At 53.5% G+C, this 115,343-nt stretch carries 104 protein-coding genes and 1 riboswitch (1 of these 105 running past the window's edge); of the genes, 54 read left to right on the forward strand and 50 right to left on the reverse strand.

Annotation, left to right across the window (positions count from 1 at the left end):
• From BLP79_RS15200 to BLP79_RS15225, 6 genes are all read right to left on the reverse strand, one after another.
• On the reverse strand, positions 1-421 hold a 421-nt coding region (locus BLP79_RS15200; protein ID WP_280138451.1), incomplete at its 3' end, for a glyceraldehyde 3-phosphate dehydrogenase NAD-binding domain-containing protein.
• Between the two features lie 18 nt (positions 422-439).
• Entirely contained in the window at positions 440-1,246 is an 807-nt protein-coding gene (locus tag BLP79_RS15205) for a metalloregulator ArsR/SmtB family transcription factor (protein ID WP_090220411.1), read from the reverse strand.
• 75 nt (positions 1,247-1,321) lie between these two features.
• Positions 1,322-2,203 carry an MBL fold metallo-hydrolase gene (locus BLP79_RS15210; protein WP_090220413.1) on the reverse strand — a complete coding sequence of 294 codons (882 nt, stop codon included), beginning with the start codon at positions 2,201-2,203 and terminating at the stop codon, positions 1,322-1,324.
• Between the two features lie 217 nt (positions 2,204-2,420).
• Entirely contained in the window at positions 2,421-2,909 is a 489-nt protein-coding gene (bfr, locus tag BLP79_RS15215; RefSeq protein ID WP_090220414.1) for a bacterioferritin, read from the reverse strand.
• Positions 2,857-3,144: a (2Fe-2S)-binding protein gene (locus BLP79_RS15220; protein ID WP_090220416.1), complete on the reverse strand. Its 288-nt coding sequence runs from the start codon at positions 3,142-3,144 to the stop codon at positions 2,857-2,859. Before BLP79_RS15220 ends, bfr begins: the two co-directional genes overlap by 53 nt.
• A gap of 67 nt (positions 3,145-3,211) precedes the next feature.
• Positions 3,212-4,117, reverse strand: coding sequence for a LysR family transcriptional regulator (locus BLP79_RS15225; protein ID WP_090220417.1), 906 nt, complete (start codon positions 4,115-4,117; stop codon positions 3,212-3,214).
• Between the two features lie 137 nt (positions 4,118-4,254).
• Between BLP79_RS15225 and BLP79_RS15230 the strand changes: the two genes are divergently transcribed.
• On the forward strand, positions 4,255-4,842 hold the full coding sequence (locus BLP79_RS15230; protein ID WP_090220418.1) for an NAD(P)H-dependent oxidoreductase: 588 nt from the start codon (positions 4,255-4,257) through the stop codon (positions 4,840-4,842).
• Between the two features lie 57 nt (positions 4,843-4,899).
• Here BLP79_RS15230 and BLP79_RS15235 read toward each other — a convergent pair whose 3' ends face one another.
• Both BLP79_RS15235 and BLP79_RS15240 read right to left on the reverse strand, forming a co-directional pair.
• Positions 4,900-5,736, reverse strand: coding sequence for a CE1 family esterase (locus BLP79_RS15235; RefSeq protein ID WP_090220419.1), 837 nt, complete (start codon positions 5,734-5,736; stop codon positions 4,900-4,902).
• A 3-nt stretch (positions 5,737-5,739) separates the two neighbouring features.
• Positions 5,740-6,633: a LysR family transcriptional regulator gene (locus BLP79_RS15240; RefSeq protein WP_090220420.1), complete on the reverse strand. Its 894-nt coding sequence runs from the start codon at positions 6,631-6,633 to the stop codon at positions 5,740-5,742.
• A 183-nt stretch (positions 6,634-6,816) separates the two neighbouring features.
• On the opposite strand from BLP79_RS15240, the gene BLP79_RS15245 reads away from it, so the two are divergent.
• The 3 genes from BLP79_RS15245 to BLP79_RS15255 all read left to right on the forward strand — a co-directional run bounded on the left by BLP79_RS15245 (position 6,817) and on the right by BLP79_RS15255 (position 9,083).
• A complete protein-coding gene (locus BLP79_RS15245) occupies positions 6,817-7,212 on the forward strand; it encodes an MAPEG family protein (RefSeq protein WP_090220421.1) in 396 nt (131 codons plus the stop codon).
• Between the two features lie 145 nt (positions 7,213-7,357).
• On the forward strand, positions 7,358-8,038 hold the full coding sequence (locus tag BLP79_RS15250) for an SDR family NAD(P)-dependent oxidoreductase (RefSeq protein WP_090220422.1): 681 nt from the start codon (positions 7,358-7,360) through the stop codon (positions 8,036-8,038).
• Position 8,039: 1 nt separating this feature from the next.
• On the forward strand, positions 8,040-9,083 hold the full coding sequence (locus tag BLP79_RS15255) for a flavin monoamine oxidase family protein (RefSeq protein WP_090220423.1): 1,044 nt from the start codon (positions 8,040-8,042) through the stop codon (positions 9,081-9,083).
• A gap of 15 nt (positions 9,084-9,098) precedes the next feature.
• Here the strand turns inward: BLP79_RS15255 and BLP79_RS15260 are convergent, their stop codons facing one another.
• Positions 9,099-10,082 (reverse strand): LysR family transcriptional regulator, encoded by a 984-nt coding sequence (locus tag BLP79_RS15260; RefSeq protein WP_090220424.1) that lies wholly within the window; start codon positions 10,080-10,082, stop codon positions 9,099-9,101.
• A 210-nt stretch (positions 10,083-10,292) separates the two neighbouring features.
• On the opposite strand from BLP79_RS15260, the gene BLP79_RS15265 reads away from it, so the two are divergent.
• The 3 genes from BLP79_RS15265 (at position 10,293) to BLP79_RS15275 (ending at position 13,455) form a co-directional block, all read left to right on the forward strand.
• Positions 10,293-11,294: a taurine ABC transporter substrate-binding protein gene (locus tag BLP79_RS15265; protein ID WP_090220425.1), complete on the forward strand. Its 1,002-nt coding sequence runs from the start codon at positions 10,293-10,295 to the stop codon at positions 11,292-11,294.
• 89 nt (positions 11,295-11,383) lie between these two features.
• Complete coding sequence (locus BLP79_RS15270) at positions 11,384-12,193, forward strand: taurine ABC transporter ATP-binding protein (protein ID WP_090220426.1); 810 nt, start codon at positions 11,384-11,386, stop codon at positions 12,191-12,193.
• Entirely contained in the window at positions 12,190-13,455 is a 1,266-nt protein-coding gene (locus BLP79_RS15275) for an ABC transporter permease (protein ID WP_090220427.1), read from the forward strand. Before BLP79_RS15270 ends, BLP79_RS15275 begins: the two co-directional genes overlap by 4 nt.
• 141 nt (positions 13,456-13,596) lie before the next feature.
• Here BLP79_RS15275 and BLP79_RS15280 read toward each other — a convergent pair whose 3' ends face one another.
• The 3 genes from BLP79_RS15280 to BLP79_RS15290 form a co-directional block, all read right to left on the reverse strand.
• Positions 13,597-13,977 carry a hypothetical protein gene (locus BLP79_RS15280; protein ID WP_090220428.1) on the reverse strand — a complete coding sequence of 127 codons (381 nt, stop codon included), beginning with the start codon at positions 13,975-13,977 and terminating at the stop codon, positions 13,597-13,599.
• Positions 13,965-14,285 (reverse strand): hypothetical protein, encoded by a 321-nt coding sequence (locus tag BLP79_RS15285; RefSeq protein ID WP_090220429.1) that lies wholly within the window; start codon positions 14,283-14,285, stop codon positions 13,965-13,967. The genes BLP79_RS15280 and BLP79_RS15285 overlap by 13 nt, the downstream gene beginning before the upstream one ends.
• Before the next feature lie 117 nt (positions 14,286-14,402).
• Positions 14,403-16,064: a tetratricopeptide repeat protein gene (locus tag BLP79_RS15290; protein ID WP_090220430.1), complete on the reverse strand. Its 1,662-nt coding sequence runs from the start codon at positions 16,062-16,064 to the stop codon at positions 14,403-14,405.
• A gap of 437 nt (positions 16,065-16,501) precedes the next feature.
• Here BLP79_RS15290 and BLP79_RS15295 point away from each other — a divergent pair, with 437 nt between their 5' ends.
• The 15 genes from BLP79_RS15295 (at position 16,502) to BLP79_RS15365 (ending at position 29,503) form a co-directional block, all read left to right on the forward strand.
• A complete protein-coding gene (locus BLP79_RS15295) occupies positions 16,502-17,230 on the forward strand; it encodes a CDP-alcohol phosphatidyltransferase family protein (RefSeq protein WP_090220431.1) in 729 nt (242 codons plus the stop codon).
• Complete coding sequence (locus BLP79_RS15300; protein ID WP_090220432.1) at positions 17,227-18,867, forward strand: sulfatase-like hydrolase/transferase; 1,641 nt, start codon at positions 17,227-17,229, stop codon at positions 18,865-18,867. Before BLP79_RS15295 ends, BLP79_RS15300 begins: the two co-directional genes overlap by 4 nt.
• Before the next feature lie 5 nt (positions 18,868-18,872).
• Complete coding sequence (locus tag BLP79_RS15305; protein ID WP_157844004.1) at positions 18,873-19,790, forward strand: lysylphosphatidylglycerol synthase transmembrane domain-containing protein; 918 nt, start codon at positions 18,873-18,875, stop codon at positions 19,788-19,790.
• Positions 19,787-20,866 (forward strand): glycosyltransferase family 4 protein, encoded by a 1,080-nt coding sequence (locus BLP79_RS15310; protein ID WP_090220434.1) that lies wholly within the window; start codon positions 19,787-19,789, stop codon positions 20,864-20,866. Before BLP79_RS15305 ends, BLP79_RS15310 begins: the two co-directional genes overlap by 4 nt.
• Positions 20,863-21,627, forward strand: coding sequence for an FkbM family methyltransferase (locus tag BLP79_RS15315; RefSeq protein WP_090220435.1), 765 nt, complete (start codon positions 20,863-20,865; stop codon positions 21,625-21,627). The genes BLP79_RS15310 and BLP79_RS15315 overlap by 4 nt, the downstream gene beginning before the upstream one ends.
• Before the next feature lie 58 nt (positions 21,628-21,685).
• On the forward strand, positions 21,686-22,231 hold the full coding sequence (locus tag BLP79_RS15320) for a cytochrome b (protein ID WP_090220436.1): 546 nt from the start codon (positions 21,686-21,688) through the stop codon (positions 22,229-22,231).
• Between the two features lie 52 nt (positions 22,232-22,283).
• On the forward strand, positions 22,284-22,679 hold the full coding sequence (locus tag BLP79_RS15325) for a 6-pyruvoyl trahydropterin synthase family protein (protein ID WP_090220437.1): 396 nt from the start codon (positions 22,284-22,286) through the stop codon (positions 22,677-22,679).
• Complete coding sequence (locus tag BLP79_RS15330) at positions 22,679-23,455, forward strand: class I SAM-dependent methyltransferase (protein WP_090220438.1); 777 nt, start codon at positions 22,679-22,681, stop codon at positions 23,453-23,455. Before BLP79_RS15325 ends, BLP79_RS15330 begins: the two co-directional genes overlap by 1 nt.
• A gap of 51 nt (positions 23,456-23,506) precedes the next feature.
• On the forward strand, positions 23,507-24,307 hold the full coding sequence (locus BLP79_RS15335; RefSeq protein WP_090220439.1) for a RibD family protein: 801 nt from the start codon (positions 23,507-23,509) through the stop codon (positions 24,305-24,307).
• Positions 24,300-25,421 carry a GTP cyclohydrolase II gene (ribA, locus tag BLP79_RS15340; RefSeq protein WP_090220440.1) on the forward strand — a complete coding sequence of 374 codons (1,122 nt, stop codon included), beginning with the start codon at positions 24,300-24,302 and terminating at the stop codon, positions 25,419-25,421. The genes BLP79_RS15335 and ribA overlap by 8 nt, the downstream gene beginning before the upstream one ends.
• Positions 25,418-26,386, forward strand: a complete 969-nt coding sequence (locus BLP79_RS15345; protein ID WP_090220441.1) for a zinc-dependent alcohol dehydrogenase — start codon at positions 25,418-25,420, stop codon at positions 26,384-26,386. Before ribA ends, BLP79_RS15345 begins: the two co-directional genes overlap by 4 nt.
• Positions 26,379-27,212 (forward strand): inositol monophosphatase family protein, encoded by an 834-nt coding sequence (locus BLP79_RS15350; RefSeq protein WP_090220442.1) that lies wholly within the window; start codon positions 26,379-26,381, stop codon positions 27,210-27,212. Before BLP79_RS15345 ends, BLP79_RS15350 begins: the two co-directional genes overlap by 8 nt.
• Positions 27,213-27,276: 64 nt before the next feature.
• Entirely contained in the window at positions 27,277-27,846 is a 570-nt protein-coding gene (locus BLP79_RS15355) for an RNA polymerase sigma factor (protein ID WP_232716594.1), read from the forward strand.
• Positions 27,843-28,631: an anti-sigma factor family protein gene (locus tag BLP79_RS15360; protein WP_090220443.1), complete on the forward strand. Its 789-nt coding sequence runs from the start codon at positions 27,843-27,845 to the stop codon at positions 28,629-28,631. The genes BLP79_RS15355 and BLP79_RS15360 overlap by 4 nt, the downstream gene beginning before the upstream one ends.
• A gap of 155 nt (positions 28,632-28,786) precedes the next feature.
• Entirely contained in the window at positions 28,787-29,503 is a 717-nt protein-coding gene (locus BLP79_RS15365) for a hypothetical protein (RefSeq protein WP_090220444.1), read from the forward strand.
• A 225-nt stretch (positions 29,504-29,728) separates the two neighbouring features.
• Here the strand turns inward: BLP79_RS15365 and hisD are convergent, their stop codons facing one another.
• The 6 genes from hisD to BLP79_RS15395 all read right to left on the reverse strand — a co-directional run bounded on the left by hisD (position 29,729) and on the right by BLP79_RS15395 (position 37,017).
• Positions 29,729-31,036, reverse strand: coding sequence for a histidinol dehydrogenase (hisD, locus tag BLP79_RS15370; protein WP_090220445.1), 1,308 nt, complete (start codon positions 31,034-31,036; stop codon positions 29,729-29,731).
• Between the two features lie 113 nt (positions 31,037-31,149).
• On the reverse strand, positions 31,150-31,977 hold the full coding sequence (locus BLP79_RS15375; RefSeq protein ID WP_211477631.1) for an ABC transporter permease: 828 nt from the start codon (positions 31,975-31,977) through the stop codon (positions 31,150-31,152).
• Positions 31,977-32,855 carry an ABC transporter permease gene (locus BLP79_RS15380; RefSeq protein ID WP_090220446.1) on the reverse strand — a complete coding sequence of 293 codons (879 nt, stop codon included), beginning with the start codon at positions 32,853-32,855 and terminating at the stop codon, positions 31,977-31,979. The genes BLP79_RS15375 and BLP79_RS15380 overlap by 1 nt, the downstream gene beginning before the upstream one ends.
• Before the next feature lie 11 nt (positions 32,856-32,866).
• A complete protein-coding gene (locus BLP79_RS15385; RefSeq protein ID WP_090220448.1) occupies positions 32,867-34,210 on the reverse strand; it encodes an ABC transporter substrate-binding protein in 1,344 nt (447 codons plus the stop codon).
• A 34-nt stretch (positions 34,211-34,244) separates the two neighbouring features.
• Entirely contained in the window at positions 34,245-35,294 is a 1,050-nt protein-coding gene (locus tag BLP79_RS15390; protein ID WP_090220450.1) for an ABC transporter ATP-binding protein, read from the reverse strand.
• Positions 35,295-35,490: 196 nt separating this feature from the next.
• On the reverse strand, positions 35,491-37,017 hold the full coding sequence (locus tag BLP79_RS15395) for a sulfatase family protein (RefSeq protein ID WP_090220452.1): 1,527 nt from the start codon (positions 37,015-37,017) through the stop codon (positions 35,491-35,493).
• A 127-nt stretch (positions 37,018-37,144) separates the two neighbouring features.
• Between BLP79_RS15395 and BLP79_RS15400 the strand changes: the two genes are divergently transcribed.
• Genes BLP79_RS15400 through BLP79_RS15420 form a run of 5 tightly spaced genes read left to right on the forward strand, consistent with a single transcriptional unit; the run spans position 37,145 to position 42,011 of the window.
• Complete coding sequence (locus BLP79_RS15400) at positions 37,145-38,368, forward strand: ABC transporter substrate-binding protein (RefSeq protein WP_090220453.1); 1,224 nt, start codon at positions 37,145-37,147, stop codon at positions 38,366-38,368.
• Positions 38,369-38,425: 57 nt separating this feature from the next.
• Positions 38,426-39,295, forward strand: coding sequence for a carbohydrate ABC transporter permease (locus tag BLP79_RS15405; protein ID WP_090220455.1), 870 nt, complete (start codon positions 38,426-38,428; stop codon positions 39,293-39,295).
• Positions 39,292-40,170 (forward strand): carbohydrate ABC transporter permease, encoded by an 879-nt coding sequence (locus BLP79_RS15410; RefSeq protein WP_090220457.1) that lies wholly within the window; start codon positions 39,292-39,294, stop codon positions 40,168-40,170. Before BLP79_RS15405 ends, BLP79_RS15410 begins: the two co-directional genes overlap by 4 nt.
• Complete coding sequence (locus BLP79_RS15415) at positions 40,167-40,922, forward strand: SDR family NAD(P)-dependent oxidoreductase (RefSeq protein ID WP_090220458.1); 756 nt, start codon at positions 40,167-40,169, stop codon at positions 40,920-40,922. The genes BLP79_RS15410 and BLP79_RS15415 overlap by 4 nt, the downstream gene beginning before the upstream one ends.
• Before the next feature lie 6 nt (positions 40,923-40,928).
• Positions 40,929-42,011, forward strand: a complete 1,083-nt coding sequence (locus BLP79_RS15420) for an ABC transporter ATP-binding protein (protein WP_090220460.1) — start codon at positions 40,929-40,931, stop codon at positions 42,009-42,011.
• A 98-nt stretch (positions 42,012-42,109) separates the two neighbouring features.
• Here the strand turns inward: BLP79_RS15420 and BLP79_RS15425 are convergent, their stop codons facing one another.
• Entirely contained in the window at positions 42,110-42,970 is an 861-nt protein-coding gene (locus tag BLP79_RS15425) for an SMP-30/gluconolactonase/LRE family protein (RefSeq protein ID WP_157844005.1), read from the reverse strand.
• Positions 42,971-43,064: 94 nt separating this feature from the next.
• Here BLP79_RS15425 and BLP79_RS15430 point away from each other — a divergent pair, with 94 nt between their 5' ends.
• Positions 43,065-43,769, forward strand: a complete 705-nt coding sequence (locus BLP79_RS15430; RefSeq protein WP_090220464.1) for a GntR family transcriptional regulator — start codon at positions 43,065-43,067, stop codon at positions 43,767-43,769.
• A gap of 20 nt (positions 43,770-43,789) precedes the next feature.
• Here BLP79_RS15430 and BLP79_RS15435 read toward each other — a convergent pair whose 3' ends face one another.
• The 4 genes from BLP79_RS15435 to BLP79_RS15450 are packed head-to-tail and all read right to left on the reverse strand — an operon-like array spanning position 43,790 to position 48,563.
• Positions 43,790-44,695 (reverse strand): 2-dehydro-3-deoxygalactonokinase, encoded by a 906-nt coding sequence (locus tag BLP79_RS15435; RefSeq protein ID WP_090220466.1) that lies wholly within the window; start codon positions 44,693-44,695, stop codon positions 43,790-43,792.
• A gap of 15 nt (positions 44,696-44,710) precedes the next feature.
• Positions 44,711-45,874 carry a mandelate racemase/muconate lactonizing enzyme family protein gene (locus tag BLP79_RS15440; protein WP_090220468.1) on the reverse strand — a complete coding sequence of 388 codons (1,164 nt, stop codon included), beginning with the start codon at positions 45,872-45,874 and terminating at the stop codon, positions 44,711-44,713.
• Positions 45,871-47,328, reverse strand: coding sequence for an aldehyde dehydrogenase family protein (locus BLP79_RS15445; RefSeq protein ID WP_198512016.1), 1,458 nt, complete (start codon positions 47,326-47,328; stop codon positions 45,871-45,873). The genes BLP79_RS15440 and BLP79_RS15445 overlap by 4 nt, the downstream gene beginning before the upstream one ends.
• Positions 47,329-47,354: 26 nt before the next feature.
• On the reverse strand, positions 47,355-48,563 hold the full coding sequence (locus BLP79_RS15450; protein ID WP_090220469.1) for a mandelate racemase/muconate lactonizing enzyme family protein: 1,209 nt from the start codon (positions 48,561-48,563) through the stop codon (positions 47,355-47,357).
• 156 nt (positions 48,564-48,719) lie between these two features.
• Between BLP79_RS15450 and BLP79_RS15455 the strand changes: the two genes are divergently transcribed.
• The 3 genes from BLP79_RS15455 (at position 48,720) to BLP79_RS15465 (ending at position 53,629) form a co-directional block, all read left to right on the forward strand.
• Complete coding sequence (locus tag BLP79_RS15455; protein WP_090220470.1) at positions 48,720-50,132, forward strand: sulfatase-like hydrolase/transferase; 1,413 nt, start codon at positions 48,720-48,722, stop codon at positions 50,130-50,132.
• 200 nt (positions 50,133-50,332) lie between these two features.
• Positions 50,333-52,204, forward strand: coding sequence for a methyl-accepting chemotaxis protein (locus BLP79_RS15460; protein WP_090220472.1), 1,872 nt, complete (start codon positions 50,333-50,335; stop codon positions 52,202-52,204).
• Between the two features lie 366 nt (positions 52,205-52,570).
• Positions 52,571-53,629 (forward strand): flavin monoamine oxidase family protein, encoded by a 1,059-nt coding sequence (locus BLP79_RS15465; RefSeq protein WP_090220473.1) that lies wholly within the window; start codon positions 52,571-52,573, stop codon positions 53,627-53,629.
• A gap of 35 nt (positions 53,630-53,664) precedes the next feature.
• Here BLP79_RS15465 and thiC read toward each other — a convergent pair whose 3' ends face one another.
• Both thiC and BLP79_RS15475 read right to left on the reverse strand, forming a co-directional pair.
• Entirely contained in the window at positions 53,665-55,482 is a 1,818-nt protein-coding gene (thiC, locus tag BLP79_RS15470) for a phosphomethylpyrimidine synthase ThiC (RefSeq protein WP_090220475.1), read from the reverse strand.
• A 119-nt stretch (positions 55,483-55,601) separates the two neighbouring features.
• Positions 55,602-55,722, reverse strand: a riboswitch (TPP riboswitch).
• Between the two features lie 128 nt (positions 55,723-55,850).
• Positions 55,851-57,446 carry a GMC family oxidoreductase gene (locus tag BLP79_RS15475; RefSeq protein ID WP_090220477.1) on the reverse strand — a complete coding sequence of 532 codons (1,596 nt, stop codon included), beginning with the start codon at positions 57,444-57,446 and terminating at the stop codon, positions 55,851-55,853.
• A 109-nt stretch (positions 57,447-57,555) separates the two neighbouring features.
• Here BLP79_RS15475 and BLP79_RS15480 point away from each other — a divergent pair, with 109 nt between their 5' ends.
• The 4 genes from BLP79_RS15480 to BLP79_RS15495 all read left to right on the forward strand — a co-directional run bounded on the left by BLP79_RS15480 (position 57,556) and on the right by BLP79_RS15495 (position 61,695).
• On the forward strand, positions 57,556-58,788 hold the full coding sequence (locus BLP79_RS15480) for a TRAP transporter substrate-binding protein (protein WP_090220481.1): 1,233 nt from the start codon (positions 57,556-57,558) through the stop codon (positions 58,786-58,788).
• 94 nt (positions 58,789-58,882) lie between these two features.
• Positions 58,883-59,551, forward strand: a complete 669-nt coding sequence (locus tag BLP79_RS15485) for a TRAP transporter small permease (RefSeq protein ID WP_090220482.1) — start codon at positions 58,883-58,885, stop codon at positions 59,549-59,551.
• Positions 59,552-60,913, forward strand: a complete 1,362-nt coding sequence (locus BLP79_RS15490) for a TRAP transporter large permease (protein WP_090220484.1) — start codon at positions 59,552-59,554, stop codon at positions 60,911-60,913. It abuts the gene before it with no gap.
• 8 nt (positions 60,914-60,921) lie between these two features.
• Positions 60,922-61,695 (forward strand): IclR family transcriptional regulator, encoded by a 774-nt coding sequence (locus BLP79_RS15495; RefSeq protein ID WP_090220486.1) that lies wholly within the window; start codon positions 60,922-60,924, stop codon positions 61,693-61,695.
• Between the two features lie 12 nt (positions 61,696-61,707).
• Here BLP79_RS15495 and otnC read toward each other — a convergent pair whose 3' ends face one another.
• The 7 genes from otnC to BLP79_RS15530 all read right to left on the reverse strand — a co-directional run bounded on the left by otnC (position 61,708) and on the right by BLP79_RS15530 (position 68,033).
• On the reverse strand, positions 61,708-62,346 hold the full coding sequence (gene otnC / locus BLP79_RS15500; RefSeq protein ID WP_090220488.1) for a 3-oxo-tetronate 4-phosphate decarboxylase: 639 nt from the start codon (positions 62,344-62,346) through the stop codon (positions 61,708-61,710).
• Positions 62,343-63,572 (reverse strand): 3-oxo-tetronate kinase, encoded by a 1,230-nt coding sequence (otnK, locus tag BLP79_RS15505; protein ID WP_090220491.1) that lies wholly within the window; start codon positions 63,570-63,572, stop codon positions 62,343-62,345. The genes otnC and otnK overlap by 4 nt, the downstream gene beginning before the upstream one ends.
• Positions 63,569-64,381, reverse strand: a complete 813-nt coding sequence (locus BLP79_RS15510) for an N-acyl homoserine lactonase family protein (RefSeq protein WP_090220493.1) — start codon at positions 64,379-64,381, stop codon at positions 63,569-63,571. Before BLP79_RS15510 ends, otnK begins: the two co-directional genes overlap by 4 nt.
• Positions 64,378-64,665, reverse strand: a complete 288-nt coding sequence (locus tag BLP79_RS15515) for a putative quinol monooxygenase (protein WP_090220495.1) — start codon at positions 64,663-64,665, stop codon at positions 64,378-64,380. The genes BLP79_RS15510 and BLP79_RS15515 overlap by 4 nt, the downstream gene beginning before the upstream one ends.
• Entirely contained in the window at positions 64,665-66,176 is a 1,512-nt protein-coding gene (locus tag BLP79_RS15520; protein WP_090220497.1) for a tripartite tricarboxylate transporter permease, read from the reverse strand. Before BLP79_RS15520 ends, BLP79_RS15515 begins: the two co-directional genes overlap by 1 nt.
• 4 nt (positions 66,177-66,180) lie before the next feature.
• Positions 66,181-66,945: a hypothetical protein gene (locus BLP79_RS15525; protein WP_211477632.1), complete on the reverse strand. Its 765-nt coding sequence runs from the start codon at positions 66,943-66,945 to the stop codon at positions 66,181-66,183.
• A 65-nt stretch (positions 66,946-67,010) separates the two neighbouring features.
• The gene (locus tag BLP79_RS15530; protein WP_090220498.1) at positions 67,011-68,033 is read right to left on the reverse strand and encodes a Bug family tripartite tricarboxylate transporter substrate binding protein; all 1,023 of its coding nucleotides are present in this window, start codon (positions 68,031-68,033) and stop codon (positions 67,011-67,013) included.
• A gap of 135 nt (positions 68,034-68,168) precedes the next feature.
• On the opposite strand from BLP79_RS15530, the gene BLP79_RS15535 reads away from it, so the two are divergent.
• From BLP79_RS15535 to BLP79_RS15545, 3 genes are read left to right on the forward strand one after another with little or no spacing between them, the layout of a single operon-like run.
• Positions 68,169-69,257: an isocitrate/isopropylmalate dehydrogenase family protein gene (locus tag BLP79_RS15535; RefSeq protein WP_090220500.1), complete on the forward strand. Its 1,089-nt coding sequence runs from the start codon at positions 68,169-68,171 to the stop codon at positions 69,255-69,257.
• On the forward strand, positions 69,257-70,288 hold the full coding sequence (locus BLP79_RS15540) for a Gfo/Idh/MocA family protein (RefSeq protein WP_090220501.1): 1,032 nt from the start codon (positions 69,257-69,259) through the stop codon (positions 70,286-70,288). Before BLP79_RS15535 ends, BLP79_RS15540 begins: the two co-directional genes overlap by 1 nt.
• Entirely contained in the window at positions 70,285-70,962 is a 678-nt protein-coding gene (locus BLP79_RS15545) for a GntR family transcriptional regulator (protein ID WP_090220503.1), read from the forward strand. Before BLP79_RS15540 ends, BLP79_RS15545 begins: the two co-directional genes overlap by 4 nt.
• Here the strand turns inward: BLP79_RS15545 and BLP79_RS15550 are convergent.
• The 3 genes from BLP79_RS15550 to BLP79_RS15560 form a co-directional block, all read right to left on the reverse strand.
• Positions 70,959-72,140, reverse strand: a complete 1,182-nt coding sequence (locus tag BLP79_RS15550) for a pyridoxal phosphate-dependent aminotransferase (RefSeq protein WP_090220504.1) — start codon at positions 72,138-72,140, stop codon at positions 70,959-70,961. The genes BLP79_RS15545 and BLP79_RS15550 overlap by 4 nt on opposite strands.
• An 11-nt stretch (positions 72,141-72,151) precedes the next feature.
• A complete protein-coding gene (locus tag BLP79_RS15555) occupies positions 72,152-72,793 on the reverse strand; it encodes a TetR/AcrR family transcriptional regulator (protein WP_090220506.1) in 642 nt (213 codons plus the stop codon).
• A gap of 132 nt (positions 72,794-72,925) precedes the next feature.
• Entirely contained in the window at positions 72,926-73,642 is a 717-nt protein-coding gene (locus BLP79_RS15560; RefSeq protein WP_090220600.1) for a GntR family transcriptional regulator, read from the reverse strand.
• 330 nt (positions 73,643-73,972) lie between these two features.
• On the opposite strand from BLP79_RS15560, the gene BLP79_RS15570 reads away from it, so the two are divergent.
• The 6 genes from BLP79_RS15570 to BLP79_RS15595 all read left to right on the forward strand — a co-directional run bounded on the left by BLP79_RS15570 (position 73,973) and on the right by BLP79_RS15595 (position 81,009).
• On the forward strand, positions 73,973-75,247 hold the full coding sequence (locus BLP79_RS15570; RefSeq protein ID WP_090220509.1) for an ABC transporter substrate-binding protein: 1,275 nt from the start codon (positions 73,973-73,975) through the stop codon (positions 75,245-75,247).
• Between the two features lie 70 nt (positions 75,248-75,317).
• Positions 75,318-76,286, forward strand: coding sequence for a carbohydrate ABC transporter permease (locus BLP79_RS15575; protein WP_090220511.1), 969 nt, complete (start codon positions 75,318-75,320; stop codon positions 76,284-76,286).
• Positions 76,279-77,331 carry a carbohydrate ABC transporter permease gene (locus BLP79_RS15580; protein WP_090220512.1) on the forward strand — a complete coding sequence of 351 codons (1,053 nt, stop codon included), beginning with the start codon at positions 76,279-76,281 and terminating at the stop codon, positions 77,329-77,331. Before BLP79_RS15575 ends, BLP79_RS15580 begins: the two co-directional genes overlap by 8 nt.
• Positions 77,332-77,361: 30 nt before the next feature.
• The gene (locus BLP79_RS15585) at positions 77,362-78,444 is read left to right on the forward strand and encodes an ABC transporter ATP-binding protein (protein ID WP_090220514.1); all 1,083 of its coding nucleotides are present in this window, start codon (positions 77,362-77,364) and stop codon (positions 78,442-78,444) included.
• Positions 78,445-78,456: 12 nt separating this feature from the next.
• The gene (uxuA, locus tag BLP79_RS15590) at positions 78,457-79,665 is read left to right on the forward strand and encodes a mannonate dehydratase (RefSeq protein ID WP_090220516.1); all 1,209 of its coding nucleotides are present in this window, start codon (positions 78,457-78,459) and stop codon (positions 79,663-79,665) included.
• 276 nt (positions 79,666-79,941) lie between these two features.
• Entirely contained in the window at positions 79,942-81,009 is a 1,068-nt protein-coding gene (locus BLP79_RS15595) for a tetratricopeptide repeat protein (protein WP_090220517.1), read from the forward strand.
• Positions 81,010-81,212: 203 nt separating this feature from the next.
• On the opposite strand, the gene BLP79_RS15600 is transcribed toward BLP79_RS15595, so the two are convergent.
• Positions 81,213-81,638 (reverse strand): GlcG/HbpS family heme-binding protein, encoded by a 426-nt coding sequence (locus BLP79_RS15600; protein WP_090220519.1) that lies wholly within the window; start codon positions 81,636-81,638, stop codon positions 81,213-81,215.
• Between the two features lie 3 nt (positions 81,639-81,641).
• Complete coding sequence (locus BLP79_RS15605; RefSeq protein ID WP_090220520.1) at positions 81,642-83,795, reverse strand: malate synthase G; 2,154 nt, start codon at positions 83,793-83,795, stop codon at positions 81,642-81,644.
• 90 nt (positions 83,796-83,885) lie between these two features.
• On the opposite strand from BLP79_RS15605, the gene BLP79_RS15610 reads away from it, so the two are divergent.
• On the forward strand, positions 83,886-84,665 hold the full coding sequence (locus BLP79_RS15610; protein ID WP_232716596.1) for an IclR family transcriptional regulator: 780 nt from the start codon (positions 83,886-83,888) through the stop codon (positions 84,663-84,665).
• An 11-nt stretch (positions 84,666-84,676) separates the two neighbouring features.
• Here the strand turns inward: BLP79_RS15610 and BLP79_RS15615 are convergent, their stop codons facing one another.
• Together BLP79_RS15615 and BLP79_RS15620 are read right to left on the reverse strand one after the other, a co-directional pair.
• Complete coding sequence (locus BLP79_RS15615) at positions 84,677-86,110, reverse strand: sensor histidine kinase (protein WP_232716598.1); 1,434 nt, start codon at positions 86,108-86,110, stop codon at positions 84,677-84,679.
• 2 nt (positions 86,111-86,112) lie between these two features.
• Positions 86,113-86,847, reverse strand: coding sequence for a response regulator transcription factor (locus tag BLP79_RS15620; protein ID WP_090220525.1), 735 nt, complete (start codon positions 86,845-86,847; stop codon positions 86,113-86,115).
• A gap of 232 nt (positions 86,848-87,079) precedes the next feature.
• Between BLP79_RS15620 and BLP79_RS15625 the strand changes: the two genes are divergently transcribed.
• The 4 genes from BLP79_RS15625 to BLP79_RS15640 are packed head-to-tail and all read left to right on the forward strand — an operon-like array spanning position 87,080 to position 91,257.
• Positions 87,080-88,324, forward strand: coding sequence for an ABC transporter substrate-binding protein (locus BLP79_RS15625; RefSeq protein ID WP_090220527.1), 1,245 nt, complete (start codon positions 87,080-87,082; stop codon positions 88,322-88,324).
• Between the two features lie 60 nt (positions 88,325-88,384).
• Positions 88,385-89,257 (forward strand): carbohydrate ABC transporter permease, encoded by an 873-nt coding sequence (locus BLP79_RS15630; protein ID WP_090220601.1) that lies wholly within the window; start codon positions 88,385-88,387, stop codon positions 89,255-89,257.
• Positions 89,250-90,155 (forward strand): carbohydrate ABC transporter permease, encoded by a 906-nt coding sequence (locus BLP79_RS15635; RefSeq protein WP_090220529.1) that lies wholly within the window; start codon positions 89,250-89,252, stop codon positions 90,153-90,155. The genes BLP79_RS15630 and BLP79_RS15635 overlap by 8 nt, the downstream gene beginning before the upstream one ends.
• Before the next feature lie 4 nt (positions 90,156-90,159).
• Complete coding sequence (locus BLP79_RS15640) at positions 90,160-91,257, forward strand: ABC transporter ATP-binding protein (RefSeq protein WP_090220531.1); 1,098 nt, start codon at positions 90,160-90,162, stop codon at positions 91,255-91,257.
• Positions 91,258-91,428: 171 nt separating this feature from the next.
• Here BLP79_RS15640 and BLP79_RS15645 read toward each other — a convergent pair whose 3' ends face one another.
• Positions 91,429-92,310: a GNAT family protein gene (locus BLP79_RS15645; RefSeq protein WP_090220532.1), complete on the reverse strand. Its 882-nt coding sequence runs from the start codon at positions 92,308-92,310 to the stop codon at positions 91,429-91,431.
• A 204-nt stretch (positions 92,311-92,514) separates the two neighbouring features.
• Positions 92,515-96,108 (reverse strand): hydantoinase B/oxoprolinase family protein, encoded by a 3,594-nt coding sequence (locus BLP79_RS15650; protein WP_090220533.1) that lies wholly within the window; start codon positions 96,106-96,108, stop codon positions 92,515-92,517.
• Positions 96,109-96,218: 110 nt separating this feature from the next.
• Between BLP79_RS15650 and BLP79_RS15655 the strand changes: the two genes are divergently transcribed.
• The 3 genes from BLP79_RS15655 (at position 96,219) to BLP79_RS15665 (ending at position 99,085) form a co-directional block, all read left to right on the forward strand.
• Positions 96,219-97,178, forward strand: a complete 960-nt coding sequence (locus BLP79_RS15655; protein ID WP_090220534.1) for a TRAP transporter substrate-binding protein — start codon at positions 96,219-96,221, stop codon at positions 97,176-97,178.
• A gap of 77 nt (positions 97,179-97,255) precedes the next feature.
• The gene (locus BLP79_RS15660; RefSeq protein ID WP_090220536.1) at positions 97,256-97,780 is read left to right on the forward strand and encodes a TRAP transporter small permease; all 525 of its coding nucleotides are present in this window, start codon (positions 97,256-97,258) and stop codon (positions 97,778-97,780) included.
• A 3-nt stretch (positions 97,781-97,783) separates the two neighbouring features.
• Complete coding sequence (locus tag BLP79_RS15665) at positions 97,784-99,085, forward strand: TRAP transporter large permease (protein WP_090220538.1); 1,302 nt, start codon at positions 97,784-97,786, stop codon at positions 99,083-99,085.
• A 60-nt stretch (positions 99,086-99,145) separates the two neighbouring features.
• Here the strand turns inward: BLP79_RS15665 and cobA are convergent, their stop codons facing one another.
• From cobA to BLP79_RS15700, 7 genes are all read right to left on the reverse strand, one after another.
• The gene (cobA, locus tag BLP79_RS15670) at positions 99,146-99,967 is read right to left on the reverse strand and encodes a uroporphyrinogen-III C-methyltransferase (protein ID WP_090220540.1); all 822 of its coding nucleotides are present in this window, start codon (positions 99,965-99,967) and stop codon (positions 99,146-99,148) included.
• On the reverse strand, positions 99,964-102,582 hold the full coding sequence (locus tag BLP79_RS15675) for a nitrate reductase (RefSeq protein WP_090220542.1): 2,619 nt from the start codon (positions 102,580-102,582) through the stop codon (positions 99,964-99,966). The genes cobA and BLP79_RS15675 overlap by 4 nt, the downstream gene beginning before the upstream one ends.
• Entirely contained in the window at positions 102,579-102,917 is a 339-nt protein-coding gene (nirD, locus tag BLP79_RS15680) for a nitrite reductase small subunit NirD (protein WP_090220544.1), read from the reverse strand. The genes BLP79_RS15675 and nirD overlap by 4 nt, the downstream gene beginning before the upstream one ends.
• Complete coding sequence (gene nirB, locus BLP79_RS15685; protein ID WP_090220546.1) at positions 102,914-105,346, reverse strand: nitrite reductase large subunit NirB; 2,433 nt, start codon at positions 105,344-105,346, stop codon at positions 102,914-102,916. The genes nirD and nirB overlap by 4 nt, the downstream gene beginning before the upstream one ends.
• A gap of 4 nt (positions 105,347-105,350) precedes the next feature.
• On the reverse strand, positions 105,351-107,021 hold the full coding sequence (locus tag BLP79_RS15690; RefSeq protein ID WP_170830509.1) for an ABC transporter ATP-binding protein: 1,671 nt from the start codon (positions 107,019-107,021) through the stop codon (positions 105,351-105,353).
• A gap of 5 nt (positions 107,022-107,026) precedes the next feature.
• Positions 107,027-108,100, reverse strand: a complete 1,074-nt coding sequence (locus tag BLP79_RS15695) for an ABC transporter permease (protein WP_090220549.1) — start codon at positions 108,098-108,100, stop codon at positions 107,027-107,029.
• A 113-nt stretch (positions 108,101-108,213) separates the two neighbouring features.
• Positions 108,214-109,581: a CmpA/NrtA family ABC transporter substrate-binding protein gene (locus BLP79_RS15700; protein ID WP_090220551.1), complete on the reverse strand. Its 1,368-nt coding sequence runs from the start codon at positions 109,579-109,581 to the stop codon at positions 108,214-108,216.
• Between the two features lie 414 nt (positions 109,582-109,995).
• Between BLP79_RS15700 and BLP79_RS15710 the strand changes: the two genes are divergently transcribed.
• Positions 109,996-110,691 (forward strand): fumarylacetoacetate hydrolase family protein, encoded by a 696-nt coding sequence (locus BLP79_RS15710; protein ID WP_090220554.1) that lies wholly within the window; start codon positions 109,996-109,998, stop codon positions 110,689-110,691.
• Here the strand turns inward: BLP79_RS15710 and BLP79_RS15715 are convergent.
• The gene (locus BLP79_RS15715; RefSeq protein ID WP_090220556.1) at positions 110,688-111,794 is read right to left on the reverse strand and encodes a CmpA/NrtA family ABC transporter substrate-binding protein; all 1,107 of its coding nucleotides are present in this window, start codon (positions 111,792-111,794) and stop codon (positions 110,688-110,690) included. The genes BLP79_RS15710 and BLP79_RS15715 overlap by 4 nt on opposite strands.
• A complete protein-coding gene (locus tag BLP79_RS15720; protein ID WP_090220558.1) occupies positions 111,791-112,375 on the reverse strand; it encodes an ANTAR domain-containing response regulator in 585 nt (194 codons plus the stop codon). Before BLP79_RS15720 ends, BLP79_RS15715 begins: the two co-directional genes overlap by 4 nt.
• A 610-nt stretch (positions 112,376-112,985) precedes the next feature.
• On the opposite strand from BLP79_RS15720, the gene BLP79_RS15725 reads away from it, so the two are divergent.
• A protein-coding gene (locus BLP79_RS15725) for a response regulator (protein ID WP_090220560.1) crosses the window boundary here: on the forward strand, positions 112,986-115,343 show its 5' portion. The gene runs 33 nt beyond the window's last position; only the first 2,358 of its 2,391 coding nucleotides appear in the window; the start codon lies at positions 112,986-112,988; the stop codon falls past the right edge of the window.

Consider the following 115,343-nt stretch of genomic DNA (forward strand, 5'->3'; position numbering starts at 1 on the left):
GGTTGGCATCATAGATATCGTGGTTCACACCGTAAACGATGTTGGCAGCTTCGTCTTCTTTGACAGGCGCAGAGACGACAACCTTTTTGACGCCAGCGTCAAAGTAAGGTTGCAGTTTTTCTGCGGTTTTAAAGACGCCGGTGCAGTCGATGATCACATCAATACCATCAAGCGGCAGCCCGTCGATGGTGGAGGATTGATGTACGGGCAGGCGATTGCCATCGATGGTGATGCTGTCGGCGTCATGGGAAAATTCCGCGTCCCAACGTCCGTGCACGGTGTCAAATTGCAGCAGATGCGCGTGCATTTCAGGATCACCCACAGCGTCGTTGATCCAAGCGATTTTTGCGCCTTTTTCCAACAGGGGTTTCAGCGCCAGTTTGCCCATACGGCCCAGGCCGTTTAATGCGTAAGTTGTCATAAGAGATCCTTTTGCGGGTCAGTGTGCCAGTTCATCGACGGCTTTTTGAAGAGAGATACGATCCAGTTCACCTAAAGGGAGCGCGGCGAAGGCGTGAATGCGGGTGCGCAGGGTGTCATAGGCCGTTTGAAACGCTTTTGAGATCGCTGCGTCGCTGCCTGTGGTTGCGACGGGATCCTCTATACCCCAATGGGCGCTGATCGGTTGGCCAGTCCAAGGGGGGCTGTCTTGGTTGGCGGCGTTGTCACAAACGGTAAAGACAAAATCCATCACCGGCGCCTGTGTGCCGCGAAAATCATCAATGTGCTGAGATTTCAGCGTGCTGACGTCGTGGCCTTTGGCTTGCAGCTGCGCAAGCGCATGGGGGTTGAGCGTAGAAAACGGTTTGGTGCCGGCGGAATAGACATGGAAGTGATCGCCGCCTGCATCGCGTAGCAGGGTTTCGGCAAAGATTGAGCGCGCAGAATTACCAGTGCACACAAAGAGCACGTTCAATTTTTCAGATGTCTTTGCAAGGGCTTGATCGGGTGTGCACAGTTCGGGGCGACCGCGGCAGCAATCAAACAACAGCACATCAAAGGTGCCGCGCACGGCTGCAAGGTCGATTGTGTAGCGCACCGACGTGCCTTCGCGCGATTGCAGGATCAATCCAGCTTGTACCAGCGTCGATAGATGGGATGACAAAGTGCTGGGGCGCAGATTGAGCGCCGCGCTGATGTCACCGGCTGGCACGCAATCGGGATAGCGCCGCATCAGCAGGCGAAAGACCGCAAGGCGTGTTGTGTGTCCAAGGGCGCTGAGGCGCTGGGGGATTAATTCTTCCATATTTCGGGAATTATCGAAATATGGTGAGTCGATCAAGGGAAATGTCCCCTTGGGGGCTCCAAGGGGTGTGTGGCGTTAGAGTTTGTTGACCGGCGTTTTCAACATCATGTTGCCGTCTTTGTCGGCGGGTACTTCTCCGCCGCGCATATTGACCTGCAGGGAAGGCAGGATCAGTTTGGGCACGGCCAGCTGTGCGTCCCGTTCGGTGCGAAATTTGATGAAATCTTCGCGGGTTTTGCCACCGCCGACATGGATATTGTTTTCTTTTTGCTCGGCAACGGTGGTTTCCCAGGCAATTGCCCGCCCGCCGGGGCCATAGTCATGGCACATGAACAGACGCAGATCGTCAGGCAGCGAGAGTACGCGCTGAATAGAATCGTAAAGCTGGCCGGCATCGCCGCCGGGAAAATCAGCCCGCGCAGAGCCGCCATCCGGCATAAAGAGCGTGTCCCCTGCAAAACCCGCATTGCCCATGACATGGACCATACAGGCCGGGGTATGGCCGGGCGTGTGCAGGGCGAAACAGGACATTGCGCCCACCTGATAGGTGTCGCCATCTTCAAACAATGCATCAAATTGCGAACCATCGCGCTGGAATTCAGTGCCTTCGTTAAAGATTTTCCCAAAGGTGTCCTGGACGGTCTGCACATGTTTGCCGATGCCGATTTTGCCGCCTAAATGTTCCTGTATATAAGGTGCGCCCGAAAGGTGATCGGCGTGCACATGGGTTTCAATAACCCATTCAAGTTGCAGGTTCTTTTCTTGAATGAAGGCGATCATCTGATCTGCGCTATCATGGGTGAGACGTCCGGACGCCTGATCAAATTCCATCACCGGGTCTATGATGGCACAGGCTGCGCTGTCGGGGTCCTGAACGATATAGCTGATGGTGTTTGAGCTTTCGTCAAAGAACCCGGTGACTGTGGGAATGGTGCTAAGATCAACGGTTGCGGGCATTCTCACCTCCTGTGTGGCCTGTCTTTTATCTGGGGATCCGTGGCGCGGTTTCCAAATCAAATCGACGTGGGGGACGATTGTCACTGTGGTTGTGCCTGTTGCGCGCCGTCTATTGGGGCCGCGGCTTGTGGTTGCGACCCAGAAATTACCCCCTATCGCGGAGCGCGGGCAAAAGGCAGGGCGGTCTTCGCGCCGTTTTGGGCGAAGACCGGGGTGATCAGTCGTCTGCCTGATCTGCAGAGTCTGCATTCAGCGCGCCGTAATTTGCAGCGCCGATTTCATCAAAGAGACCGATCTGTGTTTCAAGGAAGTCGATATGGCCCTGCTCATCCAGAATGAGCTCTTCGAACAGTTTCATAGATGCGTAATCACCCGCATCGTTGCAGTATTTGCGGGCTTCATTGTAAAGCGCAACTGCTTCCATTTCGGCGTCCAGATCACATGTTAGAGTTTCGCGGACGTTTTCGCCGATGCGCAGTGGATCCAGTGTTTGCAGGTTGGGGTGGCCTTCGAGGAAGATGATGCGGTCAATCAGCTTGTCCGCGTGCTCCATCTCTTCGATGCTTTCCTCGCGCATCTTTTTCGCGAGCTTGCCGTAACCCCAGTCTTTTTGCAGGCGGTAATGCAGCCAGAATTGGCTGACGGCGGTCAGTTCAACCCGCAGCGCCTTGTTTAGATATTCGATGACCTTTTTGTCGCCCTTCATGGGGTAGTCTCCTTTGTGAGCGTAATCCACGTAATTCCATGGGTACTTCTAAATTAGGATTTGCCCGCATAGATGCAACAAAGAGTTTCATACATCCCCCGCAATCCGGGGTTTTACCCAAGGCGCGGTAGATCTTGCCGGGGGTGATGATTGTGCGCTGATCTGCGGCGCGTATCCAATCAATCGCCGCGTGGATATCTTTGTCGCTGATGGCGTTGCAGCTGCAGATAATCATGATCACCTCGTCTTGTTGTGAGGTATATACGAGTGAAAAAGTCAGAAATCAATGTCCGATTGTTTTACTAAGATAAAGTCGGATCTGTATTGAATGTGCGTTTGTAATAATCGCGCATCGTGTCCACAAAGCAGACAGATTTTGCGACACGATATTTTGACGGTGGATACTGGGCGTAGATCCCTGAATTTGCTAAGGACCAATCAGGCAGAAGGCGCTGTAAACGCCCGGCTTTCAGATCATCGGCCACCTGAAAATCTGACATGATCGCGACCCCAATCCCGTTCAGGACGGCGGCTTGCATGGCCTCGGTGGTATCCGTGCGTAACACGGGGGTGAGCGCAACTGTTGCGGTTTCATCAGCGCGTGAGAATGTATGTTCTACCCGTTTTTCTGAGAGTGCAAAGGATATGGCGGGTAGTTTTGTAAGCGCGCGCGGATGATCAAGCGGTTGTGAAAGCGCAGGCGTTGCGACAGGAAAGCGCCGGACATCAGCGATTTTACGCATGATATTGCTGGAGTCTTTGGGCCATCCGACCCTGATTGAAAGGTCGAAATTGTCGGTGATCAGATCGCTGATGTGATCCGCCAATGACAGGTCTACTTTCATATGCGGGTAGCGTTGCAGGTAATCTTTGATCGAAGGCACGACGACCCTTGTGCCAAAGTGAACAGGGGCGGTGATCCGCAGAACGCCGGTCGGGGCCTGATAATTCTGGTTTAGATCGGCTGCGGCCTGTGCTGCTTCGCGCAAGAGGTCTGAGATTTTTTGATAGAACTGTGCCCCTTCTTTGGTTGGCGTGACATTGCGGGTGGTGCGTAGCAGAAGCGTGGCAGAGAGCTCTTTTTCAAGGGCTGCGACCTGATGGCTGACAACATTCTTGGCCACGCCGAGGCTTTGGGCGGCTTCGGTGAAAGATCCGCATTCGACAACGGAGGCAAAATACTGCAGGCGATCTAGTGAAAACGACATATCTTCAAATTGTCCGATTTAATCAGACAGATCAATTGATCTGTGGTCTCTAATTTACACAATCGCTCTGAGCTAACTCTGACGCATAGATTTATCGCAAAGCCGTTGGGACGACGGTCACAAGAGGAGTTCGTGCTGTGAGCAATGTTTTTATCCTAAATGGGCATCAGCCTTCTGATTTCACCAAGGGTGAATTAAACAAATCACTGGTGGAACGTGCAGAGCGGCTGCTGAGCGCAGAGGGTCATCAGGTGCGCCACACGGCTATCGCCTCGGGCTATGATGTGAATGCTGAGGCGGATAATTATGTTTGGGCAGATGTGGTAGTGCTGCAGTTCCCGGTGAATTGGATGGGGGTGCCTTGGTCTTTTAAAAAGTACATGGATGAAGTGTACACGGTTGGCGGATATGATGGCCGGTTGAGCAATGGTGATGGGCGCACAGCTGAAAAGCCTAAGGAAAATTATGGTCTTGGTGGAACGCGTGCGGATACGAAATACATGCTGTCCGCCACGTTGAATGCACCGCGAGACGCCTTTGACAATCCACAGGACGGCTTTTTCAAAGGGCTGTCGCTGGATGAATTGCTGGCTCCGGTTCATTATACTATGAAGTTTTTTGGCATGACGGCTTTGCCGACGTTCGCTGCGCATGATGTGGCGAAAAATCCAGAGGTGGAGTCTGATTTCGCGCGGTTTGATGCCCATCTGAAGGCGCATTTCTAAGAGGCATTGCCAAGAAAGCCTTCCCCGGTTTGGGATGCATCGTGGAAGGCTTTTGGTTTATCCGGTCGCCAGGCGGGCTTCGAACCAATCTAATACGCGCGGTGCCCAATCTGCGGGAGAGCCATGACCACCGGGATGTAGCATGAGATCAATGCGCCCGGCGGCGCAGTCTTCCCAATGGCGGAACCAGCGGTCGTCTTCCAGTGTGGAGCGGGTGGGCTGGCGTGCTGTGCAGCCATTGGCGCGGCGCAGAATTTGCAAGCTTTCCCAGACATCGCCTTGTGCGATTGCTCCGTCCCATAAGGGGCGCCCTTCCAGTGGGACGGTGCGATCATTCCAGCCGTGTGTGTGAAACAGATCAACAGGACCTATGCAGGCTTCGGGTAGGGTGTCCCAAAAAGCCCCGGCCGAAGGGGCATAGGCGCGGGCGAGATCTGGATTGAAACAAGCCACATCCCAGACCATTGAGCCGCCCCGTGAAAATCCGGCCAGCAGCATGTTTTCGCGGGCGACATCGTAAGTGTCAGCGACATGATCCATGACGTCGCCGAGAAAGGCGATATCGTCTTTTTCATGGCCGAAATTGTCTGCACGCACAGCCCAATTATTAGGAAAGCGTGCCGCGGGGTGTTCGCCATTTGGAGCGACAAATACAAAGCCACGTTCCAGTGACAGCCGGGCGATGTTGGAATTCAACAGGCTGCGCCCTTTGCCGCCGCCACCATGGAGCATGAGGACCGCGCCTTTTGCCGGGCTTTCAGGATGCAGGATATGGTAGGTGCCGCTGTCGATTGTGCAGGGAGTTTCAGCATCCCCGCAGGTTTGAGCCTGAGCGGCCGTGCTTGTGAAAAGCGCGCATATGCCAAGGGCAATTGCTTTGACAAAAGGGGGCATGGGTTAAAGCTCCGTTGCTGTTTGCACTGGTTGCAGTCCGGCGAAAATAGAAGGGAAACTGCTGCGCTCTTGCTGTGTTGGTTTCCACACGGCGTGAAAATCGAGAGAGACCACCTGACCACTGCGATTGCTAAGATGGCGCGCGTAATCCAGATTTTGGACTTTTGAAGCCGGGAGAAGGGTTGAGCCGATGCCAAGCTGTGTCCATTTTTCGAGAACATGGTAGCTGAGCGCGCGCCCCTCGTATTCTTTGAGAGAAATCTGATGTTCGATAAACAGTTTGCGGACCGCATTTGCCAGACCGCAGGCATCATCCACCATGAGCATCATCTGGCCCTCAAGCGCATCAAGGGTGATCGGGCTTGAGGGGGCTGTTTGCATATTGCCGGACAAAAAGAGAAGCGGTTCGGAATAGATCTGATGGGAAATCATGTCATCGCTGTGGGGCGGTGGAGATGGGACAAGACCAAAATCAATCAATCCGGCCTCAAGGCCTGGCCCGATGTCGCCTTTGTTCATCTCGCTGAGCACAAGTGTCAGCTGGTTGTCGGACCTGCGCACGCGAGACATCAGATTGCTGACGAATTCATCGCTGACCAGTGGTGACATGCCGATGCGCACGGATTGTGTGTCTTGTTCTAATAGGTCTGAGGCCTGCCGGTACAGCCTGTCGCGGGCTTTGCCGATGTCACGCATTTCCTCCATCAGCTTCTGACCAAATGTGGTCAGTGTGACAGAGCGTGTTGTGCGTTTGAACAACTGTGCGCCTAGTTCGTCCTCAAGCTGGGCCACCGCATTCGAAAGCGCAGGTTGGGTGACACAACACAGATCCGCGGCTTTTGTAAAAGATCCGGTGTCTGCCACCGCAACTGCAAATTTGAGCTGTTGAAAATTCATGAACGAAGCCTCGGACCACTTGCGCTTTGACTGTGTAGCAGGATGGGTATCAAAGTATTAGTTTCTTTCACGAATAGAGCCATTCACAGAAAGAATTTCAGTTCACAGATTGCTTTTCGCACTTTGGTTTTCAAGAGCTGCCACACAAGAGGGTGGCGCTTATCTTGCATAAGAGGAAAGACGATGTCTGAAATTCATTGGATGGCTGCAACTGGTCTGATGACCGCGCTGTTTTGGTTGGTCTATGTGTTAAATCGGTTTGCTGTGGTTGGAATCCCGGCGACGCTTGGCAATCCGAGCGCTGATGCTCCGCCCTTGTCGGATTGGGCCCAACGCGCAGTCGCTGCGCACAACAATGCGATCGAGAATTTCGTGATTTTTGCGGCGCTGGCCTTGGGTGTTGTTGCTTTGGAATTGTCCTCTGCGCTCACGGTGAGCATGGCCATGCTCTACTTCTTTGCACGTTTGGCGCATTTTGTCGTTTATGTGATGGGCATTCCTGTGGCGCGTACATTGGCGTTTGCGGCGGGTTGGGCGGCACAGATTGTGCTGGCGCTTGTTATTTTGGGTGTGTTGTAAGCCGTTTAGTGACGCTTATTTTTGACCACCTTGCCATAAAGGGATGGCAGGTGGTCGTTGCTATTGATACTTAAGAGAGACGTAAAAGAGTGCCGTATTTAAGCCATGGCATCTTTTATGGTTCAACAATCCCAGAGGTGAAAATATGACAGATCAATCTCTTGCATTGGTTGCTGGCGCAGGAACTGGCCTTGGTCAGGCTTTGGTGCAGAAATTCCAAGATAAGGGGATGAAGGCGGTTGGTTTGAGCCGGTCCCCGTCTGAGGCGGAAGGGTTGGATATCCGTACCTGTGATCTGACAGATCGGGATGCGGTGAATGCAACTGTTGCACCGCTGATCACCGAATTTGGTGCGCCGAAAATTGTTGTGCACAATCCTGCGCATCTGGTGATTGCGGGTTTTCTGGATACATCATTAGAAGATATCGAAGCGTGCTGGCGCAATATGGTGCTGAGCTGTGCCACACTGGCGCAATGTACACTGCAACCAATGGTGCGTGCTGGTGGCGGCACCTTTATTGTGTCTGGTGCAACGGCCAGCCTGCGTGGTGGGGGTAAGTTTTCCGCCTTTGCCTCGGCCAAATTTGCCCTACGGGGGATGACGCAATCATTGGCGCGTGAATTCCAGCCGAGCGGCGTTCATGTCGTGCATACGATTTTGGACGGGATCATTGATACGCCGCGCAGTCGGGAGCTACACAGTCTGGACCCTTCTAAAATGATGAAAGTTGATGATTTGGCAGAGGCCTACTGGCAGGTTTCGCAACAGCCTAAATCCGTGTGGACCCATGAATTGGATCTGCGTCCGCAGTCTGAAGGGTTTTAAAATGCAGTGCGATATTGCCATTGTTGGGGGCGGCCTTGCGGGGTTGGCCCTTGCGGATCATCTGGCACGAGCGGGCGCGGATTTTCAGGTGTTTGAAGCACGTAACCATCTTGGCGGGCGTGTTGTGTCACATCATGTGGAAGATTTTGCTTTTGATCTTGGCCCGTCATGGTTTTGGCCGGGACAGCACCGAATGGCAGCATTGTGCAAGCGGTTTGGGATCACATGGTTTGATCAGCATTCTGCGGGCAGTTTTTTGCTGGAGACAGAGACCGGCGATGTAAAGCGCGATATGGGATTGGCCACGATGCAGGCCTCATGGCGCATCGAGGGCGGGAGCGCCGCCGTGGTGGAAGCTTTGGCTGTAAGTCTGCCGAAAGAGCGGTTGCATTTAGGGCAGGTGGTGCGTTCTATGTCGCAGGCGCATGGCATTACCTTTGCCGATGGCAGCCAGTGTTATGCGCAAAAGATTGTTTTGGCCGTGCCCCCACGGGTTGCGGCGCAGCTTTCGTTTGCACCTGTTTTGTCAGAGCGACAACAGACGGCGCTGGACACCATCCCGACATGGATGGCAGCGCATGCAAAATTCTTTGCGGTTTATGATCGCCCTTTCTGGCGCGCGGCTGGTTTATCTGGGGATGCGATCAGTCGCAAAGGGCCTTTGGCGGAAATCCATGATGCGTCTGCAGCGGATGGGACGCCCGCAGCCCTATTGGGATTTGTTGGCGTGCCTGCGACGGTACGCCAGACCGATGAGGGGGGATTGAAATCCGCAGCTGTTGCGCAGCTTGTGGCGCTATTTGGGCCGGAGGCAGCAGCCCCCCGAGAGATCATCCTGAAAGACTGGGCGTTTGAAACCCTGACAGCGGGTGAAGCAGATCGGGTGCCACCGTCACATCACCCAACCTATGGGTTGCCAGAGGCCCTGACGGATCTTTGGGACGGAGGCCTGCATTTTTGTGTGACCGAAACCGCGCCAATCTGTGGGGGGTTCATGGAAGGGGCATTGGCAGCGGCGGAAGATGTTGCTGCAAAACTGCTGTGACCCGCTGACCTTTGATCAGACAGATGGGGTGTTTGGCGTGTCGAGGACGGTGAACTCCCCATCCAGCCAGGGCGCTTTTTCAATCATGCTGTCGACAAAGTTTCGCGCGATCAAAGTGCGCAACGTGCTTGCCACCACTTCTGCCATGCCCGGTGGAAAGACATCTGTGATGAACAAGGACATGTGCCGCGCAAAGCCTTTGGTGGGAAACGGCAACAGGTTGACCCGGTCGTGATAGCGTTTGGCGCGATAAAAGCTTGTTGGGGTGGTGATGGCCCAACCACTGCCATCTGCGACCAACCCCATGAGCGAGTGATTGCTTTCAAGCTCGATTCGGCTGGGCAGCTGAATTTTTAATCGCCGCAGGTGAATTTCGATCATACTGCCAATAATCTGGTGTCGGGAATACCGCATGAAGGGCAGGGCAGATTGTCCTAATAAGAGATCCTCTGGCGCTGCGGTAAAGTCTGCGGGCACCGCAATCACAAAGGGATCGCGCAGCAAGCGAAATTCCATCAAACCGGGCATGGGTTCAAGCGGTGGCGTGGCCACGGCAGCATCAAGTTTCATATCAACGAGCAGTTTGAGAATCTCGTGACTGGGGCGCGAGTAGTGCACAAAGCGGCTTTTGGGGAGCGCGCTGGCCAGCAATTGAGCGAGCTCTGGCGCCACTTCGGCGTCAAAATCATCGACGATCCCGATTCTAAGATCCTGCGCATCGGACCAGTTACCGGTTTTCAGTTCGGTTTCACCTCGCCTGATAAGGCGCACACCTTCTTTGACGTGCCGCGCAAAAATTGCCCCCGCTGGTGTGAGTTCCATTGGTCTTTTGCTGTGGTCTAACAGGTTGACACCAAGGTGTTTTTCCAAGTTCAGCAGGTGCTGTGAGACAGTGCTTGCTGACAGGCCGCTTTCTGCGGATGTGTCCTGAATCGATCCGCTGCGTGCTGTCATCAAAAAGACTTCCAACCAGCGTAGACTTAATTTTGAACGTTCCATGGGCACTTGTCCTAGTTAGTCAGCAGATTGAAAAACACAGTTTCGGTTTTTTCACTATCATATTCCGCCTTTTTCGACGAAACTAGTTTTCATAAGCTTCGCAGAAAAGCTGGGATAGCCTTTACATCGGATACTGTCCAAACTGCATTGAACCATAATGGTAGCGTAAACTGCCAAGTAACCACATGATGACAACGACAGGGTGAGATTATGAAGCCAACCAAAATGAAGTCACTTTTTGCCTCTGCAACTGCTGCAGTAGCTTTGCTATCTGCCAGCCAAGCTGCGGCACTGGAAGAACTGACGGTTGCGTATTTCCTAGAATGGCCAATGCCATTTCAATATGCCAAAGCAAATGGCACCTATGATGAAGAGCTGGGCGTAAAGGTAAACTGGGTCTCTTTTGACACCGGTACTGCGATGTCCGCTGCGATGGCATCGGGTGATGTACATATCGCGCTGAGCCAAGGTGTCCCTCCATTTGTGGTTGCAACATCTGCGGGCCAAGATCTGCAAGTTGTTGATGTGGCTGTTAGCTATTCTGAAAACGACAACTGCGTTGTTGCTGAAGCGCTGGAAATTGACAAAACCAATGCAGCTGAGCTGAATGGTAAAAAGGTTGCGATCCCAATCGGCACTGCTGCGCACTACGGCTTCCTGGAGCAGATGAACCATTTCGGCGTGGACATCAGCAGCATGGAAGTTGTTGACATGGCGCCTGCGGATGGTGCGGTTGCGATTTCGCAAGGTAACGTAGATATGGCATGTGGTTTCGGTGGCGGTCTGCGTCGCATGAAAGAGCACGGCAATGTTCTGCTGACCGGTGCGGAAAAAGAAGAGCTGGGTATTCTGGTTTTTGACGTGACTAGCGCGCCATCAAGCTTTGTCAGTGAAGAAAGTGAATTGCTGTCAAACTTCCTGAAAATTACCGCAGAAGCAAACGCACAGTGGAACGCTGGTGACAATCAGGAAGAAATGATTGCAGTGATCGCAAAAGACGCGGGCATGGATCTGGCAGATGCCAAGGCGACAATCGCGACCTTCTCATTCCCATCTGTCGATGAGCAATTGTCTGACAAATGGCTGGGCGGTGGCGCTGCTACTTTCATGAAAGGCGTTGCAAACGTCTTTGTTGGTGCGGGCAGCATCGAAGCGTCTTTGGACTCATACGAGGGTGCTGTTGAAGCAGCACCATTGGCAGCCGCTAAATAAGGCTTTTAAAACAATTACATCGTTGGTAAGCGGCCCCCAAATATATGAGGGGCCGTTTACACAGATGCTCTTAGCTGGAAGGAAATTGGATGTCGTCTGATCTAGACATCAAAAAGGTGTCTATGCGCTTTGATCTGCCAAATGGCAGTTCGGTGCAGGCCCTAAAGGACGTTTCGCTGAATCTTAAAGCGGGCGAACTTTTGTCTGTTCTCGGCCCATCAGGGTGCGGGAAAACAACGCTGCTGAATATTTTGGCAGGATTTCTGGCGCCCACAGAAGGTGGGATCGAGCTGAATGGACATATGGTACAGGGTCCTGATGCTGAACGCGGCATGGTGTTTCAGAAAGGGGCGCTGTTTGAGTGGATGAATGTCCGCGAAAATGTGGAATTTGGCCCGCGTATGAAAAACGTTTCAAAGGCCGAACGTGAGAAAATGTCTGATCACCTGTTGGAGATCGTCGGTCTGCAGGACTTTAAAGAAAAGGCCGTTTACGAACTGTCTGGTGGTATGCAGCAACGTGTTGCGCTGGCGCGCTGTCTGGCGAATGAACCCGATGTGATCCTGATGGATGAACCTTTGGGTGCTTTGGACGCGCTGACGCGTGAAAAAATGCAAGGCCTTGTTCTGAAGCTTTGGAAAGAGACCGGTAAGACAATCATTCTGATCACCCACTCGGTGGAAGAAGCCTTGTTGCTGGGCGAGCGTTTGCTGGTGATGGCACCGCGCCCTGGCCGTATCCACAAAGAATATCGCCTTCCGTTCGCAGAACGCGGCGTAAATGCGGATCTGCGCGATGTGAAAAAGTCGGAAGGCTTTGCTGAGACCCGCGATGAGATTCTCTCGATGATCTGGGAAATGGAAGAAGAAATCATGGGTCGCACGGAGGATGCAGGATGATCGTACTTCTGTTCTATGTGGCGCTCTTTGTTGGTGCCTATGTAATGGTTAAGGTTGTGCGTGGCGGTATGGCCAAGGCGCAGAATTTTAACAGCTTGAAAACAGTGACGTTTGGCGACGAAAGCGCGGTTACACCGGACCGGGCTGCATCGATCATTTCGGTTGTGATGATCTTTGTGATCTGGGGTGCGTTCACGGGTTCAAAAATCATGCCTTTGCATGTGCCTGGCCCATTTAGTGGTGAAACTGAGTTCACATACACTGTACAGGGATCTGATGGTCAGCAGGATGACGCAACTGTCACTGTGCGTGTTGCTGGTTTTGGTGAGAAAGCTGAAAAGTTTGAGATCGAAGGTGGCGAAGGTGCCGCGCAAAACGATGCTGTTGCTGTTGCGGCTTCACGTTCAGCGACGATCCTGTTTGACAAGAACGATGACCTGAAGCGTGCGGATGGTGCAAAAGTTGTCGCGATCAATGGCAATGCAATTGATGCTGATGGCGAAGTTACCACCGACACAGGTGTTGTGACGCTCAGCAGCAAGGGCGCAATCGTCTTTACGCCTGAGCAAGGCATGCAGATGAACCCAATCTGGCTGCCTGCACCTGAAACAGTTGTTGCGCGTTTCTTTGAGATTGCAAGCCAAGGCTATCAGAACTTCTCTCTTTGGGAGCACTTGGGCTGGTCACTGATCCGTGTTGTGCTGGGCTTCTTCTTTGGTGCGCTTGTGGGTATTCCACTGGGATATGCGATGGGTCTGTCTGGATGGTTCCGTGGTTGGTTTGATCCGATTGTTGAATTCATGCGTCCGGTTCCACCGCTTGCGTTGATCCCGCTGGTGATCATCTGGTTTGGCATCTGGGAGACCGGTAAAATCGTTCTGCTGTTCCTTGCCGCACTTTGGATCATGACAATTGCAGCACGGGCTGGCGTATCAGGTGTCAACATCACCAAAATCCATGCCGCCTACTCGCTGGGTGCGTCCAAGTTCCAGATCATGCGTCATGTGATTGTGCCGAACTCTTTGCCTGAGATCTTCACCGGTGCACGTGTTGCGATGGGTGTTTGCTGGGGAACTGTTGTTGCGGCCGAACTGGTTGCAGCACAAAAAGGGGCTGGCATGATGATCATCGCTGCGTCCAAATTCCAGCTGACGGATATCGTTATCCTAGGTATCGTGCTGATTGGTATCATTGGCTACGGCATCGATATCTTGATGCGCAAAGCAGAAGACTGGCTGGTGCCATGGAAAGGCCGCAGCTGATACGGTTCAGTTGAGCATTCGAAAACCTGACCTCCGCCAAATAAACCTTTGGCGGAGGTTTTTTATTTCATGAAAGGCTGTGTCTGATTTGAACCTTGGTTTCCGGGTTTGTTGCCAGAACTGGGTGTAGGCTTTTCAGGCCTACGCCATGGTTTCCAGCAAGTCCGTATACCTTGGAAAGCGGGTAAAGTGGTTTTTGATACCCATTTGGTGCATCAAGTTTTCGATCCAGCTTGGATTGATGTTTGCGACTGCGCCAAAGCCCAATCCGAAACGTTGGGCAAGGTCGTGCAGTTCTTGCAGACCTTGCACACTGGCGCGGCTGCAGGGATCAAACAAGACCAATACAAAGGACCAGTTGCTACTTTTTAATTGCGCTTCATAGGGCTCGCTGTTGAGCGCCAAGGACATACCAGGTTCAAGCACTGGCATGTCAATCTGTACGTCAGCATCAATTGGAATGTGGTTTACAATCAAAATCTGCTGCAAGGCAGGCGGGGTTAAATCTGTCATGTTGGCCATGATCGTCCCCTTAATTGATCTATATCGTTTGCGGCTGGGTACAGGTCATTTGCGAGTTGTAGGACACGTTCAGCCAGCAGGCTAAACTCTACAACTTTCATACCGGGGTTGGTTTGCATCAGGTTTTCAGCAGTGGCATCTATCAGTTCACTTGCCACGACAAGCAAAAGATAAGAGCGCAGTTGGGGGGTAGCACGATCAGTCAATTGTCCAAACAGGTCCTTAATCATCAACAACTCGGATTCGTTGAAGGGAGGATTTGTGAGGGGAGACAGTGCCTCTGAGGGGGTGGGGGAATTATCTGTCATGTGATACCTGCCTTCAAATGAATGAAGGCCTGTGATCTATGACTTTTTTGGGAGAAACTAGAGTAACTGGGGTTTGTAACATGTTACAAAATAGTTTTTCTGTTTTGAATCAGAACCTTAATCTTTTCCTAAAGCTTCCTTAAGTGCGACGTAGGGTTCGATAAAAAGCTCAGGTTTCGGGTTTTCTGAACAGAGCCTTGGGATCGTGTTGTCAACGTAGTAGCTGGAAGAAAACTTTGACCAACTGATGTCATGCTGTTCAATCACCTGTGCGGCGTCTTCAGGACGTCCTAATTTATTCAGGACCATTGCGCGGCGCATAAAGGTGTAGGGAATTTGAAAAATCAGGGCGGCCTGTTCTTCGACTGCGAGGGCTTTTTCCCATTCTTGGCGATAACTGTGGAGCCAGCCCGTCCACGTGAGTGTCAACCATCGGATAGGATTATCAGGCGACAGTGCAGCATCAAAAGCGATTGCAGCCTCCACAACAGAATCGGGTGCCGTTTCGCATGTGTAAGGCACCACCAAATGTAAGAAGCGCGCTAAATCATGAGAACTATCCAGTTCAATAACGCGGCGCATTGTGGCGTGACTTTCGGCGATACGACCGCTGTGCCAATGAGATTGCGCAACATTGAAAACCACATCTGGATCAAGGGGGGAGAGCTCCATTGCACGCCGGGCGTGATACTCTGCCGCCTGTCGATTCTCGGCTGTGTCAGCGGGGCCATACACGTTTGACAGATATGCAAGCTTGTCCGCCAATACAGAGTGCGCCGCGCCGAAATTGGGATCTTTTTCGAGCGCCAATCGTGCCAGATGAATACGCTCTTCTTCCCAATCGATGCTAGATTGCGCAGGTCCAGGCACCCAGGTTGAAAGGACAAACAAGGCTTCGGGTGACATATCCTCTAGCGCCATGGTTTCAAGAACGCTTTTTGAAGCGCCAAATAATCGGACACGCAATTCGCGAGCGATACGTGTCTCGGCGAGGTCTAACTGCTCTTGCATGTCTGATGAGAAAAAGCTTTTGCCCCAGATGACGCGTGTTGTATCGGCGTCTCTCAACTCAACCAATGTGCGGAATCCGTGGGTGTCTTCAAACATCTGTAAAGACAATAAAAAAGTTGTTGCGGACCTCGTGGCGATTGCCTCTTCCATATTATCCACCACACGGATGGTATCGGAACGTGATAACGATTGTGCAAGCAGGCTGCGCACCGCTTGCCCATGCGCGGTTTCATGATCCGATTGGGGCAGGGCTACTGTTAATGTTGCTTCTGATGGCCGGGTTTGTTCGACGAGCTGGTACCAAACGGACAAAACAATCGTCAGAACCGCGAGCAGGGCACCCAAAGCGAGCCACCACCGATTATTTGTCTTAGGCGGAGACTGCAAAACAGGGGTGGGGGTGCTTTGTTCTGGGGATGCAGTGGGGGTCGTGCGCAGGGATACTACAGGCCGGTAAGTCCCAAGAGGAATGTTTACTTCTATACGTGTCTCGGAAAAGTTGCTGGCCTCAAATAAGGCGATTGCTGCCCGTAAACGCCCCATTTCAACGCGCACAACGCTGTCAGTGGAAGGGTCAAATTGTTCTGGTTTGCCGAAAATATCAAGACCAATGGAATAGGCTTTGAGCCGCTCGCCTGCGCCTTCTTGTTCAGAGCGCAGCAAATGTTCCAGCAGGCGTTTGCGCCGCTTGCTCCGTCCTAGCACGCCCGAAGCCTCGATCTGCGACATATATTCTAGAATATCATTGTCGCTAAACAGCTGTGCCATTCATCGGACCTTTCGCGCTTTCGGTTGCTTTGGAAGATAGTTACATTTTTCCTCTCTTGCGCCAATGTATGTTTGCGTTGGTTTTTGAAATGACCCTATGCAAGGGATCGCTACGATAGATATTTGTCTCGTTTGGACCTGGGCTGATCAATACCTGTATTGATTTGCGCTGCGGGATCAAACGAACCTGTCTTTTTTGTTGTCAGGTTCTAGAGGACGGGAGACATGTTTATAACTGGCAGCTAAATATCTGCGATTTGTGCGGAAATGCCGTTCCTATTCAATCCGGAATTTCGAATATATATAACAATATTAAGAGGTTAGAGATGTTAGTCCAATTTTCTGCGTTGCTTTCAGAATAATTACGGAGGCTCAGACGTTTTCAATAGGCCAGCCGCGATTTTGTATTTTGCCTGGTTAAATGGAAAGGAGCCGGTATGGGGATTGTCACACAAGAAAGCGTCAAGGCTGTTCCACCGTCGCCAGTCCGGTCTTTTCTTTGGGCGGCTCTTTTGGGGGGGATGTGTCTGGTAGGCCTGAGCTGGGTGTTTATTCAAGCGCAACTGCTGTCTTTGATATTGGGTTTGCTCTTTTATATGGCAGTCGCCGCGTGGATGGCGATGCGCATGCAGCAGTTTTATCCGCATACTGTGTTGGGCTTGTGCAATCTGGTGACGTTAGCGCGCCTTGTTTTGGTTGCGGTTCTGTTTGTGGGGCTGATCGCTGCGGAGCCGGTGAGCTGGGCAGGGTTCTGCCTTGCGTTTGTTGCGCTTTCACTCGATGGAATTGATGGCTGGCTTGCCCGAAAACAGGGCCTGTCCTCAACGTTTGGAGCAGCCTTTGATATGCAGGTGGACGCATTGCTTGGGCTGGTGCTTGCGCTTTCGGCGGCCTTAAACGCGGGAGCGGGTGTGGCGGTGATCTTTTTGGGGCTGCCCTATTATCTGTTTGTGCTGGCAGGTGTGTTTCTGCCCTGGCTGAATGCCCCCCTGCCGGACAGGTTCAGCCGCAAGGCGGTTTGTGTAGCCCAGATCGCGGTGCTGATATTTCTGCAAATGCCAGTCTTTGCCAATGGGACTTTGGATGTTCTGGTGATGCTCGTCGTCTGTGCTTTGATCTGGTCGTTTGGACGTGATATTTTGTGGCTGAAGCGAGCACAGCCATGAGCACGCAGGTAAAACCGGTGACGCGTGCGAGAGTTGTGTCTGTGCTCTTGTCAGCTTTGCTGCTGCATCTTGTGCTTGTCTTACCAAACTATCCACCTGCTCTGACTTGGGGGCGTTTGGTTTTGGCTCCGCTTGAGCTGCCGTTGGTTTTGTGCGTGTTGCTTGCGATGCCACGCTGGCAGGTTTTGCGCGTGTTTCTGGTGGCGCTGCTGTCGTTGATTGTGGTCATGAAACTGGCCGATCTGGGAATGTTCACGGCGTTAAACCGGCCCTTTAATCCTGTTGCTGATTATCCCTTGCTTGGCTCTTTGGTTGATCTGGGGGCTGGAGCGTTTGGGCGGGGCGCTGCCTGGGCTGCGGTTGCGCTTTGCATCTGCGCATTGATTGCTCTGATCTGGAGTTTGTGGTGTAGCACCGGATATTGGATGCGCCTGTCGCGTCCCCGCTGGAGTGCATATGTTTTTGGTGTGATTGCAACCGGGCTGTTTGGCCTGATTGTTATGGACGTGGGCGCGCAGAAGAAGCTTTGGGAAGCACCTTTTGCGATCTTTGGCACCAGCAGCACAACGCGCTTTACGGTCAATCGAGTACAGACGGTTCATCGCACTTTGACCGAATGGCAGGTGTTTAAAGCGGCTGTTGCAAATGATCCCCTGTTGGATCAGCCAGATTTATTGGCCGGGATCGATCGCGATGTTTTGGTCATCTTTGTGGAAAGCTATGGTCGTACCAGTCTGGACACGCCTTATTACGCTGAACTGCATCGCCGCACATTGGAAGAGGCCGAAGACCGGCTGGGTGCCTTGGGTCTGTCGATGGCGTCAACAATCCTGACATCTCCGACGCGGGGTGGGCAAAGTTGGCTGGCGCATTCGACGTTTTCGAATGGGCTTTGGATTGATGATCAAATTCGTTACCGGGCGGCCTTGACCAGCGGGCGGCAGACCTTGTTTCATTTGGCGCAACGGGCGGGATTACAAACCGGAGCCGTGATGCCGCAGATTACATTGGACTGGCCCGAAGCGCAGTTTATGGGGTTTGATACTGTGCTTGCAGCCAAGGATCTGGGGTATGCCGGGAAACCCTTTAACTGGGTTACGATGCCGGATCAGTTTACTTTCGCAGCGATGGATCGCCTGTTGCGCGCGCCCAATCGGGACGGACCGATGATGATCCAGATGGCGCTAGGTTCGTCCCATGCGCCGTGGGTGCCGGTGCCTGAACTGGTGGCGTGGGAGACGATTGGCGATGGTCGGATCTATGATCCGGTGGTCGAAGCGGGTGCGACGCCGCGTGAGGTTTGGAAAGATCACGATCGGGTGCGCGCGCAGTATAAGCGGGCGGTTGATTATGCGTTACAAACGGTTATGGCCTATGCCGAACTTCATGCCAAAGATCCGCCTTTGATGATTATTGTCGGGGATCATCAGGCTGCTGGCTTTGTCGCGCTGGAAGAGCGCGCAGATGTTCCGATGCATGTGGTTGGTCCAAAACATTTGGTTGATGCAATTGCGGATGTACAATTTTATCAAGGCCTTACGCCTCCTGCAGCAGCTGAACCACGTTTGATGGATGAAATGCGCGCACATCTTGTGCAGGCGCTTTCTTTTGTTGGAACAGGGGCGCTTGTACGATGAATGTGATGGCTTCTGTCAAAGGGGTCTTTGCAGCGCCCTGGATGAAAATTGCTGTTGCTGTCGCGATCTTGGCGCTGTTGTGGCGCAATACAGATGGGGTGGCCATCAGCCGGGCTGTGGCGCAGGCGGATCTGGGTTGGCTCACCTTTGCGGTGGTTTTATTGATTGCACAAACGCTGCTTTCTGCGGTGCGTTGGCAGGTCACTGCGGCAGCTTTGGGGCAAGTGTTTCCTTATCCTTACGCCGTGCGAGAATATTTTCTGTCGCAGGTTATCAATCAGGCTGTACCCGGAGCTGTTGTCGGCGATGCCACTCGTGCGGTGCGTGCTGGACATCAGACAGGTTTAGGTTTGTCTGGCGTGGCTGTGGCGCTTGAACGTTTGGCTGGGCAGATCGCAATGTTTTTCACGTTGGCGATTGGGTTTGGACTGTCTTTACTGATCGACACGCCGTTGATCTGGCCGAGCGGAACACGCGCTCTTGTGGGGTTGATTATTTGCGCCATTTTTGCGGGGCTGATGGTCTGGGTTGCGTTGACCTATAGGTATGGTGCAGGGCAGGGACGTTTTGCAAGCGTTGTGCAAAGCGTCAGACAGGCCTTTGGGACACAACAGGTGATCCGGGCGCAGGTTGCCTTGGGGGGGATGATCACCTTGTGTAACATTGGTGCGTTTGCTGCCTGCGTTGCTGCTGTTGGTGGTGTTTTGCCGATGTTGGCCGTGCTTATTTTGGTGCCTTTGGTTCTATTTGCCATGCTTGTGCCGCTGACCATCAGCGGATGGGGTCTGCGTGAAGGTGCCGCAGCCGCGGTGTTGCCGATCGCAGGGATCAGCGTGATTGAGGCAATCGCCGCAAGCATCCTGTTTGGGGTGGCGATCCTTATCGCTGCAATCCCAGGTTTATTCACAATAGGAAAATCATGAAATTTCAGCGTGTTGCCTTTGCCGTTCCCGGTGATCTGACCACAAAAACCGGGGGATACATCTATGACCGTCGCCTGATTGATGAATTGCGCGTATTGGGTTGGGAGGTTGATCATATTGCATTGCCTGATGGGTTTCCCAATCCGACGTCTGAGCAGATGGCAGAGGCGTTTTCGCAGCTTTGCGCTATTGCTCCAGATTGCCCGGTCATCATCGACGGGCTTGCCTTTGGCGCATTGGATCCAGAGCGTGTTGCGCAGATCAAAGCGCCAATCGTAGCACTGGTTCATCATCCGCTTGCAAAGGAAAGCGGCCTTGCTTCTGATCTGGCGCGCGCATTTCATGACACGGAGCGCCGCAATTTGGGGCAGGTGCAGCATGTTCTTGTGCCAAGCCGACATACGGCAGAGATCCTGATGAACGAATATGCGATTGCGTCAGATAAGATCGCAATCGCAGCACCCGGATTGGATCACCCATGTGATCCCCCGCAATCGCAAGACCCGCCTTTGATCCTGTCTGTTGGCATTCAATTGCCACGAAAAGGGCATGATACGTTGCTGCGGGCCCTTGCGCAGATCACGGATCTGAATTGGCAGGCCGTTATTGTGGGCGCGCCCCTTGATACGGCTTATGCCCAAGATCTGCAGGCGCTGCGGGGCGCGCTGGGGCTTGAAGAGCGTGTTAATTTTGCAGGGCTGATCGAACGTTCGGATCTGGAACGGTATTATCGACAGGCCAGCCTTTTTGCGCTTGCGACGCGTTACGAAGGCTATGGGATGGTCTTTGACGAAGCCCTGATCAATGGTTTGCCAATTGTGAGCTGCGATACCGGGGCCGTTCCTGATACCGTGCCACAAGATGCAGGATTTCTGGTCCCGCCGGATCGGCCAGAGGCCTTTGCAGAGGCCTTGCGCCGTCTTCTGACCAAGCCCGAATTGCGGGAAGAACTGCATAAGGCGGCCCAAGATCACGGTCTGCGGCGTCAACTTTGGGCCGAGACAGCGCAAAGTGTAGAAGCAGCGTTGCAGCCCGTTTTTGCGGTGGCCCAATCCCAAAAGAGGGCTGTGATATGACGCGGGCGACATTGTTAAAGCGCTCCTTTGATGTTTATTACCGTGATCCTGTGCGCCGTGCGCGGATGGATCAGCTGAACGCGTTATGTGTGCCTAAAGGTGGTCTTGCCTTTGATATTGGTGCGCATGTCGGGGATCGAACTGGCAGTTTCTTGCGGCTTGGAGCGCGGGTGGTCGCGCTTGAGCCGCAACCGCGGGTCTTTCGTGCGTTGCGTCTGATTTATGGCCGCCAGCCAAAGATCACGCTTGAGCGCAAAGCTGTTGGTGCAAGCGTCGGCACGGTGCCTTTTTTTGTGAATTCAGCCAATCCGACCATTAGTACGGCTTCAACTGAATTAATCGATGCAGCCCAGGCTGCACGGGGCTGGCAGGGGCAAGACTGGGATCACCAGATTGATGTGTCTGTGATTCGGCTGGATGATTTGATCGCCAAATATGGCATCCCAGATTTTATTAAGATTGATGTAGAAGGATATGAAGCCGATGTGCTGCGCGGGTTGAGCCATCCTGTGCCGCTGTTGTCCTTTGAGTTCACTACAATTCAGCCAAAGATTACAATCCAGTGCCTTCAAATTCTGTCCGCGCTGGGGGCGTATGAATTCAACTACAGTCTGGGCGAAGAGCACCGGTTAGAGCACGCGTGCTGGCAGGATCTGGAGAGCCTGCAGAGCGAATTGCTGGCTTTGCCTGAGGTGGCAAATTCGGGTGATGTTTTTGCCCGCCTGCGCCCGGGTGAAAAAAATGCAGAACCGCGGGAATAATCTGCGCGCCTGAAACGTTTCCTATCTGAACGCCTTTGTTGATTGGGGGAGCCACGCGATGCCAGAGAGTAAGAAACACCGTCCGTTTGCACGGTTTATGCATTGGGGCATGGCGATTTTGGTTGTTGGAATGATCGCGATTGGTTTTGTGATGATCCAAAAGGGCTTGCCACGTCCAGTGCAGAATTTCCTGTTTATCACCCATAAAAATCTGGGCGTGTTGATGCTGGTTTTGATTGTGGTGCGAATGGCCTATCGCTGGCTGCGCCCACCTGAGCTGGCACCAGTTGCGCTGCCACCTGTGCAACGCATGGCGGCGCATCTCAGCCATCTGGGGCTTTATCTGCTGCTGCTTATCATGCCGCTGGCGGGGTATATTCGTGTGCGCGCAGGAGGGTTCCCGATCGAGTTTCTGGATCAATTGGACCTACCGACGCTGGTGCCACGTTCCAAAGAGTTAGCGGCTGCGGCAAAAGCAGTTCACTATTACGGATCTTATGCGCTGGCGGGGCTTGTCCTGTTGCATATTGCGGCGGCTGCCTATCATGGGCTGATCAAACGCGACGGTGTGATGTCACGCATGTGGCCCCCGATCGGCAAGTAACCCTCATAAAATAAACGATAGGCCATGTGCCTCACTTCATCTGGAGAAGAATATGTTTGCTGTAGAAGTTCGGGATCACATTATGATTGCTCACTCTCTGCCCTCCCCCGTTTTTGGCCCGGCTCAGGGCATGCATGGTGCGACCTTTGTGGTCGATGCGGCCTTTTTCACTGACAGTCTGGATGACAACGGGCTGGTGGTTGATATGGGGCTTGCGCTTGATGCTTTGGCTGAGGCTCTGGCCCCGTTGAAATATGCCAATCTGGATGAGGTACCTGAATTCAAAGGGAAAATAACCACAACAGAATTTTTGTGTCACCACATCTGGCAACAACTGCGTGACGCGGTAAAGACCACGGGCCTTGGGGCAGGGGACCGGGTGCGCCGGATCAAGGTTTCATTACATGAAAGCCACACAGCCCGTGGTTGGTATGAGGCAGATATCTGATGGGGTTTTCCTCTGAATGGCTCGCTTTGCGGGAACCTGCAGATCATGCTGCGCGGGATGCATCCTTGTTGCAGCGGGTTGCAGATTTTGTGGGGCCGCAAGCAACGGTTTTGGATCTGGGCAGCGGGACCGGGTCCACGGTGCGGGCGTTTCAGGGGGTTGATATTGGCCAGTGGCGCTGGCGGTTTGTGGACAGTGATCCTGTGCTTCTTGCAGAGGCAACATCCCGTCATACAAGGGCTGAAGCCCATATGATGAATTTGCAGGATCTTGAGGATCTTCCGCTGAATGGGGTCTCTTTGGTGACTGCTTCGGCGCTGCTGGACCTGATGCCGGACCGTTGGATTGCGGCATTGGCCCAGCGATTGGCCGCGGCGCAGATCCCCTTTTATGCGGCGCTGAATTATAACGGTGACATGCGCTGGTCGCCGGGTCTGACACAAGACAAGGCGATCCGGGATGCCTTTAACAGGCACCAAAACACGGACAAAGGCATCGGTGCCGCGACCGGTGCCGCGTCAGCGCAGGTGACACAATCACGTTTTGAGGAACATGGATTTCAGGTGCATCTCGCAGAGAGCCCCTGGGTGCTTGACCCTAAGGAACAAGCGTTGCAGCGCGACTTATTGGGCGGAATTGCGCAAGCGGCGGATGAGATGGGTGCCGCGGCTGCGTCACACTGGTTTGAAGAGCGTCAGGCGAGCCTTGCAACCGGTCAAACAGTGATCGGCCATACGGATGTCTTGGCGCTTCCCTGCGTTCAGAGTTTGAACTGAATGCCAAGATCACGACCCGAACTTTGCCCGAGATCCTGAAGGAGCAACAGAATGCAAAATGTCGATGTCAGCGCGCGGGTCTGGTCGCATCTTCTTGCGCTCAAAGAGGGTGCGAATGGCACGCCAGATGTGACGTGGACCGAAGGTGAAGCGCAGGCCTTGGCGCTGTATGGCCCGCTGGCGGCCCCGGTTGATGATGTGATGATTGTTGCGCAGATTGGACAGTCTTTGGATGGGCGGATCGCCACCGAAAGCGGAGATGCGCAGGATATTTCAGGGCCAGAAGGTCTGGCGCATTTACATCGTTTGCGGGCGCTGGCGGATGCGGTGGTGGTGGGGGTGAAAACCGCGCTGCATGATGATCCGCAGCTGACAGTGCGTTTGGCTTATGGGGAGAGCCCGGCGCGTGTTGTGATCGATCCCAAAGGGCGGTTGTGTAATTCCGCGCGATTGCTGCAGGATACTTCGACACGCCGTATCGTGGTGCAAAGTTGCGAAACTGATCGCCCGGCTGGTGTTGAAACCCTGATATTGCCGCGCACGGACTGGATCTGCGCGCATGAGATGATCATGGCGCTGCGGGAACTTGGCTTTCGCAGGATCCTGATCGAAGGCGGTGGGGTCACGATTGCCCAATTCCTAGAGGCGGGTCTGTTGCATCGTTTGCATGTAGCTGTTGCGCCCTTGTTGATCGGGTCCGGTCCACAATCCCTGACAACCAACCCTGTGCCCACATTGGCCGAGGCGTTACGACCTGAAACGCGATTCTACAATCTTGGCAGTGATGTGCTGTTTGATTGTGCCTTAAATCCACATATCGCTGGTGAGAAAGAGAGAGTTTTCAATGTTTGACCCTTTTGCCTCTCTTGGGCTTTCCGTTACCGAACAATTGGAACGCGCACGGACCGATTTACGTATGGGGTTGCCCTGCCTGCTGTTAGATCGGGCGCAATCTGGTGTAATGGTCGCGCTTGAGACGGTTTCGCCCCAACGTTTCAATGCTTTGCGTGATATGTTGGGAGAACCAGAGCTGGTTCTGACAGCGCATCGGGTGCGTGCGATCTCTACCGACGCGGTTGCGGCGGGTGTGCAGGGGCAGATTCTGCGGGTTCGTCCACCAGAACAGGCTGATCTGGACTGGTTCAGATCTCTTTCGGATCCTGATTTGGATGATCTCAATACGCCAATTGGCCCTTTGCATATTCTTCGGGATGCGGTGCCATCGTTACATTCGGTTGCAATTGATTTGGTGAAATCAGCAGAGCTGTTGCCTGCTGCTGCGGTTTTTCCGGTGCTTCAAGAGGGTGATTTGCAGCGTGTAAAAGCGGTGTTGTCGGCGCTGGATGTAGACGAAATGGCGGCGACGCTTGCTGCAGGGGCTGCCATGATGCCTGTGTCTGCTGCATTCTTACCATTGGAAAGCCACGAAAACAGCAAGCTGCATGTTTTTCGCGACCCTGAAGGCGGGCAAGAGCACTATGCGATTGAAATTGGCGCGCCGGATCGGAACAAGCCCGTTTTATCCCGGTTGCATTCTGCCTGTTTTACCGGGGATGTTCTTGGATCACTGAAATGCGATTGCGGACCTCAATTGCGCGCGGCGCTGGAACAGATGGGTGCCGAAGGGGCTGGGGTTCTTTTGTATCTAAACCAAGAAGGGCGCGGCATTGGGCTGGCCAATAAAATGCGGGTATATGCGCTGCAATCCAAAGGGTTGGATACTGTAGAGGCCAATCATCGGCTTGGATATGAAGATGATGAACGTGATTTTCGCACAGCAGCCTGGATGCTGCGAGAACTTGGTTTTGATGCGGTGCGCCTGTTGACCAACAATCCTGCCAAAGTTGAAAGCTTTCAGAATTCTGGCATCAACATTGTTGAGCGCCTGCCGCTGCGCGTTGGAAAAAGTTTACATAATCAACATTATCTATCGGTGAAAGCATTGAAATCGGGGCACCAGCTATGACGGCTTTAAACACGTCAGAGGCGCTTTGGATCACGGCGCCAGAGATGGCCGATTTTGCACCGGGTGCCGTGATGACTGGCCCCAATACCCTAAGCGTTCAAACGCTTTATTCTGGCATCAGTCGTGGGACTGAGCAGCTGGTGTTCAAAGGAAACGTGCCACAGGGTGAACACGACACTATGCGGGCCCCCTTTCAGGAAGGCGTTTTTTCTTTTCCTGTCAAATATGGCTATAGCGCAGTTGGACGCATCGAAACTGGAGCGCGCCAAGGTGAAACAGTATTTGCCCTGTTCCCCCATCAACGCCGCTTTGCGCTAGAGAGCACGGCACTTATTCCGGTGCCCGCTGATGTCACCGCCGCGCGGGCGGTTTTGGCGGCGAATATGGAAACCGCGCTGAATATCACCTGGGATGCTGCAATTGGCATTGGCGATCGTGTGGTTGTTGTTGGTGGCGGTGTGGTTGGCGCGCTGGTGGCTTATCTGGCGACACGGGTCGCGGGCACATCGGTCACTTTGGTTGATATTAATCCAGCGCGACAGAAGCTTGCCACGGCATTTGGGTGTGCCTTTTCCCTGCCACAGGATGCGCCAAATGATGCTGATGTTGTTATACATACATCCGCAACTGCGGCTGGTCTTGCGACCGCCATTCAGGCGGCTGGGGTCGAAGCGGTTGTGATCGAAGCCAGCTGGTATGGCAATCAATCTGTGCCTGCGCCACTGGGAGGGCGGTTTCATCAACGTCGCCTAAAACTGGTGAGTTCGCAGGTTGGCCGTATCCCGGCAGTCCGGGCTGCGCGGTGGACGTATCAGCGGCGGCTTTCGCAGGCGCTCTCGCTTCTTGCAGATCCTGTATTGGATGATCTTATTTCGGGTGAGACATCTTTTGATAACCTTGCAACGGAATATGCAGGAATTCTGAGCAATCCACACACATTATGCCATCGGGTGCGGTATGACTGATGCTTTCGCTTCTTCTAACGCCTCTCTACCGGCTTCAGCCTCGCCTTTGTTGCGGGATATGGCGCATGTGGCCTATCTGGCGGGTGAAGCACTTGTTGGCTTTGCGAAAGATCGCAGTGCTTTGACGTTGCAAGAAAAAACAGCGGGTGATTTCGTCAGCTCTGCGGATCTGAAATCAGAAGCAATCATCGCCGATTGGCTGAAAACACGCTATCCAGATTTTGGCTGGGTGGGCGAAGAGACAGGCGCGCAGATTACCGGTTTCGATGAACCCTATTGGGTTGTTGACCCTTTGGATGGTACCAGTAATTTTCTGAAAGGATTACCGCATTGGGCTGTGTCCATCGCCTTGTGCAAAGGGGACGCCCCCATAGCGGCGATCGTTTATGATCCTGTAAAGGAAGAACTTTTCTCGGCAGAACGCGGATGTGGTGCGTTTTTGAATGGCGCCCGGATATGGGTCAATTCAGATATCAGCCTCAGCACGGCCATATTGGCGACGGGGGTGCCTGCGGGGGGACGTGTGACCTACCTGTCTGATTGTCTTATGGATTTGGAACAGCTCATGCCCAAAAGCGCGGGTATACGGCGCTGGGGCGCAGCTGCGCTGGATCTTGCATATGTTGCCGCGGGGCGTCTGGATGCCTATTGGGAACGCAATCTCGGGCCGTGGGATATCGCGGCTGGGTGGTTGCTGGTTCAGGAAGCAGGCGGCTGCGTCGAGCCGCTTTGGAGCGGGGAGCCAATATTGAAATCGGGGTCGTTTTTGGCGGGCGACGCTGCCTTGTTGCGACAAGTCCACCCCTATCTAACGCCGAAACATTAGCGACATGAGGTGAAATGCTCCTTGTGATGTGAGAGAGCGTTGCCGATCAAGAGGTTGAAGGTTGATGACTTTTGCGTCAAACATGATCATCTATTTGCGCCCTACGCTCTGGAAACGGCTGGAAACACTTGTGTCTGCATTGATGAAAAAGGACTTGATAGCGCTTCTTCCGCGCTTGCGTCGTTTCGCCTGTTCTTTGACCCTGTCCGTATCTGATGCTGATGATCTTGTGCAAGAAGCCTGTCTGCGCGCGCTGAGCCGATCTGATCAGTGGAAGCCTGACCAACCCTTTGATTTCTGGATGTTTCGCCTGACACGGAACCTATGGATTTCAGAAATTCGCAAGCAGAAGGTTCGTTTTGGAAAAGGGCAGATCCCCGCAGAAGAAAGTGCAGAACTTGTTCAACATGACACTGGTGAAGATCGGTTGGCTGCTGTTCAACTGTTAGGCCGGGTTGGTGCGTTGCCGTCAGAGCTTGCAGTGGTGTTGGTTGCGGTTTCAGTCGAGGGCTACAGCTATAGTGAAACCGCGGAGTTGCTTGATATTCCGATTGGAACGGTCATGAGCAGAGTCCATCGTGCGCGCAAGATGCTGGCGCATCAGATTGCGGCTCAGGCGGAGGGTGTCGAATGAGTTTTGATCCCGTAAAGCTGAGTGCTTATCTTGATGGTGAGCTGAGTGCAGTTGAAACCGCTGAAATTGAAACCGCATTGCAACAGGATCAGGCGCTCCAGGGCGAACTGGAGATGTTGATACAAGGGCAAGAGATTGGATTGGCAGATCTTAATGCGGCGTTGGAAGCTCCGGTTCCCGAAGGTCTGATCGCCGCGATTGAGACCGCGCCTGTTCCAGAGGTTGCAAATTCGCCTTTGCCGCCTCAGCGTTTCGCATTGGTTGCGGCGACAGTTCTTGCGGCGTTTGTGGGAGTTTCTAGCGGTTATTTTCTTGGCGCGTCACAACCAAACACGCAGGTCGCAAACGTGGCAGGTGGTGAACTACTCCCGGAATGGGTGTCAGACGTGGCGGATTATCATCGTGTTTATGCCAAAGAAGGTCGGCACTTGGTTGAAGTGGGTGCGGATGAGCAGGAGCATCTGGAAACCTGGCTGACCAAAGTTGTTGGAGCGGAAGTGATTGCACCAGATCTTAGCCATCATGGGCTCACGTTTGAAGGTGGTCGGCTTTTGGTTGCAGCTGGAAAACCTGTGGCTCAGCTGATGTATACAGATGCCACGCAAAGAGTGGTGGCGCTGTGTCTGTTGCAAACCGACACCCCTGCTGCCCAAGTGGAAACCCGGTCATTACATGAGTTTGAGATGGTGACCTGGGGTGATACAAATAGGAATTTTATCGTGATCGGGGATGAAGACCGTCAGGATCTTGGCGCGATTGCAGAAACTGTTGCGCAAGAGGTTTGATCTCGCAGAGTTGACGCGTCATGGCCAATGTTGCGAAGGTTCAAAGAGCTTGAATCCACAACGAATAAAATATCGGCGTCTTTATCGGCGAAAGTATTGATAAAAATTTGGATCTTCTCTCTGCGAACGCAATTTTCGACAAAAGGGTTCATTTGATGCCACTTTCGAGACTGCGTCTTACTTCAATAGCCATACTCATTGTGCTTGGGTTTTTTCAAATACCAGTCGCGCCTGATACGTTGGAGTTTGATCCGGCTTTGAATAGGATCCTGAAGTGGTTGTTTATGTTTGCACCACTTATTCCACTTGCGGTCGTTTTGATCAAATCACTGACCGCGAGGCCGTGGCCACCGCTGTTTGTCTTTGGCATGGCCAGTCTCACCGCTATTTTTGGACTACTTATGAGTGTGTTGCACATCATTTTTGGTTCGTCTCTTGCTTTTATGCACACACTTTCACTGACTATCGCCATTGTTGCTTTTCTTTCGGTACTGAACACTGGCTCGATCAGTGGGCTGTGGTCCAAACTCATTATCATTCCTGTAGTTGTGGCGGTTTGGTCGATAAGCACTATTGCTGTCATAGCTTTTCAAGCGAACAAGATTTCAGGCGGCGATCCATTTTGTCTTGCTGCTCACAAAACCAACGGAGAGATCACAAACTTTGCACAACTGCGCGGCTTGTCTTTTTATGCGCCTTTACGGGGAAAAAATGCACTGCAATGGGATTTTCACGGTCTGTTGATCGTTGAGACAGATGAGGGGCCAGTGGTTTATAACTGGTCACCACGCTGGGCGCGCTTTGACGTTATTGCGCAGCCAGCGCTATATTTAGTCGACCCTTTGGCTGCCTGTGTCCCAAAAGCGGACTAGTAATCTCAGCTATTGCACGAGAATTCAAAACTTTCCGTCGTCCGGTTCTGTCGGGCTAGATTTTACCCATGTCAGTTATGATGTTGCAACGTTGATTGCTGAAGATTTAGGAGTGGCGCTGAAATTGAAACCAATCACTTCAAAACAACGCGCGCCCTTTCTGACTGCGGGGATGGTTGATCTAGTTGTCTCATCAGCTGGTGCGCCACCCTTGAATGCGTTGAATTATCCTTTTGAGGTCAGATCGAAATGTTCGTCCGGGAAATATTTGGCGAGTCTTACATCTGCCGATCGTGCATGACCTTCCATCCCTTCCAGACGCGAAATACGGGCGGTGGCTTCGGCCACAGGTTTTGATCCTTCACGTGTTGCACGCTGCCAAGTGACAATTTTCATGTATTTATGGACGGACAAGCCACCCGTATACCGCGCTGCGCCTGATGTTGGCAGGACGTGGTTGGTTCCTGTCGCCTTATCGCCATAAGAAACTGTCGTCTCTTCGCCCAGAAACAGTGAACCATAACACGTTAAACGGTTCAGCCACCACGACAGGTCTTCAGCTTGAACTGTCAGATGCTCGGGGGCATATTCATCTGACACGCTGGCCATTTCTTCGCGATCCGCACAGAGGATGACTTCTGCATAGTCGCGCCATGCAGCCGCAGCATTGTCACGGTTCAGCTCTGGCAGAGCAGCGATCAGCGCCGGAACCCACTCCATAACATCTTTTGCGAGCCCCTCGTCATCTGTGACCAGCCAGACGGGAGAATTGTAGCCATGTTCAGCCTGACTCACCAAATCGGTGGCAACGATATGAGGATCGGCGCGACCATCGGCAAGGATCAGACTGTCTGTCGGGCCTGCAATCATATCAATGCCAACACGACCAAACAGGATGCGTTTTGCTTCAGCCACAAACTGATTGCCCGGCCCCACCAGAATGTTTGCAGCTGGTAAACCAAACAACCCGTAGGTCATTGCTGCCACCCCTTGCACGCCGCCCATGGCCATGATCCTGTCCGCGCCGCAAATATGCGCAGCGTATATGATCGCCGAGGCGACGCCAGCATCTGCGCGGGGCGGTGAACAGGCCGTAATGTGTTTGCAGCCTGCAACTTTGGCCGTTGTGACCGTCATGATCGCACTGGCGATATGGCTGTAGCGCCCACCCGGCACGTAACAGCCCGCCGCGTCTACGGGAATGGCTTTCTGTCCTGCGATAAAACCCGGAACCACTTCGTATTCGACATCTTGCAAAGTCGCTTTCTGAGCTTGGGCAAAGCGTTTCACATTGTCATGGGCAAATCGAATATCAGCTTTTAACTTTTCAGGAACTTTCGCGCAGGCAGTTTTGATGTCTGCTTCACTCAGCAGAACTGGACCTGTGTATTTATCAAACTTAGCCGCATAGTCCAATGCAGCCTGATCACCACCAGCTTCAATATCTTCTAAGATTTTCACAACAGTGTCATGCACGTCTGACGCGTGCGAAGTCGATGTGAGCGTTGCTTTTTTCAGATACGTTCGCGCCATCAATAATCTCCAGAAAAGGGTGCATCACAGGCCTTGGCCAACTATGTGCGTTCTTGATGCTAGAGGAGGAGATTTGAAAAAATCAAGGATTACTTTGGATCGTCCGCCGCATCCTAGCTGCCAAATCCTTTGCCAAAGGCCTCCTCGCGGATGAACCGTTCGCTTAGAAGTAAGAGTAAAACGCCGGGAATTGTGACCACCAGTGCAATACCCGCTGCGGATGCATCTAGCGTGCCTCCGGAAATTTTGGAAAATAACAAGGTGGGCAAAGTGATGATTTTTCCCTGCCCCATAAAGAACGTCAGCAAAAAGATATTGCTGGACACCAAAAAGGTAAATAAAGCGCCAGCAATCACTCCGGGCATCAGCATCGGCAGCGTCACCAGACGCAACACTTGCCAGCGGGAGGCGCCAAGCACCATGGCCTGTTCTTCAAATTCAGCGCCAAGCCCTTGATAGACGGCGGTTAGCATACGGATCATATAGGGAATGGTGGGGATCAGATGTACAATGATGATCCCCAGATAGCTTCCGGCAAGGCCCAGTTTGATAAAGACCATTAAAAGTGAAATGCCTATTGCGGCTTCGGGTACGATCAAAGGCAGGGCTAGGAAAAATTCAAAGGCGTGTTTACCGGGAAATGTCTCTCGCGCCAGAACACGGGCGGCTGGCAGGCAAATCACTAAGGCCAGTGCCGTGACAACGATTCCGATCAAAATTGTATTTAATGTTGCTTCCAAAATCCGGCTGTAAGGAGAGAGCACATAATCCCAGGCAAGCGGTAACAGCGACTTTTCGCGCTGTTCCAGCCACCATGTGGATGGCAACAAGTCTGGCCAGCCCCAGCGAAACGCAAAGCTTTGGATCATCAGTGGCACGAAAGGGCCCAGCACAAAGACCGCAACCAATATCAATGCACTGCGATGGAGGCGGAGAAACATCAGCTGCGCCCCCGTTTGCGTTCAAATCGGCGATAGGTGCCGAGATAGGCAAAAAGCACAACACCAGAAACGATTGCAAGCGTTACCACCACGGCCATTCCGCGCAATTGCAGGGTATAGTCGGCGTCGTTGAAATAGCGCCATGCCACAACAGGGAGTGTATCCGGAAACCCGCCTCCCAGAATAAATGGTGCTTCAAACGCACCGATATTAAATGCGGTGATGATGAGTGATGAGGACACAATGGCCGGCAGGATCTGTGGTAACGTGACATGCCAAAACACCTGCCAGCGATGTGCGCCCAACACTTTTGCGGCTTCTTCTGTTTCGCGCCCGAGCCCCAACAGCACCGCATAGACGGTAAGCGCAACAAACGGCAGCTGTTTCCAGACATAAACTGCAATGATGCCCCATCCCGCATGCGTTTTCAAAATCTGCGGAAATTGAGACGGGTCATCAATCACGCCGACAAACGCCATCATCCGTGACGCCATTCCCCCATTGCCGAGCAAGAGCACTGCAAGCGCAATGCCGACCGCATAGGGGATCATCAGCGGCAATTTATAGATATATTTGAACAGGGTTTTTCCGGCAAAGCTCTCTCGCAAGGCCAAAGCCAGCAATACGCCAAAGACAACCGCCAGTCCTGTAGCGACGAAGGCATAATACAGGGTGAACCCCAAAGAGCGCCAGAATACAGGATCTGACCAGAGCGCAGCAAAATGGCTGGTGTCTGGAAAGGTGTTCACGCCAAACCACGGCGCGAACCCCAAGGCCTGTGCCACGCCTAAAAGAAGCGCACCGCCAAAGAGCACTGTTAAAACCAGCATCACTGGCAAAAGCTGCATCAACAGCCAGATCTGTCTCTTTGGCGGCATCGGATTGTGCCTTAGTTTGACAGGTTGCTCACGGCGCGGGCGACGATCACATCAAACGGATCTGCGCTGCCGCGTTCAATATAATCAAGCCAGACTGCTTCGATCACATCCACAAGGGTTGCGTTGGTGTCAGGGGCGGTGTTTGCGTCCAGTTCCGCCTGCGTCACCCCAATATACCCCGGTGCCGCCGCTGAAAGCGTTTCGGCTTCATCTGTTGTCAAAGTCCATGGATCAATACCGGCAGGCATGCCCGTGAATTGCAGCTTTGACGCCTGTGCTGCAACCGATGACATATAATCAGCCAAGACAAGAGCCGCCGCTGGATGAGGCGCATTTGACGGGATCGCCAGATAATTCTTGTTTTTGATCATGTTCCCTTCTGGAAAGATGAAAGACTGTGCCCCTTCAGGGAAGGTTCCATTGGCCAGATTGGTTGCCACAGCATAAAGGCCAAACTGGCAGGCAAAATCGATCTCACCGTTTAAAAACAAGCCATTCAAGGCAGCCCCATCTTCGGGATAGCGGATATTTCCAGACTGGGCCCCTAGTAACAGTGGTTCAATTGATTTCAAATATTCAAAGCCGGGTTGGATCAAACGTGCCAGCTCTGCGGCGCCAAGGCTTTCGAGTGTTTCCTGAAAAGGAGTGGCACCGCTGCCATCCGGGTTATGTGCATAAAGCGCGGCCTGAACAAAAGTATTGCCCAGCCAATGGGGGGGCTTCACATAAGAAAACTTGCCCGGATGGGCTTCTAAATATGTGCGCAGCTCGGCGAATGTCGTGGGGGCTGCGGCATGTTCAACACGGCCTGTGTTGACCGCACAAACATATTGCTCACCAGACCATGGCACCTCAGCTGCTTCGGTCGCAAGGCCAAAATCGCGCAAATTCAACAAGGCACGCGGGTCTGTTTCATCCCATTCAAAATGCGCGCTGTTTGGCAATTTATCGGCAAAACTGCCAAATAGCGCATCTTGGCGTTTGAGCGTGGCAAAGTTTTCACCATTGACCCAGATCGCATCCACACTGCCCGCACCCAACGCCTTACCTGCGCCTTTTTCTGCCAGGACAAGATCAATTGCATCTTTGGTGCCCGTAATACGCACCGGGTTCAATGTGACGCCTAGTTTCGCCAGATCGGGGGTCACGACCTGATCCATCCAAATGTTCAACGGATCACTGCCACCCCAGTAGTAGAGGTTGACGGTGCCTTCGTCTGCTGCGCGTTTCGTCACGGTCTCCCATGGTGCCGCTCCGCTTAGAAAATTTTCGCGAAAGCCTGCGGCGTCTTCAGCAAGCGCGGAGGTTGCAAGCAGGCTTGCAGCCAACGTCATGCGCAAGAGGGTTATAGTCATGAAAGGTCTCCCGTGAGTGTGGTGAAGAAGAGGTTTAAGATGGCTGTAAAACCCAGATATGTTCGGGCTTGATCGTAAGGTAGGCCAAGGTGCCTTCCTCAATACGGCGGCGGGAATGCTCCTGCACGGTGAGCTGAACGTCGTTGCAGAGCAATGTGTAGCGTGTCGCTGCACCAAAATATTCTCGTGTCAGGATCTTTGCAGTGAATGTGTTTTCACTGTCCGCTGGCGGTGTCAGATGCAGATCAAACGCTTCTGCCCGCAACAGAATATGGCCTTGTCCTTCGACCGCACCCACTGCGGGATCATAGTGCAATGTGCCAAGCGCACACTCTGCCAGGCCGTCGCGTTTGAGCGTTGCAGGAAAGAGATTGGTTGCGCCCATGAATTTGGCCACAGCTGGGGTCTTGGGCCGTTGATAGAGGGTATCTGGCGGGTCAAACTGTAGGATTCTCCCCTCTGCCATGACCGCGACGCGGTCGGCAAGTTCCATCGCTTCGACCTGATCATGGGTCACAAAAATTGTGGTAATCCCCAATCGACGCTGCAGCTGGCGAATAAATCGGCGCATTTCACCGCGCAGTTTTGTATCAAGGTTGGCAAGGGGTTCGTCCATCATCAGGACATCGGGTTCGGTGATCAGCGTGCGGGCAATGGCCACCCGCTGCATCTGTCCACCTGACAGCTGTGCGGGAAAACGATCTCGAAAGGCACGCAATTGTACCACATCCAGCATTTCATCCACGGCTTCAGTGATCTGTGCAGCCGTTTGTCCGCGTACTTTCAGACCAAAAGCAATATTCTTTTCGACTGTCATATGCGGAAATAGGGCATAGCGCTGAAACACCAATCCGACGTTGCGCGACTGTACTGCAACATCCGAGACCTCTTTCCCGTCAAACAAGATCTGGCCCGAGGTTGGCGTTTCAAGTCCCGCGATCATCCGCAACGTGGTGGTTTTCCCACAGCCAGATGGCCCCAACAGGGCGACCAGCTCTCCTGACTGGATAGAGAGATCACATTCCGAAAGAGCAATCGTCCCAGAATAACTCTTGGCAATTTGCTTTAACTGGACCTGTGTCACCCTGGTCTCCTGCGCGTGTCCTCGTGCCCCTGATTTAGGGGAACGTAGCTGTGTTTAGCTACGCTTGAGGCGCATATGACACCAGTCTGCAACAAACCACCAGCCTACACATTCTTGTGTAGAGCACTGACAGAGCATCACAACTTTTTGCGGTATGAAAGGTGCGAACACGGCACCGTTCAAAAATCAGATGTGTTTAATGCCACCCAACCCGAGGTGCGACAGGAATTTGGTCTTGTGGTCGTGATCTAATCATATCAAGCAGTTCAGTCTTCACCGTCGCGCGAGAGGGATCATCAAACAGGTTGATCATCTCTTCAGGATCTTCCTGCATGTCATACAGCTCACCCGTCTCTGTATACATATCGATAGACATGCGGTAGCGTGTGCTGCGGACGGTTTGCAGATCCATATCGACAGCAGATCGTTTGGCATCCACCTCGTATTCCGACAGTGCAAAATCGCGGCTGCCCCCGGTCCAGAGGTTGCGCCAGCTCTGGCCGTGGGTGTCTGGTGCAGAGATTTTTGCAAGATCTGCAGCGGTTGCAAAGGCATCAATTGTGCTGATCGGATCTGAAACCACTTGCGCTTTGGGAATCCCCGGACCTTGGATCAGGCAAGGAACGCGCAGCAACCCATCATAGAGCATCGGGCCTTTCAATAAGAGGCCATGATCCCCCAGCCATTCTCCGTGGTCTGCAAGGAAAATTACGATGGTCTCGTCCAGTTTGCCGGCTTGTTCAAGCGCGGCCATGATCCGACCGACCTGATGATCCACACTTGTGATCATTCCAAAATAGATCGACGTCAAATCGCGCAGCGCTGTTTTGGTCAGCTCTCCCTTTTGGCCCCAATCAATTCCACCTGCATTGTGCTCTTCGCCCAGTTTAATTGGTTTGGCCCGGTCATCTACAAATCGTTTGTGCCACCAGGGACGGTTTTCCAGATCCAGCTTGGGGTTTTTTGCGATCTCAACATCGCGCCCCTGATACATATCCCCCCAAGGGGCTGCCGCAAGAAAGGGGGGATGAGGGTCTGGAAAAGAAACCCAGGCCATAAAAGGTGTCTCATCCTGATTTTCGATCATCTCGATCGCTCGGTCCCCGATCCATGGCGAGGAGTGCCATGGGTCTGGCAGGGCGGAACGCCAGCATTGAAAATGTGCCGTCTCGCGCCCTTTACGATCTTTCGCCAAATCCCAGCGCGCACGCCCCTGCCCGCCTTGATCCAGCCAATTTTCATAATGCAGTGTTTCAGGCGCATCATACCACTGTGTGTGGTGATGGGGCCGCAACATCAGCTGCACCTTGTCAAACCCCATATATCCGCCTGTCCAGTCGGGTCCAAAGGATTGCGCGCTCTTGTAGCATTCTGGACGGCCTGTGGGTTCAAATGTCTGCTGCGATGACAGATGTGCCTTGCCAATGAACTGCGTATCATATCCGGCTTTGCCAAACGTGCCGGCAAATCCGGCAGCACCTAGCGTTTCATCCAAATCACGGCCATTGTCACGCACCCCATGTGAATAAGGTAGCAAACCCGTTAAAATAGAGGCACGGGCTGCCTGGCACATGGGATGCGGCGTGGTGCAGGTTGAAAATCGCACACCGTTCTGAGCGATTCTATCCAGATTAGGTGTGTTTACGCCGCGCCCCTCAGCTCCGATGCAATCGCCACGGTGCTGATCGGTGGTGATGAGCAGAATATTTGGCCGTTTTTGCATGGAGGACCCCTCAATTTACTGAATGATGCGCGTACTTTCGATAAAATTACTCATGGTTATGCATGTTTTAGTGTACAATAAAAGAAAATAATGTACGATCTTTCTTGATCAAGGAGGAGCTCATTCAATGAAACGGACTATAATCGGACAAACAGCCCTTGCTGTTATGATGGCCTCAACCGCAAGCGCCGCAACTGTGCTGGACGTTGTCGCCTGGAAAGGAAACGAAGCAGAGCCTGCTGGGATGCCCGAGCTGATTGAAAAGTTCGAATCCGAAAACCCTGACATTGATGTTGAACTGACCTTTGTCGCCCGAAAGGACGTCGACAAGGTTATTCCACCCCGTCTGCAAGCGGGCACGCCGCCAGATGTCACAATGGTCGATGGGAAGCTTGTCGCGCTTTGGGGCGGCGCTGGCTTACTTGACGATCTAGGCACTTCAACAGAGTGGTACAATAACCTGATCCCCTCGGTGCGTGATATCGTAACCTTGGATGACAAAGCCCTGTCTTACCCGCTTGAAGTGATCGGCATGGGCAATTTCGTCAATATGGACCTTCTTGCTAAAGTTGGGATTGATAAAGCCCCTGTGACAATTGACGCATTAAAAGCGAGCTGCAGTGCGCTGGCCGCGGCCGGCATCAGCCCGATGATTTTTGCAGGTGGCTTCCCCGCCATGCTGTTTGTTGGTGCAAATGGTATTGATCCTAAGGGCATTTCTCCAACGGAATACAGTTCAGGCGATCGTCAGTTTGTTGGTGATGACAATTTTAATCGGACCTTTGATCTGGTGCGAGAGCTTGTTGGCGCAGAATGTTTTGATCCTAAGCTGCAAGCGGGATTGGATCCATGGGCCACAGCTCCACAAGAATTCAAAGCTGGTAATGTTGCAATCCTTCCACAGGGCGCATGGAACATTGGACAGTTTAATGACGTAGAAGGCCTGAACTATCAGTTCGCGCCGATGCCTTCTGTCCACACCGATTATGGCCTTGCGCTGGATCTGGTGGGACCTGGCTGGGCCATTCCAAAAGACGCCGCCCACAAAGAGGCTGCCGCAAAATGGATTGAATTCTTCTCAAGAGAAGAGAACCTGAATGTCTTCCTGAAGGCAGAGGGTGCCTACAGCCCGTATCAGGGAGGCAAGGCAACAATGCCTGATCTGGCCACCCCCTATACAGATGCCCGCGCCAAAGGCAGCTTGATCCTGTGGCCTTTTTCCACGCAGGAATTCCCCAGCGCATTACAATCTGAATGGGAAGATAGCATCACAGGCTTTTTGCTGAACATCGATGCTGCCAACGAAAAAACGTTGCAGCGTTGGGACGATGTCATCGAAGACAACCTGTAAGCTCAACGTGATCCGGCGTGTGAAACGCCGGGTCCGCTCTAGCAAGGTGAGACGGACATGCGCAGGCGTAACAGCTTATACATCTTCACAATCCCAGCGCTCCTCGTGCTGGCGCTTTTCTTTATCCACCCGGTTTTGCTGACCCTTGATATGAGCTTCACCAGCTACAAGGGCATCGGCGAAGCCAAAGATGTGGGCTGGCGGAACTATGATCGGATTTTCAGCCGGGAACGCTACTACTCTGAAATTTGGCTGACACTCTGGTATACTGTAATCGTGGTCACGGCCCTGACAATTTTAGGGCTGTTTTTCGCGGCAATGCTGCATCGGTTGCCGCTGATCCGCAATTTTGCCCGCGCCGCTCTTTATACGCCAGCAATGATGTCGTTTGTTGTGGTCGGCTATGTCTGGCAGTTTTTATATTCACCGCTCAACGGTGGCATTAATGTTGCCTTACGTGACCTTGGTCTTGGCGCCTTAGAGCAAAACTGGCTTGGCGACCCTGCTTTGGCAATATATTCTGTCGCGTTCACTCAGATCTGGATGTTCACAGGATTTACCTGCGCCATCTTTTTGGCCGGCTTTGCAGGTATTCCCGAAGAAATCAACGAAGCTGGCCGGCTTGAAGGTGCCAACAGTTGGCAGCGGTTCCGCTATCTAGAGCTGCCCTTGTTGGGGCCAGCGATCACAGTTTCTGTAACGCTAACGACCATTGGTACGCTGCGTACTTTTGAATTGCCTTTTATCCTCACCAAAGGGGGTCCGGATGGCGCAACGCGGCTTTTGTCGATTGAGATCATCGATAATCTCTTTGGACAATACAAATTCGGCTTCGCCTCGGCACTTTCAATTATAATGCTGATCATCGTGCTGACCGTGGCCTTTGTTCAAAACAAGATCCTGCGGGATCGAGAGGATGTGTCATGAGCGATCTGACCCAAACCCTTCCACAGGTCAAAAGCGGCCCAGACTGGGTGCTGATCCGCAAACGCACGCGGTCTTTCATCGCCCATGCATTTGTACTGACACTTGTCGCAATCATGTTGTTGCCATTGTTTTACATGGTGATGATGTCTTTCAAGACCTCAACAGAAATCGCACAAGATCCGCTTGGTCTGCCAGAGAGCCTCTATTGGGGGAATTACATGGCGGCGCTTAGCTCGATGGGCTATGTGCGCTCGGTTCTAAATTCCATCGGGATCACAATATCTGTGATTGTTGTTGTGGTTCTGACCGGCGCCATGGCTGCCTATCCGCTGGCGCGCATGAACAATCGTATTTCCAAAACCATTGTCATGGTGATGGCATTGGGATTGGCGACACCTAATTTTGTGACGATCACACCAATCTACGTGATCTTTCGTGACCTTGGCCTTTTGGATAGCTATCTTGGCATTGTTCTGGCCTTTGCAGCGTTGAAGCTGCCTTTGGCAGTCTTCTTTTATACCGGCTTCATAGCCGCAATCCCAATGGATCTGGAAGAGGCCGCAAAATTAGACAATTGCAACAGCTGGCAGATTTTCTGGCATGTGATCCGTCCATTGCTCGCACCAGTAACGGCAACATTGTCCTTGTTTATCATGATCATGGTCTGGAATGATTTCATCTATCCGCTGCTATTGCTGACAGATAAATCCAAACTGACCGTAATGATCGCCGTCTACAAATTTGTCGGCAACACTGGCATTGACCCCACAAAACTCTTCCCAGCGGCAGTTCTTGGATCCTTGCCTTTGTTGATCATGTTTGTGGCGTTCCAACGTAAAATCATGGCGGGTGCAACCGCAGGAGCCGTAAAATGAACCTCGAAAGTCGCCATATTATCGTCACCGGTGCAGGCGCAGGCATCGGGCTGGGGGTGGCACGCCAATGCGTGGCAGCGGGCGCCACTGTCACGGGCATGGACTGGAAAACCGATGGCAAGGATCAGCTCACCCGTCTTGGTGCACATTTTATGCAGGTCGATGTCATGAAGCCTGAGCAATTTCAAGAGGCTGTGGTGACTGCGCATGACCGGGTCGGCCGTCTGGATGGGATGGTGAACAATGCAGGCACCACCATCAAACGCGACTTCCTTGAAATGTCTGTTGAAGACATGGATATGCTTTGGGAAGTCAACCAACGATCCGTTCTGGTCGGCACCCAAGCGGCTGCCCGTCTTATGGTTGGCAAAGGGGGGTCTATCGTCAATCTGGCTTCTGTTCACGCGACAACTTCAAACCCAGGTCATGAAGCCTATGCCGGCACCAAAGGTGCGATCAAGGCAATGACCCGGTCGATGGCTTGGTCTTTGGGGCCGCGTGGTGTTCGCGTCAACACGTTGAGCCCGGCAATGACGCAGACGGAAATCGTTATCGACGCGATGAAAGACCCTGAAAACGCAGAAACCTTTCGGTCCTGGGGCGCCGACCATGAAGTCAGCACTGTCGATGAAATTGGAGCTGCGGCCGTGTTTCTTTTGTCGAATGCGGCAAGCGCACTGAATGGCACCGATCTTGTTGCGGATCGTGCGATGACGGCACTGTTGTGGCCACAACTGGAAAAAGCAGGATAAGAACAGATGGCTGAACTCAGCATGAATAAGGTGGTCAAACGCTATGGAGCGACGCAGGTTGTCCATGGGGTCGATCTGGATATCAAAGATGGCGAATTTTGTGTCTTTGTTGGCCCGTCTGGCTGTGGGAAATCCACGTTGTTGCGGATGATCGCTGGGCTTGAAGAAACCTCTGAAGGGCGGATGACCATTGGCCCGAAAGATGTAACACATTTCGATCCTGCTGAGCGTGGCGTGGCGATGGTGTTTCAGACCTACGCCCTTTACCCGCATATGACCGTGCGCGAAAATATGAGCTTTGGCCTGAAAATCAGCGGCGAAGACAAGACTGTCATCAAGGAAAAGGTTGATAAAGCCGGGCAAATTCTAAAACTCGCTGACTATATGGATCGCAAACCAAAAGCGCTTTCAGGCGGGCAACGCCAACGTGTTGCTATTGGTCGGGCGATTGTACGCCAACCAGATGTCTTTCTGTTTGATGAACCTCTGTCAAATCTGGACGCTGAATTGCGGGTCGAGATGCGGGTCGAGATTGCGCGATTGCACAAACAGCTGGGTGCAACAATGATCTATGTGACCCATGATCAGGTGGAAGCCATGACCATGGCCGACAAGATCGTGGTATTGCGCGCAGGTCGTATTGAACAGGTCGGCGCACCGGTTGAACTCTATGAAAACCCGGACAATCTCTTTGTTGCAGGATTTATTGGCTCACCTCGGATGAATTTCTTTGATGGGGAAGTCATAGAATTGGGTTTTCATCAGGTAATGGTGACTGTGCCTCGTCTGGGCAATGTGGTTGTGCCTGTTGCGGTGCAAAGTGAACTCCGCCTTGGACAGCCTGTCACGCTTGGTCTGCGCCCGGAGCACTTTGATCCTAAAGGGGATGTCAAAGTAACCTTGCCAATCGACGTTCACGAAAATCTAGGCGGCGTTTCTTACGTGTATTCTAACAGCGATGAAGCAGACCTGCCCATTATCGTAGAATTGCGTGGACAACGGCCCCCGGTCGGCAGCGATCTTGAAATTGGCCTCAATCCTGAATTTGCGCTGCTCTTTGATCCACAGTCAGAAGAGCGTATCCGATAAAGCATAGGTTTACCTCTCGCAGGAGTTTCCTCCCTCCGCGACAGAGAGGTCAGCAAAAGGCGCAAGGAAGATCCCTCGCGCCTTTTTGATTTATTGCCTCAATCGATCATCGGAGTTGACGCCACAAAGGGCTGACGACCAGGCACATCCATTTGAATTGCAAAAAGTCCCCCTGACTCGGGGTTTTGGGCTATATCTTCTGCGCTCAGGTCGAATGTTCCCGTTGTGACATATAACGTTTGCAGATCTTCCCCGCCAAAAGCGCAATTGGTGACGGTTCGGCAGGGAATTTCAATCGTTTCAATGATCTGACCATCCGGCGACAAGCCTAAGACACGCCCCTGATTGCAAATCGCCACCCAAATCGTACCCGCGCTGTCCACGCATAATCCATCGGGGCGGCCAAAATCCTCGTCACAGGTACGTAGCACCTGCCAGTCATCCGCTTTGCGCAGCCATATCCGACCCGGAACACTGTCGATGAAATAAAAGCGTTCACCATCCGGGCTCCAATCCAGCCCATTTGAAATGGTTGTATCTTTCATCATCAACGTGCGCCCAGTGGCATCATAACGATACAGTGCGCCCGTTGTGCCCTTGGCACCTTCTGACATCGTGCCTAGCCAGAGCGCTCCATCAGGTGCAACAGCCATATCATTTGGGCGATTGCCGGGCAGATCTGGTTCTGGACAATCGAGTAGTGTGATGGTGCCCGTCTCAGGATTAACCCAGCCAAGGCCCGATTTTGTGGCGATCAGCAATTTGCCGCTGTCATGCAATGCCACTGCGCTGATCAGATCCGGCATCGGCAACTTTGTGCAACGCCCTGTTGCAGGCGCGTAGCTGTGTAAAAATCGATGTGCAATGTCCACCCACCATAGTACCCCTGCGGCGTGATCCCACAAAAGCCCTTCACCACAGCTCGCAGCGGCACGGTCCACACATTTTACGTCTCTCATTTTTGCTGTTATCCTACTAAAATGTACAATGTTCTTGTTTTTAAGTGCGAAATCCATCACCTATGGAAAAGCCCCAACACAGGGAGACACACTTATGAGTACGCCGGGACCGATCGCTATTTCCGCTGGGAAAGAAACCGCCGAAAACACTTCGAACCTGATCTATGAATGTATCCGCGATGATATTTTGTCTGGTACCTTGAAAGCAAACACCCGGTTGAAAATCTCCCAACTTGCACGGCAGCATAATACCTCGACCAATCCGGTTCGCGAGGCCTTGCAGCAGTTGCGGGGAGAAGGTCTGGTCTTGTTCACACCAAACCAGGGCGCACGGGTCCGGCCCATCAATATGGAATTCGTGCGCGACGTTGCCGAGGTGGGCAACCTGTTGGAACCTTATCTGCTGCAGCTGTTTGTCGAAACCGCCAGCGCCGAAGACATTGCGGAACTGGAACGTTTGCAAGATGAAATCGAGGCGCTGAATTTTGAAGACAAAGACCGCCACACCGATCTGAATAATACGTTCCATCAGACGATGTATGAACGTCATTATAATCGTGTGGCTGTCGGTGTTTGGAAACAGCACCGCGAAATTATGAATGCGATCAGCAAACGCATTCCCATCGCACTTGGTCGTCAGGAAGCTATTTTGAAAGAACATCGGGCACTGATTGACGCGATCCGCAAGCAAGACGTGAAAGCAGCCCAAGAGGTTTTGGCACAACATATCGGAGACGCGGGGAAACATCTGGTTGATCAATTGCGGATTGAAGAAGCGCGCGCAGAGCAAAAAACCTAAAGTACTTTTGAACCTGCGCATTAATTCGCAGGTTGTACCAAAGCCGTAAACCCTGCGCGCAGTCCCGCGAGTGTAAGCGTTTCGGCATTCAGGCGACGCACGCGCCCGCCAAGGTAGGTCAGCGCCTGATCATAACATTGCGCAAGCTCTGACGCCCCAATTAGAAATGTGATCTCATCACTCCAATAAGATTGAGTCGCCATCAGCTCTGCTCCAATCAAAAGTCCAGACAGATAAGCGCGAGACCAGCCCGGATTGTGATCTTCAAGCAATGCACCTGCCCGTACTTCGAACAATGAAGTACTGAATTGCGCAGGCTGTGTGCGCATTCGATCCAGTCCAGCTAGAAATCCTGCATCATCCCAATCTGACCCGGTGCAAACTGCCCCCAGAACGGAGTTTTGGCTCAAAAGTGCAAACTGCTCACCCGTTAATGCAGTGTCGAAATGCTTGATCCGCCCATTGGCGACACGCACCCATTTGCTATGTGTGCCGGGCAAACAGACGACGCAATCTGTGGAATTGGTCTGTTTTAAAAACCCCAATATTTGGGTCTCTTCACCACGCATTACATTTGCAGGCTGCGCCTGAGCAACACCGGGTAAAATCCATACGCGCCGACGTCCCGAGGTTAAAGAAACCGCACTTTCGTAGACCTCGTGCAACGGCTGGGTGTTGGTCACATAAGGTGCTTCGATCCATCCTCCCCTGGCCCCAGCCATGCCGCAAATTATGACGGGAATGTTTGTGTTGATGGCCAAGCTCGACAGCAAACGTTCGAGCATCGCCGGGTATTCCACAGGCGATAGCGTTTGCATCCCAAAAGGACCGCTTTCCTGTGCCAAAACTTTACCACCTGAACCAATCACCCATAGCCGAAAGCTACTTGTTCCCCAATCAATCGCGACAAAGTCTGGCTGCGTCATCACACACTCCTGCGTTTACTGGATCTCATAGGTCTTGATGAAGTCTGGATCAGGCGTCACGCCAAGGCCCGGACCTTCAGGAATTTTCACCCGACCCCCGTTGCGTTTAACCTGCCCCTGAATATCCAATGGGTCCGTCAGCAAATGGTCACGAAACCGATTTTCAGTTGTGTCAAATTCCAGCATCGGCTCCCACGGATACAATCCCCCCGGCATCGGAGGCATCGCCGCCAAAAGCTGTAGATTGGTCGCAACTGCAATTGCGCTGCCCCAAACATGATTGATCACGGGGGTGAAATGCGCATGACACAGCGCCAAAACGCGCAGATATTCGGTGATCCCACCCAAGGCACAGACCTCGGGCTGCGCAATATCAAGACCGCGATTTTCAAGGATCTGACGCCAGCCCCAGCGGGCAAATTCAGCCTCTCCGCCTGAAATATTAGTGCTGAGCCCTGCTCTGAGCTCGCGGTAGCCATCATGGTCTTCGGGCGCCACAGGCTCTTCAAACCAGTAAGCCCCCATTTCATCCAGTGCCCGCCCCACATAAAAGGCGTCCGATGTGGTGTAGCAATGGTTTGCATCTACCATAAATTTTGCGTCTCCCACCGACTCAGCAACAGCCGCGCACAGCTTTACATCATCACGTGGACCTAGCCCGGTCTTCATTTTGGTGGCACCAAACCCCATCCCAATGATTGAAGCCGCCTCATCTTTAAAACGGGCCACATGATCTGCGACGCTTTCCCGTTTCAGCATCATACCATAGCCATATACGGCAACATCTTTGCGATGGGCACCGCCGATCAGCTTGTGAATGGGCAGATTTGCCGCCTTCCCCGCGATATCCCAAAGGGCAATATCAACGCCCGAAAGCGATTGAATGGGCATCCCTTTCTGGCCGTGGTCCCGCAGCAGATTATAAACCTTGTGCCAGATCACATCCCGATCCAGCGCATCCATGCCAACCACCATAGGGGCGATCACGCGTTCGACGATTGTTTTGTTGGCCAGAGCGACATTGCCAGGACCAAAACACTCTCCCCAGCCTGTGATGCCTTCGTCCGTTTCCACCCGAACCAGATGTGCCGTGCGTTTGTCGTAATACTGCTGTGAATAGCCAAGCTCGGTTGGCATGTCACATTGCAAGACATGTGATGTGATCGAGATAATTTTCATGATACACCCAATGCACGGGTCACACGTTTCACGATCAAATAGTCATCTAATGCCAGTGTTGAGCAATCATGCCCAATCCCAGATTGCCCAATCCCCCCATGAGGCAGGTCGATATCGTATTTCACACCGTTAATCTGGATCTCACCATAGCGCAGGATCTGGGCCCAATGCTCTGCCCGCGCAAGATCGCTGGTAAAGACATAGGCCGTCAGCCCCCCATCGTCACAATCATTGGCCATTGCGGCCAGATCTGTATCCTTATCAAAGGGAATAATACTGATGATCGGACCAAAGTTTTCCTGTTGATAAAGACCCATTTGCGGCGTGATCCCCGTCAACACAGTTGGTGCAAGGAAAGACCCCGTTGGCAGATGTTCTGGGCGGTTGCCACCTGCAAGCAGCTCGGCCCCTTTTTCTGTCGCATCTGCGATCAGGCCCAGCATCCGCCCCCGCGCCCCTTCATCGACAACAGGACCGGTATGGATGGCGGCATTTTTGTCCCAGCCGATTGCAGTGTCATTTGCAAAAGCGACAGCACGCGCTTTGAAATCCTCATAGATATCGCGATGCACAAAGACCCGATTGGGCGAGACACAGATCTGTCCTGCATGGGCAAATTTCACGCCACATAGGGTGCTGATCGCCAGATCCAGATCCGCGTCTGGAAAAACCAGCGCTGGCGCATTGCCGCCAAGCTCCATCGAATAGGATTTGATCGTCGTCGCACCGGTCTTCATGATATGGCGACCCGTCGCAGTAGAGCCGATCAACGTCACCAGAGCAGGAATATCAGAGGCCGTCATATGATCTGCGACATCCGTCGTGGCTGAGGTCAAAATCTGTACGACACCTGCAGGCAAGCCGATCTGATGGCACAACTCCCCCACCGCATAAGCAGAAATCGGCGTCTTTTCAGAAGGGCGAATGATAATAGGGCACCCCGCCGCCATGGCAGGACCGATTTTAAACGCCAGGTTCAAAAGTGGGAAGTTCCACGCCAGATAGGCCAGCGCGACGCCGACAGGTTCGTGCACCAGCCGGTGATCATGTGTGCCAGCGCGGTCCGGCAACGCGGTATCCGAAACCCGTGCAATTTCCTCTGCGTAAAAGGCCAAAGAATCCTTCAGGCTGTTAAAGTCTTCTTCGGTCGCCCCCCAGGGCTTGCCCAGTTCATAATGGATACAGTCGCGTAAATGCTCTTCATTTGCGATCACCGCATCGCGCAATTTGTGCATCCAGCCCTGACGTTCGGCAATTGACGTCTTAGACCAGGCAGGGAATGCATCCTTGGCCGCCTGCAAGGCGCGATCTGCATCCCCAATCCCTGCGGCTGGTACTGTGGCCACAGGTAAATCGGTGGCCGGGTTGATCACCTCAACCTCGGTCTCGCCTTCTGTCAGCTCTCCAGCGATATACATCTTTTTGGTGAAGCGGGTCACATCAAGATCTTTCATCAGCACATTTCCTGTCTTCGCCGTCGTTACCAATTGGTCACCGACCCATCAGGCCGGGTGAGGTGTGGGCATTCCACATGCACCGCTTCTGAGGCGCGCACAGCGTCTTCATTGATTTCGATGCCCAGCCCCGGCGCATCAGGCACAACATATGCGGGTCCCTGCATCTCTATTTGTTTTGGGAAGATACTATCATCATGGAAGCCCAGGCTTTCCGTGGGGGCCTGACGTGTCTCTAACCATGACAAATTGGGCACTGCAGCGCTCATATGGACACTTGCTGCGGTGCACACAGGCCCCAAAGGATTGTGCGGCATCAGGTCCACGTAATGTTGTTCGCACCAGCCCGCGATCTTCATCGCTTCGGTAAACCCGCCAATATTGCTGATATCAAACCGCATATATTGGGTCAGCCCTTGCTCTAGGAATGGTGCTGCCTGCCATTTTGAGGCAAATTCCTCACCCACCGCGAAGGGGATAGAGGTCATCTCACGCAGCATTTTATACGCATTGGGATTTTCTGATCGGATCGGCTCTTCCAGAAAATCCAAGGTGCCCGCAGGCATCATATTGGCAAAACTGGCAATCTCAGCAGGGGTGTAGCGGTGATGCAAATCAATCCCCAGACATAAGTCTCCACCAAATTCGCTTCGAATTGCCTTTAAGGTATCTGCTGTAAACCGCAAGGAAGCACGTGGATCAAAAACCTTGTCGTCAAAACCGCTGGGATAGATCCGCACACAATCCCACCCGGCATCCACCAAAATACGGGTATCGGCCAAGGATTGCTCAATCGTTTCAGCCATGAAACTTGCAAAAGTGGGCACACTGTCGCGCTGTTTGCCACCAAACAATTGATACACCGGCACCTGCAGGCGTTTTCCCAAGAGATCGTAAAGCGCAATATCAATCGCAGACATTGCTGCTGTTAGTACACGCCCGCCTTCAAAATACTGGCTGCGATAGGCCTCTTGCCAAATGCGCCCAATCTGACGGGAATCCTGCCCCACAAGGAACTGTGCAAAGTAATTGACCACAGCAATCACGGCATCTTCGCGAGAGGAAAGACCACTTTCGCCCCAGCCCACCAGACCGTCCTGCGTCTCTACACGCACCAGCAACTGATTACGAAGACCAACCCGCGTCGGCAAAGCCTCTATTCTTACGATCTGTTCAGGTCGAGTCACCTGAACCCGTGTCGGCACCTCTAGGCTTTGCACCTTAATTTCTGACATCAGGCTGGACACATTTAGACCTCCGGCTTCGAATCTTGCGTCTATTTGATATCAGGAAATTCAAATATCGTACATTATATTTTTGTAATAACGTTTGATTTTGAACTTGGAAGGCCATAATCCCAAGATAACCCACCCAATCCGAGGACAGAATCCATGGCCCAAGCGCGTAATATGATCTTGTTTGTGACTGACCAGTGGCGTTGGGACACATTGAACAAACCCGGACACCCTGCCCAGCTTCCGCATTTACGAGCTTTTGCAGAAGAGGCCACCAATTTCACAAATGCGTTTACGACAGTCCCCCTGTGCACCCCCGCACGCGGTAGTCTTTTTACAGGTAAGCTGCCACATCAGCATGGAACCATGGACAATGTTCAGGGCCGGTCCTTCTACCCACATGGAAAACTTCACCCCAGTCAGACCACCTATTTGGAACGGCTTGCCCAAGAAGGCTATGATGTGTCCTTCATCGGAAAGTGGCATTTGGGGGATGGCACATTGCTTGATCGCGGTATCGAAGACACTTCGCTCAGCGATGGCGGCAATACAGAGTTGATGAACACAGCAAGCGTTCAATTTGAGGGGCCGGAGAAATCACCTTATTATGCAACTGTTGCGGATGGTGTCCCATTGGATGAACAACGGGTCAATCTTGCAATTGAAAAACTAGCGGTTCTGGGAAAGGGCACACGCCCGTTTTGTCTGGTCGTCTGTCTGCATGGTCCGCATTTCCCCCATCACGTGCCAAAACGCTTTGTTGACCTCTACAAAGACCTCCCCGAGGACTACATGCCGGAAAACTGGTGTGAACAATTCAGCGAAAGCGGCAAGCCCGAAGCCCAAAACGCGTTCTATTGGCCCTGCCAAGACACCTCCCACATGTCTCAACAAGACTGGCGGCGCACCGCCCAACATTATTGGGGGTTTTGCTCATATATTGACGATATGTTCGGAAAATTACGCCAAGCTGTTTCAGAGCAGGGGCGCGACAAAGATACCATTCTGGCCTTCACCGCAGACCATGGCGAGATGCTAGGGGCACATGGTTGGTTTGACAAAGGCCCATTCTTTTATGAAGAGATCATGCGCATCCCCATGTTGATCCGTGATCCTGAACAACCTGCTGGCACACGCAACAATTTTGTGAGCTTTCACCACCTGTTCCCGACCATTCTTTCAGGCACGCCCGTGGCTCAGACCCTCGGCGCAGAAGAACAGGCTAACAGTTTCTGGACCAGTGACGAAAAACACGTCTTTTATGTCTATGACGCCTACCAAGGACGCCAATTCCGGTTCAGAGGTATCCGTGATGAGCGCTACAAATACGCATGGAGCCCACATGACATCGAGGAATTTTACGACCTCGAAGCGGACCCCGGCGAATGTCTTAATCTCGCTGGTACTGCAGACGTTGCGCAAGAACAAAAGCGCCTGAAAGCTGCACTCTTTCAATGGATGAAAACGCACAACGATTGGCTGGCGGGCCCAGGGCATCATCTCCCGGTTGGCAGTTACATTGATGGGCGCGACAAAAGCGAACAACATCTGCATCAGGGCTTCACTTAAGAACCGCAGAAAAACATGCAGTTTGTTCAAACACCAATTGGTATCGGACAAAAAACTAGGACAAATAATATCAGGAGTCCGATGTTATTCGTCCTTATTCCGCTTCGTTTTAATTCTTCATTAGTTCGGTTCTGCCATCATGGGCAAGGCGTTGTTTTGCCGTAACTTAGTATAATGATTTACACGGAGTCATCAGTGGGATGAGACATCTCAAAATCGGCGCGCGTCTTGCGATTAGCTTTACACTCTTACTCGCAATGATGATTGGCCTTACCACCGAATCCATTCTGGTTGTCAGCAGTGCGCAGGAAAACCTGACCCAGATCAATCAAGTAAACGGTCTCAAACAACGCTATGCGATCAATTATCGCGGCAGCGTACATGACCGCGCTATCGCGATACGTGATCTTGTTCTTCTTGATGACGTACGTGATCGGGAGCTTGTCGTCGAGTTGATACAGAAACTCAATGCAGCTTACGCAGAAAATGAAGTTCTGCTCCTTGAAATGTTAAACGATCCTACGACGTCATCAGCTGAAGAGCTTGAAATACATGGGCGGATCGAAGGGTTGCAGGCTCAAGCCGTTCCAATGACACAAGACATCATCAACCTGATGAACGAAGGCCAGCAGGATCGCGCAAAAATGATTCTCACTTTTGGCGCAAGCGAACAATTTGCGAATTGGCTGACAACAATTAACGAATTCATTGACCTGCAAGCCACCCGCAATCAAGCTGTGGAACAGCAGCTGACAGAAAATATTTCCAGCTATTCACGTTTGGCGCTCATCTTACTTGTTGCGTCTCTGACTATCGCGATTTTTGCGGCCTTCATGGTCACCCGGTCGATCACTGCCCCCCTCTTGTCCCTCAGCAACACGATCCGCGGCCTCGCCAGTGGGGACAGTAAAATTGACGAAAAGCTAAGTAACCGAAAAGATCAAATTGGTATGCTCGCACAAGCCACAACAGAGCTTTGCGATGCCATTGAAGCGCGAAACAACACCGCACGAGCAGAGCAGGAAAAGAGCGCGCAAGAGGTGAAATCTGTTGTTTCAACGTTAAGTGGTGCGTTGGAACAGCTTTCAAGCGGCGACCTAAATGCCAAAATTGATCGTGAATTCCCACCTGAATATGAAAAATTACGACGTGATTTCAATGACCTGTCTGGTAGCCTTCTAAGCATAATCACGACCATTGGTGATGCAACATTCTCGATCCACAATGGATCCTCTGAAATTGCGCAATCCTCTAACGACCTAAGCAATCGCACTGAGAGCCAAGCGGCAACTCTGGAAGAGACCGCTGCAGCTTTAGATGAGCTCACTACAAGCGTGTCATCTGCCGCAGAAAATGCGACAAATGTTGCAAAAATCGTGGCCGAAGCGCAGGATGAGGCAACCAGCAGCGGCCAAGTTGTTCAAAATGCGGTCGCCGCAATGACTGAGATCGAGCAAAGTTCAACCAGCATCACGCAAATTATTTCAGTCATTGATGATATTGCCTTCCAAACAAACCTACTCGCGCTCAATGCAGGTGTCGAAGCTGCGCGTGCGGGCGAGGCGGGGCGTGGCTTTGCGGTTGTTGCATCTGAGGTTCGCGCCCTTGCACAACGTTCCTCCGACGCGGCGATGGAAATTAAAACGCTGATCAGCACCAGTGGTGAACAGGTGGAGCAAGGCGTTCAGCTTGTGGGTAAAGCGGGTGAAGCTCTGCAATCCATTGTAGATCGTGTTGGCCATATTTCGACACTCATCAATGATATTGCTACCGGTGCAGAGCAACAGTCTACTGGCCTTGGTGAAATCAATATCGGCATGACACAGCTGGACCAAGTCACGCAACAAAACGCAGCAATGGTTGAGCAATCCACCGCAGCAAGTCACCTGTTGGAACAAGACGCAGTAAAACTTGCAGACACAATCAAACGATTTGATACCGGCGGACAAACGGCAGCTCCAACCCTTCCAGCACCCCAGGCGCAACAGGAAGAAGAACCAGATCCTTTTGAACAGAGCAACACGCCACCAATGGCGCAGGCCGCAAATGGCGACATCTGGCAGGAATTCTAAAAAGACATCTCCTTAAATGAGATGCTAGATCGGCCCGTGCAAACGGGCCGTTTTGCTATGTGCGATGTAAATGACCTACCTGTCGGGTACGAGCCAACAGTGTGCCTGCATCCACAGCTAAAAAGAAAAGTTGCGCAACTTTCTGCGGATTTGCACCCAAATCGTCAATCCGTCAGCCGACAAAGTTTTGCCTGAAGCGTTTTTACGTCCATTGATGAAGATCTGTAACAGACTTGCACTGTACGACCATCACAGCAAACTTAGGGGTTTTCCGAGAAAAGGAGAAAGGTTTTGGTTTGAGTCAAAATTTGAATTGCAATTTTACCTATCAGTAGATAGATGAAAATATGCAAATAGGAGCTGCTCATGAAAACTGATATTTTGATCGTCGGCGGCGGCCTGTCTGGCTTAGCGCTCGCGCAGGGCCTCACAGAACAGCAGCGCGACTTCCAATTGATCGAAGCGCGTGACCGATTTGGGGGGCGCATTCTAAGTAAGAACTTGGACAACGAAGCTTATGACCTTGGCCCTGCTTGGTTTTGGGAGGGACAACCTCGTATCGCTGCCCTAATTGCGAAACTTGGCCTGTCGCATTTCGAGCAATATGCAAAAGGCGCCTTAACTTATGAAGACGAAAATGGATATGTCGAACGCGGGCGCGGCTTTTCGTCTATGGCGGGATCATATCGGTTGCAAGGCGGGCTGAGTGCTCTGGTCTCGGCTCTTGTTGACGCGCTCGCTGCAGACAGGCTGCATCTTTTAACTTCGCTGAGCAAACTCATCAAAACGGAGACGGGAATAACGGCCCAGACGGCGACGGGAGAGAGCATCACTGCAAATCATGTCGTTCTCGCCCTTCCTCCACGGCTCGCCAGTCAGTTCACTTTCACCCCTGCCCTTCCGTCAACTGCTCATAAAGCCATGGACAAGATTGCCACCTGGATGGCTGGGCAGGCAAAGGCTGTGGCCGTATATGATACAGCATTCTGGCGTGAAGAAGGCCTTTCTGGTGATGCGATGAGCCGTCGTGGGCCCATGGTTGAAATTCACGATGCCTCAGGTTCTGCTGCCAAAGAGGATCATGCATTGTTTGGATTTATCGGTGTTGCACCGCAGCATCGTACTGATCAAAGCGCGCTAAAAGATGCATTAATCCAGCAACTTACCCGTATTTTTGGTCCAAAAGCCGCCACGCCCAAAGCGCTTTTTCTGCAAGATTGGGCGTTCGATCCCAATACTTCCACCGCGCTTGACCTGCAGCCTCTTTATGCGCATCCGCATTATGGCATGCCCCCTGCGTTAGATAATCTTTGGGACGGCGCGTTGGTCTTTAGCGGGACTGAAACTGCGCAAGGGTTTGGTGGCTACATTGAAGGTGCTCTTGAAGCTGCCGAAACAACACTTATTCGCCTTTCAGAAAATTAAAAGAGGCCCCCATATGGGAGCCTCTCAATGTTAGATTAGGCTTTTTCTTTGGCCTCAGGCGCAGGGACATATAATTCGCCGCCCTCACGGAACTTGGCGGCCATCGCCTCCATCCCTTCTTTTTGCGCTTCCGCCCGGATATCGTGTGAAATCCGCATAGAGCAGAATTTTGGCCCACACATAGAGCAGAAATGCGCAACCTTATGCGCTTCTTTGGGCAGGGTCTGATCATGGAAATCCCGCGCGGTTTCAGGATCCAACGCGAGATTGAACTGATCTTCCCAGCGGAATTCAAACCGGGCACGCGACAGCGCATCATCACGACGTTGCGCACCGGGCAGCCCTTTGGCCAGATCAGCAGCGTGGGCCGCAATCTTATAGGTGATCACCCCGGTTTTCACATCGTCCCGGTCTGGAAGACCAAGGTGTTCCTTTGGCGTCACATAGCACAGCATCGCACAGCCAAACCACCCTATCATCGCCGCGCCGATACCAGATGTGATATGGTCATACCCGGGTGCAATGTCAGTTGTGAGTGGCCCAAGCGTATAAAATGGCGCTTCGTGGCAGCACTCCAGCTGCTTGTCCATGTTCTCTTTGATCTTGTGCATCGCAACATGGCCAGGACCTTCGATCATCACCTGACAGTCATATTTCCACGCGATCTTGGTCAGCTCACCCAGCGTTTCCAACTCGGCAAACTGTGCCTCGTCATTTGCATCAGCGATCGATCCCGGACGCAAACCATCCCCCAAAGAGAAGGACACATCATATTTGCGGCAGATCTCGCAGATTTCTTCAAAATGTTCGTACAGGAAGGACTCTTTATGGTGGTGCAAACACCACTTCGCCATGATGGAGCCACCACGCGAGACGATGCCCGTGACGCGTTTCGCTGTCATCGGAACCATATGCAAACGCACGCCGGCATGGATGGTGAAATAGTCTACACCCTGCTCGGCCTGTTCAATCAATGTGTCCCGGAAGACGTCCCACGTCAGATCTTCGGCAATGCCATTGACCTTTTCAAGCGCCTGATAAATTGGAACAGTGCCAATCGGAACAGGAGAGTTGCGCACGATCCATTCGCGGGTGTTGTGAATGTTGCGCCCCGTGGACAGATCCATCACGGTATCAGCCCCCCAACGGATCGCCCAGACCAGTTTATCTACCTCTTCTTCCATCGAAGAGGTTACCGCAGAGGTTCCCATATTCGCGTTGATCTTAACCAGAAAGTTGCGACCAATAATCATTGGCTCGATCTCTGGGTGGTTGATATTGGCAGGAATGATGGCTCGCCCGGCGGCAACTTCGTCACGTACAAATTCAGGCGTCACATAATCTGGGATGTTTGCGCCAAAATCATCGCCATCGCGTTCCACTGCAACTGCCTCACGCAATTGATTTTCGCGAATGGCAATATATTCCATTTCCGGTGTGACAATCCCAGCCTTTGCGTAGGCGTATTGCGTGACGGCCTTGCCATCCTTTGCCCGCAAGGGCTTGTGCGCTACAGGAAATTCAGGGGTTAAACGATCACCAGATACAAACCCATTGTCCGCATCGGTAATTTCACGCCCCTCATATTCTTCAACATCACCCCGGGCCAAAATCCAGTCCCGGCGCAGCTGTGCAAGACCCTGTTTGATATCAGTTTTAACCGTGGGGTCCGTATAAGGGCCAGACGTGTCATAAACCGGCAATGGCTCTTCCCCCGCAGTTGGGTGGACCGAGATTTCGCGCATGGGCACACGAATTTCTGGAAATTGGCTGCCATTTACATAGATCTTGCGCGATGCAGGCAAGCTGCCGGTGGTGATTTCAGATGTCACCTCGGGGGTGGGCATATTCATATTGGTGCTCCTCAACACGTCAGTCAAAAAGACACCAGATGAAATTGGGCTGGGAAACGAGAGGGTGTACGGCCCTCTGTTCGGATATCGCAATGGCTCGGGCATGTACAAATCCCGCGGCTGTTGCGCACCTAGCTTCCTACGCCAGTATCAACTGGGTCAGGTTCAAAGGGTCGCAACACCGGGATCTCTCCCCAGTCGCCTCTCAGTCCATTTGGCTGGACACCCCTGCGTGCCCAAAGTGGTAAACAGGAGATGCCTTTCGGTCAAGCCTGTTAAAAAATTATTTAATAACAATGAAATACGAAAAAATAGCAAAGCCGGCCCCTTTAAAAGGAGCCGGCTTTAAGCACATAACAGACCTGATATTAGCCAGCAGCCAACATCAGATCGCTGGCCTTTTCACCAATCATGATGGCTGGAGCATTGGTATTACCCGAAACAATTTCGGGCATGATCGAACAATCTGCCACCCGCAGACCTTTAATCCCATGCACGCGCAGCTGTGCATCAACCACTGCATCCTCCCCCTGACCCATCTTACAGGTCCCGGTGGGGTGATATATCGACGCGGTATTGTTGCGCGCCCAGTCCAGCGTCGCGTCATAATCATCCATCGGCAAATCTGCGTGTGGACGATACTCTTCTGAAATTTTGGACGTCAGCGGCGCATGGCGCGCAATATTACGTGCAATGTTCACACCGGCAACGATGGTCTGACAGTCCGTTTCGGTCGACAGATAATTCGGAATGATCTTGGGATAGGTACCCGGATCTTTGGAAACGATTCGGATCTCGCCCTTACTTTCCGGGCGCAGCTGGCACACCGACATTGTGAAAGCTGAAAACGGATCAGCACCCTTACCAGGATTTTCCGCAGAGAGAGGCTGGACGTGGAACTGAATATCCGGTGTTTCCAGGTCCTCACGGGTTTTCATGAACCCGGTGGCAAGACTTGCCGCCATCGTCATGGGCCCAGCCCGGAACAGCGCATATTTCAGCCCAATCTTCGCCTGTCCAAACAACGAGGAAACCTCATCATTCAACGTTGGCTCGTTACATTTGTAAACCAGACGCGCCTGCAGGTGGTCCTGCATATTTTTGCCAACACCGTAGAGATCTTTTTTGACCTCAATACCGTTTTCCGCCAGCTGCTCTGCTTCACCAATGCCCGACATCATCAGAATCTGCGGAGAATTGATCGCTCCACCAGACAAGACAACTTCGCGGTTCGCCTTGACGGTATGCTCATTGCCGCTGCGATCTTTATAGGTGACACCGGTGCAGCGCCCCTCTTCGATCTCAACCCGTTGTACCATCGCATGGGTGATGATCTGAAGATTTTCGCGTTTTTTGATGGGATTCAGGTAAGCAACAGCTGAACTACACCGGCGCCCATTCTTGGCTGTCAGCTGGAAAAAGCCCACGCCTTCCTGACTTGCACCATTGTAATCAGGGTTAAACGGATAGCCTGCAGCTTGCGCAGCTGCGACCCAAGCATCCGTGATAGGCCGCTGGATGCGCATGTTGGATACGGACAGCGGGCCGCCGGTGGAATGGAAATCATCGGCACCGCGTTCATTGTTTTCTGCCCGTTTAAAGAGTGGCAGGACATCATCCCAGCCCCATCCTTCGTTGCCCATCTGCCGCCAGCGATCATAATCTTGTGATTGCCCGCGTACATACAACAAACCATTCAGCGACGAGGAACCTCCCAATACCTTGCCGCGTGGCCATTCAATTGACCGCCCATTCAAACCCGGATCCGGCTCCGTTTTATAGCACCAATCCACCGAAGGATTGTGTATAGTCTTAAAATATCCGACCGGAATATGAATCCATGGATTTAAATCACGTCCACCTGCTTCGAGCAGGATAACCTTGTTTTTTGGGTTCTCACTCAGACGATTCGCAAGCACACAACCCGCAGAACCCGCTCCTACAACAATAAAATCTGCTTCCAAACCGCTTCCTCCCGTAGTTTCATTGAAAAATACCTATACAGCTCGGTTAAAACATACTAGCATTTTTTGGAACGAAACGTCTCAATAATTGCTATAGGGAGGATGCATAATGGGACTCACTAATAAACTAAGCCAAATTTCACGCCGGGATTTGTTCCGCGTTGCAGGGACTTACGGGATGAGCTCAACGCTCATGGCCGCGGGAACCTTCGGCGGGGCTATGAGCCTCGGCAACTTGGCAGCAGCGGCAGAATCAACCTACGAACGCCGCTTCTCCAAGCCAGCAAAGCACACGCTCAAGTTCGGCGCGTCTGGTTTTAACGCTCGTAACTTGTTGATTGAGCGTGCCGGTGCACTCGAATTTGCACGTGACTTGGAAGCACGTACCGATGGTGAAATTCGCATCGAATTCATCGGCGACAACCAGATTTGTGGTCAGCTGTCCTGCGTCGAAAAGACACAGCAGGGCATCGTCGACATCTATGCGGCGTCAACACAGAACTCTGCAGGTGGTGCACCTTATCTGAACGTTCTGGACTATGCGTTCATGTTCCCAGGTCGTGCGTCACAGTACCACTTCCTGTACCACCCAAAGAGCCAGGAAATCCTGCGCGACCCGCTGGAAAAACGTCACGGTCTGAAATTCCTGTTCAGCCACTGTGAACTGCGCGGCATCCAGCTTGGTCTGAAATACAAAGATGCGCCTACCATCACCAAACTGGAACAGCTGTTTGGCACCAAGAACCGCGTAACGGGCACCCAGCTGGGCCGTATCGCAATGAAGGCTCTGAACCTGAACCCCGTTCCGGTTGCATGGGAAGAAACGCTTGATGGCCTGAAACAAGGTCTGATCGACGGTGCGGAAACATGGGCATCTGCTGTGGCCTACGCAAACATGTCACCTGTTGTGTCACAGTCAGTTGACCTGAAGTTCTTCTGCGGCACCGAGCACACGTCGATGTCCACTAAGTCTTTCGACAAGCTGGAAGGCTACCTGCAGGATGCGGTTCTCGAATCATCCTACTGGGCACAGACGCACGTTCAGGCTGCAAACGAAGCGGCTTTGATCAAAACTGTTGGTTTCTCTGATCCACAGCTGCCGGGCACAATGTTCGTTGAAAACGACGTTCGCCCTGCATTCCTGCCAGACAGCGAAATCAAAATGGCTGAAGAAATGTGCTCACCTGAGTTCCAACCACAGCTGTGGGAACAGTGGCGTGATCGCCTGAACGGCTGGGCCGGTGGCATCGACACCTATCAGGAAATCTACAACATCGCGCGCGAAGTTGACAAAGACATGAAGCCTGAAAATGTTGAGCCACGCCGCTGGTGGAAAGGCTAATCATCTGATAAACTAAAAAAAATTGGGCCGATGCTATTTGGCATCGGCCCTAGTTGTCTGTTGCAAGCAACAGAATACGGGAGGAGAACTACATATGTCGATTGTGTCGGACGCCGGTGCGATCTTTGCGGCCTTTGCGTCAAATGATGCCTGGGAAATCCGCAACGCGCTGGAAGCAGATGCGGCTTGGTATGTGGGGGCTGTTTTTACAGCTGTCGCAGGTCTTGCAGTATTGGCAATCTATCGCGCGATTCCACTATTGGATCGTCATCTAGAACGCACCATTATGGTGTCAAGCTATCTGGCCATCGCCTTCATTATTTTCTGGGGCGTGATTGACCGGTTTGTATTCAAGAATCAGCAACCTTGGTCCACCACCATTCCTCCGCTTCTGTTCATGATTATGGCATGGTTTGGTGCAGCCTTTAACGTGCGTCTGCGCACGCACCTTAGCTTTTCAGAATTCCGCACCATGATGCCAGCCACGGGTCAGCTTCTTTGCCTGATCCTTGATGCCATTTTGTGGTTCACGTTTGCGGTGATTGTTCTGGTGACCACAAGCCGTGTCACCGCATTGTCAGCCTCTAACTTCCAGATCGTTTTGGGCACTGACAATATTCTACAATGGTGGTTCCTGATTACCGCGCCGCTGGCTTTTGTCCTGATGTCTGCGCGGATTCTAGAGAACCTTTTCGAAGATATCGGCAACTACCGTGCCGGCCGCCAGTTGATCAAACAGGCTGTAATCGGGGGGGACGTTTAAATGACAGATGCAAACTGGATCACGATCATCTCGCTTGGGGTGACGTTCCTGTTCATGCTCGGCGTGCCTGTGCTTTTGGTCATCGCATATTGGGTGATCGGATGTTCTTCTGTTCTGGGTCTGACCCTCGACAATATGGGCGCAGAACTTTTGAACGTATTTAACAAGGGCTTTGCCCTTCTTGCGATGCCACTCTTTATTCTGACGGGGGACCTGATTAACCAATCCGGCATTGCCCGACGATTATCGGATTTCGCCTATGCCTGTCTGGGCTGGATGCGCGGCGGTCTCGCCATGGCATCTTTGGGCGCATGTGGTCTTTTCGCTGCGATTTCAGGCTCTAACTCAGCAACAACCGCAACCATCGGTTCAATGCTGCACCCTGAAATGGTCAAAGGTGGCTATGATGAGCGTTTCTCAGCGGCAACTGCTGCTGCCGGCGGTACCGTTGGGATCATTATCCCTCCGTCGATCATCTTCATCGTCTATGGTTTCTTGATGAACCTGCCAATCTCTGACCTCTTTGTTGCGGGTATTCTGCCCGGCACAATGATGGTTGTTGGCATGCAGCTCGCCTGCTGGATCATCTGTCGCCGCAACGGCTGGGGCTTCCTGATCCCACTGCAGCTGAACCGCGTTCTGAAAACCGCATTTGGTGCATGGCTTGGTTTCTTTGCCATCGGTCTGGTTCTTTGGGGTATTTACACTGGTAAGTTCTCACCAACCGAAGCGGCTGGCGTAACTGTGGGCTTTTGTGTGATTGCAGGTGTTCTGTCTTGGCTTGTCACCAAAATCGTGGGCAACCGTTCAGACAAAACATGGGAAGAAAAATCCTATGCTGAAATGCTGGTTGTTGAAGGTTTCACCATCCCACAGATCCCATCCATTGTTGTTCGCTCTGCACAGATCTCTGGTATTCTGGCACCGCTGATCGCAATCTCGGTTGTGATGCAGCAGATCCTGTCGCTTCTGGGCGCACAGCAGGTTATCGGAGATTTCGTGACCGGCATGGGTGGCTATTACGCGGTTCTGTTGACCTCGATGGTTATCGTGTTCTTCTCAGGCATGGTGTTGGAAAGCCTTCCAGTAACGATCATCCTTGCCCCCATCTTGGCGCCAATTGCAGCCTCTGTGGGTGTGGATCCGATCCACTTCTCGGTGATCTTCCTTGTGGGCGCGTCCATTGGTTTCATCACGCCACCCTACGGTCTAAACCTCTATGTGGCCTCCGGTGTAACAGGTGTTCCCTATTTCCGTTTGCTTCGCTATACCGTGCCTTACTTGGCAGCGTTGATCGGAGTTTGGCTCTTGGTCTCGATGGTGCCAGAATTTGCACTTATCTTGTTGCCAAACGCACAATGAGGGTTTGAATGGCGGATGACGGACTGACCAAAAGACAGGGACAGATACCTACAAACCTGCGTCTGTTGCTGGTCATTGAGGAGGTCGCCAAAAGAGGCGTCGCCGTAAAACCGTCAGACATGGTGGAAAGCCTTGGCCTGCCCAAGGCGACCATCCACCGCCTTCTTCATACCTGCGAAACCGAAGGGTTTCTTCAGCGCGACCTTGACGGTCGCGCTTACGGCCCCGGCCCCCGACTGCGCAAGCTGGCCGCCGATACAATGTCATCAGAACATCTGCGCACTGCACGTCTCACAGTTCTGAAAGCCGTCGCAGAAGAGCTGGGTGAGACCTGCAACCTCGCGACTCCAGATCGTGAAGGCATGATCTATCTGGACCGGGTCGAAACACATTGGCCCCTGCGCATTCAAATGCCCATCGGTACCCAAGTTCCCTTTCACTGCACCGCCAGTGGGAAAATGTATCTCTCGACCCTACGTCCAAATACGCTTGAAGCGATTTTGAATGTACGCACGCTTAAAGCTCATACCGATCGTTCAGAAACCAATCCAGCAGCTTTGATGCAAGAAATCGAAACAACACGCATCCGTGGCTATGCCACCGATGATCAGGAATTTATCGACGGAATGTGCGCCGTTGCCGTTCCGGTTCTGGATACGCAAGGACGGCTGATGGCGACGCTTTCGGTCCATACCCCAGTTCAGCGCCACACATTACAAGATGTGATCCAATTCCTGCCAATGTTGAAAACAGCGGCTCGGCAGCTTCAAAAACTGAACTGATACCTTCGTTTCTTACTTTGGAAACGCGGCTTGTATCTTTGCAACCTCACCAGATGTCAGCTTCGTTGGGTGAAATCTGTGCGTCAGAATTGCAAGTTTTGCAGTCTCTTCCAGCTCTTCCATCGCATAGACGGCAGACCATAAATCCTTGTCTGCAACCACAGGTCCGTGATTGGCCAACAACACGGCCGAGCGGCTTCCGCCCAGGGCACGCACCGCCTCTCCCATACCAGAATCCCCCGGTAAAAAGAATGGTAGCAGCTTTACCTGCCCCAATCGCATAATCGAATAAGGCGTCAACGGTGGTAGCACGTCGTCCGGATCAACATCAGGCAGCATCGACAGCGCAACCGAATAGCTAGAATGCAGGTGAACCACCGCGCCCGTGCCTGCGCGTGTGTCATAAAATGCCGTATGAAGCGGCAGTTCTTTGGTGGGCCGATCCCCTGACAACAGTGTTAGATCGCAATCTAAATGGCTGATACGCTCTGGTTCTAAAAACCCCATGCAACTGCCAGTCGGAGTCATCAACAAAGTCCCATCGCTAAGCCGCGCCGATATATTCCCAGAAGAGCCACAGGTTAATCCGCGATCAAACAAAGATTTCGCCAGCAGGCAAATCTCCTTTCGCACTTTGACGATCTCGCTCATTGTGCGATCTCCATGCGCTGCAACGCCTGCGCAAAGAAATCAGGCCCGCCAAAATTTCCAGATTTGAGGGCAAGCGCGACTGGGCGCTCTTTCAACAAACGCAGCACAGGAACCCCCGCCGCAAGACGCGGCCCGATTTCCAATTGATACGCTTTCAATCCCTGCACGGCCGCCCCTGAGGTCTCTCCCCCCGCAACCACAATCCTTTGAACGCCTGCTTCCGCCAATTGTCCAGCCAACTCACGAAATACACCTTCGATAGCCTCAGCCGCCTGCCCTTGGCCATACTGAAGCTGGGCCGCGCGCACAATTTCTGGATCCGCCGAAGAATAGACCAGCGGAGCAACCTCTTGATCTAAAATCCAATTCACAAGGTTCCCAATCCGGATCTCTCCCGACATTGCCTGCGCGGCGGTAATTTCAACAGAAGGTGCGATCATCTTGTATCGCTCAACTTGCGCACGAGTCGCCTGACTGCACGAACCCGATAAAATAACCCCGGGGCCGGTGACCGCGGCCCAATGTGGGGTGCGCGCAGAGGCGCCGAAATTGGCAGGCAAGCCCAAAGCGATGCCCGATCCGCCACAAATCAGCGGCGCGCCCGCTGCAGCCCGCCCCAATATCTTCAAATCTTCGTCTTGGGTCGCATCCACAATCACATGACCTGTTGGAGGAAGGGCCGCACGCAGGGCATCCGCACCCTGCTGAACAACTTGTGCCGAAACATGTGACACCTGACATTGTGATTGCGCCGCCAGAACACGACGCAAATCTGCATCCCGCATCGGCGTCAACGGATGGTCTTTCATACCGCTTTCGCTCAGCAGCATATCATTTACAAACAAATGTCCCTGATAAACGCTACGCCCGTTTTCGGGAAATGCAGGACAGACCATCACTGGCCCTGCATTCAGCTGCGCACTCAGCGCATCCAAAACCGGACCAATATTGCCCTCGGCGGTACTGTCAAAGGTGGAACATACTTTGAAAACAATCTGCGCAGCGCCCTGCGCACGCAACCAGGCACAGGCTGCTAAACTGTCATCAACCGCTTCCTGCACCGAGGCAGTTCGTGATTTCAATGCAATCACAGCCGCGCCCAGATCAGGGTCAGCCTCCCCTTTGGGAACATCGATGAACTGATGCACCGTCATCCCCGCTTCGGCCAGTGTTAGGGCAATATCTGAAGCCCCAGTGAAATCATCTGCGATGACACCAATTTTCATGGTTTGAAGCCTTTCAATAGATCTGTCCGCACCGGGCCTTGGTCAAGGCGAAAGATATGAGGCGCTGGCCCAACCGGGAACATCTGCCGCACCAACGGATCATGGCCCGGGATGATCAATTCGGGCTTGGAGGCGAGACGGCGCAGGGTTGAAAACCCTTGCAACATTTCCGGCAGATCAACCACAATCGGGAAGGGTTTATTGGCAAGAAAATTTTCATAGTAGTGCGCCGCGTCAGAGGCCAGCACCATCCACCCTGCCTGGGTGCGCACTTCCACACATTGAAGCCCCCGAGAATGGCCCCCAATGCAATGCACCCGCAGACCTTCGGCAATCTCGGCCGAGCCAGAATAGAAAACCAGTTTCCCGGCATACAGGCGTTTCACAGCTTCGCAGATATGATCCGCCGTAAACGGCGCACGCAACGTGTCATGGCACATGCAGGGTCCAGTCGCAAAACCCATTTCAGCCTCTTGCAGATGGAGCGTTGCATTCGGAAACAGATGTAGCCCGCCTGCGTGATCGTAATGCAGATGGGTGACAATCACCTGTGTGATGTCCTCAGGGCGCAAACCCAATGGTTTCAACGCCTCGCGCGGGTCCAAGGCAATAGGGCGCCCGCGTGCCGCGGCCTCCGCACCGTCGTATCCCGTGTCAACAAGGATCACCTCATCTCCACGTCGCAGAACCCAGATATAGTAATCCATTGCATGGGGGGCATCATGGTTGTCATCAAAGATAAAACTGTCCGCCCGCGTGCGGGTGTTACGCTCTGCGTATTTCACAGCATAAACCTGCCAATCGCTCATCGGATCACCTCATTGAAACACCGCCCGTCTTTTTCGGCCACCAGATGGGTCACGGCGGCATCAAAGCTTTTGAAATGCGCACTTATCAAATGCAGATCGAAAGCCGCGCGATCTGCGTATATTTCATACAAAAACACGGTATCCGGTATGTCACCAAGGCAAATATCAAACTGCTCACACCCCGGTTCAACCAACAACGACTCCCGCGCATTTGCTCTCATCAGTGGCAAGAACTCTGCCATCGCACCGGGGTGGAGTTTAAAGGTTACAGTTACAGCATACATCAGGCAGCAGCTCCTTTAACACGTGCAAACAGTCGTTTGGCCGCTGGGATCTGCGCCACGATCAGCGCAATATTCAGCGTCAGCAAAATCGCCGCTCCGGGGCGTGAGACAAAGACGCTCAGATCACCATCTGACAAAAACAACGACCGCCGGAAGGTTTCATCAAACAGCCCACCCAGAATGACGCCGATAACCAAAGGTGCAATCGGGTATTTCATCAGGTTCATGAGATAGGCCACAGCCCCAACGCCCAGCATTAAATACAGATCGTTGATCCCTCCCCCAACGCTGAATGATCCAAGCGTTGTCAGCACCATCACAATTGGCAAAAAGATCGTCTGCGGAAGGCGCAGGATTTTGATAAAAATCCGCGCTGTGAACAGGCCCATCAAAAACATGGTGAAAGAGGCCATGACCAAAATCGCCACCACCCGCAGGATGATCTCTGGATCAATGGTTGGGCCGGGGATCACGTTGTTGATCTTAAACGCGCCCATCAATGCCGCAGCCGGAGGGGAGCCCGGAATGCCCAATACCAACAGCGGGATCAACGCGCCTCCAATGCAGGCATTGTTTGCCGTTTCCGAACTCAGCAACCCTTCTAATGAACCTTTGCCAAACTTATGGCCCTCTTTGGAAACAGATTTTCCAACACCGTAGCTCACCCAACCTGCCACATCTTCCCCCACACCGGGCAGCGCGCCCACGCCAGTGCCAATCACACCAGATCGGCCAATGGTGGGCAAATAGCGCTTCATGGCGGCCAGATTTGGCAAGATCCGCCCTTTCAGCGCCAGCACTTTCCCGGCCTCCACATGGCGCATGCCCTCAATGATCTGCGGCACGGCAAAGGCTCCCATCAAAACAGGCACCACTTGAAAACCGCTCAACAGGTAAGACCAACCAAACGTGTAACGGGGTTCAGACAGCAACGGATCAAGTCCAACCATGGCCATGGCAAGACCAATCAGGCCTGAAATCCAGCCTTTAATCACCAGATCTTCGCTCATCAATGTGCCTGACAGTAAGATCCCAAACAGCGCCAACAGCGCCTTTTCCGGACTGGCGATGTTTTGTGAAATCAGCAACAAGACCCAGACAAAAACCAACAGGGCAAAGGTGCCAATCACTGTGCCAATAAAGCTCGCCGTTGTGGTTAACCCCAGTGCTTCACCCCCGCGCCCTGCTTTGGCCAAAGGATAGCCGTCCATGGCCGTTGCTGCGCTGGCTGCAGTCCCCGGAATATTCAACAAAATCGACGGGTAAGAGCCGCCATAGATCGCACCAACATAAGCCCCTAAAAGCGCGATCAGCGCGTAATCTAAGGGAATTTTATTTCCAAAAAACCCTGTCAGGATGGTGACAGCCAAGGTCGCGGTCAGCCCCGGCAACGCGCCGAAAGCTATGCCCAGAAAAACCGAACTGATTAAATACAGATAGGTCAGCGGATCCACAGCCAAAGCCCAGAATGCGCCTCCAAATCCAGCCAATTGCATAAGGACAAAGTCCATCCATTCAGTCCTTCCAAAGCGGACGCAAGGTCACGTAGTAATGGTATTCAATCTGAGCAAACAACAAGCCGCCCCGTGCTGGCACATTCTGGCGAAATCCAAAGGCCATCGCGCAAACCAAAACCACCGGAGCGGTCACCGCGATCAACGGCACAAAGCGCAGCGCACGGGTCTCTTGTGAGGCACGCAGCACCAGAATTGTCAGCCCAGCAAACAGCGCAAGCGTAACCCAGTCATCGCCCTTGGCCGCCCAGTTTTCCTGCGCTGGGAAGACCAGAAACGCAAACAGTCCCGCCACAACCATCACAGTTGCAGCTGCCACAGCCCGCAGCATGTGACCTCCGTAAAATCCGTAGATCAACGCGGTGATCAAAAGCCCCGAACACAGAATGAAATCCACCCGTGGCACCAGCCCGCCGATATAAGCCAAAAGCATCGCGCCGATGGTCGCAAACCGCAGGGCCTCGGCCCTGTCCCAACCCAGACCAATCTGGGAAAACGCACGCGCACCACCGCCAGCCCGGATCGCTGTGATCAGCAAGACAATCGACAGCGCCAACATGCTGCCAAAGATAAACAAGGGCACAATCGCAGCAGAATTGTACCAGTCGCCTCCGCTGACACCCGCGCGATTTTCACCCCACAGCGGGATTTCAAACGTCTTGATCAAAAAGAATACCGACAGCGCGATCAAAACCAGCGCGCCCCAGAAATCACGTGCACGCGTTATGTCGATCTCTGCTTCGGTGTCGAACTGTATCTCGCCCACAGGCTCCCCTCCCTGCCATGCGCAAAATGAGGGCACCGAAATGCCCCCATGTTTGAAACGCTCTTTTATGGTTTGCGAATACCCAAAGATTCCGGATCTACAGTCGCGGCACCAAGGTCTTTCAGCGTGTAGGCAAAGGTGCTCTCTAAGGTCGAAAACAGCTTTTGTGCGTCCGCGCCATACTGGCCACCCACATCATATTTGTTGGCACTTGCCCAATCGGCAACAGTTGAAGACGCAATCGCTTTTTCAAACGCACTGCCAAGCGCAGCTTTTACATCCTCTGACGCAGAGTTATGAACCGCAAAACCAATCGCCTGTTTCAGCGGCAGATATTTATCAAGCCCGTCATAGATATCAAAAGCAGACGGCACGGTCAGGCCTGCGATCTCGGCACTTTCAGGGGTCAGCATCGCCAAAGGCTTCAACTTGCCCCCTTCGATCAGTGCAGCCTGTTCAGCCAATGACGTGACGACAAGCGCAACTTCACCAGCCAATGCAGCCTCTTGCCCCGGTGCTGAGCCTTTGTAAGGCACAAATTTAAACGACGCATCCGCACCCTGTTCGATCGCAAGCAGGTTCAAGTGATGAATGGATCCAGCACCGCTGGCCGCTGCAGGAATGCTTCCCGGTGCCGCTTGGGCTGCATCCACCAACTGCTCTAATGTGTCATAGGGACTGTTTGCAGGCACCGAAATCAGATCCGGCGAGCCGCCAACGATAAATGGATACCAATAGTCAAATTTCTTGTCCCAACCGCCCTGCACCGCAGCGGTCACGTTGGATTCTGACAGACCAACAAGTGTGTAGCCATCATCTGGCTGGTTTTTGACGTAAACCATACCGTTTGACCCCGCAACGCCACCAGTTTGGTTGATCACATTGATCGACACCGGCAGATGTTTTTCCATCTCGGCCATGATCATACGATTGATAGTATCAGTGCCGCCGCCTGCGCCCCAAACCACAGCTGTGGTGATATCGCGATATGGATACTCTTGCGCCTGCGCCACCGTGCCAAGCCCCAATACGACAGCAGCCGCGGCAGCAACGCGCCCCACCCCGAGCTTCCTCAGTCCAAATGTCATCTTCTTTTCCTCCCTATTTGCAAAGTGCGTTTACTCTTGCATTCATTTGCGTATACATTAAGGAATGCATTGTCAACGGGCAGCTGTCAACAACAGCAGCCGCCCTCGCGCAAACCAAAAGGCAGGGACCGGAATATGACCAAAACTTTTGACATCGCAGTCTTTCAGGGCGACGGGATCGGACCAGAGATCACCGCACCAACCGTCTCCATTTTGAAAACTCTGGCGGCGGCTTCTGATGACTACGGTTTGAATTTCATCGACGCGCCAGCCGGAGCCGCGCATTACCGTGATACCGGCACCTCTTTTCCAGATGCCTCCATGGCAATCGCAACCAACGCCGATGCCATCCTTTTGTCAGCAATGGGCCTACCTGACGTCCGCTATCCTGATGGCACCGAAATTTCGCCGCAGATTGATCTGCGCAAGCGCCTCGGCCTGTTTGCAGGCGTGCGCCCGGTCACCGTGCGGACAGGTCAAACCACCCCCTTAAACCTGCCGGCCAACAAAGAGATCGATTTTGTTCTGATCCGCGAAAGCACCGAAGGCCTGTTTCACACACAGGGATGCGGTGAAGTCAGCGCTGATGAGGCCCGCGAAACCCTCTTGATCACACGTGAGGTTTCAGAAAAACTGTTCCGCTTTGCCTTCCAGCTTGCGCATGGCCGCAAGGCCGCTGGCCGTGGTTCAGGGCGTGTCACCTGCGTCGACAAGGCCAATGTGTTTCGCGCCTTCGCCTTTTTCCGGGAGATGTTTGACGCCGAAGCCAAAAATCATCCCGATTTAACCGCAGATCATGCATATGTAGATGCAACGGCCCTTTGGATGGTACAAAAACCCTGGGAATTTGATGTTCTGGTCACGGAAAACATGTTTGGCGATATTCTCTCCGATCTCGGTGCTGGGCTAATGGGCGGTCTGGGGCTGGCGCCATCCGCTGACATTGGCCTGAACAACGCGGTGTTTCAGCCCTGTCATGGTTCAGCCCCTGACATCGCGGGTCAGGGCGTGGCCAATCCTTTTGCGATGATCTTATCGGCGGCGATGATGCTGGAGTGGCTGGGCACCAGCCACAAAATTGCAGCCCTGTCACGAGATGCCGCGCGTCTTCGCACGGCCGTTGAACACGTCGTTGCTGACGAAAGCACGCTCACACGGGATCTTGGCGGTACTGCAGGAACAGAAGCAGCCGCAAAAGCTGTTCTGAACGCGGTGCTGACCTGATGGCAGACCGATCATCCCTGCGCGTCGCCTGCCTTGGAGCCGGGTATTTCAGCCAGTTCCATATCGGCAGCTGGCAGCGCCTGCAGAATGTTGACCTGATGGCCATCTGTGATCGTGACATCAGCCGTGCCAAAGCCTTCGATGTGCCAGCATTCGACAATTTGGAGCGGATGCTGCACGAGGTGCAGCCAGATTTGCTGGATATTATCTTGCCCCCCGAAGGCCATGCCGCAGCAGTTGGCACAGCCCTGGCCGCAGGCCTACGCCGCATTGTTTGCCAAAAACCCTTTTGCACCTCTTATACAGAGGCCGCACAGATTACAGCCGAGGCTGACGCCCACGGCGCAACCATCATCATTCATGAAAATTTTCGCTTTCAACCCTGGTATCGCTGTATCAAAGCTGCACTGGATGCAGGTAAGATCGGAACTCCCGTACAGGCCACCTTTCGTCTGCGCCCCGGCGATGGCCAAGGCCCTCGCGCCTATCTGGATCGCCAGCCTTATTTCCAAACCATGCAGCGGTTTTTGGTGCATGAAACGGCCGTCCATTGGGTGGACACCTTCCGGTTTCTCTTTGGGGAACCGGTTGCGCTGTATGCAGATCTGCGCCGGGTCAATCCCGTGATTGCGGGCGAAGACGCGGCCCATGTGCTGTTTGAACATCAAAGCGGGTTGCGCGCTTTGTTTGATGGCAACCGCACCCTGGACCACGCCGCCGACAATCTGCGGCGCACGATGGGGGAAGCAGTGATCGAAGGCACACAGGGCAGTTTGACGGTTGCAGGTAGCGGCGCAGTCCATCTGCGACCTTTTGGCAGTATGGACACGATAGAACTTTTAGGGGCAAATACCGCCCCCACATTCGGCGGAGACTGCGCCCATCACTTGCAAAACCACGTTGTTTCAGGCTTTTTAAAGGGCACGCCTATAGAAAACAGGGCGGCGGACTATCTGAACGTGATTCGCATTAAAGATAAAATCTACCAATCCGCTCAGGAAGGGCGGAAAATCCAGTTGGGGAACCCGTGACCGACTCAAACGACAAGCCGCTTTCCAGCTCGCAACGTGCGGTACATGAACTGCGTCAAATGATCCTGACCGGTCAGTTGGCGGCAGGAACAGACCATCTGGAATCCGAACTTGCCGCCCACCTTGGCATGTCACGCACCCCCGTGCGCGAAGCGGCTTTGCTGTTGGAAAGCAAAGGCCTGTTGGAAATGCGCCCACGTAAGGGCGTCCGCATTCTGCCGGTCTCACCGGATGATATGCGTGAAATCTACGATGTGTTGACCGAACTCGAAAGCCTTGCTGCACAGCGTGCCGCAGAAGCTGGATATGGCCCCAAGGACTTAACCCTGCTGACAGAGTCCTTGCACCGCATGGAACAGGCTTTGGAGAAGGACGATCTTGAAGCCTGGGCCGAGGGAGACGAGATGTTTCATTCTGAACTGGTACGCTTGGGCGGCAACAAACGCCTGCAAGATATCGTCTCGATGATGATCGATCAGGTCCGGCGCGCCCGCAGCTCGACGCTGTTTATGCGCCCAAAACCCCTGAAATCAAACGAAGATCATCGCGTGGTGCTGCAAGCCATCCGCGATGGCGATGCCGATCTGGCCCGCAGTCGCCACCATCAACACCGGCAGCAAGCTAAGGACGTGATCATCAGCCTGCTGGAGAAACACCGCCTCCGCCAGCTTTAAACTGCGCCACAAAGCCCAGCATGATTGACAAGGCGCACAATCGCTTGCTCCATTTCTTCATCAGAAATAGTCAGGGCCACCCGCACCCAGTTTTGCAAGGCCGCCCCAAAAGAGGCCCCGGGCATGACCGCAACACCACCACGCTCCAACAGATCAAAGGCATAGGCGGTGCCATCTAAACCCGTCGCAGACACATCAATCAATGCGAACATGCCCGCATCGGGGCGATGGACCCGTAAAGCCGTTTCCGCTTCTAATCGGTCGGCCAAACGGGTTGCACGTGCCGCAAAACGGCGTCGCATCCCTGGCGCAACAGAGGAACCGTCCCGAACAGCCAGCTCTGTCATATCGGCAATAAAGGGTTGGTTGCCAAACAACATGGTTTCCGCAACCGGCAACAGCGCCTGACAAAATGCCTCTGAGGCCACGCACCAGCCACTGCGAAACCCCGGCGCCGCATGGGATTTTGAGATTGAGGATACGCCAATCACACGATCAGCCAGATCTACATTCTCAAGAGGGGATGCAAATTCACACCCTTCAAACACAAGATCCTCATAAACCTCATCGACAATGATCCATAAATCATGCTGACGCGCCAGTGCGCCGATTTCGGCAATGTCATCCCGTGTCAGCACCGCTCCGGTCGGATTGTGCGGCGAGGTTAGCAAGATCGCCCGACTGCGTGATGTAAGGCGCGCTGCAATGTCAGAAGCCTGCATTCGAAAGCCAGCCTCAACCCGCAATGGAACCGGCACCATTTCAGCTCCGCAACTGCGGATCACCCCTTCATATGTTGCATACATCGGATCCCCGACCAACACCTCATCTCCGGCCTCGGCCACACCAGCCATCACAACAAACAGCGCGGTCTGCGTTCCCGGAAAACAAATAAAATTATTGGGCGTAAAAGCACGCCCCCGACGGGCACTGTAACGGTCAGCCAAGGCGCGACATAAACTTGCCTCACCCCGACCATTCGAATACGCAGTTCGACCCGCGCGCATGGCGCGATCTGCGGCTTCGATCAAAGCATCAGGAACCGGGGCATCTGGTTCACCAATCGTCATCTGGATCACGTCCCGCCCCGACCGCACCATCGCACGGGCACTTGCATGGACCTCCCATTTTGCGCCGCCCAAACCCGCCAACCGCGTGGTGATAGATGCCGTTCTCATCCTGCTGACCTTTATTCTGCTGTTATCAAATCCAGACGCAGCACCGCGCCCACCGCCTCAAGCCCCAATTGGGGCAAATCTTCATTCTCAAACACCTCTGGCAACGCGCCCGCTTCCAGCCACAGCCCATCCAAAAGTGCATTTACGGCAAAGGTCAGGCGTTTAATTTGATCCGGCGTGGGATCTCGTCCAACATCCCGCAAAGCGGCCTCGATCAATAGCGCACAGCGCTTTTGAAACTCTGTATAAGCCTCAGCATGAATGCGCCGCATTTCAGGATCACGTTGCACCCGGCTCATAAAGCCTGCCCACAACGCAAGCGCCCCCGGATCCACCACCGGTGCTGTCAAAGACGCGATCACCAAAGCCCGCAAACGAGCCCCTGCAGATCCAGTTTCATCCAACGCGTCTTTGGTAAAACTGTGCTCCGTCAACCCAGCCATATGATGTGCATAAGCAGCCGCAATCAGCTCTTCCTTTGAAGAGAAATAATGCCGGATCAAACCCTGCGTAACGTCCGCACGCGCGGCTATCGCCCGCACCGAGGCCGCCTCTATGCCACGTTCTGAGATCAGCGCAAGCGTTGCCTCAATCAAAGCACGCCGCCGCACATCTGGCCCATCACGATGAAACGATTTGCGCAAATCCTGCACGCGAACACTCACAGCTGTTATACGATTGAATAATTTCTACACTGACACAACAAACCTGTACACATGAAAAAGCACCTCCAATGCAAAAAGGGAGGTGCTGCGCAAAAATAAGCCTATTTACAGGGTATGAGATTATTCAAAATAATCGCGATGGGCTGTGACCAGATTAGACAACATGGTCAGAACCTCACGCAGATGCGCCGCCATCAGCTCTTCTGCAGCCGCGCTGTCGCGCGCCGAAATTGCATCAAAAATAGCCTGATGCGCAGAAAACAGATGCGTCATATGCATCTCTTCGTTCAGCGCCAAAACCCGCAGACGATCCAAAGCAGCTTTCTCACGCACCAGCAAGGTTTCCGCGCGCTCAAATCCGGTGCCTTGCGCCAAAAGCGCATGAAATCGATCATCCAAAGCCTGAAACGCACGCCGTCCGCCAATTTCTTCGCGCACCTGCACAACACGCGCCTGCGCCGACAGGTTCTGACGCAACTGCATGCGGATCTCGTCCGAGAGGCCTACAGTGCACAACCATCTGACATTGGCCAGTTCAAGCGCTTCGCGAATAAACTGCGCCGCTTTCATGCGGTCTGGAGAAAGTTTCGAAACAAAATTCCCACGACTGGGGCGTGTGACAACCAACCCCTCTTCACGCAACCGGGTGAAGGCTTCCCGAACCGGCGTTCTGCTGGCCCCACAACGCGCACCCAATTCTGCCTCAGAGATCAAGCAACCCGGCTCCAGATCCATTCGCAAGATGGCAACTTTGACCGCATCAAAAATCTGATCCGCCGCAGGGCGGGCAAAATCAAGCTCAGGAAAGGTGAGCTTGTCCAGACAACTCTCAGGCATGGGGGCTCCGTTCAAGAAAATCAGCATACCGGTATACTGGTTCTTGTCAGCCGATATGCGCCATGCTACGCAAACTGTCAACCGGTATACCGGTCGCAGATTCTTTGGGGCAAAAGGAAGATGACTTTTGGAATGAAGCCCCCCGAACCGATCTGAACAAAAGGACATATAGGCCCGGCGCGGTATAAAATATTGGATAGAATTGCCTGCTTCTGCGCGCGGCCCAGAAAAATTGATACACCTTTGCAACACCGCAAAGAGACGTCATGATAAGTAAGCAGCGCTTCCCCGGGGAGGGGGGAGATCGCGAATAATAACGGGAGGAACACCATGAAATCATCTCTGTTGAAAACATCCGCACTGGCGACAGTATTTGGCCTTGGCGCGACAGCAGCCTTTGCCGCGGATGAAGTACGCTTTATGTGCTACTCAGATGGCAATGAATGCGAAGTCTATGAAGACGTGCTGAGCCGTTTTGAGGCAGACAACCCCGAAATAGACGTGATCGTCGATGTCGTTCCCTATCAGGCGATTTTGGAAAACCTACCAGTTCAGCTGGCTGCAGGCACGGGCCCTGATATTGCCAAAGTCACGGATCTGGGTGGACTGAACCAGTATTATCTGGACCTCGCCCCCCATGTGGATCGTGGGTATTGGGAAAGCGCCTTTGGCGACACTTTGAACTGGTATCGTGGTGCCGCGGGAGGTGATGGCATCTACGGTATGCACAGCCAACTGACCATCACCGGTGGCTTTGTAAATGCCACCCTGTTTGAACAGGCCGGTGTTGCCCTTCCCGCGTCGGATGCAAGCTGGTCAGACTGGGCCGCGGCTGCAACCAAAGTTGCCAAAGCAACCGGCACAGACTTCCCGATGGCGATCGACCGCTCTGGCCATCGCGTCGCCGGCCCAGCGATCTCATATGGTGCGAAACTGTTTGACGATGCGGGCGATGCAATTCTGGTTGATGATGGCTTCACGGCCTTCACCCAGCAGTTTGTAGACTGGCATAATGATGGCACCATCGCCCGCGATGTCTGGGCCGGTCAGGGGGGCGCGACCTATCAGGACGCAGCACAGGAATTCATCAACGGCGAACTGGTCTTCTACTACTCCGGCTCATGGCAAGTCGGTCGTATGGACAAAAACGTTGGCGATTTCTTTGATTGGAAAGTTGTCGGCTCTCCCTGTGGTCCATCCGGCGCATGTTCCGGCATGCCCGGTGGTGCAGGTATCGTTGGGTTTGAACAAACCAAACATCCAAAAGCCGTTGCAGCTGTGATCGATTATCTTGCACAAGAAGACGTCTACGCCGAAGTCACGGCACGCACGCGCAACCTGCCTGCACACTCTGCTGTGGCCACCAAAGGGGTTGAATTCCAAGATGCCTCTCCTGCCGCTGCGGATGCGCTTTCTGCCTTTGCCGCTGATCTGTCTGACGTCTCTCCAATTGCCTTTGCCTATCAGGGCTATGCAGGCAACCGCGCAATGTATGGCATCACCGTTGAACGCTTGAGCCAGGCAATTGTCGGCGAACTCAGTGTTGCTGAAGCGATGGAACGCGCTTCTTCAGACCTGAAAGCGGCGCTTGAAGAAACCAAGTAAGACAGCGGTCTTATGATCTGACCCCGCACGTGATTTTTGCGTGCGGGGTATTTTGCGACGGGACGGCCTGATGCTTCAGATACTCACACCGCTGATGCGGATTATTGAAATCCCTATGCTTGCCCTGCAGCGCAGGCTGGGGGTGAACAAGCTGGCTTGGGTCTTTCTCATGCCCAACCTTGTTTTGTTTGGTTTATTTGCCTTTCTTCCTGTGTTGTTAAACGTGGCCTATTCGATGACTGGCGGCGACAATGTTCTGCTGGGAGATCGCCCTTATGTGGGCGGGCGCAATTTTGGCCTTTTGGCGGAATGTGATAATTTTCTTGATCCCAATTCCTGCCGCGAAGACAAGTTCTGGCGCGCGATCTGGAATACCTCCTGGTTTGTCACCCTGCAGGTTGGGATCATGGTTGGCTTTTCCCTTCTGACCGCCATCATCCTAAACCGCGACATCCGCGCGCGTGGGTTTTTCCGCTCGGTCTTCTTTTTTCCCGTGCTATTATCCCCTGTCGTTGTGGCTTTGATCTGGAAATGGATCCTGCAGCGCCACGGTGTGTTAAACGCCTTTCTCGATTGGACCGGCATTGGCGGCTATAACTGGTTGGTGGATGCACAATGGGCCTTTGCATGGTCTGTGTTCATTTCGGTCTGGGCACATATGGGGTTTTATACGCTCATCCTGCTGGCAGGCCTTCAGGCGATACCACGTGATGTATATGAGGCCGCGCTGATGGATCGCGCCAGCCCCTGGCGAACCTTCCGCCGCATCACCCTGCCCCTGTTGTCCCCCACCCTTTTGGTGGTGCTGGTCCTCTCTCTGATCAAAGGCGTGCAAACCTTTGACGAAGTCTACGCCTTCACCGGCGGTGGCCCCGGTACAGCAACCACATTCATCATCCAATATATCTACGAGGAAGGCTTTGCCGGCGCACCACGCCTATTTGGCCTGGCCGCTGCTGCATCCCTGGTCGTTGCAGGTGTTCTGGTTCTGCTGACCCTTGTACAACTCTGGGCAAATCGGAAAAACGTCGATGCGTAATCTCTGGACCATGCTCACCGCGACCCGCGGCAAAACCCGCCTGCACTGGACCGACTGGGTCTCATACGGCTATCTGATCATGGGCATCTTTTTGATGTTCGGCCCGGTTTTGTGGCTGGTTCTGTCCAGCTTCAAAACCGAAGCCGCGCTGGAACGTTTCCCGCCAACCCTGCTGCCCTATACCCAACAAACGGTTGCGGTCGAAGGCTATGATGATCCCTTGCCCTTGTTCAAAATGACAGCCGGCGAATACGAAGGACGCACACTGGCGCAACTGCGCCGCGTCGGCCTTCAGGCTCAGATGATTGATCCCGCCAAACCAGACGAACGCCTGCGCGTCAGCATCAATGATCGCGAACCGCTAGAAGAGATTTATCTGGCCACCGAAAACTATACCTCGCTGTTTGAACGGTTCAACTTTCTACGCTTCTTCTGGAACTCCACCTTTATCACCGTCACCGCGACAGCGTTGATGCTATTGGTGAATTCTATGGCAGCCTTTGCCCTGTCAAAATACGAGTTCCGGGGCCGCACGGCGGTGTTACTAATCGTCATCGGCACGCTCATGATCCCGCAAACCGTGGTTCTGGTACCCTTGTTCTTGGTTGTGACTGAACTTGGCATGTTCAATTCACTCTGGGGTGTGATCATTCCAGGGGCCGCCACGCCCACCGGCGTGTTCTTGTTGCGTCAGTATATGATCACCATCCCGGATGAGATCTTAGACGCTGCACGAATGGACCGCGCCTCAGAATGGAAGATCTTCTGGCGCATCATCGTGCCCCTGTCAGCCCCAGCCATCGCTGTGCTTGCGATCCTTGCGATTATGTGGCGCTGGAATGATTTCCTGTGGCCGTTGATTGTACTGACCCGGTCAGAGAATTTCACACTGCAGCTGGCGCTGAACTCATTCCAGGGTGAATTGCAAACGGATTGGTCCAGCCTTCTGGCCATGACCGTCCTAACCCTGCTGCCCATCGCAACCGTGTTCATGTTCTTGCAGAAATACATCGCAACCGGCATCGCCTCTACCGGCGGCAAATAAGCCGAAGCCTGCGATAAGGAGACTAATCAAATGGCGCGTATTCAACTGAAAAACGTCAAAAAATCTTACGGGCCCGTGGATGTGATCAAGGGCATTGATCTTGATATCCAGCACGGCGAATTTTGTGTCTTCGTTGGCCCCTCAGGTTGCGGAAAATCTACACTTTTGCGGATGATTTCAGGCCTTGAAGGCATCACGGACGGCGATATCATCATCGGAGATGACGTGGTCAATGATGTGCCCGCTGCGGAACGCGAACTTGCAATGGTGTTCCAGTCATATGCGCTTTATCCGCATATGACCGTGCGCCAGAATCTCACCTTTGGGCTGGAAAACATCAACACGCCCAAAGCCGAGATCGATAAAAAGGTGGCTGAGGTCGCAAAGATGCTGCAAATTGATCAGCTCTTGAACCGCCGCCCAAAAGATCTGTCTGGTGGCCAGCGCCAACGTGTTGCCATCGGTCGCGCCGTGGTGCGCGAACCGCGTGTGTTCCTGTTTGATGAACCCCTGTCAAATCTGGATGCAGAATTGCGCGTCGACATGCGCGGCGAGATTGCAGACCTGCATCAGCGCCTAGGTAACACCATGATCTATGTGACCCATGATCAAGTAGAGGCCATGACCATGGCCGATAAAATCGCCGTCCTGCGCGCCGGTGAAGTCGAACAGTTTGGCGCACCGCTGGATCTTTATAATTACCCTTGCAATAAATTTGTTGCCGGTTTCATTGGCTCTCCCAAAATGAATTTTCTGGAAGGGCGTATTGATGATCAAAACCGCAATCAGCTGAACCTTGATACGGGTGAAGCCATCACCCTGCCCGAAGGCAAATTCAGCCAACAGGCAAGCGCCGCTGTCACCCTCGGCATTCGCCCCGCGCATCTGGTTCTCGCAGATCAGGGCATCGCTGTGTCGGTTCAGGGCGTTGAACAGCTTGGTGGTGAGGCTTACGTTTTTGGAACCCTGAAAAACGGCCAGAAAATCACGCTGCACAGCCCCGGTCAAACGGCTATTGCCCGCGGTGACACACTTTTTGTGCGCGCTCCACTGGACAACATACACCTGTTTGACAGCGAAACCACGCGTTCGCTTCTGACGCGCACTGAATAACCGGAGGCTCCAATGAAAGAGACATGGCGATGGTTTGGCCCCACAGACGAGATCTCGATCAACGAAATCCGTCAAACTGGCAGTGCAGGCGTGGTCAGCGCGCTACACCATATCCCCAATGGGGCAGTCTGGCCTGTCTCTGCTATTGAGTTGCGCAAACGCGACATTGAAGGCACGCGCGAAAACCCGACCGGTCTCACCTGGGATGTTGTCGAAAGCTTGCCGGTCTCAGAAGCGATCAAAACCAAAGGCGCAGACCGTGCCACACATATTGAGGCCTATAAAGAAAGCCTGCGCAATCTGGCCGCCTGCGGCATACAGGTGATTTGCTACAATTTCATGCCCGTCATCGACTGGACCCGCACCAATCTGGCCAGCGCCTTGCCCCATGGCGGCACGGCCATGCAGTTTGACCTGATCGATTTTGCCACATTTGATATTCATCTGTTAAAGCGTGAAAGAGCCCAAGCCGACTACAGCGACGCTTTGCAGGCACAGGCGCTCACACGTTTTTCCTCGATGGGAAATACGCGCAAAAAAGAGTTGATCCACAATATCCTTGCAGGCCTTCCCGGATCCGAAGAGCATTGGACCACCAGCGATATTCTGGACTGTCTGAAAACCTATGACGACATCAGCCGCGCAGATCTGCAACAAAACCTGATCGATTTTCTGGCCGAAATCCTCCCCACAGCAGAAGAACACGGCCTGCGACTGTGTTGCCACCCAGATGATCCACCTTTTCCGCTGTTGGGTCTACCCCGCGTGATGTCCACACAAGAGGATTACGCCAAGATCACCAGCGCCATCGACAGCCCAGCGAATGGTATCACCTTTTGCACCGGATCACTTGGGATTGATCCGGCCTTTGATCCCGCCGATTTCGTCAAAACGCTTGGTCCGAAAATTCACTTTGTCCACCTGCGCAACACCCGATCACATACACCACATGATGGGAACAGAACCTCTTTCTTTGAAGCCGCGCATCTGGGTGGAGACACAGACATGCCCGCCGCAGTCTTTGCGCTGATGGGCGAGGAAAAACGCCGCCGCAGCGCAGGGCGCACCGACGCGGAAATCCCCATGCGCCCGGATCATGGACAGGCCATACTTGCGGATCTAGATCGTCCTATGATGCCCGGTTATCCGCTGATCGGCCGTATGAAAGGCCTTGCAGAGCTGCGTGGGATCATCGCGGCATACAGACATATCAATGGCTGACACCGCCTGATCACCGGTGGCCTATATCGCAACGCCTTTCTCAGTCATATTTCAAATTGTGCATTAAAATCAAAGAAGATATAGGCTGACGCATGTGCAGCTGCCCGTGTCAAAGACGATGTATTGTTAGACGTCAAGACAAGGGTTGGCATCTTATTCACTTACATATTCAAACACATGCTCCACGCTGACAGACTAGCCATGCAGTCATGTAAAACGCCCTTACCAATATCGCGCCCTACAAGAGCGGCGCATTGTTCAAAAGGTATTCTAATCATGTTAGATTTCGTCCAAATCCCATTTGGTGCCATTGCGCTATCAGCGGCTGCAATGATGACACCGCACCTATCCCGCGCTCAAGACAGTCAGCCGACGCCAGACATCTCGGCGCTGGAACAGAGCTGCGAGGCTGGCAGCTTGGAAAGTTGCCTTGAACTTGGATTTGCCTATTACAATGGCAACGGAGTGCAAGAGAACGATGAAAAGGCGCTACAACATTTCTTGCACGCTTGTGAGACAGGGTATCCTTTGGCCTGCGCCGATGCGGGCCATATGTATGAAAAGGGGTATGGCACAGCGCAAGATTTCGTCGCTGCAGCCAAATACCAAGGTCTAGGCTGCGATGCCGGAGCGACCTGGTCCTGTGTAAATGCCGGATATTGGCTCATGGTTGGTAAGGTCGTCGAAAAAGACAGCGCCAAGGCCGCACGTTATTTTGCCCAAGGCTGCGAAGGAGAAAATGCGACAAGCTGCTTTTACTTTGCAACGTTGAATGAATCTGGAGACGGAATTACGCAAGACTACAGCATTGCTGCCAACAACTATCAATTGGCGTGTGACCTTCGCGAAACACGGGGCTGCGCCGCCTTAGGGGCGCTGACAGAACAGGGTCTTGGCGTGCCTCAGGACTTCGATAAAAGCTATCTTTTGTATTCTTACGCCTGCGACAAAGGTAATATCCAGAGCTGCGCACAGTTGGGGGATCTGGTTGCAAGCGGCAAAGCATGGATTCAAGACGTAGAACTGGCGCATAAATTCTATCTGCAAAGCTGTGACAACCGAAGCATCGCCTCAGCAATAAGTTCAAGCGCAGAGGCATGTTTCAAAGCGGGTCAAAATCTGGAACGCGGTGAATTCATCGAAGCCTATCCCAGAAAAGCAATCCGCCTATATGATCAGGCCTGTAGCCTTGGACTTGCCCATGGCTGCACACGTGCCGGAATATTGACAGGCGAAGGTCACGCGAACTCATTTGGCTCTGTCGATCAAGAGGTTGTTGCCACCTATTTCGAAAAAGGCTGTGGCTTAGGCGATCAAGAAGCCTGCGCTTTGCGAGAGAACTAAAATCCACACTAAGGTGTTCGTTCAAGGTCTATACGCCAAGCGCGACTTGATCTGCTGTGAATGTGACACCTCGCAGTCCCCGCCCCCTTGGAAACGGGGGGCTACGAGGTGTCAGTCATCCACGATTACCGGCGGAGCTATCATCAAAGAAAGCGCACGTTACACCGACATCAGGCGAGCGTTTCGGCCCGAGCCCGCAGCGGTCACTGTCGCGCCGCCATGAAATGATCAATCCCGGCCTGGGCAACATCCTGATCCTGCGCAGGGGTGCCTGAGCTGATGCCGATACCCCCAACAACAGCTCCATCTACCAAGATAGGTAAGCCGCCTCCGACCACCATCAAACGCCCCCCAATCGCCGATGATATCCCATAGGCGGGTTTGCCGGGCTGGCTGATTTCACCATATTCATGAGTTGCCTTTTTGGCACCAGCCGCTGTGTAGGCCTTGTCCATCGCAATGATCGTTGACGTCACTTTGCCACCATCCATGCGTTCAAAGGCGATAAGATTGCCGCTGTCATCGGTGATTGCAATGCACATGGGCACACCAATCTCTGTGGCACGGGCGCGCGCCCCTTCGATCAGGACATGGGCATCTGCGATATCAAGGCGGTTTATGGTCAGCATGGGTTAGGCTCCGTACATTGCTTTGGCTTTGCGGCGATAGGCGTGAAGAAGAGGCTCGGTATAGCCCGAGGGTTGCTCCACACCTTTTAGGATCAAATCGCGGGCGGCTGCAAAGGCTGGCCCATCAAAGGCCGGTGCCATTGCGCGATACGCGGTGTCGTCGGCATTTTGGGCATCCACTTTGACCGCCATCCGTTTGAGACTATCGATAATCTCGTCTTCCTGGATGATGCCATGCAAAAGCCAGTTCGTCAGGATCTGCGAACTGATCCGCAAGGTCGCGCGATCTTCCATCAATGCAACATCATTCAGATCTGGCACTTTGGAACAGCCAATGCCCTGATCAACCCAGCGCACCACATACCCAAGGATCGATTGACAATTGTTATCAAGCCCATGGCGGATTTCTGCTTCTGAAAGATTGCGCCCCTGCAGGATCGGAGGTGTCAGCAATGTTTCAAGAGAGGCTGCGGCACGCGTTTTGATCTCGTCCATGCGGTCAAACACATTCACCGCGTGATAATGGGTTGCATGCAACGTTGCAGCCGTAGGCGATGGCACCCATGCTGTGTTTGCACCAGACATCGGGTGCCCCAGTTTAACCTCCAGCATTTCAGCCATGTCATCGGGTTTTGCCCACATGCCCTTGCCGATCTGACCACGTCCGTTCAACCCTGTTAAAAGGCCTGCATCCACATTGCCGTCTTCATAGGCCAAAAGCCACGGTGCCGATTTCATTTCCTCTTTCGGGATCACAGGGCCAAGCTGCATGGCTGTGTGAATTTCATCACCGGTGCGATCCAGAAAACCCGTATTGATAAAGACCAGTCGGTCTTTGACCTGGCGCATACACTCCACCAGATTGGCTGATGTGCGCCGTTCTTCGTCCATGACACCCAATTTCACGGTATTGCGTGGCAGGCCAAGGATGTCTTCGACACCAGCATATAGCTTTTCCGCCAGCGCAACCTCATCCGGGCCATGCATTTTGGGTTTTACGACATAGACCGATCCAGTGGCCGAATTGGTGTTTGCGCTCCGGGCGCGATCATGCAGTGCAGCCGTGACGGTAAACACCGCATCCAGCATCCCCTCCGGGGTGTCCTGCCCGTCCATAAGCACAGCATCGGTCGTCATCAAATGGCCAACATTGCGCACCAAGGCGACAGTCCGGCCCTTTAGCGTGATGGCGCTGCCGTCTGGGCGGGTCATCTCACGATCGTCTTCTAAACGGCGTTCGACCTGTCGGCCGCCTTTCTCAAAACGTTCAACCAAGGTGCCATCCATCAGGCCCAACCAGTTGCGATACGCCAGAACCTTGTCTTGTGCATCCACTGCCGCAACCGAGTCTTCACAATCATGGATGGCGGTCAATGCGCTCTCCAGCACGATATCACACAGTCCAGATTTGGAGGCTGCGCCCACTGGATGTGTTGGATCAATCACCAGTTCAATGTGCAGGCCATTGTGTTTCAACACATAATTTGCAGTTTTATCCGTTTCAGAAAAGGCGACAAACGCATCGGCTTGAACAAAGCCAACTTCCGTTTCGTCAATCACAGCAACCAGCGCCTCACCGTTGCGGTGATAAGCCGTTACGGCGTGGTGCGAACCTTGGACAAGCGGCACAGCACGGTCCAGAAAATGAGCCGCCCATGCTTGTGCCTGTGCGCCGCGTTTAGGATCATACGCATGTCCCTTTGCGTCACCGGGTAAAACATCGGTGCCATAAAGCGCATCATAAAGCGAACGCCAGCGCGCATTGGCAGCATTTAATGCGTAACGTGCATTCATGACTGGCACAACCAGCTGCGGCCCTGCGATTTCCGCAATTTCAGGATCGATATTTTCTGTACCGATCTGAAACGGCGCACCTTTGGGGACAAGATATCCAATCTCTTCCAGAAACGCGCGATGTTCCGCAGCCTCAAAGGTGCTTCCTTTGCGGGATTTGGACCAATCGTCAATCTGGCTTTGCAGCTCTTCTCGCCTGCGCAGCAGCTTCGCATTTTCAGGGGCTAAATCTTGTAGAAGTCTGGCATAACCTGACCAAAACGTCTCAACTGTGATACCGGTGCCCGGCAGCAGTTGGGTCTCAGCAAAATCAGCCAAAACGGATGCGACTTGAAGACCGGATCTTTCCACATAGCTCATCAGACAATCTCCTCTTTGCTTTATCCCTAGCGAGACTGTGCAGAACCTTCTATTCTATGAGAAATGTTTTCCATAATGTGGAAAGGGCGACAAATGGCGCAGGATGAAGGGATTGTACAATCCGTAGACAGGGCACTCACGCTGCTAGAACTGATGGCCAGTCCAGATGATGCACGCAGATTGTCCGATCTGGCGCGCCGGTCCGGACTTGCAGTCTCGACCACGCATCGCCTGCTCACCACGTTAGAGCGCCGCGGATTTGCATTGCACGATCCCCAAAGCGGCAGTTGGACCGTCGGACAACGCGCCAACCTGGTGGGCGACAGTTTTTCCCTGCATGGAAGCCTTGTGGTGCCCGCACGGCCAATCCTGCGAGACCTGCGGGATCTGACACGAGAAACCGCCAATCTTGGTGTTATCGAAGCCGAAGAAGCGGTCACAGTCGCCCAATCAGAAAGCCGTGAAATTATGCGCGCAATTGCCCCGCCCGGTGGGCGCGTACCCGTCCTGAATTCAGGCATGGGCAAAGCAATTGTGGCCACCTGGCCAGATGCCGCGATTGACACATTGATTGAACGACAGGGCCTACGTCCATTAACGTCACACAGCCTGCGCAGCAAAGACGATGTTTTTGCCGAAATTCACCGTATTCGCGTTCAGGGGTTTGCACTGGATGACGAAGAATATGTGATTGGCATGCGCTGTGTTGCAGCCCCCGTCTGGTCAGAAATGTCGGAAGCCATTGCCGCGGTCTCCGTCTCGGGTCTTGCCGCGCGACTGACGCGTGACCATGTGCCCGCCATTGCAAAACAAGTGGTCGACAAGGCTGCACAGCTGACAAAAGCCATCGGCGGGCAGGCTGCCACTCTTTGATGCCAGAGAGGTTAGCGGGGCAATGTTACACGGGCGCGCAGACCTTCTTTACCTGTCTCAAACTGCAGACTGCCCCCATGGATGGCCAGAATGGTCGACACAATGGACAGTCCCAAACCTGAGCCCTGCTTGTCTGATACATTGCTGCCACGCGTGAAGGGCTCCATAACCTGTTGCATATCGTCTGGTCCCATTTCGCTGCCTGCGTCTTCAATCAAAATGGTCACGCTGCGCGCATCTGCTTCTAAAGACACACAAGCCATGCGCCCGTATTTAAGCGCGTTGTCGATTAGATTAGACAGCGCGCGTTGCAGCCCAACAGGGCGCGCAGTGATGATCACCCGTCGATCTTCTGGCAAACGCGCTTCAACACGGCGCGACATGAACAAAGATCCCTGCCCAGCCACCATCAAAGGCGGTGTCGGCCTCAATTTTACGGGTCGCTCCATATCCTGATAGTCCGCCACCAAAGCCTCGACCAGCGATAGTAAAGAAAGTTTGCGAGGCTCTTCCAGATTCAGTTCCGCGCGGGTGTATGTCAGCACGCTTTCAATCATATTTGTCATCTGATCAATGTCAGACTCCAGCTTGTGACGCAGCTCTGTATCCTCAATCAAACGCGCACGCAGGCGCAGACGCGTGGCTGGGGTGCCCAAATCATGGCTGATACCTGACAAGACATCCGCACGTTTTGACAACTGCTCCTGCTCAATCTCAAGATACCTGTTCAACGCCTTGGCCAGATCCTGCAACTCGGTCGGGCCGCTGCTGTCATAACTGCCTGCGCCACTTAAATGGCGATGCGCCCGCAGACGACGTGCAAACTGTTCAAAACTGAAAGCAACCACGCCCACATGACCCAACAAAACAGCAGCAACCAAAAACAATCCCAATCCGGCAGGCAGGCGCAAATCAGCTGGCCGCGCCCCACAGCCCCAGATTGCCCGCCCGTTAATCTGCTGCCAAGCGCCTGTTCCGTATCGCGCATAAAGCACAGGATCAGAGCAAAACATCGCAAGGGCGCGGGTGACATTTCCAAGTTTCTCCGCCGACCCTGCCTCGGGGCGCGAACTGATCGAGGCCACTTGATACCTCAACCGATCTGATAAGATCGCAAGGCTCAAGGTCTCGCCCCGGATTGGATCATCTGTTGCAGTGTGGATCGACAGGTTGGTGACATACGCCGGATGCGGCGCCTCAGGTAGACGTTCAAAAAGATTGTCTGCCGCCAATATCTGGGCGTCTGGCGATAAAATATCTGACGTGACACCGGGCGGGAACGGCGCGCCAGCTCTCAACGCCTCAAAAAGAGCAAAGCCTGTCACATAGCTGCGGGTCAGATGTTGCTCCCAGGCACGGGAGGACTGCAGCCAGATCCAGGCAAACAACACACCAGATATCAGTGCAACAAGAACCCAAACCTGACCCAACCGGCGCAGCGTCATATTCAGCTGTCCTCAATCGTGACATCGGTTGCAAACACATATCCCACGCCGCGTTCCGTTCGCAAAAGCTTTGGATCTTTTGGCTGCGCCTCAATTTTTGATCTCAAGCGGCCCACCAGCACATCAATCGCACGCCCTGTGGCCTCTGCGCCTGAAGCATCCCCCGTCACATCAAGGGATGACGCGATCTCATCACGCGTCAATGGAATATGGGGATTGGCAAGGAACACTTTTAACAGCGCTGTTTCGCGTTTTGAGAGGGCGACCTGAACACCATCAGGCGCGCGCACCTCATCGCGCTTGCCATCATAGCACCATCCCTGGAACTGAAAGGTCGACACATTGCGCCGGTAGATCAGCGAAGACGAACGCCGCGCGCGTAATAAAACAGCACGCACCCGTGCAAGAAGCAGATCTGGATTAAAGGGTTTTGCGATGTAGTCATCAGCCCCCACTTCATATCCGGCCATACGTTGATGATCCGCTGACAGGGCTGACACAAGGATAATCGGCACCTGTTGATCCTGTCGCAACCGTGAACAAATCTCGACGCCGTTTTCATCCCCCAGCATCACATCCAAAAGGACAAGATCAACGCGACTGTCCGCCAGCTGAGTGCGGATCTCCTGTTCACTGCCCGCTGGCAGTGCGATAAAACTGTTCTGGCGCAGAAATTGCACCATCATCATGCGCATTTCAACGTCGTCATCGACCACCAATATGCGTGGAATCGCCATAAACACCTCCCTGTTTACCAGCGTCTCAACCTCTCCCAAGCTGAGCATACAAGTCGTCTTTGTAACGCAAGGCAACAAAATCAAGACCTAGGTAACAGCATGTAACAAAACCAACAATAAATCACGCCAACCCCAGTGCAATGGGTCATTTCAGCGTTGTCACAGGCCCCCTAGCTTCACAATGATAGCTTCATCGCCACTCACATAGAGCGGCAATTTAGGGAGGAACATCATGAAATTTACTGCATATGCTGCAGTCTCTGCGCTTGCGTTGATCACTGGAAATGCCGCGCTGGCAGGCCCCGAAGCAGAAGTTCTGCACTATTGGACATCGGGCGGAGAGGCAAAATCCGTCGCCGTGCTGCAACAGGAATTTGCAGCAAATGGCGGAACCTGGACAGATATGCCTGTGGCAGGCGGGGGCGGCGATGCCGCAATGACAGCCCTGCGCGCGCGGGTGCTGTCAGGCAATGCGCCCACCGCCGTTCAATTGAAAGGCCCTGCCATTCAAGAATGGTACGAAGAAGGTGTCTTGGCTGATATTTCAAACGTCGCCAATACCGAAGGTTGGGATAAGGTTCTGCCCGCCTCCATCGCAAACCACATGAAATGTGAGGGCACATGGTGCGCTGCTCCAGTGAATGTCCATCGCGTTGACTGGATTTGGGCAAATGCAGAAATCCTCGCGGCCAATGGCATTGAAATGCCCACCACATGGGATGAATTCAACGCGGCGTCTGAAAAACTGGCGGCAGCTGGTATCACGCCGCTGGCACATGGTGGTCAAGCCTGGCAAGATGCCACCGTTTTTGAGGCGGTTGTTCTTGGCATAGGTGGTCCTGAGTTTTTTCAAAAAGCACTGGTCGATTTAGATCCCGACACGCTGACCTCGGACACAATGAAAGCTGCCTTTGACCAGATGCGCACCCTGCGAGGATACGTAGATAGCAATTTCTCAGGCCGGGACTGGAACCTCGCAACCGCGATGGTGATGAACGGCGAAGCCGCCTTTCAGATCATGGGCGATTGGGCCAAAGGAGAATTCCTTGCTGCAGGCAAAGAACCCGGCAAAGATTTCCTGTGTGCGTCAACACCCGGTGAAGGTTTCCTTTACAACGTCGATAGCTTCGCCATGTTCGAAGTCGACGGCGATGACAAACGCGCCGGTCAGGATCTCTTGGCAAAACTTGTGGTTGGCCCCGGATTTCAAGAGACCTTTAATCTCAACAAAGGATCCATTCCGGCCCGTACTGATGTAGGCTTGGACAAGTTTGACAGCTGCGCGCATCTGTCAGCACAAGATATGAATGCATCCTCAGAAGGTGGGTCCCTGCTGCCCTCATATGCCCACGGCATGGCCCTGCGGGGCGCGCAAGCCGGCGCAATCACGGATGTGGTGACCGCGCATTTCAATTCAGACATGTCCTCTGCAGATGCGGTTCAAATGCTGTCTGACGCCGTAGCCAACAGCTATTAATCTCATTAAAATATACCGTCCCCACAGAGTGAACGTGGGGACGGACCTATGGAGGACATCATGTCTGACTGGCTGGAAACTCACCTGCCCAAAGCCGTGCTTGCCCCCTCATTCATCGCCATCATGCTATTTGTTTACGGGTTTATCGGTTGGACCGCCTGGGTCTCCTTTACCCGTTCAAAACTGCTGCCGCGCTATGAATTAAAGGGCACTGTACAATACGAAAAACTCTTTGCCAGCCCGCGCTGGGATACGGCGATGGACAATCTTTTTGTCTTTGGCACCTTGTTCATCGTGATTGCGATGCTGCTGGGCCTGTTGCTTGCAATCTTTCTGGATCAAAAAGTGCGCAGCGAAGGCGTAATCCGCACAATCTACCTATATCCCATGGCGCTGTCGATGATTGTCACAGGAACCGCATGGAAATGGATTCTAAATCCCGGATTGGGTCTGGAAAACATGGTACGGGGTTGGGGCTTTGAAACCTTTACCTTTGATTGGCTCGTGAACCCGGATTTCGCGATCTATACTGTGGTGCTTGCCGGGGTTTGGCAAAGCTCTGGATTTGTCATGGCCCTGTTTCTGGCTGGTCTTCGGTCGGTAGATGAAGAAATCATCAAAGCCGCCCAAGTCGACGGAATCCCCACCTGGCGCATCTATAGCGCGATTATCATCCCTTCCATGGCGCCGATTTTCCTGTCTGCCTTTATTGTGCTCGCACATCTGGCGATCAAAAGCTTTGATCTGGTGATTGCCCTCACAGGTGGTGGACCCGGCTACTCGACCGATCTGCCAGCAACCTACATGTACGCTATGGCCTTTTCGCGCGGTGACATCGGACAAGCGGCAAGTTCCGCAATGATCATGATGATGGTCGTCTTTGCCATTGTTGTTCCCTATCTCTATTCAGAATTGCGAGCCAAACATGATTGATCTTTCCATGTCTCGCCCCGCAGAAACCCACCCCCGAGGCATCGCCTGGGGCCGGTTGGCGCTTCGGTTTAGTCTCTACCTATTCTTGGGGCTCTTTGCCCTTTACTATCTGATGCCGCTTTTTGTGATGGTCACCACGTCATTGAAAAGCTTAGAAGAAATTCGCACGGGCTCTTTGATATCATTGCCGCGTGAGGTCACATTCGAGGCCTGGCGCACCGCGTGGTCTGGCGCTTGTACGGGCATCCAATGCGAAGGGTTAAAACCCTATTTCTGGAATTCAATCCTAATCGCAGTTCCAGGGGTCGCAATTTCAACGCTTTTGGGGGCCCTCAATGGCTATGTCATTGCACAATGGCGTTTTCGCGGATCAAACCTGATCTTTTCTCTGATGCTGTTTGGGTGCTTCATCCCGTTTCAGGTCGTCTTGTTGCCAATGGCACGCGTCCTTGGAGAAATGGGCCTAGCGGGCAGTATTTCGGGACTGATCTTTGTCCATGTCATCTACGGACTGGGTTTCACCACGCTGTTTTTCAGAAACTACTACGTCACAATCCCGAATGAACTGGTAAAGGCCGCGAAAGTAGATGGAGCCGGGTTCGTTCGGATTTTCTGGTCCATTTTCCTGCCCCTCTCACTGCCCATTATCGTGGTCACTGTGATCTGGCAGTTTACCCAGATCTGGAATGATTTCCTGTTTGGCGTGTCATTCAGCCAGGCTGGCACACAACCTGTGACGGTCGCTTTGAACAACATCGTAAATTCAACAACCGGCGTCAAAGAATACAACGTCGACATGGCCGCCGCGATCATCGCCGCCCTGCCAACCTTGCTGGTTTATGTCGTCGCCGGAAAATACTTCATCCGCGGGTTGACTGCGGGCTCTGTGAAAGGCTGAACCAATGGCCCCTATTCTCGATATCAAAAATCTGCACAAGAGCTATGGCTCGGTTGAAATCCTCAAAGATATCAATGTCTCTATTGATCCCGGTGATTTCCTCGTTCTGGTTGGCCCCTCGGGCTGTGGCAAATCTACGCTTCTGAACTGTATCGCCGGGCTTGAACCAATCACTGGCGGCACATTGTCTATTGGTGGCCGGGACATGGCAGATGTCACCCCAAAAGACCGAGACATCGCGATGGTGTTTCAATCCTACGCGCTGTACCCCACCATGACCGTTGCGAAAAACATCACCTTTGGCATGAAGGTGCGTGGCGTGGATGCTGCGACGCAGGATCGTAAATTGCAGGAGGTCGCACAGCAGCTGCAGATCGAGCCTCTACTCAACCGTCGGCCCGGCCAGCTTTCCGGCGGCCAACGGCAACGCGTTGCTATGGGGCGTGCCCTGGTGCGCGATCCAAAGCTCTTTTTGTTTGATGAACCGCTGTCAAATCTCGATGCAAAACTGCGTGTCGAAATGCGAAGTGAGATCAAAAAGCTACATCAAAACCTTGGCGCATCAATGGTCTATGTGACGCATGACCAGATCGAGGCAATGACGCTCGCGACTAAAATTGTGGTGATGAAAGGCGGGGTGATTCAACAAATCGGAACACCATCAGAAATCTACAACACGCCCGCCAATCTGTTTGTTGCAGATTTCATGGGGTCGCCAGCGATGAACCTGATCCCGGCAAAAACGCGTAAAAACGGTGCAGGGACCATTCTTGAAATCACCCGCGCCGATGGGGCGCCTTTGCAGTTAACAGATACACGCAATCAAGATCTGCCAAACGACGTGCTCTTGGGTCTGCGCCCCGAAGACATCGCAGAGGCGGGCTTTCGGGCCGGGGCAAGCGTACAGGAGGCTGAATGCCTTGTTGAGATGGTCGAACCTGCCGGGGCCGATACCTATGTCACCTCTCATCTGGGCGGCGCGCAGGTTACAGCGCGTCTCCATGCTGAAACCTCTGCACTGGCTGGCAAACCTCTGTCGTTGGCATTCGATTTGGCCAAGGTCTCGTATTTTGAACCCAACAGCGGGATGCGCTTGAACTAAAAAAATCAAAAGGCCTCATGCCAATAGGTATGAGGCCTTATTCCGTGACAGGCGCGCCACCAGCTACACCATAGGGTGGGGTCTTACGATGACGCGGCAATACCGTCATCGCCTCGTTAAAGCGCAAACGCCTGACAGAGGATGGACAAACCTCATAACTCTGGAAGAATGTCAGTCTTTGCCGAAGCCGGTCAAATACCGATCATCCGCATTCTTCGCATATTTATATTGGATTTGGTCGCCATCATCTGACCGAATCCATTTATCTGAGGCTTCTGGCTGCAGGGTCATGTTCAAATCCTTCAGCTTACCCTTTTCATTCCGGGTATCATCTTCCAACTCAAAACCAAGAGATTGATATTGCGGAACAACATTTTCATCCAATGCCCATAGTTCTAGTACGCCGTCCGTCTCTTTCACAGATACATCTACAGCCCTCTCAATCAGGGCGGTGCCAGCACCCCGTGCATAAGGATCTGAAACGATATCGGCGATATAGTAAGAAGTTTCTCTTTGTTCGCCGACCATCAACCCAACCGGTTCATCATTCACCAAATACGCATACACCTCAGATACATAATCATCATCTGCTTCTGATTCATCTTCAACCAGATTTGGGTCGGCTATTCCCTCAAGTATCGTCTTCGCGCTCATAACTGCCTGAATGGAGCCTAAATTGGATACATCATCCTTCGGTGGATCTTGCAAATGCTGTATATTATCCAGCATTTTTTGAGCCATTTTTGCCCCCTCTTCTAAACTGAAAGGACCCTTTACAGGGTTTTTGTCCGAAGTTTCGTATTTTGGGGAGGGTGATGTTTTCTCAGCCGGTGTGTTTACCTCTACCGCATGAGAAGGCGCAGCAGCGGCGTTCTTCTTCAAGCCTTCAGAATAAATATCTCCTTGTGAAAGGCCCTCTGGCTTTTCACGATGCAGGCCAGTGTTCGCGGGTGTCTCAATATGAACACGCGCACGTTTCTGCGGTGGTGCACTCTCTTCAACCGGCGATAAAGGACGCTTAGGCGAATTTCCGGAAATTTCGGGTAAAGGCATCTATATGCTCTCCAAATGGAGTTATTTTAAGAAAAGTCACATATGCTGCCTAAATGCCCAAATGAATTATCTTAATTTTCATATCGGGCTGGGTAACACCCTCTTTGCCGTGCAGGTGAAATGCACAAGAAACCACAGCACTCCACTTTTCAAAGAGGGCAAATGCTGCCCTCTTTCTCAATTCAAACCGCAGAGGAAAACACGTTATTGGCGGCCATACCCTCCGCCGCCGGGCGTTTTCATCACAAAGATATCGCCGGGTGCCAATTCCGCAGCATCATTGCCCTGCAAAGACACTTCACGCCCATTCTTGCGCACAACACTGTTTTCTCCAACCTGTCCCGGTGCACCACCGGCAGCACCATGCGGCGGGATCTTGCGATGCGAGGATAAAACCGTCACCGTCATCGCCTCGTTAAAGCGCAAACGCCGCACGATGCCATCTCCACCTGCAGTCTGACCCGCCCCACCTGATCCATGACGGATCGAAAACTCTTCGACCCGCACAGGAAAACGCGTTTCCAGAACTTCAGGATCGGTCATGCGTGTATTGGTCATATGGCTATGAACCGCGCTGGTGCCCGCAAACCCATCGCCTGCACCCGTGCCGCCACAGATGGTTTCGTAGTTCTGATGCACGTCATTGCCATAAACAAAGTTGTTCATCGTGCCCTGACTGCCCGCGATCACACCTAACGCACCATAAAGCGTATCCGCAATCGCCTGGCTCACCTCGGTATTGCCCGAAATCACCGCAGCCGGGTATTTTGGATTGATCATGCAGCCCTCTGGCACCACCAGATTCAGCGGCTTCAAACAGCCCTCATTCATCGGAATGTCAGCCCCAACAAGCGTGCGGAACACATAAAGCACCACAGCCCGGCAAATCGCCAAAGGTGCGTTATAGTTGAACGGGCTTTGATCAGAGGTACCGGTGAAATCAATCTCAGCGGTGCGTGCGGCGCGGTTGACCCGGATCGCCACGTTAATCTGTGCCCCATCATCCAGCGGGTAAGAAAAGCTGCAATCATGCAGCACATCCAGCACCCGGCGCACGCTTTCTTCGGCATTGTCCTGCACATGGCCCATATAGGCCTGTACTGTACCCTGCCCAAATTGCGCGGTGATCTTGCGCAGCTCAGAAGCGCCGGTCTCATTGGCGGCAATCTGTGCTGCCAGATCCGCCATGTTCTGATCCACATTGCGGCACGGGTATTTCCCAGAAAGCAATAAATCGCGCGCCGCCTGTTCCCGCAGGTTGCCTTGTTCAACCAGCACAAAATTATCAATCACCACACCTTCTTCTTCGATATGGCGGCTGTCTGGTGGCGCTGATCCGGGTGTCTTGCCCCCGATATCCGCATGGTGCCCACGCGAGGCAACCGTATAGATGATATTTTCGCCCGCTACATCAAACACCGGAGTGATCACCGTCACATCCGGCAGATGCGTGCCGCCGTTGTAGGGGTTGTTCATCATAAAGACATCACCGGGACGGATCTTGCCTGCATTCAGGTGCAATATAGTCCGCACGCTTTCCGACATTGAACCAAGATGCACTGGCACATGCGGTGCATTCGCCACCAGGTCGCCATTTTGATCAAAGATCGCACATGAAAAATCATAACGTTCCTTGATGTTGACCGAATAGGCCGTGTTGGCCAACGTTGCGCCCATCTGTTCTGCGATCGACATGAACAGATTGTTGAACACCTCCAGCATCACCGGATCCACCTGCGTGCCAATCGCCTCGCTGCGCTCCAGCGGAACCTCGCGCCGCAACACCAGATTGCCCCCTTCTGCGCAGGTCGCACTCCAGCCAGCCTCAATCACATTGGTGCCAGTGGGTTCGCTCAAAATCGCCGGGCCCTGAACACATTGCCCGACCGCCAGCGTCTCGCGCTGGACCAGCGGAACATCACGCCATTCACCACCCGCAAACATCCGCACCGAAGTCTCAGCCGTATTTTGCCCTTCGGGCGCAGGCAAGGTCACGGCTTCGCCCGTTTTGCCAATGGCTTCCGCCACCAGAACATCCAGGATCAGATCATCCGTATCCGGCGCAAACCCAAACCGCTGCTGATGCGCCTCAACAAAAGCGGCTGTCATTTCAGCCGGAGTGCCAATCGGCACAGACAGGCTTTGCTGCGCGCCGTGTGGCCGGATCAATGCGGTTTCCTGCACCTCAATATCAGCATCCGCAACACCTTGTGCAGCAACCTCATCGCGCGCACCGCTGCGCAGATCCGCAAGCGCCGCCTGAATACCGACATCCTCCAGCGCACAGCCCAGCTGTTGCTCACGCATCGCGCGAATGTCAGCAAGCCCCATGCCAAAGGCCGACAGAACACCTGCAAAGGGGTGGATAAAAATGCTTTCCATCCCCAAAGCGTCCGCCACCAGACAGGCATGCTGCCCCCCCGCACCGCCAAAGCAATTCATCGTGTATTTCGTCACATCATAGCCGCGCTGGACCGAGATTTTCTTGATCGCATTCGCCATGTTTTCAACAGCAATCCGCAGATACCCTTCGGCCAGTTCTTCCAGCGTGCGATCTCCGCCGATCTCAGCGGCAAGTGCTGAGAATTTTTCGCGCACCGCTGCCACATCCAACGGTTCATCCCCGTTGGGGCCAAAGACATGGGGGAAATGATCTGGCTGCAACTTGCCCAAAAGGACGTTACAATCCGTCACCGTCAGCGGGCCACCGCGACGATAAGAGGCCGGACCCGGATTTGCGCCTGCGCTTTCTGGCCCAACCTGCATCCGCCCATCGCGATACGACAGGATCGACCCGCCGCCCGCCGCGACCGTATGGATCGACATCATCGGCGCCCGCATCCGCACGCCTGCCACCTCGGTTTCGAACGAACGCTCATAACTGCCCGCATAGTGGCACACATCGGTTGAGGTACCGCCCATATCAAAGCCAATAAGCTTTTCAAAACCCAGCTCAGCTGCGCTGCGCACCATGCCCACAACACCGCCCGCCGGGCCTGATAGGATCGCATCACGCCCCTGAAACAGGCTTGCATCAGTCAATCCACCATTGGACTGCATGAACATCAGATGATCACAGCCCCCCTGCGCCGCATCCAAGGCAGACGACACCTGATCCACATAACGGCGCAAAATCGGGGAAAGATAGGCATCCACCACCGCCGTATCGCCGCGCCCCACCAGTTTGATCAACGGGCTGGCTTCATGGCTCAGCGAAACCTGTTCAAAACCGATCTCACGCGCAATTTTACCCAACGTTTTTTCATGATCTGAAAAGCGATAACTGTGCATCAAGGCAATCGCAACCGAACGCAGGCCGCGAGCGTAAACGGCCTCCAGGGCCGCGCGTGCAGCCTCTGCGTCCAGCGGTGTAATCACCTCCCCTTCTGCAGACAAACGCTCTTCGACTTCGATCACATCCTCATACAAAAGCTCGGGCAGCTCGATGTTCAGATCAAACAGACGCGGCCGGTTTTGATAACCAATCCGCAACAGATCCCGCAGGCCCTTGGTGATCAACAACACGGTTGGCGCGCCTTTGCGCTCCAACAAGGCATTGGTCGCAACCGTTGTGCCCATTTTCACAGCTTGGATGCGTCCGCGTGGGATCGGATCTTCGGCTTTCAGCTCTAACAGGGTCCGAATCCCATGCACAGCCGCATCAGTATAAGCTTCAGGGTTTTCTGACAGCAGTTTATGGCTGCGCAGATCTCCCTCGGGGGTCTTTGCCACGATGTCCGTAAAGGTCCCGCCCCGGTCTACCCAGAACTGCCACTGCGTATTTGCATGTTCAGACATCGTTTTCTCCCGCGAATCAACTTTGTTATTGCTTTATGCTTAAAACGCTGACAATTTGTCAATGTAATGTAAAAAAACACACTCAAACAATCCTTACAGGGAGACATAGAATGAAACATTCGTTTGCCTTGGTCGCAGCCGTCACCTTCGCCGCACCTGCTTTTGCAGAAAACTGGGATATGCCAACACCTTATGGTGATAGCACCTTCCACACACAGAACATCATCCAGTTCGCAGATGAGGTGCGCACCGCCACTGATGGCGCATTGGACATCACCGTACATTCTGCAAATTCACTGATTCCCCACGCCGAAATCAAAAACGCAGTGCGCTCCCGTCAGGTTCCAATTGGGGAATTCTTTCTGTCTCGCCTCGCCAACGAAGATCTCGCCTTTGGTGTCGACAGCCAGCCTTTTGTGGCCACCAGCTATGATGATGCCGAAAAACTTTGGGCAGAGCAAAAGCCGGTCATCACCGAACTTTTGGCCAAACAAGGGCTAAAGCCACTGTTTTCCGTACCATGGCCCGCGCAAGGCCTGTACACCAATGGTGAAATCTCCAAAGTTGAAGACCTGAACGGTCTGCGGTTCCGCGCCTATAACGCGGCTCTGGAAGAGTTCGCCGCCCTCGCAGGGGCCGCTCCGGTTCAGGTTGAAGCGGCTGACATCCCACAGGCCTTTTCAACCGGTCAGGTCGCAGCGATGATCACCTCTCCTTCAACCGGTGTGAACTCAACCGCATGGGATTTTGTAACCCACTACAGCCCGATCAACGCATGGGTTCCAAAAAACATCGTTGTGGTAAACCAGCGTGTCTTTGATCGTCTGGATAAGACCCAGCAAGCCGCCGTTCTGGCCGCTGCCGAAGCCGCAGAGGCGCGTGGTTGGGAAATGTCCGCCGCAGAAGCTGCACAAAAAACCAAAGAGCTCGCTGAAAACGGCATCACCGTCTACGAACCCAGCGCTGAACTGGTAGACGGTTTGCAAGCCATCGGTGGCAAGATGCTGGAAGGCTGGGACAGTAAAGCCTCAGACGAAGCCCGTGCGATCCTGTCTGGTTACAACAAGTAATCCAATCGTTCCCCATCTCAGGCCTTGGCACGCAGTGCCAGGGCCTTTTCTTAGCTTTCAGTGAAAAAGGCTACGTTATGCGTGTTTTCCTAACCCGCCTCTATCAGGCTGCGGGCATCCTAAGCGCCGGTTTGATCGCAGCAATCTGCCTGCTGGTCAGCGCTCAGATCGTTTTGAACGGGCTTGGGCGCTTGTTTCCCGGCACCTTTCCCACCACCATTCCATCATATGCGGATTTCTCAGGCTTTATGCTGGCAGGATCAACATTCTTGGCGATGGCCTATACGCTGCGCTCAGGCGGTCATATCCGTGTAAACCTGATCGTGCAGCGCCTGCCCGCGCCACTGATGCTCGCCGCAGAAGCGCTCAGCCTTACGCTCGCCCTTCTGTTCACGGGCATAGCGCTTTGGTTTTCCGCGGCCTTGGTCCAAGAAAGCCTGCATTACGGTGATGTTTCAACCGGGATCATTCCAGTGCCTTTGTGGATACCGCAAACCCCAATGGTGGTTGGTTTAGGCCTTTTGATGATCGCGCTGGTACATACGCTGTTCGATCTTGTGCAAACGCGCAGCTCTGTCTTAACTACTGCGGATGAGGTCTAAGCCATGTCAGATCCTCTCATCGCTCTTGTCTTGCTGGGTGGCTTGATCCTGCTGCTTAGTGCAGGTCTTTGGGTTGCCATCGCGCTTGGCACCGTGGCCTTTATTGCTTTGTCTCTGTTCTCGAATGCACCGGCTGGCCTTGTCATGGCCACCACGCTTTGGGGCCATTCCCACAGCTGGGCCCTCACCGCCCTGCCCCTCTTTATCTTAATGGGTGAAATCCTGCTCAGATCGCGCCTCAGTCAGGATATGTTTGACGGGTTGGCGCCATGGCTCAGCCGCGCGCCGGGCCGGTTGCTGCATGTAAACGTCTTTGGTTGCGCAATCTTTGCCGCCGTTTCAGGATCATCTGCCGCAACTGCGGCCACCATTGGCCGCATGTCGGTGCCAGAACTGACGAAACGCGGCTATCCCGAAAGCCTGATCCTTGGCACGCTGGCAGGTTCCGCCACCTTAGGCCTGTTGATCCCGCCTTCCATCATCCTCATCGTCTATGGCGTCGCCACGGAACAATCTATTGCCCGCCTGTTCATCGCAGGCGTTGGCCCCGGCGTGATGCTCATTGCGCTTTTTGCAGGCTATGTCGCGGTGCGCGCCTGGATGAACCCCAGCCTGATCCCCAATGAAGCGCGCCATTTCAACCTGCGCGAACGGCTCAATGCCTCGCGCAATCTGATACCCGTCGCACTTTTGATCCTTGGCGTGATCGGATCTATTTACGCAGGCCTTGCCTCCCCCACGGATGCGGCCGCACTTGGCGTTGTGCTTGCAACGATCCTGGCTTGGGCCTCCGGCGCATTCAGCTGGAAACTGCTGTTTGAAGCCCTGATGTCCGCCACCCGCACCTCTTGCATGATTGCCTTTATCCTGCTGGGGGCGGCCTATCTTTCGGTTGCGATGGGCTTCACCGGACTGCCCCGCAATCTGGCAAGCTGGATCGGCGCGATGGACCTTTCTGTCACTGCGCTTCTGTTGGCACTCACCCTGTTTTTCATCGTGCTTGGCTGTTTTCTGGATGGAATTTCCGTGGTGGTCCTTACGACATCAATCATCATGCCAATGATCCAGGCCGTGGGGATCGATCCTTTGTGGTTCGGCATTTATCTGGTGGTTGTGGTCGAGATGAGCCAGATCACCCCGCCCGTCGGCTTCAACCTCTTCGTGATCCAAGGCATGACCGGCATCAACATCATGCGCGTGGCCAAGGCCGCGTTCCCCTTCTTCCTGCTTCTGTTGCTGGGCGTTGCGCTGATTTCAATTTTCCCCGGCATCGTCACATACTTACCCAGCCTCATGGGCAACTAACGAAAAAAGCTGCGCCTCAACTCAAGGCGCAGCTTTCCAAATGCTCAACGAACTTTTGCGCTAGTGCTCAGTCTGGCCTGTGATCAGGCTGTTTGCATCTATACACCGCTGATCTGCATCCGCATGTTTGGGAGAACGCAAAAAGATGATCGCCGGATGCGAAATCCCACGCTCCTGCATATCTTCAGACAGTTTTGCCAATGTACTGCGCAACACGGCCTCATTGGGTTTACTCGCAGAGGCCACAACCTCCACCGGCATATCCTGGCGAAAACCTGCCCCCATCAGCTGTGCCTGCAACGCGCCGCTCATCCGTGTCGCCATATAAAGCGCAACTGTCGTGCCTGGGCGCAGCAGTGCTGCCACATCAGGCGCTTCATCGCCGTCCCGGCAAGTGCCCGTGGCAAAGATCACCCGGTCACTTTCCCCCCGGCTGGTCAAAGACTGACCTAAAACCGCAGCTGCCGCGCTGGCGGCTGTAATTCCGGGGATAACCTCACACGGCACGCCCGCCTCGGCAGCGGCAGCACGCTCTTCATCAGCGCGGCCAAACACAGATGGATCGCCACTTTTCAACCGCACCACATGCTGGCCCGCTTTGGCGGCCTCTACAATCATCTGGTTGATCACCTCTTGCGGCCAGGCGCAGGCGCCCACGTCCTTGCCCACAAACACCTGCGCCGCTTTTGGATTGGCCAGCTCCAGAACATCAGGATCGATTAAGCGGTCAAAATAGATCACATCCGCCGCCTGCAGCACCCGCAAGGCACGCAGCGTCAACAGATCTGCCGCACCCGGACCAGCACCAACAAGGCTGATTTTGCCAACCTTACCAGAGGCAACAGCAGGCAACAGCGTCTCTAAATCGGGGATCATTTTCATTCTGCTGCCATCCTTTGTGTGTCAAGTTGTGCAATCAGATCCGCCAGCTCTGGCTTACAGGATCCGCAATTTGTGCCCGCGCTTGTGCATTCCATAAGCGCAGGCACACTGTCCGCCCCCGCCGCAATCGCCCGCTGCAGATCCAACCGGCCTACATCCATACAGGCGCAGACAATCGCCCCTTTGGCGGGTTGATCTTGGCCCGGAACCCCTGCCAGAACCCGCGCCGCCGGGATATCCTTGCCAATCAGATCTGCAATTGCAGCCCGCGCCACCTGCACCGGTTCTGGTGCAGCAAAAAAGGCCCCCAACAGCTGTGCCCCGTCATGAATTGCAATCCGCACCATGCCACTGGCACTGTCATCAAACCGGCTGATGATGCCATTTTGCACCCCCAGCACGCTGCGGGCTTCTTTGTCCCAATCACGGGGCAATTTGTGCCCGGCAACCTCAACCCGCCAGCCCTGTTTGCTGCGCGCAAGCGCCGCATAAGGCCGGTTTGGCTGCATTTCAGCGACACTCACCGCAAAACCAAACCACGCCGCCGGATAAGCCCGCGCTTTGACCTTGGCCATTTTCAACGCAGGTTGCCCAGACACCGCATCAACCCGCCCGGTGACCAGCGCATTCACCCGCCCCGCCGCAGCGGTTTGTGCGGTCCAATGCATCGGCGCACAACACGCCCCTTTTTGTACACGATCCGTGATCAATACCCGCAACACCGCGCGGCCATGGCTGTTTTCGATCTCAACCAGACCCGCCGCCTGCAATCCCAAACGCAGCGCATCTTCGGGATGAACCTCCAGATAAGGCTCTCCCATATGCGCACCCAACTGCGGCGCACGGCCAGTCCGGGTCATGGTATGCCAATGATCCCGCACCCGTGCTGTATTGAACCGCAGTGTCTCACCTTCAGGCTGCGCCAATTCCGGCGGCGTGATTGGCAGCATCTTGGCCTTTCCATCAGGATGATAAAACTTACCCTCTGCAAAGAAGCGCTTGTTCTCAACCTCATAGCCCGCTGGAATTGGCCAAACCTGAGGCGTCAGATGATCGTAATCCACATCAGATAACGTCTCTAGGCCCGAGATATCAAAATCCCGTCCCAATGCGCCAGAGACACCAGACAGGCTCGCATGTTCGCGAAACACTTCTGCGGGTGACGCATAATCAAACGCTTCTTTCCACCCCATACGGCAACCGACAGCTGCCAAAACCGCCCAATCCGCGCGCGCCTCTCCCGGCATCGGCAAAAACGGACGTTGACGCGAAATGCACCGTTCAGAATTGGTGACAGTCCCGGATTTTTCGCCCCAGCCCGCAGCCGGTAAGCGCAGATCCACACAGTCCATCGTGTCGGTTCTGGCAATGATGTCAGAGCCCACAGTAAAGGGCACAGACCGGATCGCTTCAGCAACAAAATCCGCCTCTGGCATAGACACCACCGGATTTGTCGACATCACCCAAAGCGCCTTGATCTTGCCATCACGACAGGCCCGAAACAGATCAACCGCTTTTAAACCCGGTTTTTCAGGCATTACAGGCGCCGCCCAAAACTCTTGAACAGCCGCGCGGTGATCGGCGTTTTCCAAATCCAGATGACTGGCCAGCATATTGGACAGCCCCCCAACCTCACGCCCACCCATCGCATTGGGTTGGCCCGTCATGGAAAATGGCCCCATACCCGGACGACCAATCCGACCCGTCGCCAGATGGCAGTTCAGGATCGCATTGACCTTATCGGTTCCATACGCGGATTGGTTCACCCCCATCGAAAACAGGGTCACAACCTTTTCGCTTTTACACCACAGATCCACAAACGCGTTGATCTGGTCTGGGTTCAAACCACACGTCACAACCGATGCGGTGGATTGCGCTGCAGCCCCCAACGCCGCCTCCAGCCCGTTCACATGAGCATTTACATAGTCGTGGTTGATCAGGTCCCGCGCTTTGATCTCGCACAACAGATGATTAAACAGTGCAGCGTCGCCATCGCTTTGGATGGGCAGATGCAAATCCGCAATCTGGCAGGTGGCTGTGCGGCGCGGATCAATCACTACAATTTTCAAATCCGGGCGCGCGGCTTTGGCCGCTTCGATCCGGCGAAACAACACCGGGTGACACCAGGCTGTATTGGAGCCAACCAGCACAATTGTATCTGCCAGTTCAAAATCTTCATACTGGCCCGGAACCGTATCCGTGCCAAAAGCGCGTTTATGCCCCGCCACAGCCGAGGCCATACACAGGCGCGAATTGGTATCGATATTGGCCGATCCCATAAAGCCTTTGATCAGCTTATTGGCCACATAATAATCTTCGGTCAGCAATTGCCCTGACAGGTAAAATGCCACCGATTCAGGACCATGATCGCGAATTGCCTCTGAAAATTTCTGGGCCACCAAATCCAGCGCGTGATCCCAGCTGACATCTGCGCCTTTCAGGCTGGGCGCAAGCAGTCGCCCCTCTAGCCCGATGGTGGCGCCAAGGGCTGTTCCCTTGGAGCACAACCGCCCCGCGTTGGCGGGGTGGTTTGGATCACCTTTGATCGATCCATCCGCCCCTGCCAGCACGCCGCATCCGACACCACAATACGGGCATGTGGTACAGGTGCTCATTCCGCTGCGGTCCGCATCTGCAGGAAGGAACGCTCCAACCAGATCCGACCATCCTCAACACGGGCTGGATAGGTGGCCACGCTGCCTTCATCGGCACCCTGTGCTTGCCCCGTCTCAAGCGAGATCACCCAATTGTGTAGCGGGCAGGTCACGGATTTCCCATGCACAATCCCCTCTGCCAAAGGCCCCTTTTTGTGGGGGCAGGCATTGTCCAGCGCAAAGACCTCATCCTCATAGGTGCGAAACACCGCAACACATCCCAACGGCGTCTTTACAAGGCGCGCACCGCGGGGCGCGATATCATCGAGCGCCCCAACATCAATCCACTCGCTCATTCTGCCGCCTCCAGTCTGATCTCTTTCATAGGCTTATAGGTGTCGGCTTTTTCCTTCACATGATCTGCCCATGGATCACGACGGTAGATGGATTGCGACAGATCAAATCGCGCAGCAGCAGCTTTGCGGATCTCCAGATCTTCGATTTGCTCCTTGATCCAGTCTAGCCCTACCTTGTCCATCCATTTCCAGATACGATCCAGATACTTAGCACCCTCGCGGTACAGCTGCGTCACCGCACGCACCACCTCCATCACCTCTTCTTCGTTGGCGACCTGGATCAGCAATTTGGTCTCTTTGACCTCCATGCCGGCCGCGCCGCCGATCGACACCTGATAGCCGCTGTCTACGCAGACGATACCAATGTCCTTGCAGGTCGCCTCTGCACAGTTGCGCGGACAACCTGACACGCCCAGCTTCAACTTATGCGGGGTCCAGGATCCCCACAGGTCTTTCTCCAGCTTAATGCCAAGCCCGGTTGAATCCTGTGTGCCAAACCGGCAATGATCGGTACCCACACAGGTTTTCACCGTGCGCAGACCTTTGGAATAGGCGTGGCCTGAAACCATGCCCGCCGCATTCAGATCCGCCCAGATATCTGGCAGATCTTCGCCTTTGACACCCAACAGATCGATCCGCTGGCCGCCCGTCACCTTAACAGTGGGCACCTCGTATTTATCAGCCGCATCCGCAATTGCGCGCAATTCATCCGGAGTGGTGATCCCGCCCCACATGCGCGGCACAACCGAGAACGTGCCGTCTTTCTGAATGTTTGCGTGTTTACGTTCGTTGATAAACCGGCTTTGCGGGTCATCCTGATATTCCACCGGCCAATCTGCCAGCAGGTAATAGTTCAACGCCGGGCGGCATTTGGCGCAACCACAGGATGTTTTCCAGCCCAACTCCTGCATCACCGCAGCCATGCTTTTCAGCTCTTGGCTCTTGATCAGACGGCGCACATCTTCATGGGTCAGATCCGTGCAGCCACACATCGGCTCTGCCGCTGGCATCTGGAAATCATCCCCCAGTGTGACCGCCAGAACCTGTTCCACCAACCCGGTACATGTCCCACAAGACGCACTTGCCTTGGTGGTTGCGCGCACAGCCCCTAGATCGGTTGCGCCCGCTTCAATTGCTTCGACGATCTGTCCCTTACAGATGCCGTTACAGCCACAGATCTCCGCATCAAGCGGTAAGGCTGCAACGGCCGCCATAGGGTCCAGCGCGTCTCCTCCCTGATAGGCCGGACCAAAGATCAACGTGTCGCGCATGTCGGAAATATCGGTCTTGTCCTTGATTAGGCCAAAGAACCAGTTGCTGTCAGCAGTATCCCCATAAAACACCGCGCCCACCACGCGGTTTTCCTCAATGACGAGGCGTTTATAAACGCCGCGCGCAGGATCGCGGAACACGATATCTTCGCGCCCGTCCGCTTCGGCAAAATCACCAGCCGAAAACAGATCACAGCCCGTGACTTTCAGCTTGGTCGACAGCTCTTTTTGTACAAAAGCCGCCTCTTCGCCCATCAAGGTCTGCGCCGCAACTTTGGCTTGATCATACAAAGGCGCAACCAGTCCAAACAGCGCGCCATCGTGTTCAACACATTCGCCAACCGCCAGCACATCTGCGTCAGAGGTCAGCATCTGGTCATCCACATGGATGCCCTTGCCAACCATCAGACCTGCCTCTTGTGCCAGTGCCACATTCGGGCGAATACCCACCGCCATCACCAGCAGATCACAGGGCAATTCGGTGCCATCATCCAGCAACAACGCCTTCACCTTGCCATCTTCACCAAGGATTTCCTTGGAGTTGGCGGCGCATTTTACAGTAATACCCTTATCAATCAGTGCTTTACGCAACAAATACCCAGCGGCTTCATCCAGCTGACGCTCCATCAGATGGCCCATGATGTGCACAACCGTCACATCAACGCCGCGCGCCGCCATACCCGCCGCCGCTTCCAGACCCAAAAGACCGCCACCAATGACAACCGCCTTTTGCCCGGCTTCAAGGCCCATCATCCGCTCAGTGTCTTCCAGATCGCGATACGCAATCACACCTTCCAGATCATGACCGGGCAGCGGGATCATAAAGGGGTTAGAGCCCGTCCCGAACACCAGCTTATCATAAGCCAGCACATCACCATTGTCTGCGGTCACCGTCTTGGCTTCGCGGTCAATGGCGACAATCTTTTCACCAAAGCGAGTGATGACCTTATTGTCAGCATACCAGTCATCGTCATGGGTCACGATATCCTGATAGGTCTGATCCCCGGCCAAAACAGGCGACAGCATAATGCGGTTATAATTGCCACGCGGCTCTGCATTAAACAGGGTCACAGCCACATCGGCGTTTGCGTCAAACAGATGCTCCAGCATCCGTCCCGAGGCCATACCCGCCCCAATCACAATAATCTTCTGTGTCATTATCTTACTCCGCCGCTATGGCTTTTTTCTCAGCCTTTGGCTTTGGTTTCGCCCCGTGTTCATATTCCTCAAGGAAATCAAGAACATCTTGGCGGTATTGGTAATAATCCGGATGCTGCAGCAACGCCTTGCGGGTGCGTGGGCGCGGCAGATCAACGTCAACAATCTTGCCAATCGTCGCTTGTGGCCCGTTCGTCATCATCACCACGCGGTCTGCCAGCAAAATCGCCTCGTCCACATCATGGGTCACACAAATTGCGGTCACTTTGGTGCGCTGCCAGACTTCCATCAGAACCTCTTGCAGCTCCCAACGGGTTAGGCTGTCCAGCATCCCAAAGGGTTCATCCAGCAACAATAGCTTGGGCGACAAGGCAAAGGCGCGCGCAATCCCCACGCGCTGCTGCATCCCATTGGACATCTCAGCCGCCGGGCGATCCATCGCATCAGCCAGCCCCACACGTTCAAGGTAGTATTCCACCACGTCCTGACGCTCTGCCTGTGAGGCCTTTGGATAGACCTTATCCACGCCAATCGCGCAGTTTTCCCGCGCGCTCAGCCAGGGAAACAGGTTCGGCGATTGAAACACCACGGCCCGTTCAGGGTCCGCGCCTTCAACGTGGGTACGATCCAGCTTAATCGCCCCTTTAGAAATCGGATTCAGTCCCGCCGCCATGGTCAGAACCGTTGATTTCCCGCAGCCCGAATGCCCAATGAGCGAGATAAATTCTCCCTTATTGATCTTCAGATCAAAGTCCTCAACCACTGTCAGCGGCCCTTTGGGCGTCGGGTAAACTTTGTGCAACTGCGAGAAATCAAGGAACCGCTCGTCGGTGTGCGATTTTGCCGCTTCCGTAACGGCTGCAGGAAGCCCATGGATCGGCATCACATTCGGCAGTTCTTTTGTGCCTTCCACCTTGGCCGCAATCCCCACACCCATCAGATATTGGGTCACTTCCGCGCGCAAAGCCTTGAATGCCTCATTGGTGTTCATCGCGCCGCGATCTCGGGGACGCTCCAACCCCACTTTGAACTCAGTACCAAGCGTGCCATCTGGGTTCAGCGCAATGATACGATCTGCCAGCAAAATAGCTTCATCTACATCATTGGTGATCAAAACGCAGGTCTTTTTGTCTGCATCCCAAATCCCTTCGATCTCATCTGCAAGGTTCGCCCGCGTCAGCGCATCCAGCGCCGACAAAGGTTCATCCAGCAAAAGCATCTCAGGATCCATCGCCAGCGCACGCGCCACATTCACCCGCTGGCGCATCCCGCCAGACAGCTCAGCCGGGCGTCGCGTGATCGCATGGCTTAGTCCGACCATCTTGACATAATGCGCAACTTTGTCGGCGCGCTCCGTCTTGGACAGGCTCGGGAACATCGTGTCCACCGCCAGCCCCACATTACCCGCAACCGTCAGCCAGGGCATCAACGAGTAGCTCTGGAAAATCACCCCCCGTTCCGGACCAGGGCCAGTGATCTCCTTGCCGCGATAGGTGACGCTGCCTTTGGTGGGGCTCTCCAGCCCCGCCATCAGATTGATCAGTGTCGTTTTCCCGGTTCCAGAAAATCCCAGAAAAACCAGAAACTCACCTTCTTCAACACTCAGATCAATGTCTTTCAGAACTTTCTCGTCGCCAAAGGATTTGCTGACCGATTTAAATTCAAGCACAGCCATATCAATCACCGGTTATTTGAGAAGGTGAACAAAGATTGGATCGCATACATCAGGCGGTCCAGCGCGAAACCGATCAGGCCAATGGTCAAAACCGCAACCATGATCTTTGCAAGCGACTGGCTTGATCCGTTCTGGAATTCATCCCAGACAAATTTGCCCAGCCCCGGGTTCTGCGCCAGCATTTCTGCCGCAATCAAAACCATCCAGCCCACACCCAACGACAAGCGCAATCCGGTAAAGATCAGGGGCAGCGCAGAGGGCAGAACCAGCTTGGTGATCTTGGAATAGGTGCCCATTTTCAATACCTTGGAGACGTTCACCAGATCTTTGTCGATGGTCGAAACCCCCAATGCCGTGTTGATCAGCGTCGGCCAGAGCGAACACAGGGTCACAGTGATCGCCGAGACCAAAAAGCTCTTGGTGAACAGACCGTCATTGGTGGTGTAAACCGCAGAGACAACCATCGTCACAATCGGCAGCCAGGCCAAAGGTGAAACAGGCTTAAAGATCTGGATAATCGGGTTCAGCGCCGCATTTGCGGTCTTGGACAGACCCGCCGCAATCCCCATCGGAACCGCAACCGCTGTTGCAATCAAAAACCCAAAGAACACCGTTTTGATCGAAGTCCAGATCTGCGAATAATAGGTCGGCTTGCCGGTATAAACGCGCTCTTTCACACGATCGGCTTTGCCATCTGCAATCAGCTTTGCATTGCGCGCCTCTTGGCGCTCGTAAAAGGCAACTTCCTTATCCCACTCACGCTGTGCATCTTGGTGCAGGTTGCCCACCTGCTCCCAAACCTGTGCAGGCCCCGGAATGGCCCCAAGCGAGGTCTGAACCTTCGGCGCCAATGTTCCCCAAAGCAGCAAAAAGCCGATGATGGCGCACAAAGGCACCCCCAGCAAAAGCCAGATGTCTTTCATCTGCGCCTTGGGATTGTCGCCCGCAGCCGCTTTTAAAATCGGTGTGATCCAGGCCAGTCCCAGAACCTTAAACCAGGCATCCAGCTTGTTGATGCGCGCAAACACGCGCTCTTTACGGGCTTCGCGATCCGCAAAATCGGGGTCGACGGTGGTCATATGCGTATCCTTCGCATGTCAAAACGGGAGAAAAAGAGCAGTAATCGGGATGGTGGGCGGGGCGATGCGCGGGGTCTCCCCCGCGCGAGCGTCGTCATACCATCCCGCTCAGATTAGCCCTGAACGTCACTGCCAACGACTTTCTGTTCGCCTTTCAGGCCAATGGGCAGGCTGTCCAGATAAGCGTTGGGTGTGCGACCATCATAAGCAACGCCGTCGATGATATCTTCCGCCGGGGTTGCGGCCTTATAGCCATCGCTTTCCCAAGGGAAATCCGCCTCATTGGCCAGACCTTCGTCGACAAGGTGGCGCGCCGCTTCCAGATAGATCTCTGGCTTATACACCGATTTTGCTACCTCATCATACCAGCTGTCAGGCTTGGCTTCCGCAATCTGCCCCCAGCGGCGCATCTGCGTCAGATACCAGATCGCATCTGAATAAAACGGATAGGTCGCATTATAGCGGAAAAACACGTTAAAATCCGGCGCTGGACGGCGGTCGCCTTTTTCAAACTCAAAGAACCCTGTCATTGAATTTGCAATCACGTCATAGTCCGCGCCCACATATTCAGACCGGCTCAACATCTCAACCGCGGCTTCCCGGTTGGCGTTGTCGTTTTCGTCCAGCCACATCGCCGCACGGATCAACGCTTTGGTGATTGCGATTGTCGTGTTTGGGTTCTCTTCCTGGAACTCCGCGCTCAGACCAAAAACTTTTTCAGGGTTGTTCTTCCACAGTTGGTAATCCGTGATCACCGGCACACCAATGCCTTTAAACACCGCCTGCTGGTTCCACGGCTCACCCACCGCATACCCATAAATCGTGCCCGCTTCCATTGTTGCTGGCATCTGTGGCGGAGGCGTTACGCTCAGCAGAACATCCGCGCCGATCTGGCCAGAGATATCTTCCGGGCTGTAATATCCCGGCTGCAAGCCACCTGCCGCCAGCCAATACCGCAGCTCGTAGTTATGGGTGGACACAGGGAAAACCATGCCCATGTTAAACGGCTTACCCTCGTCTTTATACTGTTCCACCACAGGCAGCAGCGTTTCAGCTGAGATTGGATGCTGCGGACGGCCATCTTCCATTTTTGGAACATGTGGCAGCATCGCTTCCCAAATTTCGTTGGAAACGGTGATGCCGTTGCCGTTCAGATCCATAGAAAACGGTGTTACGATATGGGCTTCGGTGCCATAACCGATCGTGGCCGCCAAAGGCTGACCCGCCAGCATATGTGCGCCATCCAGCTCACCGCCGATGACACCGTCCAATAGAACCTTCCAGTTTGCCTGCGCTTCCAGCGTCACAAACAGACCTTCGTCCTCAAAATACCCGTTTTCATAGGCCACCGCCAAAGGTGCCATGTCGGTCAGCTTGATAAAACCAAACTTCAGCTCGTCTTTTTCCACATCCAAAAGCTCTGCAAAAGCAGGGCTGGCAATGGCAGTTGTGGCACATAGGGTGGCTAGAATATTCTTCATATCGCGTCCTTTGGCAGTGTTGCACCGGGCATGTTCCGGAAAACATTCAGAAAATAAAAAAACCGCTTGGTCCGACCGGGCAGGGAGGAGGAACGCCCAGGTGGAACAAGCGGCTTTGCTTGGGGGCCCGATGTCTCATCAGGCAATGTCAGGACACCGTTGCCCCAACCGTCTGCATCAACTTTTTCGTAAATTCGGGCGTCCAACAAGCTGAGGCATGAAAACAGAGGCCTAGAAAATGCTGCAGCTGCAAAAACGACCGCAAATTTGGCAATTTTGCTCACGAAATAAGCAGCATCAGAATATAAAAATCTGAATCAAACCCGAATCCACATTTTAGATCCGCCTCTTCACACCCCTCCAAGTTTAGTATACTTTTGCATACAATGCAGATCTCAACAGAAAGCCGGTGACATGAGCACCCAAAATTACATCTTCCCCCCTGCCCCGCCCGTTTCTCTGCACATTGCAAACACAGATGCCCGCTTTCCCGTGCGCCGTATCTATTGCGTCGGACGTAATTACGCCGCCCATGCCATCGAAATGGGCCATGACCCCGAACAAGAGCCCCCCTTCTTCTTTCAAAAACCTGCCGACACGATTTTGCAGCCACACCAAGACTTCCCCTACCCCAGCCAGTCAAACGATGTGAATTTCGAACTGGAGCAGGTCATCGCCCTTGGCACAGGCGGGCAGAATATCCCGATTGAAACCGCACTGGATCACATCTTTGCCTATGGTGTTGGCCTTGATATGACCCGGCGCGACCTGCAAGCCGCTGCCAAAGCAAAAGGTCGCCCCTGGAGCACCGGCAAAGGCTTTGATCACGCAGCCCCCATGTCTGCCTTATGCCCCGTTGCCGAAATCGGCCATCCGACATCAGGCGCTGTTACCCTGAAGGTAAATGGTGAGGCCCGCCAAAACGGAGATCTGGCGCAGATGCTTTGGAAACCACAGGAGATCATCACCCATCTGTCGCAGCTGTTCACACTGTTCCCCGGTGATCTGATCATGACAGGCACACCCGCTGGTGTCGGCGCAATTGAACGTGGTGATCTCATGGAAGGGCAGATCACAGGCATCACAGATATCCGCGTCGCGGTGGTTTAACGCACCGTCTCTAGGGCGCGCATGTCAAAAAAAGTCCCATTTGGCTGCGCGTCACTCGTTAAACGAGGCGGGGCAAATCCCATAGCCGCGCAATACAGGTCTTCGCGAAACACCGATAGCGCGCGCGTTTCTGCTTCGGCGGTATCCAGCCCCACGCGCTGCGCCAATTGGCGCCCAATCCATTTTACGTCACCTTGCCAGCTGTGATGCTGGCTTTGATCAAACTGAACAAACCCGCCAGCGTCGCGCTGCACACCCTCAGGTGAAATCACAAATGCACCGCTCAGCGCCCGATCCAGAACCTCAGGCTCCAATCCCAGATACTCCGGGCGTGACAGCACCTCTGTCGCTGAATTGCGATTGCTTGGATCTGCCAGCCAGCGCCCCGCCCGGCTCAGCGCGCGGACAAGACGTTTGGCACTGCCACTATTGGCCTCAGCCCACTGGCTTTGCACAGCCAGCACCTTTTCAGGCGCGGCCGACCAGATCGCCCGCCCCGGCAGCACCAGTTGACCAACGCTGCGTTCTACCGCAATCGAGCCCCAAGGCTCTCCGACACAAAAGGCATCAATCTCACCCTGCGCCAGGGCCTCGCTCATCTGCGGAGGTGGAATGGTGCGCACATCCACACCGCCGGGAGCAGGCATGCCCAATTTATTCAGCCAGTAATATAACAGCTCCGCATGCATGGAATATGGGAAGGGCACGCCCACACGCAAACGACTGTTCGCAGCGCGCTGCAGCCCCTGCCCCGCGGCAAAGGCATCACTAAAACCCAATGGGTCTCCCATCGTCTGCATCCGCGCCGCAAGCGCACGGCTGACACCCACAACAGTGCCATTGCGCGATGTCACCATCAAAGCAGACAAAGCCGCAGGCGCGCGCCCCAATCCAAGCGCCAGCGCCACCGGTAGAACAGACAGCATATGCGCAGCATCCACCTGCCCCACCGCCAGCCAATCCCGCAAAGCAGACCAGCTGGGCGCCGCACACAGATCCAGCGCCAGATGCTCTTCTTCGGCAAATCCTATTTCATGGGCAATAATATAGGGCGCGGCATCCACCAAAGGCACATAGCCTAAACGCAGGGTTTCAACACTCATGACAACAGGCCCGCCGTTGTCACAATCGCCTCTGCCACATCTGCCAACCTGCGTCCCTGGCTCATCGCAGTCTTGCGCATCATTCCATAGGCTTCCGCCTCTTCAAGACCGCGCGCCTTCATTAAAATACCTTTTGCACGGTCAATCACCTTGCGCTCTTCCAGCGCCTGTTTCGTCGCCGCCAGCTCTGCACGCATCTGATGGAACATGTGAAACCGCGCAATCGCCGCATCTATAATCGGCGTCAGCCGTTCCGGGCGCAGCCCATCCACCACGTAGGCTGAAACGCCGACAGAAATCGCAGCCTTGGCCAGACCTGCATTGCTGTGATCCACAAACATAGCAACTGGACGCTCAAGCGGGCCACTCATCAGCGCCATTTCTTCCAAAACATCACGCGACGGGCTTGCAACATCAATTAGTACGATATCGGGATTGCGTTCCTGAATGCGCCGCGCCAAATGCGCGTCATCGCTGACCACCAGCACCTCATGCGGCCCCTCATTGCGCAGGGCCTCGGTAATGGCAACAGCACGAGCTGGATCAGGCTCTACCACAACAATGGACAAAGGCGTTTGCATGAGGGCATCCCTGCCCGAGTCGCCGCCAATGACCCAGCCATTGCCCGCTTCCTCACGAGCATGCGATGACAGACGCCGAATTCTTAATCAGACAACAGGGCGACTGCTGAAAAAATCACCTTTTTAAAAACGCACGCGCCACATACGCATTGACATAAACCCTGCCACAAAAAGGCAAAACTGCTCGAATACGCAAGGATCCAACACTTGTGAAAGCCGCCCCGCGCAATCTTAACAATTCTCTCAAATCTGTGATGTTCTTTGAGTTGCACAAGCCAGCAGAGACACCGATTCACGCTTAATAAAGGCTTTCAGCCTAGAGTTGTTGCAGACAGTATTTCTGCAATAGGGGACGCAGAACAATGTGGCAGATGATTTCAGATTGCTTCCTGCACGCCCGTCAGCGGCTCTCCTTTGGCATGCCATCCGTAAAAAAGGCGCTTGAAGGCGCTCCAGGCCACGCAATATCCCGGATTAACCGACAGCTCAAAGCACAAATGCGGATCGATATACCCCTTTTTACCCCGCGTTCAGCCGTGGTTGCACGAAACCCAGAAAAATGCCCTAAGCTATCGTTTTAGCCCGGCTTTAATACGTGATTGTATCAGTTATGAGTATCAAAAGATCCATCATTCAACCCATACTTATATTTGCCATCGCCAGCTTTCTGGCTGGGCTTGTTGCGAGCACCTCTGTCATCTTAGCCACGATACGGCAAAACGCGGCAACTCAAACCGCTCTGGCGATCAGTTCTGAGGCAGAAGAGATTTACCACGGTATCCACGAAGCTCAATTTTACGTGCAGGATGTACTCTCCTCCAACGACAGACCCCATCCCAATCGCCTCGGAGCAGAGTTGAATGCTTTGGTTTCCAACGTAAACGACAATATGCACACGCTGCTCAACCGCCCTCTTCCGGATGAATTGAATACGGCGGTCTATGATCTTCTCTTCAGTTACAGCAGCTGGTTCAAGATGGTCAAAAGCCTGCTTGGCCTTACCCCAATACAAACCCCGGTGAGCACAGAAATCATCAATCACCGCATCATAGAAATTACTGACAACGCGGAACAAGTTGCAGATCTCGCAACCACTCATGCAAGCGCGGAAGCAGAGCGCGCCAGTCAGACTATTATTACCGGCCTGCTGATCGGGGCCTGCGTAACATTTGCACTGATGAGCATGGCGATTGCCTACGCGTATCGCAAAGCCAGCGATATCTCTAACGATATTCTAAAAATATCCTCTCGCGTGGTCAGCCTCACCAGCAAAGAAGACATGCTCGACAACCACAATGGGGATGAACTGGGCGCAGTGAACCGTGCCATCGACAAACTGCACGATGCCCTACTGGAAAAACGTCGCATCGCGATGAACCTGCGTACAGAAAAACTCCGGGCAGAAGCGGCAACCGCGACAAAGTCACGCTTCCTTGCCACGATGAGCCATGAAATCCGCACTCCGATCAATGGCGTGCTTGGGATGGCAGAGATCCTGAATGAATCTGGCCTCACCCCGGAACAGCGATCATATTCAGAAACCATTCAGGCCTCCTCCGAAGCGCTTTTGCGGATTGTGAATGACATCCTTGATTTTTCAAAACTTGAAGCCGGAAAATCCCAACTTCTCGAACAGCCTTTTTCACTGCGTGACGTCGTCTTTGATGTGGCAACGCTCGTAACACCGCTTGCCGATAGCAAAGAGCTAGATATCAGCCTGGACATGCCAGAAGACATACCCAGTCATTATATCGGTGACAGCGGACGCATCCGTCAGGTCCTGCTCAATATCATCGGGAATGCGGTGAAATTTACCCTCAAAGGGCATGTGGACATCACATTGCGTCATACCCCAGACGCAAAATATCCTCTTACAATTGCAATCCAGGATTCAGGCGTCGGCATTCCCGAAGATCAAATTGATCATATCTTTAAAGCATTTGAACAGGTCGAAAGCACAACAGCACGCCGCTTTGAAGGCACCGGCCTTGGGCTCGCCATCACAAATCGGTTGATTGAAGCGATGGAAGGGGATCTTTCAGCCCGATCCACATTGGGGGAAGGCTCCTGTTTCACAATCCACCTTGATCTGCCCGTTTCAGACATGACAGATCCCGAACGGCAAGAGCTGCAAGCCCAGCTGCCAAACCTGGAAAACAAGCATCTCGTGCTAGTCTGCCCAATGTCTTACGCTCAGGATATTCGCAAACGATTGTTTGCCTCCTGGAACATGCAACTCACCATTTTAAACTCCAGCGCTGAAATCATTCCCTATCTTCAACACCATTCCACTGACATTGTCGTCGTTGAAAGCCAGCTCAGCGCTGTTGATGCCCGCGCGCTTTGTCAATCAATTTGGGACCTGGACATACCAACCAAATTGCCAATCATTTTCTGCAGTGAAAGCAAATACGTCAACGAGCTGCAACATCTGAAATCGCTTGGTCCAGCCAATGCGCTGATGAAACCCGTGCGCAACAAATACCTGCTGCGTAGCCTGCTGGAAATGACATCGGGCGAAATCGTCACCAAAACGATAGAACCGCCAGTCGAAACTCAAAAACCCGCCGACACTGATTTTTCTCAACTCCACGTCCTGGTGGCTGAGGACAATCGCACCAATCAGCTGGTTTTACGTAAAATGCTGCAGCCAACGGGCGTCCAGATGACCTTTTGCAACGATGGTCAGGCCGCTGTCGATGCCGCGCGTTCCGGCATTTTCGATATGGTCCTGATGGACATGTCGATGCCGGTGATGGATGGCGTTCAAGCCACCCGGCATATCCGCGCCCTCGAAGATGAAATGGGGCTCTCCCCCTGTCCAATCATCGCGCTGACCGCCAATGTGATGGACACGGACGAACAGGCCTGCCGCGATGCGGGCATGGACGATTTCCTGACCAAACCGGTGCGTAAAAATCTTTTGCTAGACCGCTTGCGCTATTGGTCAAAACCGACCGCCAACGGA

Origin of the sequence: Epibacterium ulvae, assembly GCF_900102795.1 — a bacterium.
Taxonomy (GTDB): Bacteria; Pseudomonadota; Alphaproteobacteria; order Rhodobacterales; family Rhodobacteraceae; genus Epibacterium; species Epibacterium ulvae.

Excerpts from the sequence above, each read along its gene's own strand:
- BLP79_RS15205 (WP_090220411.1), bottom strand. The coding sequence starts at position 1,246 with ATGGAAGAATTAATCCCCCAGCGCCTCAGCGCCCTTGGACACACAACA.
- BLP79_RS15210 (WP_090220413.1), bottom strand. The coding sequence starts at position 2,203 with ATGCCCGCAACCGTTGATCTTAGCACCATTCCCACAGTCACCGGGTTC.
- bfr (WP_090220414.1), bottom strand. The coding sequence starts at position 2,909 with ATGAAGGGCGACAAAAAGGTCATCGAATATCTAAACAAGGCGCTGCGG.
- BLP79_RS15220 (WP_090220416.1), bottom strand. The coding sequence starts at position 3,144 with ATGATTATCTGCAGCTGCAACGCCATCAGCGACAAAGATATCCACGCG.
- BLP79_RS15225 (WP_090220417.1), bottom strand. The coding sequence starts at position 4,117 with ATGTCGTTTTCACTAGATCGCCTGCAGTATTTTGCCTCCGTTGTCGAA.
- BLP79_RS15235 (WP_090220419.1), bottom strand. The coding sequence starts at position 5,736 with ATGCCCCCTTTTGTCAAAGCAATTGCCCTTGGCATATGCGCGCTTTTC.
- BLP79_RS15240 (WP_090220420.1), bottom strand. The coding sequence starts at position 6,633 with ATGAATTTTCAACAGCTCAAATTTGCAGTTGCGGTGGCAGACACCGGA.
- BLP79_RS15245 (WP_090220421.1), top strand. The coding sequence starts at position 6,817 with ATGTCTGAAATTCATTGGATGGCTGCAACTGGTCTGATGACCGCGCTG.
- BLP79_RS15250 (WP_090220422.1), top strand. The coding sequence starts at position 7,358 with ATGACAGATCAATCTCTTGCATTGGTTGCTGGCGCAGGAACTGGCCTT.
- BLP79_RS15255 (WP_090220423.1), top strand. The coding sequence starts at position 8,040 with ATGCAGTGCGATATTGCCATTGTTGGGGGCGGCCTTGCGGGGTTGGCC.
- BLP79_RS15260 (WP_090220424.1), bottom strand. The coding sequence starts at position 10,082 with ATGGAACGTTCAAAATTAAGTCTACGCTGGTTGGAAGTCTTTTTGATG.
- BLP79_RS15265 (WP_090220425.1), top strand. The coding sequence starts at position 10,293 with ATGAAGCCAACCAAAATGAAGTCACTTTTTGCCTCTGCAACTGCTGCA.
- BLP79_RS15270 (WP_090220426.1), top strand. The coding sequence starts at position 11,384 with ATGTCGTCTGATCTAGACATCAAAAAGGTGTCTATGCGCTTTGATCTG.
- BLP79_RS15275 (WP_090220427.1), top strand. The coding sequence starts at position 12,190 with ATGATCGTACTTCTGTTCTATGTGGCGCTCTTTGTTGGTGCCTATGTA.
- BLP79_RS15280 (WP_090220428.1), bottom strand. The coding sequence starts at position 13,977 with ATGGCCAACATGACAGATTTAACCCCGCCTGCCTTGCAGCAGATTTTG.
- BLP79_RS15285 (WP_090220429.1), bottom strand. The coding sequence starts at position 14,285 with ATGACAGATAATTCCCCCACCCCCTCAGAGGCACTGTCTCCCCTCACA.
- BLP79_RS15290 (WP_090220430.1), bottom strand. The coding sequence starts at position 16,064 with ATGGCACAGCTGTTTAGCGACAATGATATTCTAGAATATATGTCGCAG.
- BLP79_RS15295 (WP_090220431.1), top strand. The coding sequence starts at position 16,502 with ATGGGGATTGTCACACAAGAAAGCGTCAAGGCTGTTCCACCGTCGCCA.
- BLP79_RS15300 (WP_090220432.1), top strand. The coding sequence starts at position 17,227 with ATGAGCACGCAGGTAAAACCGGTGACGCGTGCGAGAGTTGTGTCTGTG.
- BLP79_RS15305 (WP_157844004.1), top strand. The coding sequence starts at position 18,873 with ATGGCTTCTGTCAAAGGGGTCTTTGCAGCGCCCTGGATGAAAATTGCT.
- BLP79_RS15310 (WP_090220434.1), top strand. The coding sequence starts at position 19,787 with ATGAAATTTCAGCGTGTTGCCTTTGCCGTTCCCGGTGATCTGACCACA.
- BLP79_RS15315 (WP_090220435.1), top strand. The coding sequence starts at position 20,863 with ATGACGCGGGCGACATTGTTAAAGCGCTCCTTTGATGTTTATTACCGT.
- BLP79_RS15320 (WP_090220436.1), top strand. The coding sequence starts at position 21,686 with ATGCCAGAGAGTAAGAAACACCGTCCGTTTGCACGGTTTATGCATTGG.
- BLP79_RS15325 (WP_090220437.1), top strand. The coding sequence starts at position 22,284 with ATGTTTGCTGTAGAAGTTCGGGATCACATTATGATTGCTCACTCTCTG.
- BLP79_RS15330 (WP_090220438.1), top strand. The coding sequence starts at position 22,679 with ATGGGGTTTTCCTCTGAATGGCTCGCTTTGCGGGAACCTGCAGATCAT.
- BLP79_RS15335 (WP_090220439.1), top strand. The coding sequence starts at position 23,507 with ATGCAAAATGTCGATGTCAGCGCGCGGGTCTGGTCGCATCTTCTTGCG.
- ribA (WP_090220440.1), top strand. The coding sequence starts at position 24,300 with ATGTTTGACCCTTTTGCCTCTCTTGGGCTTTCCGTTACCGAACAATTG.
- BLP79_RS15345 (WP_090220441.1), top strand. The coding sequence starts at position 25,418 with ATGACGGCTTTAAACACGTCAGAGGCGCTTTGGATCACGGCGCCAGAG.
- BLP79_RS15350 (WP_090220442.1), top strand. The coding sequence starts at position 26,379 with ATGACTGATGCTTTCGCTTCTTCTAACGCCTCTCTACCGGCTTCAGCC.
- BLP79_RS15355 (WP_232716594.1), top strand. The coding sequence starts at position 27,277 with ATGACTTTTGCGTCAAACATGATCATCTATTTGCGCCCTACGCTCTGG.
- BLP79_RS15360 (WP_090220443.1), top strand. The coding sequence starts at position 27,843 with ATGAGTTTTGATCCCGTAAAGCTGAGTGCTTATCTTGATGGTGAGCTG.
- BLP79_RS15365 (WP_090220444.1), top strand. The coding sequence starts at position 28,787 with ATGCCACTTTCGAGACTGCGTCTTACTTCAATAGCCATACTCATTGTG.
- hisD (WP_090220445.1), bottom strand. The coding sequence starts at position 31,036 with ATGGCGCGAACGTATCTGAAAAAAGCAACGCTCACATCGACTTCGCAC.
- BLP79_RS15375 (WP_211477631.1), bottom strand. The coding sequence starts at position 31,977 with ATGTTTCTCCGCCTCCATCGCAGTGCATTGATATTGGTTGCGGTCTTT.
- BLP79_RS15380 (WP_090220446.1), bottom strand. The coding sequence starts at position 32,855 with ATGCCGCCAAAGAGACAGATCTGGCTGTTGATGCAGCTTTTGCCAGTG.
- BLP79_RS15385 (WP_090220448.1), bottom strand. The coding sequence starts at position 34,210 with ATGACTATAACCCTCTTGCGCATGACGTTGGCTGCAAGCCTGCTTGCA.
- BLP79_RS15395 (WP_090220452.1), bottom strand. The coding sequence starts at position 37,017 with ATGCAAAAACGGCCAAATATTCTGCTCATCACCACCGATCAGCACCGT.
- BLP79_RS15400 (WP_090220453.1), top strand. The coding sequence starts at position 37,145 with ATGAAACGGACTATAATCGGACAAACAGCCCTTGCTGTTATGATGGCC.
- BLP79_RS15405 (WP_090220455.1), top strand. The coding sequence starts at position 38,426 with ATGCGCAGGCGTAACAGCTTATACATCTTCACAATCCCAGCGCTCCTC.
- BLP79_RS15410 (WP_090220457.1), top strand. The coding sequence starts at position 39,292 with ATGAGCGATCTGACCCAAACCCTTCCACAGGTCAAAAGCGGCCCAGAC.
- BLP79_RS15415 (WP_090220458.1), top strand. The coding sequence starts at position 40,167 with ATGAACCTCGAAAGTCGCCATATTATCGTCACCGGTGCAGGCGCAGGC.
- BLP79_RS15420 (WP_090220460.1), top strand. The coding sequence starts at position 40,929 with ATGGCTGAACTCAGCATGAATAAGGTGGTCAAACGCTATGGAGCGACG.
- BLP79_RS15425 (WP_157844005.1), bottom strand. The coding sequence starts at position 42,970 with ATGAGAGACGTAAAATGTGTGGACCGTGCCGCTGCGAGCTGTGGTGAA.
- BLP79_RS15430 (WP_090220464.1), top strand. The coding sequence starts at position 43,065 with ATGAGTACGCCGGGACCGATCGCTATTTCCGCTGGGAAAGAAACCGCC.
- BLP79_RS15435 (WP_090220466.1), bottom strand. The coding sequence starts at position 44,695 with ATGACGCAGCCAGACTTTGTCGCGATTGATTGGGGAACAAGTAGCTTT.
- BLP79_RS15440 (WP_090220468.1), bottom strand. The coding sequence starts at position 45,874 with ATGAAAATTATCTCGATCACATCACATGTCTTGCAATGTGACATGCCA.
- BLP79_RS15445 (WP_198512016.1), bottom strand. The coding sequence starts at position 47,328 with ATGAAAGATCTTGATGTGACCCGCTTCACCAAAAAGATGTATATCGCT.
- BLP79_RS15450 (WP_090220469.1), bottom strand. The coding sequence starts at position 48,563 with ATGTCAGAAATTAAGGTGCAAAGCCTAGAGGTGCCGACACGGGTTCAG.
- BLP79_RS15455 (WP_090220470.1), top strand. The coding sequence starts at position 48,720 with ATGGCCCAAGCGCGTAATATGATCTTGTTTGTGACTGACCAGTGGCGT.
- BLP79_RS15460 (WP_090220472.1), top strand. The coding sequence starts at position 50,333 with ATGAGACATCTCAAAATCGGCGCGCGTCTTGCGATTAGCTTTACACTC.
- BLP79_RS15465 (WP_090220473.1), top strand. The coding sequence starts at position 52,571 with ATGAAAACTGATATTTTGATCGTCGGCGGCGGCCTGTCTGGCTTAGCG.
- thiC (WP_090220475.1), bottom strand. The coding sequence starts at position 55,482 with ATGAATATGCCCACCCCCGAGGTGACATCTGAAATCACCACCGGCAGC.
- BLP79_RS15480 (WP_090220481.1), top strand. The coding sequence starts at position 57,556 with ATGGGACTCACTAATAAACTAAGCCAAATTTCACGCCGGGATTTGTTC.
- BLP79_RS15485 (WP_090220482.1), top strand. The coding sequence starts at position 58,883 with ATGTCGATTGTGTCGGACGCCGGTGCGATCTTTGCGGCCTTTGCGTCA.
- BLP79_RS15490 (WP_090220484.1), top strand. The coding sequence starts at position 59,552 with ATGACAGATGCAAACTGGATCACGATCATCTCGCTTGGGGTGACGTTC.
- BLP79_RS15495 (WP_090220486.1), top strand. The coding sequence starts at position 60,922 with ATGGCGGATGACGGACTGACCAAAAGACAGGGACAGATACCTACAAAC.
- otnC (WP_090220488.1), bottom strand. The coding sequence starts at position 62,346 with ATGAGCGAGATCGTCAAAGTGCGAAAGGAGATTTGCCTGCTGGCGAAA.
- otnK (WP_090220491.1), bottom strand. The coding sequence starts at position 63,572 with ATGAAAATTGGTGTCATCGCAGATGATTTCACTGGGGCTTCAGATATT.
- BLP79_RS15510 (WP_090220493.1), bottom strand. The coding sequence starts at position 64,381 with ATGAGCGATTGGCAGGTTTATGCTGTGAAATACGCAGAGCGTAACACC.
- BLP79_RS15515 (WP_090220495.1), bottom strand. The coding sequence starts at position 64,665 with ATGTATGCTGTAACTGTAACCTTTAAACTCCACCCCGGTGCGATGGCA.
- BLP79_RS15520 (WP_090220497.1), bottom strand. The coding sequence starts at position 66,176 with ATGGACTTTGTCCTTATGCAATTGGCTGGATTTGGAGGCGCATTCTGG.
- BLP79_RS15530 (WP_090220498.1), bottom strand. The coding sequence starts at position 68,033 with ATGACATTTGGACTGAGGAAGCTCGGGGTGGGGCGCGTTGCTGCCGCG.
- BLP79_RS15535 (WP_090220500.1), top strand. The coding sequence starts at position 68,169 with ATGACCAAAACTTTTGACATCGCAGTCTTTCAGGGCGACGGGATCGGA.
- BLP79_RS15540 (WP_090220501.1), top strand. The coding sequence starts at position 69,257 with ATGGCAGACCGATCATCCCTGCGCGTCGCCTGCCTTGGAGCCGGGTAT.
- BLP79_RS15550 (WP_090220504.1), bottom strand. The coding sequence starts at position 72,140 with ATGAGAACGGCATCTATCACCACGCGGTTGGCGGGTTTGGGCGGCGCA.
- BLP79_RS15560 (WP_090220600.1), bottom strand. The coding sequence starts at position 73,642 with ATGCCTGAGAGTTGTCTGGACAAGCTCACCTTTCCTGAGCTTGATTTT.
- BLP79_RS15570 (WP_090220509.1), top strand. The coding sequence starts at position 73,973 with ATGAAATCATCTCTGTTGAAAACATCCGCACTGGCGACAGTATTTGGC.
- BLP79_RS15575 (WP_090220511.1), top strand. The coding sequence starts at position 75,318 with ATGCTTCAGATACTCACACCGCTGATGCGGATTATTGAAATCCCTATG.
- BLP79_RS15580 (WP_090220512.1), top strand. The coding sequence starts at position 76,279 with ATGCGTAATCTCTGGACCATGCTCACCGCGACCCGCGGCAAAACCCGC.
- BLP79_RS15585 (WP_090220514.1), top strand. The coding sequence starts at position 77,362 with ATGGCGCGTATTCAACTGAAAAACGTCAAAAAATCTTACGGGCCCGTG.
- uxuA (WP_090220516.1), top strand. The coding sequence starts at position 78,457 with ATGAAAGAGACATGGCGATGGTTTGGCCCCACAGACGAGATCTCGATC.
- BLP79_RS15595 (WP_090220517.1), top strand. The coding sequence starts at position 79,942 with ATGTTAGATTTCGTCCAAATCCCATTTGGTGCCATTGCGCTATCAGCG.
- BLP79_RS15600 (WP_090220519.1), bottom strand. The coding sequence starts at position 81,638 with ATGCTGACCATAAACCGCCTTGATATCGCAGATGCCCATGTCCTGATC.
- BLP79_RS15610 (WP_232716596.1), top strand. The coding sequence starts at position 83,886 with ATGGCGCAGGATGAAGGGATTGTACAATCCGTAGACAGGGCACTCACG.
- BLP79_RS15615 (WP_232716598.1), bottom strand. The coding sequence starts at position 86,110 with ATGACGCTGCGCCGGTTGGGTCAGGTTTGGGTTCTTGTTGCACTGATA.
- BLP79_RS15620 (WP_090220525.1), bottom strand. The coding sequence starts at position 86,847 with ATGGCGATTCCACGCATATTGGTGGTCGATGACGACGTTGAAATGCGC.
- BLP79_RS15625 (WP_090220527.1), top strand. The coding sequence starts at position 87,080 with ATGAAATTTACTGCATATGCTGCAGTCTCTGCGCTTGCGTTGATCACT.
- BLP79_RS15630 (WP_090220601.1), top strand. The coding sequence starts at position 88,385 with ATGTCTGACTGGCTGGAAACTCACCTGCCCAAAGCCGTGCTTGCCCCC.
- BLP79_RS15635 (WP_090220529.1), top strand. The coding sequence starts at position 89,250 with ATGATTGATCTTTCCATGTCTCGCCCCGCAGAAACCCACCCCCGAGGC.
- BLP79_RS15640 (WP_090220531.1), top strand. The coding sequence starts at position 90,160 with ATGGCCCCTATTCTCGATATCAAAAATCTGCACAAGAGCTATGGCTCG.
- BLP79_RS15645 (WP_090220532.1), bottom strand. The coding sequence starts at position 92,310 with ATGCCTTTACCCGAAATTTCCGGAAATTCGCCTAAGCGTCCTTTATCG.
- BLP79_RS15650 (WP_090220533.1), bottom strand. The coding sequence starts at position 96,108 with ATGTCTGAACATGCAAATACGCAGTGGCAGTTCTGGGTAGACCGGGGC.
- BLP79_RS15655 (WP_090220534.1), top strand. The coding sequence starts at position 96,219 with ATGAAACATTCGTTTGCCTTGGTCGCAGCCGTCACCTTCGCCGCACCT.
- BLP79_RS15660 (WP_090220536.1), top strand. The coding sequence starts at position 97,256 with ATGCGTGTTTTCCTAACCCGCCTCTATCAGGCTGCGGGCATCCTAAGC.
- BLP79_RS15665 (WP_090220538.1), top strand. The coding sequence starts at position 97,784 with ATGTCAGATCCTCTCATCGCTCTTGTCTTGCTGGGTGGCTTGATCCTG.
- cobA (WP_090220540.1), bottom strand. The coding sequence starts at position 99,967 with ATGAAAATGATCCCCGATTTAGAGACGCTGTTGCCTGCTGTTGCCTCT.
- BLP79_RS15675 (WP_090220542.1), bottom strand. The coding sequence starts at position 102,582 with ATGAGCACCTGTACCACATGCCCGTATTGTGGTGTCGGATGCGGCGTG.
- nirD (WP_090220544.1), bottom strand. The coding sequence starts at position 102,917 with ATGAGCGAGTGGATTGATGTTGGGGCGCTCGATGATATCGCGCCCCGC.
- nirB (WP_090220546.1), bottom strand. The coding sequence starts at position 105,346 with ATGACACAGAAGATTATTGTGATTGGGGCGGGTATGGCCTCGGGACGG.
- BLP79_RS15690 (WP_170830509.1), bottom strand. The coding sequence starts at position 107,021 with ATGGCTGTGCTTGAATTTAAATCGGTCAGCAAATCCTTTGGCGACGAG.
- BLP79_RS15695 (WP_090220549.1), bottom strand. The coding sequence starts at position 108,100 with ATGACCACCGTCGACCCCGATTTTGCGGATCGCGAAGCCCGTAAAGAG.
- BLP79_RS15700 (WP_090220551.1), bottom strand. The coding sequence starts at position 109,581 with ATGAAGAATATTCTAGCCACCCTATGTGCCACAACTGCCATTGCCAGC.
- BLP79_RS15710 (WP_090220554.1), top strand. The coding sequence starts at position 109,996 with ATGAGCACCCAAAATTACATCTTCCCCCCTGCCCCGCCCGTTTCTCTG.
- BLP79_RS15715 (WP_090220556.1), bottom strand. The coding sequence starts at position 111,794 with ATGAGTGTTGAAACCCTGCGTTTAGGCTATGTGCCTTTGGTGGATGCC.
- BLP79_RS15720 (WP_090220558.1), bottom strand. The coding sequence starts at position 112,375 with ATGCAAACGCCTTTGTCCATTGTTGTGGTAGAGCCTGATCCAGCTCGT.